The organism is Paracoccus sp. MBLB3053 (assembly GCF_031822435.1).
Lineage (GTDB): Bacteria > Pseudomonadota > Alphaproteobacteria > Rhodobacterales > Rhodobacteraceae > Paracoccus > Paracoccus aurantius.
In genome coordinates this window covers 425,543-536,595 of the sequence record NZ_JAVQLW010000001.1, presented here as the reverse complement: position 1 = coordinate 536,595, position 111,053 = coordinate 425,543, and the positions used below count along the sequence as shown (strand labels likewise).

116 protein-coding genes and 1 tRNA gene (1 of these 117 cut by a window edge) are annotated in these 111,053 nt (G+C 62.5%); 94 read left to right on the top strand and 23 right to left on the bottom strand.

The features are described 5' to 3' along the window. From RGQ15_RS02660 to RGQ15_RS02630, 7 genes are all read left to right on the top strand, one after another. Positions 1–2,684: the 3' portion of a monovalent cation/H+ antiporter subunit A gene (locus tag RGQ15_RS02660; RefSeq protein ID WP_311158669.1), read on the top strand. 160 nt of this gene lie to the left of the window's left edge; only the last 2,684 of its 2,844 coding nucleotides appear in the window; its start codon lies off the left edge, out of view; the stop codon is at positions 2,682–2,684. Continuing rightward, positions 2,684–3,058, top strand: a complete 375-nt coding sequence (locus tag RGQ15_RS02655) for a Na+/H+ antiporter subunit C (RefSeq protein ID WP_311158668.1) — start codon at positions 2,684–2,686, stop codon at positions 3,056–3,058. The genes RGQ15_RS02660 and RGQ15_RS02655 overlap by 1 nt, the downstream gene beginning before the upstream one ends. Beyond that, positions 3,055–4,647 carry a monovalent cation/H+ antiporter subunit D gene (locus RGQ15_RS02650; protein WP_311158667.1) on the top strand — a complete coding sequence of 531 codons (1,593 nt, stop codon included), beginning with the start codon at positions 3,055–3,057 and terminating at the stop codon, positions 4,645–4,647. Before RGQ15_RS02655 ends, RGQ15_RS02650 begins: the two co-directional genes overlap by 4 nt. After that, on the top strand, positions 4,644–5,135 hold the full coding sequence (locus tag RGQ15_RS02645) for a Na+/H+ antiporter subunit E (protein WP_311158666.1): 492 nt from the start codon (positions 4,644–4,646) through the stop codon (positions 5,133–5,135). The genes RGQ15_RS02650 and RGQ15_RS02645 overlap by 4 nt, the downstream gene beginning before the upstream one ends. Beyond that, positions 5,132–5,401, top strand: coding sequence for a K+/H+ antiporter subunit F (locus tag RGQ15_RS02640; RefSeq protein WP_311158665.1), 270 nt, complete (start codon positions 5,132–5,134; stop codon positions 5,399–5,401). The genes RGQ15_RS02645 and RGQ15_RS02640 overlap by 4 nt, the downstream gene beginning before the upstream one ends. Before the next feature lie 9 nt (positions 5,402–5,410). Then, a complete protein-coding gene (locus RGQ15_RS02635; protein WP_311158664.1) occupies positions 5,411–5,788 on the top strand; it encodes a Na+/H+ antiporter subunit G in 378 nt (125 codons plus the stop codon). A gap of 111 nt (positions 5,789–5,899) precedes the next feature. Beyond that, a complete protein-coding gene (locus RGQ15_RS02630) occupies positions 5,900–6,484 on the top strand; it encodes a CAP domain-containing protein (protein WP_311158663.1) in 585 nt (194 codons plus the stop codon). 59 nt (positions 6,485–6,543) lie between these two features. Here RGQ15_RS02630 and dapA read toward each other — a convergent pair whose 3' ends face one another. Then, entirely contained in the window at positions 6,544–7,419 is an 876-nt protein-coding gene (gene dapA / locus RGQ15_RS02625; protein WP_311158662.1) for a 4-hydroxy-tetrahydrodipicolinate synthase, read from the bottom strand. Positions 7,420–7,525: 106 nt separating this feature from the next. Here dapA and RGQ15_RS02620 point away from each other — a divergent pair, with 106 nt between their 5' ends. Continuing rightward, the gene (locus RGQ15_RS02620; protein ID WP_311158661.1) at positions 7,526–9,703 is read left to right on the top strand and encodes a lytic transglycosylase domain-containing protein; all 2,178 of its coding nucleotides are present in this window, start codon (positions 7,526–7,528) and stop codon (positions 9,701–9,703) included. Here the strand turns inward: RGQ15_RS02620 and RGQ15_RS02615 are convergent. From RGQ15_RS02615 to RGQ15_RS02600, 4 genes are all read right to left on the bottom strand, one after another. Then, on the bottom strand, positions 9,651–10,616 hold the full coding sequence (locus RGQ15_RS02615; protein ID WP_311158660.1) for a DMT family transporter: 966 nt from the start codon (positions 10,614–10,616) through the stop codon (positions 9,651–9,653). The genes RGQ15_RS02620 and RGQ15_RS02615 overlap by 53 nt on opposite strands. A 59-nt stretch (positions 10,617–10,675) precedes the next feature. Further along, positions 10,676–11,464 carry an inositol monophosphatase family protein gene (locus RGQ15_RS02610; RefSeq protein ID WP_311158659.1) on the bottom strand — a complete coding sequence of 263 codons (789 nt, stop codon included), beginning with the start codon at positions 11,462–11,464 and terminating at the stop codon, positions 10,676–10,678. A 63-nt stretch (positions 11,465–11,527) separates the two neighbouring features. After that, positions 11,528–12,229 (bottom strand): GntR family transcriptional regulator, encoded by a 702-nt coding sequence (locus RGQ15_RS02605; RefSeq protein ID WP_311158657.1) that lies wholly within the window; start codon positions 12,227–12,229, stop codon positions 11,528–11,530. Continuing rightward, positions 12,226–13,587, bottom strand: coding sequence for a formimidoylglutamate deiminase (locus RGQ15_RS02600; RefSeq protein WP_311158656.1), 1,362 nt, complete (start codon positions 13,585–13,587; stop codon positions 12,226–12,228). The genes RGQ15_RS02605 and RGQ15_RS02600 overlap by 4 nt, the downstream gene beginning before the upstream one ends. A gap of 128 nt (positions 13,588–13,715) precedes the next feature. On the opposite strand from RGQ15_RS02600, the gene hutI reads away from it, so the two are divergent. The 12 genes from hutI to RGQ15_RS02540 all read left to right on the top strand — a co-directional run bounded on the left by hutI (position 13,716) and on the right by RGQ15_RS02540 (position 26,244). Further along, positions 13,716–14,885 (top strand): imidazolonepropionase, encoded by a 1,170-nt coding sequence (gene hutI, locus RGQ15_RS02595; protein WP_311158655.1) that lies wholly within the window; start codon positions 13,716–13,718, stop codon positions 14,883–14,885. Further along, positions 14,878–16,419, top strand: a complete 1,542-nt coding sequence (gene hutH, locus RGQ15_RS02590; RefSeq protein WP_311158654.1) for a histidine ammonia-lyase — start codon at positions 14,878–14,880, stop codon at positions 16,417–16,419. The genes hutI and hutH overlap by 8 nt, the downstream gene beginning before the upstream one ends. Further along, positions 16,416–17,207: an N-formylglutamate deformylase gene (gene hutG, locus RGQ15_RS02585; protein WP_311158653.1), complete on the top strand. Its 792-nt coding sequence runs from the start codon at positions 16,416–16,418 to the stop codon at positions 17,205–17,207. The genes hutH and hutG overlap by 4 nt, the downstream gene beginning before the upstream one ends. Before the next feature lie 5 nt (positions 17,208–17,212). Continuing rightward, the gene (gene hutU, locus RGQ15_RS02580; protein WP_311158652.1) at positions 17,213–18,877 is read left to right on the top strand and encodes a urocanate hydratase; all 1,665 of its coding nucleotides are present in this window, start codon (positions 17,213–17,215) and stop codon (positions 18,875–18,877) included. 65 nt (positions 18,878–18,942) lie between these two features. After that, entirely contained in the window at positions 18,943–19,758 is an 816-nt protein-coding gene (locus RGQ15_RS02575) for a transporter substrate-binding domain-containing protein (RefSeq protein WP_311158651.1), read from the top strand. 63 nt (positions 19,759–19,821) lie between these two features. Further along, positions 19,822–20,469: an amino acid ABC transporter permease gene (locus RGQ15_RS02570; protein WP_311158650.1), complete on the top strand. Its 648-nt coding sequence runs from the start codon at positions 19,822–19,824 to the stop codon at positions 20,467–20,469. Continuing rightward, complete coding sequence (locus RGQ15_RS02565; RefSeq protein WP_311158649.1) at positions 20,469–21,131, top strand: amino acid ABC transporter permease; 663 nt, start codon at positions 20,469–20,471, stop codon at positions 21,129–21,131. Before RGQ15_RS02570 ends, RGQ15_RS02565 begins: the two co-directional genes overlap by 1 nt. 2 nt (positions 21,132–21,133) lie before the next feature. Beyond that, entirely contained in the window at positions 21,134–21,904 is a 771-nt protein-coding gene (locus RGQ15_RS02560; protein WP_311158648.1) for an amino acid ABC transporter ATP-binding protein, read from the top strand. Positions 21,905–21,966: 62 nt separating this feature from the next. Further along, a complete protein-coding gene (locus tag RGQ15_RS02555; protein WP_311158647.1) occupies positions 21,967–23,073 on the top strand; it encodes an NADH:flavin oxidoreductase/NADH oxidase in 1,107 nt (368 codons plus the stop codon). A 143-nt stretch (positions 23,074–23,216) separates the two neighbouring features. Further along, entirely contained in the window at positions 23,217–23,945 is a 729-nt protein-coding gene (locus tag RGQ15_RS02550) for an exopolysaccharide biosynthesis protein (RefSeq protein WP_311158646.1), read from the top strand. Between the two features lie 35 nt (positions 23,946–23,980). Continuing rightward, on the top strand, positions 23,981–25,258 hold the full coding sequence (locus RGQ15_RS02545; protein ID WP_311158645.1) for a hemolysin family protein: 1,278 nt from the start codon (positions 23,981–23,983) through the stop codon (positions 25,256–25,258). 44 nt (positions 25,259–25,302) lie between these two features. Further along, positions 25,303–26,244 carry a hydrogen peroxide-inducible genes activator gene (locus RGQ15_RS02540; protein ID WP_311158644.1) on the top strand — a complete coding sequence of 314 codons (942 nt, stop codon included), beginning with the start codon at positions 25,303–25,305 and terminating at the stop codon, positions 26,242–26,244. Here the strand turns inward: RGQ15_RS02540 and RGQ15_RS02535 are convergent. The 5 genes from RGQ15_RS02535 to RGQ15_RS02515 all read right to left on the bottom strand — a co-directional run bounded on the left by RGQ15_RS02535 (position 26,216) and on the right by RGQ15_RS02515 (position 31,137). Beyond that, positions 26,216–27,070 (bottom strand): energy transducer TonB family protein, encoded by an 855-nt coding sequence (locus RGQ15_RS02535; protein WP_311158643.1) that lies wholly within the window; start codon positions 27,068–27,070, stop codon positions 26,216–26,218. The genes RGQ15_RS02540 and RGQ15_RS02535 overlap by 29 nt on opposite strands. Beyond that, positions 27,067–27,546: a TonB system transport protein ExbD gene (gene exbD / locus RGQ15_RS02530; protein WP_311158642.1), complete on the bottom strand. Its 480-nt coding sequence runs from the start codon at positions 27,544–27,546 to the stop codon at positions 27,067–27,069. The genes RGQ15_RS02535 and exbD overlap by 4 nt, the downstream gene beginning before the upstream one ends. A 3-nt stretch (positions 27,547–27,549) precedes the next feature. Further along, the gene (gene exbB, locus RGQ15_RS02525; RefSeq protein WP_311158641.1) at positions 27,550–28,716 is read right to left on the bottom strand and encodes a tonB-system energizer ExbB; all 1,167 of its coding nucleotides are present in this window, start codon (positions 28,714–28,716) and stop codon (positions 27,550–27,552) included. 113 nt (positions 28,717–28,829) lie between these two features. Then, positions 28,830–29,891: a siderophore-interacting protein gene (locus RGQ15_RS02520; protein ID WP_311158640.1), complete on the bottom strand. Its 1,062-nt coding sequence runs from the start codon at positions 29,889–29,891 to the stop codon at positions 28,830–28,832. 73 nt (positions 29,892–29,964) lie between these two features. After that, entirely contained in the window at positions 29,965–31,137 is a 1,173-nt protein-coding gene (locus RGQ15_RS02515) for a pyridoxal-phosphate-dependent aminotransferase family protein (protein ID WP_311158639.1), read from the bottom strand. A gap of 127 nt (positions 31,138–31,264) precedes the next feature. On the opposite strand from RGQ15_RS02515, the gene RGQ15_RS02510 reads away from it, so the two are divergent. The 3 genes from RGQ15_RS02510 to dinB are packed head-to-tail and all read left to right on the top strand — an operon-like array spanning position 31,265 to position 34,805. Beyond that, positions 31,265–33,004, top strand: coding sequence for an ABC transporter ATP-binding protein (locus RGQ15_RS02510; protein ID WP_311158638.1), 1,740 nt, complete (start codon positions 31,265–31,267; stop codon positions 33,002–33,004). After that, positions 33,004–33,720 (top strand): CAF17-like 4Fe-4S cluster assembly/insertion protein YgfZ, encoded by a 717-nt coding sequence (ygfZ, locus tag RGQ15_RS02505; RefSeq protein ID WP_311158637.1) that lies wholly within the window; start codon positions 33,004–33,006, stop codon positions 33,718–33,720. The genes RGQ15_RS02510 and ygfZ overlap by 1 nt, the downstream gene beginning before the upstream one ends. Then, a complete protein-coding gene (gene dinB / locus RGQ15_RS02500) occupies positions 33,717–34,805 on the top strand; it encodes a DNA polymerase IV (RefSeq protein WP_311158636.1) in 1,089 nt (362 codons plus the stop codon). The genes ygfZ and dinB overlap by 4 nt, the downstream gene beginning before the upstream one ends. Here the strand turns inward: dinB and RGQ15_RS02495 are convergent. Beyond that, positions 34,796–35,770: a tellurite resistance TerB family protein gene (locus tag RGQ15_RS02495; protein ID WP_311158635.1), complete on the bottom strand. Its 975-nt coding sequence runs from the start codon at positions 35,768–35,770 to the stop codon at positions 34,796–34,798. The genes dinB and RGQ15_RS02495 overlap by 10 nt on opposite strands. A 231-nt stretch (positions 35,771–36,001) precedes the next feature. Here RGQ15_RS02495 and tuf (RGQ15_RS02490) point away from each other — a divergent pair, with 231 nt between their 5' ends. From tuf (RGQ15_RS02490) to RGQ15_RS02190, 61 genes are all read left to right on the top strand, one after another. Continuing rightward, the gene (tuf, locus tag RGQ15_RS02490) at positions 36,002–37,177 is read left to right on the top strand and encodes an elongation factor Tu (RefSeq protein WP_311158619.1); all 1,176 of its coding nucleotides are present in this window, start codon (positions 36,002–36,004) and stop codon (positions 37,175–37,177) included. Between the two features lie 158 nt (positions 37,178–37,335). Beyond that, the gene (gene yghX / locus RGQ15_RS02485; protein ID WP_311158634.1) at positions 37,336–38,229 is read left to right on the top strand and encodes a YghX family hydrolase; all 894 of its coding nucleotides are present in this window, start codon (positions 37,336–37,338) and stop codon (positions 38,227–38,229) included. A 70-nt stretch (positions 38,230–38,299) separates the two neighbouring features. Next, on the top strand, positions 38,300–38,713 hold the full coding sequence (locus RGQ15_RS02480; RefSeq protein ID WP_311158633.1) for a GFA family protein: 414 nt from the start codon (positions 38,300–38,302) through the stop codon (positions 38,711–38,713). 77 nt (positions 38,714–38,790) lie between these two features. After that, positions 38,791–40,635 (top strand): ABC transporter ATP-binding protein, encoded by a 1,845-nt coding sequence (locus tag RGQ15_RS02475; protein WP_311158632.1) that lies wholly within the window; start codon positions 38,791–38,793, stop codon positions 40,633–40,635. Positions 40,636–40,702: 67 nt separating this feature from the next. After that, a tRNA-Trp gene (locus RGQ15_RS02470) sits at positions 40,703–40,778 on the top strand. A 256-nt stretch (positions 40,779–41,034) separates the two neighbouring features. Next, complete coding sequence (locus RGQ15_RS02465; protein ID WP_311158631.1) at positions 41,035–41,904, top strand: hypothetical protein; 870 nt, start codon at positions 41,035–41,037, stop codon at positions 41,902–41,904. A 75-nt stretch (positions 41,905–41,979) separates the two neighbouring features. Beyond that, positions 41,980–42,174 (top strand): preprotein translocase subunit SecE, encoded by a 195-nt coding sequence (secE, locus tag RGQ15_RS02460; RefSeq protein ID WP_311158630.1) that lies wholly within the window; start codon positions 41,980–41,982, stop codon positions 42,172–42,174. Positions 42,175–42,368: 194 nt separating this feature from the next. Continuing rightward, positions 42,369–42,908 (top strand): transcription termination/antitermination protein NusG, encoded by a 540-nt coding sequence (gene nusG, locus RGQ15_RS02455; RefSeq protein WP_311158629.1) that lies wholly within the window; start codon positions 42,369–42,371, stop codon positions 42,906–42,908. Between the two features lie 86 nt (positions 42,909–42,994). Then, the gene (gene rplK, locus RGQ15_RS02450) at positions 42,995–43,447 is read left to right on the top strand and encodes a 50S ribosomal protein L11 (RefSeq protein WP_311158628.1); all 453 of its coding nucleotides are present in this window, start codon (positions 42,995–42,997) and stop codon (positions 43,445–43,447) included. 3 nt (positions 43,448–43,450) lie between these two features. Continuing rightward, on the top strand, positions 43,451–44,149 hold the full coding sequence (gene rplA, locus RGQ15_RS02445) for a 50S ribosomal protein L1 (protein WP_311158627.1): 699 nt from the start codon (positions 43,451–43,453) through the stop codon (positions 44,147–44,149). 245 nt (positions 44,150–44,394) lie between these two features. Continuing rightward, positions 44,395–44,910, top strand: coding sequence for a 50S ribosomal protein L10 (rplJ, locus tag RGQ15_RS02440; protein ID WP_311158626.1), 516 nt, complete (start codon positions 44,395–44,397; stop codon positions 44,908–44,910). Between the two features lie 66 nt (positions 44,911–44,976). Then, positions 44,977–45,354 (top strand): 50S ribosomal protein L7/L12, encoded by a 378-nt coding sequence (rplL, locus tag RGQ15_RS02435; RefSeq protein ID WP_311158625.1) that lies wholly within the window; start codon positions 44,977–44,979, stop codon positions 45,352–45,354. Positions 45,355–45,599: 245 nt separating this feature from the next. After that, the gene (rpoB, locus tag RGQ15_RS02430) at positions 45,600–49,748 is read left to right on the top strand and encodes a DNA-directed RNA polymerase subunit beta (RefSeq protein ID WP_311158623.1); all 4,149 of its coding nucleotides are present in this window, start codon (positions 45,600–45,602) and stop codon (positions 49,746–49,748) included. Positions 49,749–49,798: 50 nt separating this feature from the next. Further along, positions 49,799–54,007, top strand: a complete 4,209-nt coding sequence (gene rpoC, locus RGQ15_RS02425; protein WP_311158622.1) for a DNA-directed RNA polymerase subunit beta' — start codon at positions 49,799–49,801, stop codon at positions 54,005–54,007. Between the two features lie 154 nt (positions 54,008–54,161). Next, on the top strand, positions 54,162–55,106 hold the full coding sequence (locus tag RGQ15_RS02420) for a DMT family transporter (RefSeq protein ID WP_311158621.1): 945 nt from the start codon (positions 54,162–54,164) through the stop codon (positions 55,104–55,106). Positions 55,107–55,501: 395 nt separating this feature from the next. Continuing rightward, positions 55,502–55,873 (top strand): 30S ribosomal protein S12, encoded by a 372-nt coding sequence (gene rpsL, locus RGQ15_RS02415; RefSeq protein ID WP_022705687.1) that lies wholly within the window; start codon positions 55,502–55,504, stop codon positions 55,871–55,873. Between the two features lie 12 nt (positions 55,874–55,885). Next, complete coding sequence (gene rpsG, locus RGQ15_RS02410; RefSeq protein WP_142664082.1) at positions 55,886–56,356, top strand: 30S ribosomal protein S7; 471 nt, start codon at positions 55,886–55,888, stop codon at positions 56,354–56,356. 12 nt (positions 56,357–56,368) lie between these two features. Then, the gene (gene fusA, locus RGQ15_RS02405) at positions 56,369–58,492 is read left to right on the top strand and encodes an elongation factor G (protein WP_311158620.1); all 2,124 of its coding nucleotides are present in this window, start codon (positions 56,369–56,371) and stop codon (positions 58,490–58,492) included. Positions 58,493–58,557: 65 nt separating this feature from the next. Then, a complete protein-coding gene (gene tuf / locus RGQ15_RS02400; RefSeq protein WP_311158619.1) occupies positions 58,558–59,733 on the top strand; it encodes an elongation factor Tu in 1,176 nt (391 codons plus the stop codon). A gap of 180 nt (positions 59,734–59,913) precedes the next feature. After that, positions 59,914–60,756 carry an acyltransferase family protein gene (locus tag RGQ15_RS02395; RefSeq protein ID WP_311158618.1) on the top strand — a complete coding sequence of 281 codons (843 nt, stop codon included), beginning with the start codon at positions 59,914–59,916 and terminating at the stop codon, positions 60,754–60,756. A 173-nt stretch (positions 60,757–60,929) separates the two neighbouring features. Further along, positions 60,930–61,238: a 30S ribosomal protein S10 gene (gene rpsJ, locus RGQ15_RS02390; protein ID WP_010400227.1), complete on the top strand. Its 309-nt coding sequence runs from the start codon at positions 60,930–60,932 to the stop codon at positions 61,236–61,238. Positions 61,239–61,248: 10 nt separating this feature from the next. Continuing rightward, positions 61,249–61,983 (top strand): 50S ribosomal protein L3, encoded by a 735-nt coding sequence (gene rplC / locus RGQ15_RS02385; protein WP_311158617.1) that lies wholly within the window; start codon positions 61,249–61,251, stop codon positions 61,981–61,983. Continuing rightward, positions 61,983–62,603: a 50S ribosomal protein L4 gene (rplD, locus tag RGQ15_RS02380; RefSeq protein ID WP_311158616.1), complete on the top strand. Its 621-nt coding sequence runs from the start codon at positions 61,983–61,985 to the stop codon at positions 62,601–62,603. Before rplC ends, rplD begins: the two co-directional genes overlap by 1 nt. Beyond that, positions 62,600–62,896, top strand: a complete 297-nt coding sequence (locus RGQ15_RS02375) for a 50S ribosomal protein L23 (RefSeq protein ID WP_311158615.1) — start codon at positions 62,600–62,602, stop codon at positions 62,894–62,896. The genes rplD and RGQ15_RS02375 overlap by 4 nt, the downstream gene beginning before the upstream one ends. A 94-nt stretch (positions 62,897–62,990) precedes the next feature. Next, the gene (gene rplB, locus RGQ15_RS02370) at positions 62,991–63,827 is read left to right on the top strand and encodes a 50S ribosomal protein L2 (protein WP_311158613.1); all 837 of its coding nucleotides are present in this window, start codon (positions 62,991–62,993) and stop codon (positions 63,825–63,827) included. Positions 63,828–63,830: 3 nt separating this feature from the next. Further along, positions 63,831–64,109, top strand: coding sequence for a 30S ribosomal protein S19 (gene rpsS / locus RGQ15_RS02365; RefSeq protein WP_311158612.1), 279 nt, complete (start codon positions 63,831–63,833; stop codon positions 64,107–64,109). A 5-nt stretch (positions 64,110–64,114) separates the two neighbouring features. Continuing rightward, positions 64,115–64,495: a 50S ribosomal protein L22 gene (gene rplV / locus RGQ15_RS02360; RefSeq protein WP_311158610.1), complete on the top strand. Its 381-nt coding sequence runs from the start codon at positions 64,115–64,117 to the stop codon at positions 64,493–64,495. Further along, positions 64,495–65,211 (top strand): 30S ribosomal protein S3, encoded by a 717-nt coding sequence (gene rpsC, locus RGQ15_RS02355; RefSeq protein WP_311158609.1) that lies wholly within the window; start codon positions 64,495–64,497, stop codon positions 65,209–65,211. The genes rplV and rpsC overlap by 1 nt, the downstream gene beginning before the upstream one ends. A gap of 12 nt (positions 65,212–65,223) precedes the next feature. Beyond that, positions 65,224–65,637 (top strand): 50S ribosomal protein L16, encoded by a 414-nt coding sequence (rplP, locus tag RGQ15_RS02350; protein WP_311158608.1) that lies wholly within the window; start codon positions 65,224–65,226, stop codon positions 65,635–65,637. Positions 65,638–65,827: 190 nt separating this feature from the next. Continuing rightward, positions 65,828–66,034 (top strand): 50S ribosomal protein L29, encoded by a 207-nt coding sequence (gene rpmC, locus RGQ15_RS02345; RefSeq protein ID WP_311158607.1) that lies wholly within the window; start codon positions 65,828–65,830, stop codon positions 66,032–66,034. A gap of 12 nt (positions 66,035–66,046) precedes the next feature. Then, positions 66,047–66,295, top strand: a complete 249-nt coding sequence (rpsQ, locus tag RGQ15_RS02340) for a 30S ribosomal protein S17 (RefSeq protein ID WP_311158606.1) — start codon at positions 66,047–66,049, stop codon at positions 66,293–66,295. A gap of 67 nt (positions 66,296–66,362) precedes the next feature. After that, positions 66,363–66,731, top strand: a complete 369-nt coding sequence (gene rplN / locus RGQ15_RS02335; RefSeq protein ID WP_010400243.1) for a 50S ribosomal protein L14 — start codon at positions 66,363–66,365, stop codon at positions 66,729–66,731. Beyond that, the gene (gene rplX, locus RGQ15_RS02330) at positions 66,731–67,036 is read left to right on the top strand and encodes a 50S ribosomal protein L24 (RefSeq protein ID WP_311158605.1); all 306 of its coding nucleotides are present in this window, start codon (positions 66,731–66,733) and stop codon (positions 67,034–67,036) included. Before rplN ends, rplX begins: the two co-directional genes overlap by 1 nt. After that, a complete protein-coding gene (rplE, locus tag RGQ15_RS02325) occupies positions 67,036–67,596 on the top strand; it encodes a 50S ribosomal protein L5 (protein ID WP_311158604.1) in 561 nt (186 codons plus the stop codon). Before rplX ends, rplE begins: the two co-directional genes overlap by 1 nt. An 18-nt stretch (positions 67,597–67,614) precedes the next feature. Continuing rightward, on the top strand, positions 67,615–67,920 hold the full coding sequence (gene rpsN / locus RGQ15_RS02320) for a 30S ribosomal protein S14 (protein ID WP_134680215.1): 306 nt from the start codon (positions 67,615–67,617) through the stop codon (positions 67,918–67,920). 9 nt (positions 67,921–67,929) lie between these two features. After that, a complete protein-coding gene (gene rpsH / locus RGQ15_RS02315) occupies positions 67,930–68,328 on the top strand; it encodes a 30S ribosomal protein S8 (protein ID WP_311158603.1) in 399 nt (132 codons plus the stop codon). Positions 68,329–68,339: 11 nt separating this feature from the next. Beyond that, on the top strand, positions 68,340–68,873 hold the full coding sequence (gene rplF, locus RGQ15_RS02310) for a 50S ribosomal protein L6 (protein WP_311158602.1): 534 nt from the start codon (positions 68,340–68,342) through the stop codon (positions 68,871–68,873). An 11-nt stretch (positions 68,874–68,884) separates the two neighbouring features. Next, positions 68,885–69,244, top strand: coding sequence for a 50S ribosomal protein L18 (gene rplR, locus RGQ15_RS02305; RefSeq protein ID WP_311158601.1), 360 nt, complete (start codon positions 68,885–68,887; stop codon positions 69,242–69,244). Between the two features lie 115 nt (positions 69,245–69,359). After that, positions 69,360–69,929, top strand: coding sequence for a 30S ribosomal protein S5 (rpsE, locus tag RGQ15_RS02300; protein ID WP_311158600.1), 570 nt, complete (start codon positions 69,360–69,362; stop codon positions 69,927–69,929). 11 nt (positions 69,930–69,940) lie between these two features. Then, positions 69,941–70,129 carry a 50S ribosomal protein L30 gene (gene rpmD / locus RGQ15_RS02295; RefSeq protein ID WP_294926022.1) on the top strand — a complete coding sequence of 63 codons (189 nt, stop codon included), beginning with the start codon at positions 69,941–69,943 and terminating at the stop codon, positions 70,127–70,129. 131 nt (positions 70,130–70,260) lie between these two features. Further along, a complete protein-coding gene (locus tag RGQ15_RS02290) occupies positions 70,261–70,974 on the top strand; it encodes a hypothetical protein (protein ID WP_311158599.1) in 714 nt (237 codons plus the stop codon). Positions 70,975–71,100: 126 nt separating this feature from the next. Beyond that, complete coding sequence (locus RGQ15_RS02285; RefSeq protein WP_311158598.1) at positions 71,101–71,448, top strand: hypothetical protein; 348 nt, start codon at positions 71,101–71,103, stop codon at positions 71,446–71,448. Between the two features lie 142 nt (positions 71,449–71,590). Then, the gene (gene rplO / locus RGQ15_RS02280) at positions 71,591–72,076 is read left to right on the top strand and encodes a 50S ribosomal protein L15 (RefSeq protein WP_311158597.1); all 486 of its coding nucleotides are present in this window, start codon (positions 71,591–71,593) and stop codon (positions 72,074–72,076) included. 102 nt (positions 72,077–72,178) lie between these two features. Beyond that, on the top strand, positions 72,179–73,549 hold the full coding sequence (gene secY / locus RGQ15_RS02275) for a preprotein translocase subunit SecY (protein WP_311158596.1): 1,371 nt from the start codon (positions 72,179–72,181) through the stop codon (positions 73,547–73,549). Between the two features lie 39 nt (positions 73,550–73,588). Continuing rightward, on the top strand, positions 73,589–74,176 hold the full coding sequence (locus RGQ15_RS02270; RefSeq protein WP_311158595.1) for an adenylate kinase: 588 nt from the start codon (positions 73,589–73,591) through the stop codon (positions 74,174–74,176). A gap of 155 nt (positions 74,177–74,331) precedes the next feature. Then, the gene (gene rpsM / locus RGQ15_RS02265) at positions 74,332–74,700 is read left to right on the top strand and encodes a 30S ribosomal protein S13 (RefSeq protein ID WP_311158594.1); all 369 of its coding nucleotides are present in this window, start codon (positions 74,332–74,334) and stop codon (positions 74,698–74,700) included. Positions 74,701–74,713: 13 nt separating this feature from the next. After that, the gene (gene rpsK, locus RGQ15_RS02260; protein WP_011747123.1) at positions 74,714–75,103 is read left to right on the top strand and encodes a 30S ribosomal protein S11; all 390 of its coding nucleotides are present in this window, start codon (positions 74,714–74,716) and stop codon (positions 75,101–75,103) included. Positions 75,104–75,221: 118 nt separating this feature from the next. Then, positions 75,222–76,238 carry a DNA-directed RNA polymerase subunit alpha gene (locus RGQ15_RS02255; RefSeq protein WP_311158592.1) on the top strand — a complete coding sequence of 339 codons (1,017 nt, stop codon included), beginning with the start codon at positions 75,222–75,224 and terminating at the stop codon, positions 76,236–76,238. A gap of 166 nt (positions 76,239–76,404) precedes the next feature. Further along, entirely contained in the window at positions 76,405–76,824 is a 420-nt protein-coding gene (gene rplQ, locus RGQ15_RS02250) for a 50S ribosomal protein L17 (protein ID WP_311158591.1), read from the top strand. Between the two features lie 350 nt (positions 76,825–77,174). Then, a complete protein-coding gene (locus tag RGQ15_RS02245) occupies positions 77,175–77,786 on the top strand; it encodes a helix-turn-helix transcriptional regulator (RefSeq protein WP_311161018.1) in 612 nt (203 codons plus the stop codon). A gap of 71 nt (positions 77,787–77,857) precedes the next feature. Next, a complete protein-coding gene (locus tag RGQ15_RS02240; protein ID WP_311158590.1) occupies positions 77,858–78,448 on the top strand; it encodes an acyl-homoserine-lactone synthase in 591 nt (196 codons plus the stop codon). A gap of 62 nt (positions 78,449–78,510) precedes the next feature. Next, complete coding sequence (locus RGQ15_RS02235) at positions 78,511–79,839, top strand: replication-associated recombination protein A (RefSeq protein ID WP_311158589.1); 1,329 nt, start codon at positions 78,511–78,513, stop codon at positions 79,837–79,839. Continuing rightward, complete coding sequence (crcB, locus tag RGQ15_RS02230) at positions 79,836–80,210, top strand: fluoride efflux transporter CrcB (RefSeq protein ID WP_311158588.1); 375 nt, start codon at positions 79,836–79,838, stop codon at positions 80,208–80,210. Before RGQ15_RS02235 ends, crcB begins: the two co-directional genes overlap by 4 nt. After that, positions 80,207–81,256 (top strand): RluA family pseudouridine synthase, encoded by a 1,050-nt coding sequence (locus RGQ15_RS02225; protein WP_311158587.1) that lies wholly within the window; start codon positions 80,207–80,209, stop codon positions 81,254–81,256. The genes crcB and RGQ15_RS02225 overlap by 4 nt, the downstream gene beginning before the upstream one ends. Continuing rightward, positions 81,256–81,930 (top strand): HAD-IA family hydrolase, encoded by a 675-nt coding sequence (locus tag RGQ15_RS02220; protein WP_311158586.1) that lies wholly within the window; start codon positions 81,256–81,258, stop codon positions 81,928–81,930. Before RGQ15_RS02225 ends, RGQ15_RS02220 begins: the two co-directional genes overlap by 1 nt. Beyond that, complete coding sequence (locus RGQ15_RS02215; protein WP_311158585.1) at positions 81,927–82,643, top strand: ATP12 family chaperone protein; 717 nt, start codon at positions 81,927–81,929, stop codon at positions 82,641–82,643. The genes RGQ15_RS02220 and RGQ15_RS02215 overlap by 4 nt, the downstream gene beginning before the upstream one ends. Before the next feature lie 155 nt (positions 82,644–82,798). Next, positions 82,799–83,824 (top strand): amino acid ABC transporter substrate-binding protein, encoded by a 1,026-nt coding sequence (locus tag RGQ15_RS02210; protein ID WP_311158584.1) that lies wholly within the window; start codon positions 82,799–82,801, stop codon positions 83,822–83,824. Positions 83,825–83,929: 105 nt separating this feature from the next. After that, positions 83,930–85,183: an amino acid ABC transporter permease gene (locus RGQ15_RS02205; RefSeq protein ID WP_311158583.1), complete on the top strand. Its 1,254-nt coding sequence runs from the start codon at positions 83,930–83,932 to the stop codon at positions 85,181–85,183. A gap of 1 nt (position 85,184) precedes the next feature. After that, the gene (locus RGQ15_RS02200) at positions 85,185–86,636 is read left to right on the top strand and encodes an amino acid ABC transporter permease (protein ID WP_311158582.1); all 1,452 of its coding nucleotides are present in this window, start codon (positions 85,185–85,187) and stop codon (positions 86,634–86,636) included. Positions 86,637–86,646: 10 nt separating this feature from the next. Beyond that, on the top strand, positions 86,647–87,417 hold the full coding sequence (locus RGQ15_RS02195; RefSeq protein WP_311158581.1) for an amino acid ABC transporter ATP-binding protein: 771 nt from the start codon (positions 86,647–86,649) through the stop codon (positions 87,415–87,417). Between the two features lie 74 nt (positions 87,418–87,491). Then, on the top strand, positions 87,492–88,337 hold the full coding sequence (locus RGQ15_RS02190; protein ID WP_311158580.1) for a calcium-binding protein: 846 nt from the start codon (positions 87,492–87,494) through the stop codon (positions 88,335–88,337). A 97-nt stretch (positions 88,338–88,434) separates the two neighbouring features. Here RGQ15_RS02190 and RGQ15_RS02185 read toward each other — a convergent pair whose 3' ends face one another. The 6 genes from RGQ15_RS02185 to RGQ15_RS02160 all read right to left on the bottom strand — a co-directional run bounded on the left by RGQ15_RS02185 (position 88,435) and on the right by RGQ15_RS02160 (position 95,145). Beyond that, positions 88,435–89,295: a D-amino-acid transaminase gene (locus RGQ15_RS02185; RefSeq protein WP_311158579.1), complete on the bottom strand. Its 861-nt coding sequence runs from the start codon at positions 89,293–89,295 to the stop codon at positions 88,435–88,437. Between the two features lie 505 nt (positions 89,296–89,800). Then, on the bottom strand, positions 89,801–90,034 hold the full coding sequence (locus RGQ15_RS02180) for a hypothetical protein (RefSeq protein WP_311158578.1): 234 nt from the start codon (positions 90,032–90,034) through the stop codon (positions 89,801–89,803). Between the two features lie 73 nt (positions 90,035–90,107). Further along, the gene (locus RGQ15_RS02175; RefSeq protein WP_311158577.1) at positions 90,108–91,700 is read right to left on the bottom strand and encodes an ABC transporter ATP-binding protein; all 1,593 of its coding nucleotides are present in this window, start codon (positions 91,698–91,700) and stop codon (positions 90,108–90,110) included. Then, positions 91,697–92,509, bottom strand: a complete 813-nt coding sequence (locus RGQ15_RS02170) for an ABC transporter permease (protein ID WP_311158576.1) — start codon at positions 92,507–92,509, stop codon at positions 91,697–91,699. Before RGQ15_RS02170 ends, RGQ15_RS02175 begins: the two co-directional genes overlap by 4 nt. Beyond that, entirely contained in the window at positions 92,506–93,447 is a 942-nt protein-coding gene (locus RGQ15_RS02165) for an ABC transporter permease (protein WP_311158575.1), read from the bottom strand. The genes RGQ15_RS02170 and RGQ15_RS02165 overlap by 4 nt, the downstream gene beginning before the upstream one ends. A 63-nt stretch (positions 93,448–93,510) precedes the next feature. Then, positions 93,511–95,145 carry an MFS transporter gene (locus tag RGQ15_RS02160; protein WP_311158574.1) on the bottom strand — a complete coding sequence of 545 codons (1,635 nt, stop codon included), beginning with the start codon at positions 95,143–95,145 and terminating at the stop codon, positions 93,511–93,513. 246 nt (positions 95,146–95,391) lie between these two features. Here RGQ15_RS02160 and RGQ15_RS02155 point away from each other — a divergent pair, with 246 nt between their 5' ends. Next, positions 95,392–96,717: a D-amino acid dehydrogenase gene (locus RGQ15_RS02155; protein WP_409201328.1), complete on the top strand. Its 1,326-nt coding sequence runs from the start codon at positions 95,392–95,394 to the stop codon at positions 96,715–96,717. A gap of 64 nt (positions 96,718–96,781) precedes the next feature. Here RGQ15_RS02155 and RGQ15_RS02150 read toward each other — a convergent pair whose 3' ends face one another. Beyond that, positions 96,782–97,042 carry a GlsB/YeaQ/YmgE family stress response membrane protein gene (locus RGQ15_RS02150; protein WP_311158572.1) on the bottom strand — a complete coding sequence of 87 codons (261 nt, stop codon included), beginning with the start codon at positions 97,040–97,042 and terminating at the stop codon, positions 96,782–96,784. 311 nt (positions 97,043–97,353) lie between these two features. Between RGQ15_RS02150 and RGQ15_RS02145 the strand changes: the two genes are divergently transcribed. From RGQ15_RS02145 to RGQ15_RS02135, 3 genes are all read left to right on the top strand, one after another. Beyond that, positions 97,354–98,091 carry a L,D-transpeptidase gene (locus RGQ15_RS02145; protein ID WP_311158571.1) on the top strand — a complete coding sequence of 246 codons (738 nt, stop codon included), beginning with the start codon at positions 97,354–97,356 and terminating at the stop codon, positions 98,089–98,091. A gap of 166 nt (positions 98,092–98,257) precedes the next feature. Further along, positions 98,258–98,677, top strand: coding sequence for a hypothetical protein (locus RGQ15_RS02140; RefSeq protein ID WP_311158570.1), 420 nt, complete (start codon positions 98,258–98,260; stop codon positions 98,675–98,677). An 88-nt stretch (positions 98,678–98,765) separates the two neighbouring features. Further along, complete coding sequence (locus RGQ15_RS02135) at positions 98,766–99,680, top strand: lytic transglycosylase domain-containing protein (protein ID WP_311158569.1); 915 nt, start codon at positions 98,766–98,768, stop codon at positions 99,678–99,680. Between the two features lie 36 nt (positions 99,681–99,716). Here the strand turns inward: RGQ15_RS02135 and RGQ15_RS02130 are convergent, their stop codons facing one another. The 3 genes from RGQ15_RS02130 to serB form a co-directional block, all read right to left on the bottom strand. Next, entirely contained in the window at positions 99,717–101,189 is a 1,473-nt protein-coding gene (locus RGQ15_RS02130) for an ABC transporter substrate-binding protein (protein ID WP_311158568.1), read from the bottom strand. Positions 101,190–101,247: 58 nt separating this feature from the next. Continuing rightward, positions 101,248–101,940 carry a CDP-alcohol phosphatidyltransferase family protein gene (locus RGQ15_RS02125; RefSeq protein ID WP_311158567.1) on the bottom strand — a complete coding sequence of 231 codons (693 nt, stop codon included), beginning with the start codon at positions 101,938–101,940 and terminating at the stop codon, positions 101,248–101,250. An 81-nt stretch (positions 101,941–102,021) separates the two neighbouring features. Next, positions 102,022–102,897, bottom strand: a complete 876-nt coding sequence (gene serB, locus RGQ15_RS02120; RefSeq protein ID WP_311158566.1) for a phosphoserine phosphatase SerB — start codon at positions 102,895–102,897, stop codon at positions 102,022–102,024. A 189-nt stretch (positions 102,898–103,086) separates the two neighbouring features. Between serB and RGQ15_RS02115 the strand changes: the two genes are divergently transcribed. From RGQ15_RS02115 to hspQ, 4 genes are all read left to right on the top strand, one after another. Further along, positions 103,087–104,241, top strand: coding sequence for a phosphoserine transaminase (locus tag RGQ15_RS02115; protein WP_311158565.1), 1,155 nt, complete (start codon positions 103,087–103,089; stop codon positions 104,239–104,241). A gap of 113 nt (positions 104,242–104,354) precedes the next feature. Next, entirely contained in the window at positions 104,355–105,944 is a 1,590-nt protein-coding gene (serA, locus tag RGQ15_RS02110; RefSeq protein ID WP_311158564.1) for a phosphoglycerate dehydrogenase, read from the top strand. Between the two features lie 70 nt (positions 105,945–106,014). Continuing rightward, positions 106,015–106,749 (top strand): metallophosphoesterase, encoded by a 735-nt coding sequence (locus RGQ15_RS02105; RefSeq protein WP_311158563.1) that lies wholly within the window; start codon positions 106,015–106,017, stop codon positions 106,747–106,749. A 247-nt stretch (positions 106,750–106,996) separates the two neighbouring features. Next, complete coding sequence (gene hspQ, locus RGQ15_RS02100) at positions 106,997–107,329, top strand: heat shock protein HspQ (protein WP_311158562.1); 333 nt, start codon at positions 106,997–106,999, stop codon at positions 107,327–107,329. A 38-nt stretch (positions 107,330–107,367) separates the two neighbouring features. On the opposite strand, the gene RGQ15_RS02095 is transcribed toward hspQ, so the two are convergent. Both RGQ15_RS02095 and RGQ15_RS02090 read right to left on the bottom strand, forming a co-directional pair. Then, positions 107,368–107,859, bottom strand: coding sequence for an ATP-binding protein (locus RGQ15_RS02095; protein ID WP_311158561.1), 492 nt, complete (start codon positions 107,857–107,859; stop codon positions 107,368–107,370). A 59-nt stretch (positions 107,860–107,918) separates the two neighbouring features. Further along, complete coding sequence (locus tag RGQ15_RS02090; protein WP_311158560.1) at positions 107,919–108,269, bottom strand: STAS domain-containing protein; 351 nt, start codon at positions 108,267–108,269, stop codon at positions 107,919–107,921. Between the two features lie 404 nt (positions 108,270–108,673). Between RGQ15_RS02090 and RGQ15_RS02085 the strand changes: the two genes are divergently transcribed. Continuing rightward, a complete protein-coding gene (locus RGQ15_RS02085) occupies positions 108,674–110,080 on the top strand; it encodes a circularly permuted type 2 ATP-grasp protein (protein ID WP_311158558.1) in 1,407 nt (468 codons plus the stop codon). A gap of 12 nt (positions 110,081–110,092) precedes the next feature. After that, positions 110,093–111,052 (top strand): alpha-E domain-containing protein, encoded by a 960-nt coding sequence (locus RGQ15_RS02080; RefSeq protein WP_311158557.1) that lies wholly within the window; start codon positions 110,093–110,095, stop codon positions 111,050–111,052. The last annotated feature ends 1 nt before the right edge of the window (position 111,053 follow it).

Here is a 111,053-nt window from a genome sequence, read left to right as displayed (position 1 = left end):
AGGTGATCACGACGCGCATCGATTGGCTGCCATCGCTTGGGCTCAACGCCAATTTCCGCATCGACGGGCTGGGGTTGCTGTTCGGCATCCTGATCCTTGGAATCGGTCTTCTGATCATCACCTATGCTCGTTTCTACCTGTCGCGGCATGATCCGGTCGGCGTGTTCTACACCTATCTGATGCTGTTCCAGGGCGCGATGATGGGAATCGTGCTGTCAGATAACATCCTGCTTCTGCTGGTGTTCTGGGAGCTGACTTCGCTGTCTTCGTTCCTTCTCATCGGCTATTGGAAGCATTTGCCGGAAGGCAGGCAGGGCGCGCGGATGGCGCTCACGGTGACCGGGATGGGCGGCCTTGCGATGATCGCGGGCATGCTGATCCTGGGCAATATTGCTGGCAGCTATGAAATTTCGGACATCCTGAATGCGCGCGAAGCGATCCAGGCGAGCCCGCTCTACCTGCCCGCGCTGCTGTTGATCCTGTTGGGCGCCTTCACCAAGTCGGCGCAGTTCCCGTTCCATTTCTGGTTGCCCCACGCCATGGCGGCGCCCACGCCCGTTTCGGCCTATCTGCATTCGGCCACCATGGTCAAAGCGGGACTGTTTCTGATGGCCCGGCTTTGGCCGGTCCTGTCGGGCACGCCCGAATGGTTCTATATCGTGGCGACGACCGGCCTGATCACGATGGTGATCGGCGCCTGGATCGCGCTTTTCCGCGATGACCTGAAGTCGCTGCTGGCCTTTTCGACGGTGTCCCATCTTGGCCTGATCACGATGCTGCTGGGGTTTGGAACCGAGGCGGCGGCCGTGGCGGCGGTTTTCCACATCATCAACCACGCCACCTTCAAGGCGGCGCTGTTCATGACCGCGGGCATCATCGACCACGAGGCAGGGACGCGATCGATTGCGCGCCTGGGCGGGTTGCGCAAGCTGATGCCGATTACCTTTGCGATCGGCACGATCTCGGCGCTTTCGATGGCCGGCGTCGCCCCTCTCAACGGCTTCCTGTCCAAGGAACTGATGCTGGAAGAGGCGACGCATACGGTCTGGCAGGGCAATCCCAGCCTGGTCTACGTCATGGCGACGATTGGTGCGCTGTTCTCGGTCGGCTATTCGCTGCGCTTCATCTGGCATGTCTTCTTCGGTGCCGAGCGTGACGATTATCCGCATAAGCCGCATGATCCGGGACTTGGGCTCTGGATCGGTCCGGCGATCCTGACCGTGCTTGTCGTGCTGATCGGTCTTTTCCCGAATGTCCTGGCCGCCTGGCTTGTCGAGGCGTCGGCCGCGGCGGTGACTGGCGGGCATCCGCATCCGCATTTTGCCCTGTGGCATGGCGTCACGCTTGCGCTGAAGCTGTCGATCATCGCAGTCGTGGGAGGTGCAATCCTGCTGGCATTGCACCCGCGGCTGCAGGCGCTCCACGCTGCGGTGCCCAGGCCGAATGCGAAAGCCATGTTCGACCGGGTCACGCTGGCCGTTCTTCATATGTCCCATCGGGTGACCGACCGCTTCACGAATGGCTCGATGGCGCGCGCCTTTGCCGCCTTCTGCCTGACGGTGCTGGCCTGCGGCTTCTGGGCGTTCTCGACCGGCGGCTACAGCGGCGCGGTCCGCCCGATGCTTCCGATAGAACCGGTCCCGCTGATCGGCTGGATCCTTCTGATGATCGCCACCGCCTGCATGGTGGCCTTCCACCGTATCCGCCTGCTTGCGCTGGTGCTCGTCGCCATTATCGGGCTGATCGTGTCGGGCTATTTCGTCTATCTCTCGGCCCCGGATCTCGCCCTGACGCAGATCTCGGTCGAGGTGGTGACGGTGATCCTGCTGCTGCTGGCGCTGAATTTCCTGCCCAAGCGCACGATCCTTGAAAGTCGAGATGGCAAGAGAGGCTTTGATGCCTTCATCGCGGCGCTGACGGGGATCGGTTTCGCGGGCCTGTCCTATGTGGTGATGCGCAGCGATTTCGCCATGGCCCCGATTTCGGAGTACATGCTGGCCAACAGCTACAAGCTGGGCGGTGGGCATAACGTCGTGAACGTCATCCTGGTCGACTTCCGCGGCTATGATACCTTCGGCGAGATCACCGTTCTTGGCATTGCCGCGCTTGCGATCTTTGCCCTGACCGAGACCTTGCTTGCCGGGGCAAGCGGTCGGCGCCTGCGCAACTGGGTCTATGACACCCGTCGGGCGGGCTCGCGCCACCCGCTGCTTGTCGTGGTCATCACGCGGCTTATCCTGCCGATCTCGCTGGTGGTGGGCATCTATATCTTCCTGCGCGGACACAACCTGCCGGGCGGCGGCTTTATCGCGGGACTTGTCGTGGCGATTGCGCTGGTATCGCAGTACATGGCCTCGGGCTTCGGCTGGGCGCAGGCGCGCAACAAGGTGCCCTATCACGCCATGATCGGCGCGGGCGTTATCGCGGCTGGCGTTACCGGTCTGGGGGCCTGGTTTGCCGGTTATCCGTTCCTCACCTCGACCTATGGCTACGTGAAGTTGCCCGGGATCGAGGAGTTCGAACTGGCGTCGGCCATGGGTTTCGACCTCGGCGTATTCCTTTGCGTGGTGGGCGCGGTGATGCTGGCGCTCAATTCGCTGTCGCGTATCGCGCGGCAGGCGGGCGAGACGGTGAATGTCAATCCGATGGATATCGACCCAAGTCTGAACGAGGGAGGCCGCTGATGGAACTTCTGCTATCAAGCGCGATAGGGATGCTGACTGCGGCCGGGGTGTACCTGATTCTGCGCCGCCGCAGTTTCGCGGTGGTGCTGGGCACCACGATGCTGAGCTACGCGATCAACATGTTCCTGTTCGCGACGGGAAGGCTGGTCGTGGATCAGCCGCCGATCATCCAGAAGGGCGTGACAAGCTATACCGATCCGTTGCCTCAGGCGCTTGTTCTGACGGCGATCGTGATCTCGTTCGGGATGACCGCGGTCACCGTGATGATGGCGCTCGGGGCATTTCTCGAAGGGGGCGATGATCGCGTGGACATGCCGCGTTCGGATCGCGAGCCCGAAGTCAGCCGCATCGATGCCGGGGAAGGGCGCGCATGAACCACATTCTGATTGCTCCCGTCATCCTTCCGGCGGTGATGGGCGCGCTCATCATCCTGTGGATGCGCGCGGATCTTCTGTTGCAGCGGGTTTTCTCGATCGCGGGCACGGCGCTTCTGCTGGGTGTCGCGATCTATCTCAACTGGCTCGCGAGTTCGGGCGAGGTCCTGGTCTATCGTCTGGGCAACTGGGCCGCGCCTTTCGGCATCGTGCTGATGCTCGACCGGCTTTCCGCGCTGATGGTGGCATTGACCGCGACACTCGCGCTGGCGGTGCAGCTTTACGCCTTCGGCTCGGGCTGGGATCGCAAGGGCTGGCACTTCCACGCGCTATGGCAATTCCAGATGATGGGCGTCTGCGGCGCCTTTCTGACAGGGGATGCCTTCAATCTCTTCGTCTTCTTCGAGGTTCTGCTGATCGCGAGCTACGGGTTGATGACCCATGGCGGCGGCCCGATGCGGCTACGCGCCGGGGTTCAGTATATCGCTTATAACCTTGCCGGTTCGACCCTGTTCCTCGCGGCGCTCGGTGTGCTTTATGCGGTGACCGGCACGCTCAACATGGCCGACATGGCCGCCCGCGTCGCGGTCATGCCGGCCGAAGATACAGCGCTGCTGCGCACGGGGGCCGTTCTCCTGATGCTGGTCTTCGCGATCAAGGCGTCGCTGGTCCCGCTGCATTTCTGGCTGCCGTCGACTTATGCGAACGCACCGGGGCCGGTCGCCGCGCTTTTCGCCGTCATGACCAAGGTCGGGGTCTATGCGATCATCCGCTTCTACACGCTCGTCTTCCCGCAGGATACGGTGATTGAACGCGTGGTCATGGACCTGCTGCTGCCAGCGGCGCTGTTCACACTGGCCATCGGCCAGATCGGCGTTCTCGGAACGCGGAACCTGGGCAGGCTTGCGGCCTTTGCCGCTGTCGGCTCGGTCGGGACGCTGATGATCGCGGTGTCGCAATTCACGCCGCAGGCCACGACGGCGGCAATCTACTATCTCATTCACTCGACCCTCGCGAGCGCTGCGCTTTTCCTTGTGGTCGACATGGTGGGCGCCCGGCGGGGTGATCTGTGGCTACGGCTCGACAGCGTGATGCCGGGCAATGGTATCGTGTCCGCCCTGTTTTTTGGCACCGCTATCGCCGTTGTCGGGATGCCGCCGTTTTCGGGCTTCATCGGCAAGTTGCTCGTTCTCGATGCGACGCGCGAGACGGTCGCCGCTCCGTGGATCTGGAGCACGGTCATCGTCACCTCGCTCATTGCCATCTATGGCATGGCGCGGGCGGGTTCGCTGGTCTTCTGGAAAGCTTATGAATTCCAGGACGTGCCGATGGCCGCTGCCGCGCCAGTACCGCCGAGCGTCGGCCCGATCCCGGCCAAGCTGGAACCAGACGAGCATATCCAGGACCTTGAGGATGCCGCCTCGCCTGCGCTCGCGGCCGCTTCTGTCGGCTTGCTGCTGGCAGGGATCGTCGCGCTTACCATCTTTGCCGGTCCGGTCACCCGCTTTGCACAGGACACGGCCGAGCAATTGCACAATCCGTCGATCTATCTCGGGGCCGTGCTCGAGGACCAGGAGGGCACGAAATGATCCGCCGCCTGCTGCCGCATCCCTATCTGTCGCTGGTCCTGATCGCCGTCTGGATGCTTCTCGTCAATCGCTGGGCCGTCGGCTCGCTGGTCTTTGCGGTCATGCTGGGGATCATCATCCCGATCATGACGGCGCCCTATTGGCCCGACACGGCCCGGTTGAAATCGCCGGCCAAGGTCCCGGCCTATTTGCTTCTGGTGATGTTGGATATCGTGAGGGCGAATTTCGCCGTCGCAAGTATCGTCCTGTTCAAGCGCCGTCGCGATCTCAAACCGGCATGGATCGTGGTTCCGCTGGAGTTGCGTCAACCCGAGGCGATCACGGCGCTTGCCTCGACGATCACGCTGACGCCCGGAACACTGACTTGCGATCTGTCCGAGGATGGCCATGCGCTGCTTGTCCATTGCCTGCATGCTCCCGACCCGACCGAGGTCGTAGACGAGATCAAGACCCGATATGAGGCGCGGCTGAAGGAGATCTTCGAATGATCGGTATGGCCCTTGGATTTGCCTATATGTGCTTCGGGCTCGCGATGCTTTTCTGCCTGTATCGGGTCGTCTTCGCGCCCGGTATCGCGGACCGGGTCTTGGCGCTGGATACGATGACGATCAATGCCATCGCGCTGCTCGCGCTGTTCGGCATCGACAAGGGCACCGGCATGTATTTCGAGGCCTCGCTGCTGTTTGCGATGGTCGGCTTCATTTCGACCGTCGCCTACGGGAAATTCATCCTGCGCGGCGACATCATCGAATAGGAGATGGGTATGGAACTGATCGGGGAAATCATCGTCTCGGTCCTGCTGGTGGTGGGGGGCTTCTTTGGGTTCGTCGGGTCCTACGGCCTGGTGAAGCTTCCCGATCAGATGACCCGGCTGCACGCGCCCACCAAATCCGCGACGCTGGGCGTGGGGGCGGTGCTGATCGCCTCGCTGGTCTGGTTTCCGCTCGAACATGGGCAACTGACGTGGCATGAGTTGCTGATCACGCTGTTCCTGTTCCTGACCGCTCCGGTCACGGGGAATATCGTCGCCAAGGCGAACCTGCACATGAATTGGCACCCCGATGACATCCCCGCACCTGAACCCGGCAAAACCTGGTCAACCTTTGGAGACCCCGCGCATGAGAACCTGCCGCGGCAGTGATCGCCTGGCTCTGCACAAGGAAGGCTCGCTGTAGCGCCGAAATTGCAATCTATGGTTGAATTTTATCGCGCCCAACCTATCTTGGCGCGATATCAGCAACATGTTGTCAGAATGCGCCATATCCTTGTTCTTGCCGCCCTTGCCTCATTGGTTTCGTGCGGCGCGCCTCAAACTGCTTCGATCCAGGAAGCCTCCGTCTCGACCAATCCGGCCACGCCCCGCGGTATCGTCCGCACGGACGGGCACGAAGCTGTGAGTGTTGCCTTTGCCAGCAGTGCAAGATGCGAGGCTCTGAATTCGTCCGAAGCCGCTCGTGCACTCGACCGGACGAATGCCGTTCGCGCTGCGGAAGGGCTGCCGATGCTTCGCGTCAATTCCAAGTTGCAGAAAGCGGCTGAACAGCAAGCCTGCGACATGGCGGGACGCGGAGTGATGGATCATCGCGGCGTGGCCTCGACCGGCCCGGGAATGCGGGTCAAGCAGCTTGGCTACAGACCGCGTATCACGGCCGAGAACATTGCTGCCGGGTCAGCCTCGCTGTTCGATCTTGAGGGGGTGCTGCATGAATGGGCGACCTCTGCACGGCACCGCGAGAATATGGTGATCCCCCAGATGAGGGAAATGGGGATTGGCCGCGCCTATTCGGCCGATGGGCGTCATGCCTATTGGTCCGTGGTTTATTCGGCACCGAAGTAAGGCATGGAAAAGCCGCGACCGGTGCCTGGTCGCGGCTCAAAGCTCCTGCGAAGATCGCCTCAGATCAGGCCGGCATGTGCCATGGCCTTGTCGATCGCGGCCATTGTCGGGGCCGTCAGGCCGACCAGCGGCAGGCGCACGCGCTCCGAGCAGAGACCCAGTTTCGACATGGCGTATTTGGCGCCCGCGACGCCGGGTTCAAGGAAGATGGCGACATGCAGCGGCATCAGCTTGTCCTGGAATTCCAGCGCCTTTGCGTAATCGCCGGCCAAGGTGGCTTCCTGGAACTGCGCACAGAGCTTCGGCGCGACATTCGCCGTGACCGAGATGCAGCCCACGCCGCCATGGGCGTTGAAGCCAAGCGCAGTCGCATCCTCGCCCGAAAGCTGGACGAAATCGGCGCCGCAGGTCGCGCGCTGCATCGAGACGCGCTCAAGCTTGCCGGTCGCGTCCTTGACCCCGATGATGCGTGAAAGCTTCGCCAGTTCGCCCATGGTTTCGGGCGACATGTCGATGACCGAGCGGCCTGGGATGTTGTAGATGATGATCGGCAGGTCCGAGGCATCGTGCAGCGCGGCATAATGCGCGATCAGCCCTGCCTGCGTTGGCTTGTTGTAATAGGGGGTGACGACCAGCGCGGCATCGGCGCCGGCTTCCTGGGCATGCTGGATCAGCCCGATCCCTTCGCGGGTCGAGTTCGAACCCGCGCCCGCGATGACCGGGATGCGACCGGCGACGAGGCGGACGACCTCTTCCACGACCTTGCGATGTTCGTCATGGCTCAGGGTGGGGCTTTCGCCGGTGGTGCCGACGGGAACTAGCCCGTGGCTGCCTTCCGAGATATGCCACTCGACCAGCTTCTCGAGCGCAGGGAGATCCAGCTCCCCGTCGGGGGTGAATGGCGTAACCAGCGCGGGCAGAGAGCCTTTGAACATGACGGTATCCTGAGTTTGATTTCCGCTTGGCCTTACATCCGGGCGCGTCGATTGCCAAGGATGTGAGTTGCGCGCGCGCGCGCGAGCCCGCAGAAAGGAACCCATGATGTATCCTTTGCGCGACAGGATTCTGCGCTGGTCGCTGGCTGCGTGCCTGGCGGCCTTTCCGTTGTCGGCTGCGGCCGAGGACGCGGCTGCGATTGCGCGCGCCCTTGCCGCCGTTGGTGCGCGCGATTGGGTCGATGCCGCGGATCATGCAGAAAGCTCGGGTCCGATGGCCTCGGCCCTGGTGGATTGGCACCGATTGCGTGCCGGGCAAGGACGCTGGCCGGAGTATCTGGAGTTTGCGCGCAAGCACCGGGACTGGCCGGGGATGGCGCTGCTTTACCGCCGGGGCGATGCGCTGCTGCGCACGGACCTGCCTGCCGCCGAGATCATCGACTGGTTCGGCGAGCGGCGGCCGGATACGCTGATCGGGGCCAAGGCGCTGATCACTGCGCTGGCCAGTACCGACCCTGCAGCGGCCAAGGCCGAAATGGCGCGCTTCTGGACGAACCAGGCGCTGTCCGAAGATGACAGCGCGAATTTTGTCGCCATTTACGGCGCCGACCTCATCGACATTCACGACGCACGTCTGGCCAAGCTGCTGGATCTGGGTGAATGGCAATCGGCCAAGGCTGTCCTGCCGCTTGCGAGCGATGACGCACAGGGCGTCGGACGCGCGCGGATCGCCCTTCAGTCGCGCCAGGAGGGAGTGGACGCACTGATCCTCGCCCTGCCGGAAGCTCTTCGAAACGATGCCGGGCTGGCGATGGATCGCTTTCTGTGGCGCATCGCGGCGAAGCTGCCTGAACCGGCCCGCGACCTGATGCTTGAGCGTTCCACCAGCGCCGAGGCGCTGCGCGACCCGGCGATCTGGGCCGACAAGCGCGCCGACTTTGCCCGTGCCGCGATGCGCGAGGGCGACTGGCCCTTGGCCGAGAAGCTGGCGGCAGGCAATTTCCTGCACGAAGGCGGCGAGGATTTCATCGATCTGGAATGGCTTGCGGGCTATGCCGCCTTGAAACAAGGGGCGAGCGATCGCGCGCTGATCCATTTCCAGCGTCTCGAGGCCGGTGTCAGCAGTCCGATTTCCCTGTCACGGGCCCTGTACTGGCAGGGTCGTGCGCATGAGGTCGCGGGGGAAACGGAGGCCGCAGGAAAGGCCTTTCGGCATTCCGCAACCTGGCAGACGGCCTATTATGGACAGCTTTCCGCCGAGAAGCTGCGTCAGCCCATGCAACCCGATCTGGCGGTTGCCGGGCGCGCCGAAGAGACCCTCCCGGAATGGCGAGGCAGTGCCCTGCGGTATAATCAGGTGTGGCAGGCAGGGGCCTGGCTTCTTGCGGCAGGAGACGCCGATCTGGCGGCCCGCTTCTTCCTTCACTTGGCCGAAACTGCAGAACCCGAAGATATCGGGAGAATGGCGCGGTTGATGCTCGAAGTCGGGCGGCCTTGGAACGCGCTGCGCCTTGCCAAGGCCGCGGCGGCCAAGGGCGTCATCTACCCCGCCGCCTATTTTCCGCTGACGGGTCTCGAGACCAAGCCTTTGGGGCTGCCTTCCGAGCTCGTGATGTCGATCGCCCGACGGGAAAGCGAATTCAACCATGGCGTTTCGTCCCATGCCGGGGCGCTGGGGCTGATGCAGGTCATGCCCGGCACGGCAAGGGACATGGCGCGAAAGATCGGCGAGCCCTATGATCAGCCGCGGCTGACGCAGGATGCGACCTATAATGCACGCCTGGGCGCGGCCTATCTGCAGGGCCTGCGCGATCGGTTCGGGCCCTCGATCGCGCTGGTCAGCGCGGGCTACAATGCCGGCCCCGGACGATCGGCCCGCTGGCTTCAGGATTTCGGCGACCTGCGCAAGACGGCCGACCCCGTGGACTGGGTCGAACTGATCCCCTTCGACGAGACGCGCAATTACGTCATGCGAGTGACCGAGGCGCTGCCCGTCTACCGCGCGCGCATCATGGGGCACCCGGCGCCGATCGTGCCGACCTATGATCTCACGGGTGGTGGGATGATGCCCTTGCCGCCGCAGCCGCCGATCAGGCTGGCCTTCTCCAGCCGTCCGCCGATGTCCGCTCGGGCGCTCGTCCATTATGCGGCAGGTGGGGTGCTGGCCGAGGTGGTCGGCGCGCCGCCGCCTATCGAAGAGGCGAACGCGGGCACCGACATCCAGCGTGGCGCTACGACCGGGCCAGGGCAGCCTTCTCTCGCTGGCGAGACCGCCACCAGGTAAACAGACCGGCTCCGACGACGATGAGGCCGCCGATTGCGACATTGGGCGCCAATGTCTCGCCAAAGATCAGCACGCCGAAGATGCTGACCCATACGAGTTGGGTGTAGGAAAAGGGCTGAAGGGCCGAAGCCTCGGCCATCTCATAGGCCTTGATGAGCATGAAATGCGCGGTCGCCGCGCAGGCGCACAGCGTGAGCAGCCAGGGAATGTCCGCCTTGGCAATCGGTTCCCAGCTGCGAATGCCGATGATGGTCATGGTGATGGCGCCGATCACCGAGGTCCAGAAGAAGCTGACGATGGCAGTGTCGTCACGCGCGACCATGCGCGTCATCAAGCCGTATACCGCGAACATGACGGCCCCCAGGAACGGCAGGGCCGCATTTGCCGAAAACACTCCACTGCCTGGCTTGAGCACGATCAGGATGCCGCAGAAACCGACAGCGACAGCCAGCCAGCGGCGCCAGCCGACCTTTTCACCCAGCACGGGGCCGGACAGGATCGATATCAACAGCGGGTAGCAGGCGAAGATCGCATGGGTATTGATCAGCCCCAGGCGCACGAACGCCTCGATGGTGACGACGATTTCCAGGGCAAGGATCACGCCCCGTGCGATTTGCAGCCAGGGTCGCTTGCTGCGCATCGCCATGCGAAGCCCGTTCGGCTGGCGCAGGCAGATCGCGACCACGAACAGCGTGAAGAACCAGTATCGCACCATCGTGATGAAGACAGGCGAATAGGTCGCGCCGAGGTGGCGCGAAATCCCGTCTTGTGTCGCGAAGATGAAGGACGCGCCACAGATCAGCATGATCGCGCTGCCCTGTCGGTCGACAAGGGGTTCTGCCTGGGGTGGCGGAACCGCAGGAGGTTGTGCTGGCGGGGCCATCAGTGGCCCCGTCTGGCTGTTATCGGTCATGACGGGCTTTCCTCTGGTATGGAAGCCTTGCTCCCGCCCCGAGGAAAGGTCAACGGCTCTTAGTCGCGGCTACGGATGATTTCCGCGAAGGGCTCGAAGAGCTGCGCATTGCCCGCGATGATCGAGCCCGATTCGACCGGATTTTCTTCGGAGCGAATCGATTCGACGAACCCGCCTGCCTCTTTCACCAGCAGGATGCCGGCCGCGACATCCCACGAATTGATCCCGCGTTCCCAGTAGCCATCGAATCGGCCCGATGCGACATAGGCCAGATCGAGAGAGGCGGCGCCCCAGCGACGCACGCCCGCAGTCACCGGCATCAGCCGGCTCAGGTCGCGGATCGTGGCGGGCAAGGTGCCACGGCCGCCGAACGGGACGCCGGTCGCGAAGATCGATTCGATCATCTGGCGGCGGCCCGAGACGCGGATGCGGCGGTCGTTCAGGAAGGCTCCGTCGCCCTTTTCGGCGGTATACATCTCGTCCTTGGCAGCATCGTAGACTACGGCCGCAACGATTTCGCCCTTGTGTTCCAGCGCGATGCTGATCGCCCAATGGGGCAGGCCGTGCAGGAAGTTCGTGGTGCCGTCAAGCGGGTCCACGATCCAGCGACGGGTCGGGTCCTCGCCGGCTTCCTCGCCGGTTTCCTCGCCGATCCAGCCGTAATTCGGGCGGGCGCCGCGCAGTTCTTCCTTGATGATGCGCTCTGCCTCGCGGTCGGCGCGGCTGACGAAATCGCCCGCGCCCTTGACGCTGACCTGAAGGTTCTCGACTTCGCGGAAGTCCTTGACGAGGCTGCGGCCCGCCTTGCGCGCGGCCTTGATCATGATGTTGAGATTGGCGCTGGCCATGGCTTTACCTTTTATGGGATTGGCAAGCCTATTAGACAAACGCCTGCAAAAAGTGAAGCCGGACTAGGGAATGGCCCTCATGCAGTAGCCGGGATGAAACGCAAGGCGAACCGAGGTGATCGCGCCCTGATCGTTCCATGTCGTCCGTTGCAGGATCAGCAAAGCCGTTCCCTGTCGCGTTTCCAGCAGCCGGGCATCGCGCGCATTGGCATTTTCGGCGGAAAAGGCGATGTCTCCCCGCGACCAGGGAAAGTTGCGCACGAGCCACTCATTCGGATTGATGCGCTGGAAATCCACGTCCTCCGCGCCCGGAGCGGCGATCGGGTTGATCCAGCGATCCTCGACCTGAAATGGCTTTTCGTCCCCGTAATGGACGGTGCGCAGATGGATCATCATCTGGTCCCGTGCAAGGTCCATCCGAGCGGCGATATCGGCGGGGGCGGCGCTGCGGTTCTGGGCAATGATGCGGTGGCTATAGGCCATGCCGGCACCCTCGATCTGTTCGCGCACGATCGGGATGGTCAGCGTGGCCTTGCGTGCCGGGTTCACCGTCACATGGGTTCCCGCTCTGCGCTTGCGTTCCAGAAGCCCTTCTTCGGCGAGCAATTGCAGGGCCTTGTTCACCGTCGCGCGGGCCACGCCGAACTCGATCGCGAGTTCGGCCTCGTCCGGAATGCGGTCGCCCTGCCGCCACTCGCGGTCCACGATTCGGCGGCGTACCTCGGTGACGATGGATTGGGCCTTGCTGGCGGATCTTTCGGTCACATGCGCTCCTGCACGCGGGAAATTGTCGCGAGGTAATCCGCAATGATCCGGTCCCCCGCGACATGACGGCCTTCACGAACGACATGGCGACCCGCCGACCAGACATCGCGGACCAGTCCGTCATGCCCGGCAAAGATCAGGCTGTCGAGCATCCGGTCACCGTCACGTCCGAACATCACCGGGTTCTGCAGGTCCACCGCGCAAAGGTCGGCCCATAGCCCCGATGCAATCGCCCCGGTTTCGCGCCCCGCCGCGCTTGCGCCGCCCTCCAGCCCTGCCTCGTAGATCACGCGGCCCGTCGAACGCGCGGGCTCGGCCAGGATCGCCCGACCCCGGTCGCGCAGGCGCTGGCTGTATTCCAGCGTGCGCAACTCTTCGACCAGCGAGATGCGCACGTTGCTGTCCGAGCCGAAGCCCAGGCGTCCGCCCGCCTCGGCCCAGATCGTGCCGTTGAAGATGCCGTCGCCAAGGGACGATTCGGTGATCGGGCAAAGGCCTGCGACGGTGCCTGTGGCGGCGAGGCGACGGGTCTCGTCTTCGGTCATGTGGGTCAGGTGGATCAGCGTCCAGCGACTGTCCGGCGCGAAATTGTCGAGCAGCCATTCGACCGGTCGGCGGCCATAGGCGGCGCTGATTTCCTCGATTTCCGGGATCTGCTCGGCCAGGTGCATGTGCAGTGGCCGCGTTGGGCGAAGGTCAACGCACATCTGCAAACCCTCGGGCGAGACGGCGCGCAGCGAGTGAGGGGCGATGCCGATACCGCTATCGCCGTCCAGGTGTGCCAGCGTGCCCTCGGCCGCTTCCAGCAGCTTCTGGAACTCCTCGGGCGTGGTGCCGAAGCGGTCCTGCCCGCGGATCAACGCGCGACGGTCAGTGCCGCCGAACTGGTAATGCACGGGCAGCAGGGTCAGGCCGATGCCAGTGTGGCTGGCTGCCGCCGCGATGCGCTCGGCCATCTCGGCGATATTGTCGTAATGCCCGCCGCCGATGCGGTGATGCAGGTAGTGGAACTCGACATTGGTGGCGTAGCCCGCCTCGAGCATCTCCATTTGCACCAGGGCGGCGATGGATTCGATGTCCTCGGGGGTCAGGTGGTCGAGAAAGCGGTACATGATCTGCCGCCAGGTCCAGAAGGTGTCGCGGGGCTCGGGACCTTTTGCCTCGCTCAGGCCCGCCATCGCACGTTGAAATGCGTGGCTGTGCAGGTTCGCCATGGCCGGGAGCAAAAGTCCGACCCGCTGCCCGGCGGCGGAGGCACCGGGTTCGACCGATTGGATGCGGCCCTGGTCCAGCGTGACCAATACATTTTCCGCCCAGCCTTCGGGCAACAAGGCCCGCTCTGCCCAGATCTGAACCATTCGGCTGCCCTTCTTTCCGTCAAAATAAGTTTAGACATAGAGTTCGATTAAGTTTAGACATAGAACGACAAGGAAATCAATCGGGGGCATCGGCGATGCTGCTTCTTACCCAGGGAAAATTCTCCAGAATGGATGCGCAATCAGGTGGTTATGGCCTGATCGAGCAAGGTGCTCTGGTTGTCGAGGGTGACCGAATCGTTTGGGTCGGGGAAGAGGAGCAGCTGCCAGAACGTTATGCCGATCTGCCGCGTCATGATCTGGGCGGAAGGCTGGTCACGCCAGGCCTGATCGACTGCCACACCCATGTCGTCTTCGGCGGCGACCGAGCCCGCGAATTCGAGATGCGCCTTGAAGGCGCCAGCTACGAAGAGATCGCCCTTGCCGGCGGCGGCATCCTGTCCTCGGTCCGTGCCACCCGCGAGGCGGATGAGGCCGCGCTGCTCGCCTCGGCGCTGCGCCGCGTCGACACGCTGCTCGCCGAGGGCGTCACCACGCTGGAAATCAAGTCGGGCTATGGCCTCGACCTCGAAAGCGAGCTCAAGATGCTGCGCGTTGCGCGTCGCATCGGAGCGATCCGTCCCGTCACGATCCGCACCACATGGCTCGCCGCCCATGCCCTGCCGCCGGAATACAAGGAGGACCGCGCGGGCTATATCCGCGACGTCGTCATCGCGGGGATGGAGGCAGGCCATGCCGAAGGCCTGATCGACGCCGTCGACGGCTTCTGCGAGGGCATCGCCTTCTCGCGCGAGGAAATGGCGCAGATCTTCGAACATGCCGCGCGCTTCGGCCTGCCGGTCAAGCTGCATGCCGAGCAGCTCTCGGACCTGCATGGCGCGGAAATGGCGGCGCAGCATGGCGCGATGTCGGTCGATCACCTCGAATGGCTGGGCCAGGACGGGATCGACGCGATGGCGGCATCGGGGACCGTGGCGGTCCTGCTGCCCGGAGCCTTCTACACCCTGCGCGAGACGAAATACCCGCCGGTCCAGGCGCTGCGCGATGCCGGCGTGCCGATCGCGCTGGCCACGGACTGCAATCCCGGAACCTCGCCGCTGACCTCGATCCTGCTCACCATGAACATGGGGGCGACGCTGTTTCGGATGACGCCTGCGGAATGCCTGACCGGCGTGACCCGCCATGCCGCGACGGCCTTGGGTCTGGCGGATCGCGGCCAGATCGCCCCCGGAATGCGCGCCGACCTGGCCGTCTGGGACATCGAGCATCCTGCCGAGCTGACCTATCGCATCGGCTTCAACCCCCTTCATGCCCGCTTTGTCGGAGGCGAACTTGTCTGAACTTATCCTTATTCCCGGTGAAACCACGCTCGCGCAGCTTGAAAGCGTCTGGCGCGAGGGTCATGCGGTGCGCCTTGCCGACAGCGCGCGGCCCGGCATTGCCGCCTCGGCCGCCCGCATCGCCGCCGCCGCAAGCGGCGACGTCCCGGTCTATGGCGTGAATACCGGCTTCGGGAAGCTCGCCTCGATCAAGATCAAGTCCGAGGACACCGCGACCCTGCAGCGCAACCTGATCCTGTCGCATTGCTGCGGCGTGGGCGAGCCGGTCGAGCCGGAAACCACCCGCTTGCTGATGGTGCTGAAGCTTCTGTCGCTGGGCCGCGGCGCCTCGGGCGTGCGCCCCGAGGTCATCGCGCTGATCGAGGACATGCTGGCCAAGGGCGTGCTGCCGGTGATCCCGTCGCAGGGCTCGGTCGGTGCTTCGGGCGATCTTGCGCCGCTCGCCCATATGGCCGCCGCCATGCTGGGCGAGGGCCGCGCGACCTTTGAGGGCCGCGAGATGTCGGGCGCCGAGGCGCTGGCCGCCGCCGGCTTGACCCCGGTTGTCCTGGCCGCGAAAGAGGGTCTCGCGCTCATCAACGGCACGCAGGCCTCGACCGCCTTCGCGCTGGCGGGCCTTTTCGACGCCTTTGCCGCGGCCCGCGCCGCGCTTGTCACCTCGTCGCTCTCGACCGATGCGATCATGGGCTCGACCGCGCCCTTCTTCGAAGAGATCCACACGCTGCGGGGCCATCGCGGCCAGATCCTGTCGGCTCGCGTCATCCGCGGGTTGATGGACGGCTCGGAGATCCGCGAAAGCCACCGCGAGGGCGACACCCGCGTCCAGGATCCCTATTGCATCCGCTGCCAGCCGCAGGTGACCGGCGCCTGCATCGACCTGCTCTGGCAGGCCGCCCGCACGCTGGAAATCGAATCCAACGCCGCGACCGACAACCCCCTGGTGCTGGTCGGTGCGGATCAGATCGTCTCGGGCGGGAATTTTCATGCCGAGCCGGTGGCCTTCGCCGCCGACCAGATCGCGCTGGCGATTTCCGAGATCGGCGCGATCTCGCAGCGCCGCATCGCGCTGATGGTGGACCCGACACTCAGCCATGACCTGCCACCCTTCCTGACCCCCGATCCGGGCCTGAATTCTGGCCTGATGATCGCCGAGGTCACCAGTGCCGCGCTGATGAGCGAAAACAAGCATCTGGCGAATCCCTGTTCGACCGACTCGACGCCGACCAGCGCCAATCAGGAAGACCATGTGTCGATGGCCGCGCATGGCGCGCGCCGGTTGAAGCGCATGAACGAGAACCTCGCGCATATCATCGGGATCGAGGCGCTCTGCGCCAGCGCCGGCGTCGAGTTCCGCGCGCCGCTGAAGACCTCGGCCGCGCTGCAATCGGTGATCGCGACGCTGCGCCAAACCATTCCGGCGCTGGCGCAGGACCGCTACATGGCCCCCGACCTGAGCGAATCCGCCCGCCTCGTCCGCGAGGGCGTGCTGACCGGCGCGGTCGCGCCCGAGCTGCTGGCCGAGGTGCGTCCGTGACCCCGGTCGAGATCGTCCGGGGCGACAGCCCGGTCATCCTGGGCCTGCCCCATACCGGGACCTGGCTGCCCGACAAGATCCGCGCGCGGCTGAACCCGCGCGGGCAGGTTCTGGCCGATACCGACTGGCATATCGAGCGCCTTTACGACGGCTTGCTGCCCGGCGCGACGACGGTGCGGGCGACGTTTCACCGCTATGTCATCGACGCCAATCGCGGCCCGGATGACGCAAGCCTTTATCCCGGCCAGAACACCACCGGCCTTGTGCCACTGACCGATTTCGACGGTGAGCCGATCTGGACCGAGGAACCGACCGAGGCCGAGATCGCCGACCGCAAGGCGCGCTTCCACGCGCCCTATCACGCGGCTTTGGCCGCGGAAATCGAGCGGGTGCGGGCGAAACATGGCGTGGCGATCCTGTATGACTGCCACTCGATCCGCAGCCATATCCCGTTCCTGTTCGAAGGCACGCTTCCCGATTTCAACATTGGCACGAATAGCGGGCGCTCCTGCGCGCCGGCCATCGAGGCCGCCACGCATGAGGTCGCAGCCGCGACGGGCCGGACCTATGTGCTGAACGGGCGCTTCAAGGGCGGCTGGACCACCCGCCATTACGGCGAGCCCGGCGCGGGCGTCCACGCCATCCAGATGGAGTTGGCGCAATCGACCCATCTTTCGACCGAAACCCCGCCCTTCGCCTATGACGAGGCCAAGGCGGAGGCGCTGCGCGTCACCCTGAAAGACATTCTGAGCAAACTTGCGGCGCTGGCCGCCGAACTGAAGGCATGAAGCAGATGGACAATCCCCGTCACAACACCCGCGACATCTTTCCCGCCACCGGCACCGAGATCACCGCGAAAAGCTGGCTGACCGAGGCGCCGATGCGGATGCTGATGAACAACCTGCATCCCGATGTCGCCGAGAACCCGCATGAGCTGGTGGTCTATGGCGGCATCGGCCGCGCCGCCCGCACCTGGAAGGATTTCGACCTTATCGTCGAGTCGCTGCGCAATCTGGAGGATGACGAGACTCTGATGGTGCAGTCGGGCAAGCCGGTCGGCGTCTTCAAGACCCACAAGGACGCGCCGCGCGTGCTGATCGCCAACTCGAACCTGGTGCCGCATTGGGCGAACTGGGACCATTTCAACGAGCTGGATAAGAAGGGCCTGGCCATGTACGGCCAGATGACCGCGGGCTCGTGGATCTATATCGGCACGCAGGGCATCGTTCAGGGCACCTATGAAACCTTCGTCGAGGCGGGTCGCCAGCATTACGGCGGCAACCTCAAGGGCAAATGGGTCCTGACCGGCGGCCTTGGCGGCATGGGCGGCGCTCAGCCTTTGGCGGCCGTCATGGCGGGCGCTTGCTGTCTGGCGGTCGAATGCGACGAGACCCGCGCCGATTTCCGCCTGCGCACCCGCTATGTCGATGAAAAGACCCATGACCTCGACGAGGCGCTCGAGATGATCGACCGCTGGACCAAGGCCGGCGAGGCGAAATCCGTGGCGCTCATCGGCAACGCCGCCGAGGTCTTCCCGGAACTGGTCAAGCGGGGCGTCCGCCCGGATATCGTCACCGACCAGACCTCGGCGCATGACCCGGTCCATGGCTACCTGCCGATCGGCTGGACCGTCGCGGAATGGCGCGCCAAGCAGGAAAGCGACCCGAAAGCGGTCGAGAAAGCCGCCCGCGCCTCGATGCGCGTGCAGGTCGAGGCGATGGTGGCCTTTGCCGATGCCGGCATCCCGACCGTCGATTACGGCAACAATATCCGCCAGATGGCACTGGAAGAGGGGTTCGAGCGCGCCTTCGCCTTCCCGGGCTTCGTGCCGGCCTATATCCGCCCGCTCTTCTGCAAGGGTATCGGGCCGTTCCGCTGGGCCGCGCTTTCGGGCGATCCGGAGGACATCCGCAAGACCGATGCCAAGGTCAAGGAACTGATCGACGACCCGCATCTGCATAACTGGCTGGACATGGCGCAGGAACGCATCGCCTTCCAGGGCCTGCCTGCGCGGATCTGCTGGGTCGGTCTGGGCCTGCGTCACAAGCTGGGCCTCGCCTTCAACGAGATGGTGCGAAATGGCGAGCTGAAGGCCCCTATCGTGATCGGCCGCGACCACCTCGATTCGGGCTCGGTCGCCTCGCCCAACCGCGAGACCGAGGCGATGATGGACGGCTCGGACGCCGTTTCCGACTGGCCGCTGCTGAACGCGCTGCTGAACACCGCCTCGGGCGCGACCTGGGTGTCGCTGCATCACGGCGGCGGCGTGGGCATGGGCTTCAGCCAGCATTCGGGCATGGTGATCTGCTGCGACGGCACGGAAGATGCCGATCGGCGGATCGCACGCGTGCTGTGGAATGACCCGGCGACCGGCGTGATGCGTCATGCGGATGCAGGTTACGAGATCGCAAAGGACTGCGCGCGCGAGCATGGCTTGAACTTGCCCGGCATTCTCTGATCCAAGGGGGCGACGACGCAACGTATCGCCGTCGCCCTCATCATCTGTCCAACAAGGAGAAAGACATGAGCTTCAACATGAGCCTCAAGGCTGCGCTCGTCAGCCTGATCGCGCTGGGCGCGGGGTCCGCCGCCTCGGCCGACCAACTGGCCGACATCAAGGCTGCGGGCAAGATCGTCACTGCGACGGACATGCACTACGCCCCCTTCGACATGCTGAACAACGGCACCTATGAGGGCATGACCAAGGACCTGTTCGATGAGGTCAGCAAAGAAATCGGCGCGGAACCCGTCTATCAGGATATCCCCTGGCCGGCCGAACTGCCGGGCCTTGAGGTCAAGAAGTTCGACATCATCATCGCCCCGGTGACGATCACCCCCGAGCGTCTCGAGCGCTACACCTTCACCCTGCCGATCGCCGATGCCACCGTCGCGCTGGTCAAGGCCGCCGGCAGCGAGCTGAAGGCCCCGGAAGACATCAAGGGCAAGACCGTCGGCGTCCAGCAGGGCACCGCGCAGTTCAAGCAGCTGGAAGCCTATGGCGAGAAGCTGGGCGGCATCACCATCAAGGAATACGGCACCACCGACGAGGCCTATGCCGACCTTGCCGCCGGTCGCCTCGACGCCGTCGCGGGCTCTCTGCCGAACCTGACCTATCTGGTGAAGAACCGCCCCGAAACGTTCGCCCTGTTCGAGCCGGCGAAATTCGGTGAGCCGAAATACTTTGCCTGGGCGCTTCGCAAGGAAGCCGATACCGAAACCTTCGCCGCCGCGATCAATGACGCGCTGCTGAAGATGACGGATGACGGCCGCGTCAAGGCGATCCAGGAAAAGTGGCTGGGCACCTATACCGAACTGCCGCGCGAAGTTCCTGCGAACTAAGCCTTTCGACGGGCGGGGAAGGCTGTTCCCCGCCCGTTTTCTTCAGGCCAAGACGAGACCTGCATGTTTTCCATTCCGGTTTTCCTTGAAAGTTTCGAGCCGCTCATCTGGGCGGCGCGATACACGCTGCTGATTTCGCTTCTGGGCATTGGACTGGGCCTGGTGATCGGTGCGCTGATCTGTGCAGCGCGGCTTTCACCCTATGTTGCGCTGCGTCGTTTCGCAGCGGTCTGGGTCAGCTTCCTGCGGGGCGTGCCGCTGCTCGTGCAGCTTCTGGTCTTTTACTACACCCTGCCGGTGATCGGGCTGGATGTACCGCCGCTGTTTGCGGCCGTCGTGACGGTGGGGATCTGTGCCAGCGCCTATATTTCGGAAATCTGGCGCGGTGCGATCGCCGCCCTGCCGAAGGGCCAGACCGAGGCCGCGGTTGCGATCGGGATGAACCCGCGCGACGTCTGGACCCGTGTGGTCCTGCCTCAGGCGGTCACCATGTCGCTGCCCGCGCTGATCAATGAGCTGATCCTGCTGGTCAAGGCATCATCGCTCGTCTCGGTTGTCGGCATCCTGGAAATCACCCGTGCGAGCCAGGCACAGGCCGCTACGACCTTCCGCCCGCTCGAGGTCTATATCGCTGCCGCCTGCATCTATCTGGCGATCAATCTCTGCCTCGCGGCCCTTGGGCGCTGGCTTGAAAACAGGACGGCGGTCTGATGGATTTCGGTATCTTCCAACAATATGGTCCGGCCCTGCTGAGGGGATTTGCAAACACCATCCTGTGCTGGGCGCTGGGAACCGTTTTCGGGATGGCGCTGGGGCTGCTGATCGCGCTGATCCAACGCTATGCGCCGCGCTGGGTGCGCTGGATCGTCCAGGCCTATATCGAAATCATTCGCGGCACGCCGTTTCTGGTGCAGCTTTTCGTCCTTTACTACGGTGGTCCGCTGGTCGGTCTGCGGCTGGACGCGGTGCCGGCCGGGCTTCTGGGTCTGACGATCTATGGCAGCCCCTACTTCGCCGAGATCTTCCGCTCGGGCTTCCGTGCCGTGCCGCATGGCCAGATCGAGGCTGCGCGCGCCATCGGCATGACCGAGCTTGCCATCGTGCGCCGCATCCTGCTGCCCCTGGGGCTGGTTTCATCGCTGCCCGCGCTGATCAATTTCTCGATCATCCTGACCAAGGAAACGGTGATCCTGTCCATCATCACCGTGCCCGAACTGATGTACCAGGTGAATCGCATGTCCACCGAGACCTTCCGCTTCCTTGAAGCGAACCTGGTCCTTGCGCTGTTCTTCTGGCTGCTGGTCGAAACCATCTCGCGCATTGGCCGCAGGCTTGAGGCGCGCGTCACGAAACACCTGATCGAAAGGACCTGACGATGCAGGCCTCATCCGTCGAGATCCGCAAGGTCGACAAGTTTTATGGCCCGTTTCAGGCATTGAAGGCCGTCGACCTCTCCATTCCGCCGGGCAAGGTGACCTGTCTGATCGGCCCGTCCGGTTCGGGCAAGTCCACGCTTTTGCGGTGCATCAACTTTCTCGAGGAATACGACTCGGGCGAGATCCGCATCGACGGCAAGCTGATCGGCTATGACGCGCCCGGCAAGAAAGCGCCTGGCCGAAAGCTGCGCGAGATGCGCCGTTCGATCGGCATGGTCTTCCAGCAGTTCAACCTATGGCCCCATATGACTGCCAAGGAAAACGTGGCCGAGGGTCTGATGCGCGTGCGTGGGATGTCCAAGGTCGAGGCCGGACGACGTGCCGCCGAGGCGCTGACCAAGGTCGGCCTGGCAGACAAGATGGAAAACCATCCTTCGCGGCTTTCGGGCGGTCAGCAGCAGCGCGTCGCCATTGCCCGCGCCATCGCGATGGAACCGAACCTGATGCTGTTTGACGAGCCGACTTCGGCGCTTGATCCCGAACTCGTGGGCGAGGTGCTGAACGTAATGAAGACGCTCGCCGCCGAGGGCATGACCATGGTCGTCGTGACCCACGAGATGGGCTTTGCCGCCCATGTCGCGGACCAGGTCGCCTTCATGGAAAAGGGCGAGCTTGTCGGGGTCGATACGCCGGACAAGATCCTGCATCAGCCCGAGGACCCGCGCATCCAGTCCTTCCTACGCACCTATCACGAACGCAACAGTTTCTGACCGCCCCTTGCGGCGGGGCCTTCTCGGGTTAAGTTTTCCGCGAAACACCAGCAGGAGGCCCCATGCCCCAATCCAAGCTGTTCGAGCCGATCACCATCGGTGGCTCGACCATCGCCAATCGCATCGTCATCGCGCCCATGTGCCAGTATTCGGCCGTCGACGGGAAGATGACCGACTGGCATCTGATGCATCTGGGAACGCTGGCGCAATCGGGCGCCGGGATCCTGACGATCGAGGCGACCGGCGTGGTTCCCGAAGGCCGTATCACCTATGCCGATGTCGGTCTTTGGGACGATGAAACCGAAGCGGCGATGGCACGCGTGCTCAAGGGGCTGCGCGACTGGTCCGATATGCCGATCGCGATCCAGCTTGCCCATGCCGGGCGCAAGGCGTCCTGCGCAAAGCCGTGGGATGGCGGGGGGCAGATCGCACCCGAGGATGGGAATGGCTGGCAGACCGTCTCGGCGTCGAACCTGCCCTTTGCCGCGACCGACAACCCGCCTGAGGCGCTTGATCGCGCAGGCCTCGACAGGGTTCGGGACGCCTTTGCCGAGGCGGCGCGGCGCTCGGTTCGGCTGGGAATAGACGCGATCCAGATCCATGCCGCGCATGGCTACTTGCTGCATCAGTTCCTGTCGCCCATCTCGAACAATCGCAGCGACGAATATGGCGGCAGCCTTGAAAACCGCATGCGCTTCCTGCTCGAGGTCTTCGAGGCCGTCAGGGCGGCGGTCCCAAACGGGTATCCGGTGACGGTTCGCGTCTCGGGGACGGACTGGGTCGAGGGCGGCTGGACCATCGAGGAAACCGTCGCCCTTGCCAAGGCGCTCGAGGCGCGGGGCTGCGATGCCATCCATATCTCGAGCGGCGGGCTTGATGCGGGACAGAAGATCCCGGTCGGACCGAACTATCAGGTTCCGCTGGCCCGCGCGGTCAAGCAGGCCGTGTCGATGCCCGTCGTCGCAGTCGGGCTGATCACCGAGGCGCAGCAGGCCGAAGCGATCATCGCGACGGGGGATGCCGACATGATCGCGGTGGCCCGGACCGTGCTCTACGATCCGCGCTGGCCGTGGCATGTCGCTGCCGAACTGGGGGCGAGCGTTGCCGTTGCGCCGCAATACCTTCGCTGCCAGCCATCGACCCACAAGGACCTGTTCAAGTCCGCCTGAGTCTTCATCGTGACGGCGCGCCGGGCATCCGGGGCGCCGATCACGGTTTTGGCAACGCGCTACCGTGATCGGCGGTTGTTCTTGCGCGCATATCCGGTAGATTGTGTCATCCCATCCACGGATAAGCAGCCGCCGACCCTTCGATGATCGACGACAAATCCGAAGACAGTCCCGAGCCTCCGCGAAGATGCGGGCCGGGAGGTGTCGATGACTTCACCCCCGTTTGCGGGGATGAACCTTCGCCGGATCCCGGCCCCAATCCGAACAGGCCGCGCCAAAGCCTTTCGCAGCGGCTGGCCGAACTGGCGCAGGATGATGCCCGCGAGCGCGTCGCGATGAGCGATTTGCTGGACCTGTTGCCGGGGCGGGCCCTGGCCGCGCTTATCCTGATCTTCGCCGCGCCGAACGTCGTGCCCGCTCCTCCGGGGCTTTCGGCCATACTGGGCTGGCCGCTCATCTATCTCAGCTGGCAGCAATTGACCGGGCAGCGTCCATGGCTGCCGCCGGTGATCGCGCGGCGCTCGATCTCGCATGATGTCTTCGCAGGGCTGGTCCGCCGGGTCGCCCCCGTTCTCGCCTGGCTCGAACGGCTGCTCCGTCCGCGCGTCGAGCGACTGGTCAGCCCGGCGGCCGAGAAGGTGGTCGGAGGCATCTGCCTTGTCCTTTCGGTCGTACTGCTCTTGCCGGTCCCGCTTGGAAACATGCTACCGGCATTTGCCATCAGCGTAATGATGCTGGGCCTGCTTGAGCGAGACGGATTGTGGGTCGGCATCGGGATCGCTCTGGGCATTTCATCTTTCGTGGTCGCGGTGGGGGTCGTCTATGCGATGATCAAGGCCGTGATCTTTGTCCTGTCGCGTTCTTTCGTCTGATGCGCGCCAATCCCTTCCTGAACTGAGCCCGTTACATGTGGATCGAAATCGCCATCGTTGTTCTTCTGACCCTGCTCAACGGGTTGCTTGCCATGTCCGAACTGGCAATTGTTTCGTCCCGCCCGGCGCGGTTGAAGGTTCTTGCCGATCGCGGAAATCGTGGGGCGGCAACCGCGATCGAACTGGCCGAACAACCGGGACGCTTTCTTTCCTCGGTCCAGATCGGAATTACCCTTGTCGGCGTGCTTTCGGGTGCTTTTTCTGGCGCGACGCTTGGCGCCCGGCTTGCGGCGGCGCTGCCGGGTTGGGGTGTGCCGACCTCGCTGGCCCAACCGCTGGGCATGGGGGGCGTCGTTGTCGCGATCACCTACCTGTCGCTGATCCTCGGTGAGCTGGTCCCCAAGCAGATCGCGCTGCGCTCGCCCGAAACGGTGGCCGCGCGGGTCGCGCCCCTGATGCGGGGCATATCGCGCGCTGCGGCGCCTCTGGTCTGGCTTCTCGATCGTTCCGGCAAGCTCGTGCTCGCCCTGTTGCGCCAGACCGGTGACGACAATCGAGGCATCTCGGATGAGGAAATCCGGTTGGTGATCGCCGAGGCCGAGAATGCGGGTGTCATTCATCGTGCCGAGACCGAGATGATCGCGGGGGTGATGCGGATCGCGGACCGAAGCGCACGCGGGCTGATGACCCCCCGGCGCGACATTCCGGCCATCGATCTAGGGGACGGACATGACGAGATCGCCCGCAAGTTCAAGGAAAGCCATCGGACCCGGCTTCCGGTGAGCGACGGCGATGAGGACAACCTGATCGGCGTCGTCGCCAGCGCCGATCTGATCGGGGTGAACGACCAATCCTTCGACCTGCGCGAGGCGATGAAGCCTGCGCCCATCATCCCCGAGACGATGGACGCGCCCGAAGTGATTTCCCGGCTGAGGGCTTCGCCCGGACAGATGTTGCTCGTCTATGATGAATATGGACATTTCGAAGGTGTCGTCACGCCGATGGACGTGCTCGAGGCAATCACCGGGGAGTTCTCGGGCATGGATGACGACGAACCCAAGCTGGTGCTGCGAGACGATGGCAGCCTGCTGGTCGCAGGCTGGATGCCGGTCGATGAATTCGCAGACCGACTTGCGGTGCCGCTGGACGATGACCGGGATTACTCCACCGTTGCCGGTCTGGTGCTGGACCTTGCCGGAGCGATCCCGCAGGTTGGGGACCGAGTCGAATGGGACGGCTGGCGCATCGAGGTTGTCGATCTCGACGGACGCCGCATCGACAAGCTTCTGGTGTCCCGTCCGACGCGCGGATAATAAATGAGACTTCTCATTTTTTCCGCATGTGATAATTCTGATTTATGAACTTCACGCTTCGCCAGATCACCTATTTCCTTGCGGTGGCAAGGCTTCGCAACTTTGGCCGGGCGGCAGAGGTGTCCAATGTTTCCCAGCCCGGTCTTTCCAGTCAGATTGCGCAGCTCGAGGCGCGCCTTGGCGGCGCGCTGTTCGAGCGCGGTGCAGGCGCGGGCCCGGTCCGTCTGACTGGGCTTGGGGAACGGCTTCTGCCTGTCGCACAGGAGTTGATCGACACGGCCCAACGATTGCAGGCCATAGCACGCGCCGGGCGAACCGCGCTGACAGGGAAGCTGCGACTGGCCATAATTCCGACCGTGGCTCCGTATCTCATTCCGAAGCTGATTGCCGCTCTCCGCCAGAACCACCCCATGCTGGATCTGGAACTGCACGAAGTGGCGACCGACGATCTGCTGAACGGAATCGGCAGCCATCGCTACGATGCCGGCCTGATGGCACTGCCGGTCGGAGAAGATGGGATCGTTGCCGAGCCGGTGTTGCGAGATGGCTTCCTGATCGCCCTTTCGGAAGACGACGATACGTTCCTGTCCGGCCCGGCCAAGCCCGAAAGCATCGCCGCCGAGCGGCTGTTGCTGCTGGCCGACGGGCACTGCCTGAGGGATCAGGCACTTGAGGTCTGCGGCATGCGCAGCCCGAGGCGCAAGGTCAATCTCGAGGCGGCTTCGATGGCCACATTGATGCGGATGGTATCAAGCGGGCTTGGCATGACACTGATCCCGAAGCTCGCGCTTTCGGATGAAGGTCGGGTGCAGCGTTTGCGCATCGTGCCCTTCGCACCGCCAGAACCGTCGCGGGATCTGGCAGTGGTGTGGCGCCGTAACTCCGATGCCGCAACCGATGCACGCGCCTTGGCCGAAGTGATCCGTGGACTAGCGTCCGAACTTGGCGTCGAGGCGATCAGCGCCGGATCGTCACCGGCAGCGTGACCGGTATGGCCCGTCCCGAGGGGTGGGCGGGCATGCGGGGCAGGCTGGACGCCTGCCGGGCAAGGGCCGCATCGGTTTGCGGATCTCCGGTCGATCCGGTCAACCTGCCGCGCGAAACCTGGCCATTGGCATTGATCGTGAAGGCAATGGTCACGCTGACGCCCCCGCGTTTCAGACGCGCACGCTGCATGTGCCGGTTGACGGTGGACTGCACCTTGGATTGCCAGGTCGCAACCTGACGTGCCGAGGGCTGACCGGTCTGCGCCTGGGGCGCGGCGCTGCGTTCGGCCTGCGGCGCGCGCGCCGTGGTCGTCGCCTGACGCGCCGGCTGTTCGCGCTCGGCACGCTCTTTTTTCTTTTCGACCTGCTTCGGTTCGGGCTGTTTCTCGACGCGTCTGGGCTCTGGCTCGGGTTCTCGGGGTTCGGGGCGCTGCTTCGGGCGGGCCGAGCTTTGCAACACCACCGCATCGGGTGGCGGTGGGAAAAGCGAGTTCATGTCGGGCAGCGGCTCGAGCTCGGGCAGGGGCTGGTCCATGACAAAATCCGGCGCGGGCTCGGGTTCCGGATCTGGCTCGGGTTCCGGCTCGGGTTCCGGCTCCGGCTCCGGTGCCGCCTCGGCCAGTTCGGGCGTGTCGGTCTCTTCGGGCGGGGTCGCGGCCTCGGGCAGCGGTGCCAGCTCGATGAAGATCGGATCGGGCAGGCCCGGCGGGGCTGCGGCCTGGGCGTGGTGCAAAAGCAGCAGGGCTCCGCCGAGATGCGCGCCAAGCACCAGGATCGCGGCGGATCCCCAAAGCGCGGCCGTGCGCAATCCGCCGCGCTCGTTCATGGTTGGGACGTCCCGCTTGACGCGGACGCCTCTGGCGCGGGGGCCGCGCCGCCTGCCGCGGTTGTTTCAAGGCCGACAAGTGCGATCTTCAGATAGCCGGTCTCGCGCAGGGTGTTCATCACCCCCATGAGATCGCCATAGGTCACAGCCTTGTCGGCGCGCAGGAATATCCGCTTTTCGTGGTCATTGCCGGTTGCCGCGGCCAAGGCGCTGGCAAGCCCGCCGTCCGGGATGTCGTCATTGCCGAGCGCAAGGGTCAGGTCCGGCTTGACCGTGACCCAGACAGGCTGGTCGGGACGCTGCGCCGGTGTGGCATTCGACACCGGCAGATCGACATTGACGTCCACGGTCGCAAGCGGGGCCGCGACCATGAAGATGATCAGCAAGACCAGCATGACGTCAATGAAGGGGGTGACGTTGATTTCATGGTTCTCGACCAGATCGTCGCCCTGCGTTTTGCGGATGCCGCCTGCCATGGATCAGGCCTCTCTGCTGGGGATGGCGCTGCGGAAATCGAGATCGCGGCTGACCAGCCGCCTCACTCCGGCCGAGGCATTGGCGAGCCGCAGTCGGTAGCCCGTGATGGCGCGCGCGAAGACGTTGTAGATGACCACGGCGGGGATCGCCGCGACGAGGCCGATCGCGGTTGCAAGCAAGGCTTCGGCAATGCCCGGGGCCACGACTGCAAGGTTCGTGGTCTGGGCCTCGGAAATGCCGATGAAGCTGTTCATGATGCCCCAGACCGTTCCGAAAAGCCCGACGAAGGGTGCGGTCGAACCGATTGTGGCCAGCACCCCGGTGCCACGTCCCATGCTGCGACCGGCCACGGCCTCGATGCGATCGAGATGGGATTCGACGCGTTCCTTGAGGCCGCTGTCGCCCGCGACGTCCAGGGCCGGGGCCGAGCGGTCATATTCGCTGGCTGCCGCACGGATCATCCGCGATACCGGATCGCGTCGCTTTCCGATGGCGGAAAGCGCCGCGGGCAGGCTGGAGGCCGTCTCGATCCGCCGGATACCGTTCCTGACCCGGTTCATGGCGCCGGCGAGTTCCAGGAACTTGGCGACCAGGACGGTCCAGGTGACGATCGATGCGAAGGCGAGACCCAGCATGACGCCCTTGACCACGAGGTCTGCGGCCCAGAACATGCCCATCGGCGACAGATCGTGCGGCAGGGTCGGGTCGCGTTCCTGAGGCGCAAGCGGTTCCAGTGCCTGCTGGATGATATCAGGGAAGAAGCTGTCTTCGGTGCGAGATGCCGGTTCGGCCGGAGCGGCCGGCACCGGACCAGCGCCCGGTTGCGGCTGGGCCATCTGGGTTGCGCCGGTGGCATCCGGTTCCACGGCCTGTGCGGCGTCGCTCGGGGCTGCCGGCGCTTCGGGTGCTTCGGGCGTGCCTGCAGAGGGCGCGGGTGTTGCCATGGTTTGGCTCGTCGCGTCAGGCGCTGCCGGCGCGGCGGTGTCCGTTTCCTCTGGTGCTGATGTGGCCGTGGGTTGCCCGGCACCTGACTGGGCCGGGCTGGGCTCGATCACCGTCGCCGGAGGCGCGCTGCCTGCGTCCTGTGCCCAAAGCGGTGCGGCGGTCAGCAGGACGGCAAGCGAAAGGGCAATCCCCGCGCAAAGGCGCGGCTGCGACGGTAGGCTCATGGTGATCCTTCGTATCTTCGGCATCGATCCGCAGATGCTGAGGGAGCGTCGAATCCAAAGCGCCCCGGGCCGCGGTTTTGCCGAGGTTTTAGTCATCAGGGTAAAATTGTCAACTATTCGGCCGAAGCGGGGTCCGCCGAAGGTCGGCTCCAATAAGCCGAAAGATGCGTCAGATGCGGGTCGTGTTCCGGATCTTGCAGTAAAATCCGGCGGATCGCTGCAATGCTGCCCTTCTCGGCTGCCATCCAAAGGAACGCGTCGGCCGGCGGCGGTGCCGAGGCGAGGATCGCCGGCAGCGCATCGGCGCCCTCGGGCAGATGGAAGATTTCCAGGTTTGGCGCCGATGGCATGGGATAGTCGTTTCTCCGGCCCATCAGCCAGACCGTGCCCTGCGCCTGCGGGCGCGCCTCGATGATCCGTGCGATTGCGGGGTATCCGGATTCGTCCGCGGCCAGGACCAGCTTCGCGGTCCGGGGAATTCCGCCACCACTGGGGCCGATCAGCCCGACTTCGAAGGGTCCGGCGCCATGCAAGACCCATTGGGTGACTCGGCCGCCGGAGTGAAGATAGATGTCGGTGTCCAGCCATCCTTCTGCCGCATTGATCTTGCGTATGGTGTAGACCGGGCGATGCAGCGCTTTCGCCCCGGCTGGCCAGTTGGTCTGACCATTCGCGCCGACCCGAGGCCATTCGGGGCGGCCGTCGCCCGGCGCAGGCAGCAAAAGGCGGAAATGGATCGAATCTTCGGATGCAAGCCGGGTCAGGTCTGGGGAATGAAGCCGCAATCGGACGAAATCCTCAGATATTCGCCGCGCCTGTCCCGCACGGGCAAGGCTGAAATTGGCGGGCGGTTTGCCGATGTCGGCCAAGGACGACCAGCGCATCGTCAAGGCGCGACCGGGCATGGCCGCCATGACATGATCGGTGATTGTTTCCTTCATCGCCGCCAACCACTCGGGGCGGTGCGCACGGGCGAATATCAGAACGTCCCCGCCGCGTTTCTTGGCGCCGAATTCGCCCCATTCGGTCTGGCACCATGTCGAGCGGCCATGACCGTCATGCAGATCTAGCCCATGTTCCCGCGCCTCGCTGCGCAGAAGACGGTCGAGCATGGCGAAGTCCGTATCGCGGAGGAGGACTTCGGAGTGGAATTCGGGTGGTTTGGTCCGACGCATCGCGCTTTCCCGGTTCTGCCCGCAAGGATTGCGCCGCCAGCGCGGCAGCGCAACAAGGTTCTGCCTGACGGTTTCAGGCGGTTTGAGCGATCAGGCGCGCAGCAGCCTCGACGCCGCCGGGCCCATGAGGAATGCCGATTGCATCCATCCCCGCCTCGATCACGGCAAGCGTGCCCAGCAGTTGATGCGCGCTGACATGGCCCATATGCGCGATGCGCAGTCCGGCGTCGGGATCGGCCGCGCCCAGTCCGACACCCAGGGTCAGCCCGGCTTTTTCCTGCGTCCAGCGGCGCAGTTCGGTCGCCTTCGGGATGGTCGCGGCCGTTACCGATCGTGCCCGTCCCGCGGGATAGGCGATCACGGCCGAGATGCCCGTTCCCGTCGCGCCCCACGCCTCGAGCGCGGCCCAAGTCGCGCGGGCCAGCGCTTCGTGGCGGGCCCACGCGACCGGCAGCGTCTCTTCCTCCAGAAGCAGGGTCAGCGCCTCGTTCAATCCGTAGATGTGCTGGACGGGGGGTGTGCCGCCCCAGAATTGCCAAAGCTCCTGCGCTTCTGCGCGCGGCGTCCAATCCCAATAGGGCGTGGCAAGGTCGGTGCGCGCCTGCCCCTTGAGACGCTCCGAAAGCCAGATCAGCGCGACGCCCGGCGGCACCATCAAGCCTTTCTGGCTGGCCGAAACAAGCAGGTCGACGCCCCATTCGTCCATCTGCATCGGCTCGCAACCAAGCGAGGCAATCGCATCGACGGCCAGAAGCGCGGGATGGTCACGCATGGCCGCGCGGATGGCCGGAATGTCGGCCCGGGCAGAGCTTGCCGTGTCGACCTGACAGACCAGCACCGCCTTGATCTCTTGGCGCCGGTCCCGGGCAAGACGGTCGGCAAGGCGCTGTGGATCGGGCGGGGCAAGGCCGAAATCCAGCTCCTCGACCGCGATCCCGAGCATGCGCGCGCTTTGCGCCCAGCTGCGGCCGAAATGTCCCGAGGTGAGGACGAGCGCGGTCTCGCCCCGGTTGAACAGGTTGACATTCGCGGCTTCCCAGCCGGCATGGCCGTTTCCGATATAGGGGGCGCAATGGGCGGTCGTGCCGGCGAGGCGCTTCAGCCGCTCGACCATAGCATGGTTTTCCTGCGCAAGCTCGGCTCCGTAAATATCGGGCGAGGGGCGATGCATCGCGCGCAGGACGCGATCCGGGACAGGCGAGGGACCGGGGATGGCGATGACCGGACGCCCAAGGGCAAAGCTCATGTCGTGAAGCCTTTCAGAAGGATCCGCAATCGGTAGGCCCGAGCCGCGACAAGGTCAACGGGCACCCCGCCACTTGCCCTGAAGGGCCTTGCACCTTATCCCTTGCGCAATCTCAGGCGGGGCGACGATGGCGGAAAAGCTACAGAAAACAGCCAATCTCTTCTCGCGCATGTGGGGAGACTATCTGCGGCCCTATTGGGCACGCATCCTGTTTGCCCTGTTCTTCCTGGTGCTGGAAGGATCGACGCTGGGTTTGCTCAGCTGGATGCTGAAACCTCTTTTCGATCGGGTCTTCGTCGGCGGCGATAGCGACGCGATCTGGGGGGTCGGGGGTGCGATCTTCGGGCTGTTCCTGTTGCGGGCTGCGACGTTCGTCATCAACCGAAGCCTGATGACATCGGTTTCGCTCGCGGTTTCGACGAGAATGCAGACCGACATGCTGCGTCATATCATGACGCTGGACGGCAGCTTCTTCCAGAAGAACCCGCCCGGCGCGATGATCGAGCGCGTCCAGGGCGATTCGATCGCGGTGCAGGGGGTGTGGTCCACCTTCATCTCGGGCGCGGGCCGGGACATGGTTTCGCTGATCTCGCTGTTCGGTGTGGCAATCGCCGTCGATCCGGAATGGACGCTGGCCGCGCTGATCGGCGCGCCGCTTCTGATCCTGCCGATGGTCATGGTCCAGCGCTACATTCGCCGCAAGATGCGCCAGAACCGCCAGAATGCCAGCCAGCGCGCGACGCGCCTGGACGAGGTTCTGCATGGCATCAACGCGGTAAAGCTGAACCGCATGGAGGAATACCAGACCAACCGCTTCAGCCAGATCGTTGACCGCATCCGCACCGGACAGATCAAGATGTCGGCCATCGGCGCGACCGTCCCTGCGCTGGTCGATGTCGTGACGGGGCTGGGCTTCATGGGCGTTTTGTGGCTGGGCGGCGCGGAAGTCATGTCGGGCGAGCGCACCGTGGGGGATTTCATGTCCTTCTTCACCGCGATGGCGCTGGCCTTTCAACCCCTGCGCCGGCTGGGCAGCCTGGCGGGCACCTGGCAGACGGCCGCCGCGAGCCTGGAGCGGATATACGAAATTCTGGACATGCGCCCGACGATCCGTTCGGGGTCCCGGCACGAGCCGCCGTCCGACACGACGATCCGGCTGGAGAATGTCCATCTTTGCTATGACAACCACCCGGTTCTGAATGGCTTGACCTTCACTGCCGAGGCTGGGCGGACGACCGCGCTTGTCGGACCTTCCGGGGCGGGGAAGTCTACGGTCTTCAACCTGCTCACGCGCATGGTCGACCCGGCCTCGGGAACGATCACGCTGGGCGGCGTGCCGCTGGACGAATTCGACCTTGCGACGCTGCGCGACCAGTTTTCGACCGTCAGCCAGGACGCCGCGCTGTTCGACGAGACGCTGCGCGAGAACATCCTGCTGGGCCATCCCGAGGACGAATCCCGCCTGCGCGCCGCGATCGAGGCCGCCCATGTCGCAGATTTCGTCGATCCGCTGCCGCAGGGCCTGGATACGCCCGCCGGGCCACGCGGCTCGGCCCTTTCGGGCGGGCAGCGGCAGCGTGTCGCGATCGCCCGCGCCGTCCTGCGAAACGCTCCGGTCCTGTTGCTGGACGAAGCGACAAGCGCATTGGACGCGCAAAGCGAAAGGCTTGTGCAGCAGGCGCTGGACGATCTGTCCGTCGGACGCACCACCCTTGTCATCGCCCACCGCCTTTCGACCATCCGGCAGGCCGACAAGATCGTGGTTCTGGACGCCGGCCGGGTTGTCGAGGAAGGCAATCATGACCAATTGATGGCAAAGGGCGGAGCCTATTCCGCCTTGGTCAAACTGCAATTCGGAGACGAGTGATGCGGCGCATTCTGGCGGTTTCGGGGCCTGACCGGGTCGAATTCCTGCAGGGCCTGGTGACGAACAAGGTGGGCGAGGTGCCCTGCTGGGCCGCGCTGCTCACTCCTCAGGGGAAATATCTGGCCGATTTTCTGGTCATCCCGGAACACGAACGTCTGCTGATCGACGTCGATGAACGGCTGGCCGGCGATCTGGAACGGCGGCTGTCGATGTACAAGCTGCGATCGGACGTCACGATCGAGCCGACGGACCTGACGGTTTCACGTGGAATTGGCGACATGCCCGACGCCGCCATCGCTGATCCGCGGCATGACGCATTGGGCTGGCGGCTTTACGGCGGGGCAGGGGACGACGGCACCGATTTCGACGCGATCCGGGTCGAGCATTGCATTCCCGAAACCCTGGCCGAGCTGATCCCAAACGAGACCTTCATTCTTGAGGCCGGGTTCGAGCGGCTGCACGGCGTCGATTTTCGCAAGGGCTGCTATGTCGGGCAGGAGGTCACGGCGCGCATGAAACACAAGACCGATTTGCGCAAGGGTCTTGTCACCGTGGCCGTCGAAGGAGAAGCCCCCGTCGGCACGCCGATCCTGATGGCCGATGGACGCGAGGCGGGAACGCTTTTCACCCAATCCGGCGGCAGGGCAATCGCCCATATGCGTTTCGACCGCATGGGTGAGGGGCTGACGGCGGGGGACGCCCGCATCGCGGCGTGACCGAGGGCGGCGAGCGCATCCGCCGCATCGTCCATGTGGACATGGACGCGTTTTTCGCGTCCGTCGAGCAGCGCGACAATCCCGATTTGCGCGGCAGGCCGGTAGCTGTTGGCGGCATCCAGCGAGGCGTCGTCGCCGCTGCAAGCTATGAGGCGCGACGCTTCGGTGTTCGCTCGGCCATGCCTTCGATGCGGGCGAAGCGGCTTTGTCCCGATCTGATCTTCGTGAAGCCACGTTTCGAGGTTTACAAGGCGGTAAGCCAGCAGATCCGCGAGATATTTGCCGATTACACCCCCCTTATCGAGCCGCTTTCGCTCGATGAGGCCTACCTGGACCTGACCGACCAGCTCGAAGGGCGGACCGCGACCCGTATCGCGCAGGAAATTCGCGCCCGCATCCTGCAGGCGACCGGGCTTACTGCCTCGGCGGGGGTCAGCTACAACAAGTTCCTGGCAAAGCTGGCCTCGGACCAGCGCAAACCCGACGGGCTTTTCGTTATCCCGCCAGAAGCGGGGGCCGAGTTCGTGCAGTCGCTTCCTATCGGACGATTTCACGGTGTGGGCCCGGCGACAGCCGCGCGGATGGAGGCGCATGGCATTTTGACAGGCGCCGATCTGGCGAGGCAGAGCCTCGAATTCCTGACAGCGCGGTTCGGCAAGTCGGGGACCTACTACTGGAACATCGCGCGGGGCATCGACATGCGCGAGGTCAAGCCTGACCGCATCCGCAAGTCGATCGGGGCCGAGAACACATTTTTCGATGATCTGCGTGATCTTGACGCGGCTATTCTCGAACTGGGCCCATTGGCGGACAAGGTCTGGCGCCACGCCGAGCGGGCGCGCAAATCGGGGCGGACGGTGACGCTCAAGGTCAAGTACGGCGACTTTCGGCAGATCACCCGCGCAAAGTCACTGCCGCGCCCGGTGGAAAGCCGGGACGAAATGCTGGGGATCGCCTGTGATCTGCTTGGTCCCGTCTTCGCCGATCCGCACGGTGTCCGGCTGCTGGGGATCACGCTTTCGGGCCTCGATGAGGCGGGGGCAGGGGATGCCCCGCGCCAGCTGGGCCTGTTCGATCAGGCGTAAAGATTGGTGGCGCCGACCTTTTCGTGAATGCCGTTGACGGTGGCCTTGTCGAGCCCCAAAGCCGTGGCGAAGGAATGCAGGTATTCCGCCTCTTGCCGACTGTCGAAGTCGATCGCCATCAGGGACATCAGGTAAATTTGCGGCCCGAGCCCCTGCGGCACCTCGCGCGCCAAGGCCTCGGCATCGACCGGCGCGGCCATCTGGGCGCGGATGAACTGGCGTTCTTCTTCATCGAGTTCGCCGAACTCCTTCATCAACCGTGACTGCTCGGCCTCGTCGATCTTGCCGTCCGACTTGGCGGCCTGGATCATCGCCCGCAGGATCAGGCCCGCCAGAGCATTCTGCTCGGGCGTCGGCTTGGTGTCGGGTTCGCCGCCATTCACCAATGCCTCGTTCAGGACTTCTCCGAAACTTGCATCGTTATTGGGCTGCGAATCCTTCTGGGCAAGCCCACCACCGCCGCCACTGGGTGTCGGGTTGGCGCGGGCCTGCGGACCGCCAAGAAGGTCGCCGAGCACCCCGCCCAGCCCCCCCGCCGCACCGCCAGCAAGGATCTGTCCAAGACTTCCGCCCAGACCGCCGCTGCTGGCCGTCGTCGAGCCTGTCCGCCCGGCGGTCAGTTGATCGAGGAGCCCGCCGAGCCCGCCCCCCGAGGTGCCGGGGGAATGGCTGCCGCCATAGGGCGCGCCCCCGCCGGCGCCAGGGGGGCGACCGCCGAGGATCTGTCCGAGTATGTCCCCAAGACCGCCCGATCCGTGCTGAGCAGATGCGGACTGATCCGATGCCGGCCGTCCCGAGCTTTTGCCCACGAGATCGTCCAGGATGCCCCCCGAGGGCTGGTGACCGGTCTGGGCGCCGCCTCCGGTCGAGCTTCGCCCTTGCTGGGCGTTCTTCATCATCGTGCCGATACCCTTTGCCAGCATGATACCGGCCGCAACGCGGGCAAGTGATTTCATCAGGCTCATCTCGTCCTCCGACGTGAAAAGGCACCCGTCTGCGCGACGGTTCGCCAGTTGCAGACTAAGCCCGAAGGTCGGAGGTTGGTTCCGCCAAGAATGGCCGAGGTCCGCCAGGACACGCTGTTTGCCAGCACTGCTTGGTCGCCCTTGATTTTTCCCCGGCGCAATTATAAGTCGCGGCGGATGTTTCACGATGGGGGTCGTCGCGCGGGTGGCCCTCTCCGATAGGAGGCCATGATGGCAAAGGCAAAGTTTGAACGTACGAAACCGCACGTCAACATCGGGACCATTGGTCACGTTGACCACGGCAAGACGACGCTGACGGCTGCGATCACCAAGTATTTTGGTGACTTCAAGGCCTATGACCAGATCGACGGCGCCCCGGAAGAGCGCGCCCGCGGCATCACGATCTCGACCGCGCACGTTGAGTATGAGTCGGAAAGCCGTCACTACGCCCACGTCGACTGCCCCGGCCACGCCGACTACGTGAAGAACATGATCACGGGTGCTGCGCAGATGGACGGCGCGATCCTGGTGGTGAACGCTGCCGACGGCCCGATGCCGCAGACGCGCGAGCACATCCTGCTGGGCCGCCAGGTCGGCATTCCCTACATGGTCGTCTACCTGAACAAGGTCGACCAGGTGGATGACGAAGAGCTTCTGGAACTGGTCGAGATGGAAGTGCGCGAGCTTCTGTCCTCCTACGACTATCCCGGCGATGACATTCCGATCATCAAGGGCTCGGCTCTGGCCGCTCTGGAAGGCCGCGACGCCGAGATCGGCGAGAACTCGATCCGCGCGCTGATCGCCGCTGTCGACGAATACATCCCGACGCCCGAGCGCGCTGTCGACCAGCCGTTCCTGCTGCCGATCGAAGACGTGTTCTCGATCTCGGGCCGCGGCACGGTTGTGACCGGCCGCGTCGAGCGTGGCGCCGTCAACGTCGGTGACGAGCTTGAGATCGTGGGCATCCGCGACACCAAGAAAACCACCTGCACCGGCGTCGAGATGTTCCGCAAGCTGCTGGATCGCGGTGAGGCTGGCGACAATGTCGGCGTTCTGCTGCGCGGCATCGACCGTGATGGCGTCGAGCGTGGCCAGGTCCTGGTGAAGCCGAAATCGGTGACGCCGCACACGACCTTCGAAGCCGAAGCCTACATCCTGACCAAGGAAGAGGGTGGCCGTCACACGCCGTTCTTCGCGAACTACCGTCCGCAGTTCTACTTCCGCACGACGGACGTGACCGGCACCGTGAAGCTGCCGGAAGGCACCGAGATGGTGATGCCGGGCGACAACCTGAAGTTCGAAGTCGAACTGATCGCCCCGATCGCGATGGAAGAGAAGCTGCGCTTCGCCATCCGTGAAGGCGGCCGCACCGTCGGCGCAGGCGTCGTCTCGAAAATCCTGAAGTAATTCGGGAAAGAAGATCATCGGGTGATCCCCTCGGGGATATCGCGATGAAAGGGCCGCTCCCTCGGGGGCGGCCTTCTTGCATTTTCTGCTCACGACTTTTCGAACCGGGAAGCGGCACATGCGTGTTAGTCTGTGGCACAGCCAAGGGAGGGCAGGCGATGACCGAACGCAGGAAGGCTTCTGATTTCCACCCCCGGATTCTCGAGATATTCGATGGCTATGTGCATGGCCGGATCAGCAAGCGCGATTTCATGACGCAGGCCGCGCAGTTCGCGACTGCCGGCATGACGGCCGCTGCGATCTTCGAGTCGTTGCGACCTGATTATGCGTTGGCCATGCAGGTGCAGCCCGATGACCCGGCGATCGTGACCGAGACCGCAAGCTATGACAGCCCCGACGGGAATGGCCGGATATCGGGTCTGATGGCCCGTCCGGCCGACGTTCAGGGCAAGCTGCCTTCAGTGCTGGTCGTGCACGAGAATCGCGGGCTGAACCCCTATATCGAGGACGTTGTCCGCCGGCTAGGAAAGGCCGGGTATCTCGCCTTCGGCCCGGATGGGCTGAGTTCCATCGGCGGCTATCCCGGGACCGACGAAGAGGGTCGCGAAATGCAGTCGAGTCTCGATCCGGCGAAACTAATGGAGGATTTCTTTGCCGGATACGAATTCCTACGTGACCATCCCGATTCGACCGGGAAGGTGGGCTGCGTGGGCTTTTGTTACGGCGGAGGGGTCTGCAATGCGTTGGCGGTCGCCTATCCGGACCTGTCGGCCTCGGTCCCCTTCTATGGTCGTCAGCCCCGTGACGAGGAGGTTTCCCAGATCAAGGCGCCGCTGATGCTGCATTACGCCGAGAACGACGAAAGGGTGAATGCCGGATGGCCCGCCTATGAGGCCGCGCTGAAAGCCAATGGCATCGAATACCAGGCCTTCTTCTATGAGGGCACACAGCACGGCTTCCACAACGACACGACTCCCCGATACGACGAGGCCGCCGCGAAGCTTGCATGGGAGCGGACGACCGAATTCTTCGCCGAGAAGTTGGGCAGCTGACAGCTTTTGTCAGCATCGCGCGCGCAATGTGACTGTGGCCTGCTAGGGGCTGTCACATTGGGGGCGAGCAATGAAGACCTATCACGGATCCTGTTTCTGCGGCGCCATCCGTTTCGAGGCGGTTGGCGATCTGGCAGAGGGGACGATGCGCTGCAATTGCAGCTTCTGCCGCAAGATGCGCTACTGGGAAATGAAACTGCCCGAAGCCAGCGGGCTGCGCGTCCTTTCGGGTCGCGACCTTCTGGCCGAGACTCCGCGACGTCAGGGCGACGGAGTCGACATGCACCACCGTTTCTGTTCACGCTGCGGCACGAGATTGTGGACCGATGGAAACGTGGACGAACTGGGCGGGGCCTTTGTCATGGTCTGCGTCGGTGCCATCGACAATGCTACGGAAGCTGAACTGGCTGCGGCCCCGGTCTTTTTCGCCGATGGGGCGCATGACGCGTGGTGGAATCCCGCGCTGGAAACGCGACACCTCTAGGCCCCTTGCAGACCGCCGCGGCAGATGACACCGTTGGCCGCCATCGGGTCTGCGGAACCCCATCCACGAGGTCAAACATGTTCAGCTGGTTCGAAAGCCGGCTCGATCCCTATCCTGCGGATGCGCCTCTGATGCCGCCCAATGGGCTATGGCGATTCATTCTGCATTTCTCGCGCGGGGCATGGGGCTACATGCTTGCCATGTCGGCCTGTTCGGGGCTGATCGCGGTCTTCGAGGTCATTCTTTTCGGCTATCTCGGCGACCTCGTCGACCGTCTTTCAGGGACCAGCAGGTCGGAGTTCTGGCAGGTCGAGGGCGGCCGGCTGATGTTCATGGCCGCCATTCTGGTGATCGGCATCCCGCTATTGCAGATCATCTTTTCATTGCTCATGCACCAGACGCTGATGGGCAACCTGCCGCAGCGGATCCGTTGGCAGGCGCATCGCTATCTGCTGCGTCAGTCGATGAGCTATTTCCAGGACGAATTCGCCGGACGAATCGCCGCCAAGCTGATGCAGACGGCATTGGCGGTGCGCGAAGTGGCGATGAAGTTTCTGGATGTTCTTGTCTATGTCGGCGTCTATTTTCTGGGTGCCCTCGTGCTGGCCGCCTCGACCGACGGCTGGCTTGCCGTTCCGTTCTTCTTCTGGGGGCTGTCCTATGGATTGCTGCTGTGGTGGGTCGTGCCCCGCATCGGCCGTGTCAGCCAGGCCCAGGCGGATGCGCGTGCGGTCATGACGGGCAGGGTGGTCGACAGCTACACCAATATCTCGACGGTGAAGCTATTCTCGCACAGTTCGCGCGAAGAGGCCTATGTGCGCGAAAGCATGGACGGGTTTCTTGCGACCGTGCACGCCCAGATGCGCCTGTCCTCGATCCAGAACATCTTGCTTTCCAGTCTGAATTCGGGCCTGACCTTTGCGGTGACGGCGCTGGGGATCTGGCTTTGGATGCAGGGCCGTGTCGAAGTCGGGGCAGTGGCTGTCGCCGTTCCGCTGGCCCTGCGGCTGGGCAGCATGTCGCATTGGATCATGTGGGAATTCGCAGGTCTTTTCGAGAATATCGGCACGGTGCGCGACGGTATCGGATCGCTTTCGCTACCCCGCATGGTGACGGACCGACCGGACGCGGTGGCGCTGCAGGTTCCCAACGGAGCGGTCGAGTTCCGCCATGTGACGTTTCGCTATTCCGGGGCGATCGAGGGTCGCGGCGTCGCGGTGCTGGACGATCTGAGCCTGAGCATCGCACCGGGGGAACGCATCGGCCTTGTCGGTCGGTCGGGCGCGGGCAAATCGACGCTCGTGAACCTGATCCTGCGCTTTCACGATCTGGAGGGCGGCAAGATTCTCATCGACGGGCAGGACATCGCGCAAGTGACGCAGGAATCGCTGCGGGCCGCCATCGGGGTGGTCACGCAGGATACCTCGCTGCTGCACCGCTCGATCCGCGACAACATCGCCTATGGCCGACCGGATGCAACCGAAGAGGAGGTGTTGCAGGCGGTCGAGCAGGCCGAGGCATCGGATTTCGTCAGCGCGCTTGGCGATTCGCAGGGCAGGCGGGGGCTTGAGGCCCATGTCGGCGAACGCGGCGTCAAGCTTTCGGGCGGACAGAGGCAGCGCATCGCGATTGCCCGCGTGCTGCTGAAGGACGCACCGATCCTGGTACTTGACGAGGCCACCAGCGCGCTCGACAGCGAGGTTGAAGCGGCGATTCAGGGACAACTGGAAAGCTTGATGCAGGGCAAGACCGTGATCGCCATCGCGCACAGGCTTTCCACGATTGCCCAGATGGACCGGCTGATCGTCATGGAGAGGGGGCGTATCGTCGAGCAGGGTACCCACGAGCAGCTTCTCACACAGGGGGGAATCTATGCGGGACTGTGGGCGCGGCAATCGGGCGGTTTCCTCGAAAACGACTGAAAGCAACATCTCGTGCGACTTCCCTCTTGAACCGGCGGCGGACCTGCCGTAATCAGCATCCCGGCCTAGGGGTATAGCTCAGTTGGTAGAGCATCGGTCTCCAAAACCGAGGGTCGTGGGTTCGAGTCCCCCTGCCCCTGCCAGGCCGCATCATGATTGCGCACAACCGGGACGATTTTCGCCCGGGTTTTTTGTTGCGCGCTTGCTGGGGGCGGGTCAGGCAAACAATTGCCACCGGCTTGGCCAGATCGGGTGCAAGCGGCGCTTTGGGCCTGCACCGGTTTGACAAGGTCCCGAGCTTTCCTTCAGAACGCTGGCAGCACGACGCAAGAGAGACGCATCGAATTCGAAAATGCATTCAGGGTCTGATTTGAATACGATCGAAGGGATGCAGTCGCCTTGCTGAGCATCCATCTGGGGGCGCACAAGACGGCCTCGACGCATCTGCAGAATTCGCTGCGTGAAGTGCAGGACAGCCTGAACGGAGGCGGGGTGTTTTACGCTGACCCCTCGGTCCTTCGGGAAACCATCCCGCTGGCGCAGGCGCTTGCGCAGGGCAGCGACTGCCAAGCCCATCAGGACTGCGTGCGCCAGTTTGCCGCGGCACGCGATCATTATGAGCGGTTGTTTATCTCGGAAGAGAATATTCTTGGCGGGACGCACCGAACCAACATGTTCTCGCGCAGGGGCGTGCTTTACCCCGACGCGGCACCGCGGGTTCGACAGGTGATCGAGATGGCCGGTGGCGAATCGGCCACCCTCTATCTCTCCGTGCGCGATCCTGCCCATTTCTGCGTCTCGGCCTTTGCGCTGCAGATGAGTCTTGGGAACGAGCTCGAGTTGCGGCCTTATCTTCGTGGACGCGACCCGGCTCAGATCAGGTGGTCGGGTCTGGTTAAACGCCTGGCCCGCGTCGAAGGCGTCAAGCGGCTCGTGATCTGGCGCTACGAAGACTATCGCGCGGTGCGGGAGCGGTTGCTTGGACTGCTTTTGCCCGACGGGTTGGCGGGAATCGTGCCGGACCTTGAGCCAAAGAACGTCAGCGTCACGCAGGAGGGCTACGAATGGTTTCTTGCGCGCGCCATGGCTGACACGAGTGCCGACTTGCGGCACCTGCTGCGACAGGCCAGGCGCAGGTTCACGCGCGAAGATGGCCATGGCCCGCTGCGGCTGCTGGATGACGAAGTTTATCGCCGTTCGGCCGAGTTCTACGCCCAGGAGATCGCGGCGATCAAAGCCCGGCGAAACGTCGAGTTTCTTGAGCCCTGACCAGTTCGGCAGTTCCGGCTTGAAAATCCGCTCGGCGAGGGCTATCTGAGCGGCTGCAAGACCGAAGGGAACGTTATGGCCAACCCCGTCCAGTTCATCAGCCAGGTGCGCAGCGAAGTCGGCAAGATCAGCTGGCCGACCCGTCGCGAGGTGATCACGACCACCATCATGGTCTTTATCATGGCGACGCTGGCCTCGATCTTTTTCTTCCTCGTCGATCTTGCGATCAAGACCGGGCTGTCGGGCATCCTGAACTTCGTCGGCGGCTGAGGTCTTGCAATAGCAGGCAGGGAGCGGTATGTGCTTGCGACCTGCCCAAGACGCGGCGTGCATCGATTCGCTCATGCGCGCCGATTTCAATTTGGCCGAAACGTCATGTTGTGTGATGAACCGGTCGCGGGCTGGCATTTGAATTCGGCGGCTTGATAAGGGCCGGTCGGGAAGGAACAGGGGTCGATCGAGACATGGCAAAGCGTTGGTATTCGGTCAGCGTCCTGTCGAACTTTGAAAAGAAGGTCGCCGAGGCGATTCGTCAGGCAGTTGCCGAGAATGGTCTTGAAGAGGAGATCGACGAGGTCCTGGTCCCCACCGAAGAGGTGATCGAGATCCGTCGCGGCAAGAAGGTGACGTCCGAACGTCGCTTCATGCCGGGCTATGTTCTGGTCCGCATGGAGTTGTCGGATCGCACCTACCACCTGGTCAACTCGATCAATCGGGTGACCGGATTCCTTGGCGCGCAGGGCAAGCCGATGCCGATGCGCGACGACGAAGTGAACGCGATCCTGCATCGCACCGGTGAAGGTGGGGCCGAAGTCGCTCCGCGCAACCTGATCCGGTTCGAGGTGGGTGAGAAGGTAAATGTGACCGACGGGCCCTTCGAGGGCTTCTCGGGCATGGTCGAAGAGGTCGATGACGCGGCAAGCCGCGTGAAAGTCACCGTTTCGATCTTCGGTCGGCCGACGCCGGTCGAGCTGGAATTCACGCAGGTCTCCAAGACCGCGTGATATCGCGCGGGAGGCGAGAGCCGTACCGCTAAGTCGGCCCAAATGCCCTGATCCAAGGGTGGGCGTGATGATAAGGAGAGGGCCAGATGGCCAAGAAAGTTGTCGGCAGCCTCAAGCTGCAAATCAAGGCGGGTCAAGCCAACCCGTCCCCGCCCGTCGGCCCGGCTCTGGGTCAGCGCGGCATCAACATCATGGAATTCTGCAAGGCGTTCAACGCCAAGACGCAGGAAATGGAGCCGGGTTCGCCGGTTCCGGTCGTGATTACCTATTACGCCGATAAATCCTTCACTTTCGTGACGAAGACCCCGCCGGCTTCGTTCCTGCTGAAGAAGGCTGCTGGTCTGAAGCCCGTCGGCAAGCGCAACCGCGCCCGCGGCTCGGAAAAGCCCGGCCGTCAGGTTGCCGGCACCGTGACCGCGAAGCAAGTTCGCGAGATCGCCGAAGCCAAGATGAAGGACCTGTCTGCGAATGACGTCGAAGCCGCGATGCAAATCATCCTTGGCTCGGCCCGTTCGATCGGCATCGAGGTGAAAGGCTAAGTCATGGCAAAGATCTCGAAAAACAAAGCTGCTGCTCGCGCCGCTTTCGATGGCAAGGCCAACCTGTCGGTTGAGGATGCCGTTGCGCTGGTGAAGTCCAACGTCAAAGCGAAATTCGACGAAACCGTCGAGATCGCGATGAACCTGGGCGTCGATCCGCGTCACGCCGACCAGATGGTCCGCGGTGTCGTCACGCTGCCGAACGGAACTGGCAAGGACGTGCGCGTTGCCGTCTTCGCTCGTGGCCCGAAGGCTGACGAAGCCAAGGCTGCAGGCGCCGAAATCGTTGGCGCGGAAGACCTGATGGAAGCCATCCAGGCCGGCAACATCAATTTCGATCGCTGCATCGCGACTCCGGACATGATGCCGCTGGTCGGCCGCCTGGGCAAGATCCTGGGCCCGCGCAACCTGATGCCGAACCCCAAGGTCGGCACGGTGACGATGGACGTGAAAGCGGCCGTCGAAGCTGCCAAGGGTGGTGAAGTCCAGTTCAAGGCCGAAAAAGCCGGTGTCGTTCACGCTGGTGTCGGCAAGGCTTCGTTCGATGCCGGGAAGCTGGCAGAGAACATCCGCGCTTTCGTGGATGCCGTGAACCGCGCAAAGCCGTCGGGCGCCAAGGGCACCTACGTGAAGAAGGTCTCGATCAGCTCGACCATGGGTCCGGGCGTGTCGCTGGATCTGGCTTCGGCCGTCGCGCAGTAAGCGCAAGAATTTCGCCGGGGCAACCCGGTGGATGGCGGGGCGCTCAGCCCCGTCCTGTCCGAGACGGAGGGTGCGGGACGCGATCTAAGATCCGGGCCGCTTAATTTCCTTCCTGAGATGGGAGCAAGACCATTTTCCGAACTGAAGTTCGGGTGATCTTGGGACCGTCACGGACCCGTCCTGTCGCTGTTCTGGCGTCAGGAAAGTGAGAGCCGGGGGGAAACCCCCATACTTGGAGTGAAACCGTGGATAGAGCGCAGAAAGAGCAGTTGGTCGAGGAACTCGGCCAAATCTTCGAAGCCTCTGGCGTCGTGGTGGTTGCACACTACGAAGGAATGACGGTTGCCCAAATGCAGGACCTGCGCGCGCAAATGCGCGAAGTTGGCGGGTCCGTTCGCGTTGCCAAGAACAGGCTCGCCAAGATCGCCCTGGATGGAAAGCCTTGCGCAAGCATCGCCGACTATCTGACGGGTATGACCGTGCTCGCTTACTCCGAAGACCCTGTGGCTGCTGCCAAGGTCGCGGACAAGTACGCCAAGGCCAACGACAAGTTCGTTATCCTGGGCGGTGCGATGGGCGACACGGCGCTTGACCCCGCCGGTGTGAAAGCCGTGGCACAGATGCCGTCGCGCGAGGAGCTCATCGCTTCGATCGTGGCCTGCATCGGCGCCCCTGCCTCGAACATCGCGGGCGCGATTGGCGCACCTGCTTCCAACATCGCGGGCATCCTCACGACTCTGGAAGAGCGCGAGGCCGCTTAAGGCAATCCCATTCCCTCGTAGGGTCCAAATACCCATCGTTGGAACACTTAGTGAAAGAACGGAAAAATGGCTGATCTGAAAAAACTCGCCGAAGAAATCGTGGGCCTGACCCTGCTGGAAGCCCAGGAACTGAAAACCATCCTGAAAGACGAATACGGCATCGAGCCGGCTGCTGGTGGCGCCGTCATGGTTGCTGGTCCGGCTGCTGGTGGCGCCGCTGACGCCGCCGAAGAAAAAACCGAGTTCGACGTCGTTCTGACCGACGCCGGCGCGAACAAGATCAACGTGATCAAAGAAGTTCGCGGCATCACCGGTCTGGGCCTGAAAGAAGCCAAGGACCTGGTCGAAGCCGGTGGCAAAGTCAAAGAAGGCGTCTCGAAAGCTGACGCTGAAGAGATGAAAAAGAAACTCGAAGCGGCTGGTGCCAAGGTCGAGCTGAAGTAATTGGCCTTTCGGGTCAATTGACTTAGAAAATTGGGCAGGGTCCGGGTTTCCCGGTCCCTGCCGAACCTGTCTTGAAGGGCGGTTTCGATGGAAACGGCCGGAAACCTTCCTTCAGGGCATGTTCGGGGTTCGGGAGTCGCGCGGTGGGACGCGCGGCACGAATGGAACCCCGCCCCTCATTCGCCGCCTTGCGCCGGTCGGGCCCCGACGACCGCCGCAAGCAAAGACGAAAGGTAAGACCCTCTATGGCTCAAGCTTATGTCGGCCAGAAACGCGTCCGGCGTTATTATGGCAATATCCGCGAAGTCCTGGAAATGCCGAACCTCATCGAGGTTCAGAAATCCTCCTACGACCTGTTCCTGCGGTCGGGTGAGGGCGAGAGCCACCAGGACGGCGAGGGCATCAATGGTGTCTTCCAGTCGGTGTTCCCGATCAAGGACTTCAATGAAACCGCGACGCTCGAATTCGTGAAATACGAACTCGAACGTCCGAAATACGATGTCGACGAGTGCCAGGCCCGCGACATGACCTATGCCGCGCCGCTCAAGGTGACGCTGCGTCTGATCGTGTTCGATGTCGACGAAAACACCGGCGCGAAATCGGTCAAGGACATCAAGGAGCAGGACGTCTACATGGGCGACATGCCCCTGATGACGCAGAACGGCACCTTCATCGTCAACGGCACCGAGCGCGTCGTCGTCTCGCAGATGCACCGTTCGCCGGGCGTGTTCTTCGACCATGACCGCGGCAAGACCCACTCGTCGGGCAAGCTGCTGTTCGCCTGCCGCATCATTCCCTATCGCGGCTCGTGGCTCGACTTCGAATTCGACGCCAAGGACCTTGTGTTCGCGCGTATCGACCGTCGCCGCAAGCTTCCGGTGACGACGCTGCTTTATGCCCTCGGCATGGATCAGGAAGGAATCATGGATTCCTTCTACGATACCGTGGACTACAAGCTGCAGCGCGCGAGCCGGGGCCAGGACGCGGGCTGGGTTACCAAGTTCTTCCCCGAGCGTGTCCGCGGCACCCGTCCGACCTTCGACCTGGTGAATGCCGAAACCGGCGAAGTCATCACCAAGGCCGGCGAAAAGGTCACGCCGCGTCTCGTCAAGCAGCTGAACGAAAAGGGGCAGATCAACCTTCTGCTGCCGTTCGAGAAGATCATCGGCCGCTTCGTCGCGAAGGATATCATCAACGAGCAGACCGGCCTGATCTACGCCGAAGCCGGCGACGAGATCACCGTCGAATATGACCGCGATGGCGAAATCTCGGGCGGCCTGCTCAAGGTTCTGCTGGACAACGGCATTGAAGATATCCCGGTTCTCGACATCGACCATGTCAATGTCGGCCCGTATATTCGCAACACCATGGCCGCCGACAAGAACATGAACCGCGAAAGCGCGCTCATGGATATCTATCGCGTCATGCGTCCGGGTGAGCCGCCGACCGTCGAGGCTGCCTCGACCCTGTTCGACAGCCTGTTCTTCGACAGCGAGCGCTACGACCTTTCGGCCGTGGGTCGCGTCAAGATGAACATGCGCCTGAACCTGGATGCGCCGGACACCCAGCGCACCTTGCGCAAGGCCGATATCATCGCCTGTATCCGCGGCCTCGTGGAACTGCGCGACGGCAAGGGCGAGATCGACGATATTGACCACCTGGGCAACCGCCGCGTCCGCTCGGTCGGCGAGCTGATGGAAAACCAGTATCGCATCGGCCTGCTGCGCATGGAGCGTGCGATCCGCGAACGCATGTCGGGCGTCGAGATCGACACCGTCATGCCGCAGGACCTGATCAACGCGAAACCGGCTGCTGCCGCCGTCCGCGAATTCTTCGGCTCGTCGCAGCTGTCGCAGTTCATGGACCAGACCAACCCGCTTTCGGAAGTCACGCACAAGCGTCGTCTTTCGGCGCTCGGGCCGGGCGGTCTGACGCGCGAGCGTGCAGGCTTCGAGGTTCGCGACGTTCACCCGACCCATTACGGCCGGATGTGCCCCATCGAGACGCCGGAAGGTCAGAACATCGGTCTGATCAACTCGCTGGCCACCTTTGCCCGCGTGAACAAATACGGCTTCATCGAGACCCCCTACCGCAAGGTGGTCGAAGGTCATGTGACCGACGACGTGGTCTACATGTCGGCAACCGAGGAAATGCGTCACACCGTGGCGCAGGCCAACGCGGTTCTGGACGAAAACGGCAAGTTCGTTGACGATCTGGTTTCGACCCGCCAGGCTGGCGACTTCATGCTGAACCCGGTCGATGCCGTCGATCTGATCGACGTTTCGCCCAAGCAGCTGGTCTCGGTCGCAGCGGCCCTGATCCCGTTCCTTGAAAACGACGACGCCAACCGCGCCCTGATGGGCTCGAACATGCAACGTCAGGCGGTTCCGCTTCTGCGCGCCGAGGCTCCGCTTGTGGGCACCGGCATGGAAGCGACCGTGGCACGCGATTCCGGTGCGGCCATCATGGCGCGCCGCGGCGGCATCATCGACCAGGTCGACGCACAGCGGATCGTTGTTCGCGCGACCGAGGATCTGGGTGGCGGGGACGCTGGCGTCGATATCTATCGCCTGCGCAAGTTCAAGCGTTCGAACCAGTCGTCGACCATCAACCAGCGTCCCATCGTCAAGGTGGGCGATACGGTGGTGAAGAACCAGGTCATCGCTGACGGTCCGTCGACCGATCAGGGTGAACTGGCGATCGGCCGGAACGTGGTCGTGGCCTTCATGCCCTGGAACGGCTACAACTACGAAGACTCGATCCTGATCTCCGAGCGGATCCACCGCGACGACGTGTTCACCTCGATCCATATCGACGAATACGAAGTGGCGGCCCGCGACACGAAGCTTGGCCCGGAAGAGATCACCCGCGACATCCCGAACGTCGGTGAAGAAGCGCTGCGCAACCTCGACGAGGCAGGCATCGTCTATATCGGCGCCGAGGTTGGTCCGGGCGACATCCTGGTCGGCAAGATCACCCCGAAGGGTGAATCGCCGATGACCCCGGAAGAGAAGCTTCTGCGCGCCATCTTCGGTGAAAAGGCTTCGGACGTTCGCGACACCTCGCTGCGTCTGCCCCCGGGTGCCTATGGCACGATCGTCGAGGTCCGCGTCTTCAACCGTCACGGCGTCGACAAGGACGAGCGTGCGCTTCAGATCGAGCGCGAGGAAGTCGAACGTCTGGCCCGCGACCGGGACGACGAGCTGGCGATCCTCGAGCGCAACATCTATGCGCGCTTGAAGACGCTGATCATGGGCAGGGAAGTCGTCAAGGGTCCGAAGGGCATCAAGGCCGGTTCGACCGTTGATGACGATCTGCTGAGCCAGCTCAGCCGTGGCCAGTGGTGGCAGCTTGCCGTCGCCGACGAGGACACCGCCAAGGAAGTCGAGGCGCTGAACCAGCAATTCGACGCGCTGAAGCGTGCGCTGGACAACCGTTTCGACGACAAGGTCGAGAAGGTTCGCCAGGGTGACGATCTGCCTCCGGGCGTGATGAAGATGGTCAAGGTCTTCGTTGCCGTGAAGCGCAAGCTTCAGGCGGGCGACAAGATGGCCGGTCGCCACGGCAACAAGGGTGTCGTCTCGAAGGTCGTTCCGATCGAGGACATGCCCTTCCTGGCTGACGGCACGCCCGTCGACCTGGTGCTGAACCCGCTTGGCGTGCCTTCGCGGATGAACGTCGGTCAGATCCTTGAAACCCACATGGGTTGGGCATCGCGCAACCTGGGCATCAAGATCGACGAGGCGCTGCAGGACTATCGCCGCAACGGCGACATGACCCCTGTCCGCGAAGCCATGAAGAACGGCTATGGCGACGATCTTTACGCCACGCAGTTCGAGGGCGTCGATGACGACATGCTGATCGAGCACGCGAACGCGGTCCGCACCGGCGTTCCGATCGCCACGCCCGTCTTCGACGGTGCGAAAGAGGCGGACGTGAACGATGCCCTGCGCCGCGCGGGCTTCGACACCTCCGGTCAGTCTGTCGTGTTCGACGGCCGGACCGGCGAGCAGTTCGCCCGCAAGGTCACGGTTGGCGCCAAATATGTCCTGAAGCTGCACCACCTTGTCGACGACAAGATGCACGCTCGTTCGACCGGTCCGTACTCGCTCGTCACGCAGCAGCCGCTGGGTGGTAAGGCGCAGTTCGGTGGTCAGCGTCTGGGTGAGATGGAGGTCTGGGCCCTCGAAGCCTATGGCGCCGCCTACACCCTGCAGGAAATGCTGACGGTGAAGTCGGACGACGTGGCAGGCCGGACCAAGGTCTACGAGAGCATCGTCAAGGGCGAGGACAACTTCGAAGCCGGCGTGCCGGAATCGTTCAACGTTCTGGTCAAGGAGGTCCGGGGTCTGGGCCTCAACATGGAACTCCTGGATGCGGAGGACGAGGAGTAAGGGCTTCGGCCCTTACCCCCAACCCACGCACGCGAACCTAAGGATTTGTAATGAACCAGGAACTTGCCACCAACCCGCTGAACCCGCTGGCCCAGCCGCGTCAGTTCGACGAAATCAAGATCTCGCTGGCCTCGCCCGAGGAAATCCTCGCCTGGTCCTATGGCGAGGTGAAGAAACCCGAAACCATCAACTACCGCACGTTCAAGCCCGAGCGTGACGGCCTGTTCTGCGCGCGTATCTTTGGCCCGATCAAGGATTACGAATGCCTTTGCGGCAAATACAAGCGCATGAAATATCGCGGCCTCGTCTGCGAGAAATGCGGCGTCGAAGTGACGCTGCAGAAGGTCCGCCGCGAGCGCATGGGCCATATCGAGCTGGCCGCCCCGGTCGCGCATATCTGGTTCCTGAAGTCGCTGCCGAGCCGCATCGGCCTGATGCTGGACATGACTCTGCGCGATCTCGAGCGTATCCTGTATTTCGAGAACTACGTCGTCATCGAGCCCGGCCTGACCGACCTGACCTATGGCCAGCTCTTGACCGAGGAAGAATTCCTCGACGCGCAGGACCAGTATGGCGCTGACGCGTTCTCGGCCAATATCGGTGCCGAGGCGATCCGCGAGATGCTGTCGAATATCGACCTCGCGGCCACCGCCGAGCAGCTTCGCGAAGAGCTGAAAGAGGCGACCGGCGAGCTGAAGCCGAAGAAGATCATCAAGCGCCTGAAGATCGTCGAAAGCTTCCTGGAATCCGGCAACCGTCCGGAATGGATGGTCCTGACCGTCGTTCCGGTCATCCCGCCGGAACTGCGCCCGCTGGTTCCGCTGGATGGCGGCCGCTTCGCGACCTCGGATCTGAACGACCTGTATCGCCGGGTCATCAACCGGAACAACCGTCTGAAGCGCCTGATCGAGCTGCGCGCGCCCGACATCATCGTCCGCAACGAAAAGCGGATGCTGCAGGAATCGGTCGACGCCCTGTTCGACAACGGCCGCCGTGGCCGCGTCATCACCGGGAACAACAAGCGCCCGCTGAAATCGCTGTCGGACATGCTGAAGGGCAAGCAGGGTCGCTTCCGTCAGAACCTTCTGGGCAAGCGCGTTGACTTCTCGGGCCGTTCGGTCATCGTGACCGGTCCGGAGTTGAAGCTGCACCAGTGCGGTCTGCCGAAGAAAATGGCCTTGGAGCTGTTCAAGCCGTTCATCTATTCGCGTCTTGAAGCCAAGGGCCTCAGCTCGACCGTCAAGCAGGCGAAGAAGCTGGTCGAGAAAGAGCGTCCCGAGGTCTGGGACATCCTTGACGAGGTGATCCGCGAGCACCCGGTTCTTCTGAACCGTGCGCCGACGCTGCACCGTCTGGGCATCCAGGCGTTCGAGCCGACGCTGATCGAAGGCAAGGCGATCCAGCTTCACCCGCTGGTCTGTTCGGCCTTCAACGCCGACTTCGACGGTGACCAGATGGCCGTTCACGTTCCGCTGTCGCTGGAAGCGCAGCTGGAAGCGCGCGTCCTGATGATGTCGACGAACAACGTTCTGTCGCCCGCCAACGGCGCGCCGATCATCGTTCCGTCGCAGGACATGGTTCTTGGTCTGTACTACACGACCATGGAACGCGAGGGTATGAAAGGTGAAGGCATGGCCTTCGCCAATCTCGAAGAAGTGGAACACGCGCTGGCTTCCGGCGCGGTGCATCTGCATGCCCGGATCAAGGCGCGCCTGCCGCAGATCGACGAGAACGGCATCGAGGTCATCAAGCGCTTCGACACCACGCCGGGCCGTATCCGTCTGGGCGCCCTGCTGCCCAAGAACGCGAAAGCACCTTTCGAGCTGGTGAACCGCCTGCTGCGGAAGAAAGACATCCAGAACGTCATCGACACCGTCTACCGCTATTGCGGCCAGAAGGAATCGGTCATCTTCTGTGACCAGATCATGGGTCTGGGCTTCCGCGAAGCGTTCCGTGCCGGCATTTCGTTCGGCAAGGACGACATGGTCATTCCGCCCGCGAAATGGGAACTGGTCGAAGAGACCCAGGACCAGGTGAAGCAGTTCGAACAGCAGTATCTGGACGGTCTGATCACCCAGGGCGAGAAGTACAACAAGGTCGTCGATGCTTGGTCGAAATGTAACGACAAGGTCACCGACGCCATGATGAAGACCATCTCGGCCACGAAGAAGGACGAGAAGGGTGCCGAACTGGAGCCGAACTCGGTCTACATGATGGCGCATTCGGGCGCTCGGGGCTCGGTCAGCCAGATGAAGCAGCTGGGCGGGATGCGCGGCCTGATGGCCAAGCCGAACGGCGAGATCATCGAGACGCCGATCATCTCGAACTTCAAGGAAGGCCTGACCGTTCTTGAATACTTCAACTCGACCCACGGCGCGCGGAAAGGTCTGTCCGATACCGCTCTGAAGACCGCGAACTCGGGTTATCTGACCCGTCGTCTGGTCGACGTGGCACAGGACTGCATCATCCGCGAGCATGATTGCGGCACCGAACGCGCGATCACGGCTTCGGCCGCGGTCAATGACGGCGAAGTCGTCAGCCCGCTTTCCGAGCGCGTGCTGGGCCGGACCGCTGCCGATGACGTTCTGGTTCCGGGTGAGGATGTCGTGATCGTTCGCAAGAACGAGCTGATCGACGAGCGGAAGGCAGACGAGATCGAACAGGCTGGCGTCCAGTCCGTCCGCATCCGCTCGGCCCTGACCTGCGAATCCGAAGACGGCATCTGTGCGCTTTGCTACGGTCGTGACCTGGCGCGCGGCACGCTCGTCAACATCGGTGAAGCTGTCGGCATCATCGCCGCGCAGTCGATCGGTGAACCGGGCACGCAGCTGACGATGCGGACCTTCCACATCGGCGGTATTGCGCAGGGTGGTCAGCAGTCGTTCATCGCCGCGTCGCAAGAAGGCACCATCGCGTACGAGAACGAGAGCACGCTGGAAAACGCCAATGGCGAGTTGATCGTCATGAGCCGCAACATGCAGCTCAATATCACGAACGCCCAAGGCGACGTGCTGGCGAACCACAAGCTGTTCTATGGCTCGAAACTGTTCGTGCGCGAAGGCGATGTCGTCGCGCGTGGCCAGAAGATGTTCGAATGGGACCCCTATACCCTGCCGATCATCGCCGAGAAGGCCGGTGTCGCGAAATATGTCGATCTGCTCTCGGGCCTTTCGGTCCGCGACGAGACCGACGATGCGACCGGCATGACGCAGAAGATCGTGACGGATTGGCGCTCGGCCCCGAAAGGCAATGAGCTCAAGCCCGAGATCATCATCGTCGATGCCGATGGCGAGCCGGTTCGCAACGAGCAGGGCAACCCGGTCACCTACCCGATGTCGGTTGACGCGGTCCTGTCGGTCGAAGACGGGCAGGAGATCAAGGCCGGTGACGTTGTCGCGCGTATCCCGCGCGAAGGCGCCAAGACCAAGGACATCACCGGGGGTCTGCCGCGCGTTGCCGAGCTGTTCGAAGCCCGTCGTCCGAAGGATCACGCCATCATCGCCGAAATCGACGGTTATGTGCGCTTCGGCAAGGACTACAAGAACAAGCGCCGCATCGCGATCGAGCCTGCAGACGACACGCTGTCCGCGGTCGAATACATGGTGCCGAAAGGCAAGCACATCCCGGTTCACGAAGGCGACTTCGTGCAGAAGGGTGACTACATCATGGACGGCAACCCGGCACCGCATGACATCCTGCGCATCATGGGGATCGAGGCTCTGGCCGACTACCTCATCGACGAAGTGCAGGACGTCTATCGACTGCAGGGCGTGAAGATCAACGACAAGCACATCGAGGTGATCGTTCGCCAGATGCTGCAGAAGATCGAGATCCTCGACAGCGGTGACACCACGCTGCTGAAGGGCGAGCATGTCGACCGCGATGAGTTCGTGGAAGAGAACGCCAAGATCGAAGCCAAGGGTGGCCGTCCGGCCGCGGGCGAGCCGGTGCTCTTGGGCATCACCAAGGCGAGCCTGCAGACCCGCAGCTTCATCTCGGCCGCATCGTTCCAGGAAACGACCCGCGTGCTGACCGAGGCTGCCGTTCAGGGCAAGCGCGACAAACTGGTCGGGCTCAAGGAAAACGTCATCGTCGGCCGCCTGATCCCGGCCGGTACCGGTGGCGCGACCGCCCGCGTGCGTCGCATCGCGACCGATCGCGACAACGAGGTGATCGAGGCTCGCAAGGCCGAGGCCGAAGCCGCCGCCGCGCTGATCGCGCCGGAAGAATCTCCGGTCCAGGCGGCTGGCGAGAACTGATCTCGACCGACCATTTCGAAACTCCAGGGGCCCGGCGCAATGCCGGGCCCTTTGGCTTTTGACACAGCGCGGATTTTTCTGCCGCGGGAATCATGTGATTCTGGCCTTTGTCTCTCCGCTTGCTTAACCCTTGCCGGGTCGGATCGGAGTCAGCATGCGCGCACCCATCATTTCGCCCAGCCGCCGGGTCGGTCCACGGTCGATCGCGGTCAGCGCAACCCATGACATTGCAGACAATATCCGCGGCATGTCGCTGATGATCCTGTGCATGGCCACCTTCACGACGAATGACTCGCTGATGAAGGCAGTCACCCGGACCCTGCCGCTTTACGAATCGATCGCCATCCGGGGTGCGTGCGTCCTGGGACTGATGCTGATCTTTGCGCGGGTGCAGGGTCGCCGAATTCAAGTTGCCGTCCCGCGGGGCGACGTTGGCACGCTGATCCTTCGCGGCGCTGCGGATATCGTGTCGACAGCGCTTTACCTGCTGGCGCTCAGACAGATGGCGCTCGCGGATATTTCCGCGATCATGCAGGCACTGCCTCTGGCCGTGACGCTGGCGGCGGCGGTGATTTTCCGCGAGCGACTGGGCTGGCGCAGGCTCAGCGCCATCGGCATCGGTTTCCTGGGCGTTCTGCTGATCCTGAGGCCTGGCACCGGGGCGTTCGACGGCTGGTCGGTCGCCGCGCTGTCCGCCATGGGGTTGATCGTGGTGCGCGACATTTCGACCCGGCTGTTTTCGCCCGCGATCAGTTCGTCGACAATCGCATTTCACGCGGCATTGATGGTGATGCTGTCGGGTTTCGTCTTGGGCTTCGGCGAGGATTGGCGTGTCCCGAACCTGTTCGAGCTGGGCCTTCTTGGCATGGCCGCGTCCTTGCTGACCGTCGGCTACCTTACGGCAGTAGCCTCGATGCGGGTTGGAGAGGTCTCGTTTGTCGCACCCTTCCGCTATACCTCGCTGCTTTGGGCGATCTTTCTTGGGCTCGTGATTTTCGGGGAATGGCCGGATCTCTGGACCTGGGCGGGGTCGATGCTCGTGGTCGGGGCCGGCATCTATTCCATCCTCAGGGAACGGCAATTGCGAAGGTCTAGCTGATCGGGGTCCTGATTCCGGGGCCGATCGCGCCGACCGTGCGGAATTCACGCCTGATGACCGGAGCGGAGCTGCCGCAGTTCGATACTGCTGCCTGCGACAATGGCCTGCCGGGTGCAAACTGACCACGCTGGGGGCAGGGGCCTTGTCGGCCCGGGGGTTGCTGTTGACTCCCCCTCCGATTCCCCCTATACGCCGCACACCCGGCAGAGTCCTGCCTGGTGCCCAGAACCTTTATTTGGTCAAGATCCGGGCGAGAGCCCCGATCCTCTGGAATCTAACCCATCCTCCCACATGGGATCGGATGGGTCGTGGCGTTTCGCGATGGGCGCGTAACGCTGTCGAGAAGTGGCGCAGCAATCGCTGCGAGTATTGACGAAAGCAAGACGGGGAACCGAATGCCGACGATCCAACAGCTGATCCGCAAACCGCGGCAGCCCAAAGTGCAGCGCTCGAAATCGCAGCACCTTCAAGGGTGCCCGCAGAAACGCGGCGTGTGCACGCGTGTGTATACCACCACGCCGAAGAAACCGAACTCCGCTATGCGTAAAGTCGCCAAGGTGCGTCTGACGAATGGCTTCGAGGTCATCTCCTACATCCCGGGCGAAAAGCACAACCTCCAGGAACACAGCGTCGTGCTGATCCGTGGCGGCCGTGTGAAAGACCTTCCGGGTGTCCGTTACCACATCCTGCGCGGTGTGCTGGACACCCAGGGCGTCAAAGACCGTCGTCAACGCCGTTCGAAATACGGCGCGAAGCGTCCGAAGTAAGGAGAGGCATCAATGTCCCGTCGTCACGCCGCTGAGAAGCGCGAAGTTCTGCCCGACGCCAAATTTGGCGATCGCGTGCTGACCAAATTTATGAACAACCTGATGGTTGACGGCAAGAAATCGACTGCCGAACGCATCGTTTACTCGGCGCTTGATCGCGTTCAGGGCAAACTGAAGCGTGAGCCGATCGAAGTCTTCCACGAAGCCCTCGACAACGTGAAGCCTTCGGTTGAAGTCCGTTCGCGCCGCGTTGGTGGTGCCACCTACCAGGTTCCGGTCGAAGTCCGTCCGACCCGCCGCGAAGCTCTGGCTATCCGTTGGCTGATTGCTGCGGCGAAGAACCGCAACGAGCACACCATGGAAGAGCGTCTCGCTGGCGAGCTCGCCGATGCCGTCAACGGCCGCGGCACCGCTGTCAAGAAACGCGAAGACACCCACAAGATGGCCGACGCGAACAAAGCGTTCAGCCACTACCGCTGGTAAGGGAATAGCATCATGGCACGGGAATATCCGCTCCAGCGCTACCGTAACTTCGGGATCATGGCCCACATCGACGCGGGCAAGACCACGACGACCGAGCGCATCCTCTACTACACCGGCAAGTCCCACAAGATCGGCGAAGTCCACGACGGCGCCGCGACCATGGACTGGATGGAGCAGGAGCAGGAGCGGGGCATCACCATTACCTCGGCTGCGACGACCACTTTCTGGCAGCGCCAGGAAGATCCGACCACCGAAGGCACCTCGGACACGAAGTACCGCTTCAACATCATCGACACCCCCGGCCACGTCGACTTCACCATCGAAGTCGAACGTTCGCTGGCCGTGCTTGACGGTGCGATCTGCCTTCTCGACGCCAACGCTGGTGTCGAACCGCAGACCGAGACCGTGTGGCGCCAGGCTGACCGCTACAAGGTTCCGCGGATCGTGTTCGTCAACAAGATGGACAAGATCGGCGCTGACTTCTTCAACTGCGTGAAGATGATCAAGGACCGTACCGGCGGCATCCCGTGCCCGATCGCTTTCCCGATCGGCGCCGAGGACAAGCTGGAAGGCATCGTCGACCTGATCAAGATGGAAGAGTGGGTCTATAAAGGCGAAGATCTCGGCGCGAGCTGGGTCCGTCAACCGATCCGCGAAGAGCTGCAGGACCTGGCCGACGAATGGCGCTCGAACATGATCGAGCTTGCCGTCGAGCAGGACGATGCCGCCATGGAAGCCTATCTGGAAGGCAACGAGCCCGACGAAGCCACCCTGCGCGGTCTGATCCGCAAGGGCACGCTGTCGCTGTCGTTCTTCCCGGTCACCGCTGGCTCGGCGTTCAAGAACAAGGGCGTTCAGCCGCTTCTGAACTCGGTCATCGACTTCCTGCCCTCGCCGCTGGACGTCCCCGCCTATATGGGCTTTGCCCCGGGCGATGAGACCGAAACGCGGAACCTCGAGCGTCGTGCAGATGATGCGCAGCCCTTCTCGGGCCTCGCGTTCAAGATCATGAACGACCCCTTCGTCGGCTCGCTGACCTTCACCCGCCTCTATTCAGGCGTGCTGAAGAAAGGCGACCAGATGATGAACTCGACCAAAGGCAAGCGCGAGCGCGTTGGCCGGATGATGATGATGCACTCGATCAACCGCGAGGAGATCGAAGAAGCCTTTGCAGGCGACATCATCGCGCTGGCCGGTCTGAAGGAAACCACCACGGGCGACACGCTTTGCGATCCGTCGAACCCGGTGGTTCTGGAAACCATGACCTTCCCCGAGCCGGTCATCGAGATCGCCGTCGAGCCCAAGTCGAAAGCCGACCAGGAAAAGATGGGCCTTGCCCTCGCTCGCCTGGCAGCCGAAGACCCGTCCTTCCGCGTCGAGACCGACCTCGAGTCGGGCCAGACCATCATGAAGGGCATGGGCGAACTTCACCTCGACATCCTGGTCGACCGGATGAAGCGCGAGTTCAAGGTCGAAGCCAACATCGGTGCGCCGCAGGTGGCTTACCGTGAAACGATCTCGACCGCGGCCGATATCGACTACACGCACAAGAAACAGACCGGTGGTACCGGCCAGTTCGCGCGCGTGAAGCTGACGATCACCCCGACCGAGCCCGGCGAAGGCTACTCGTTCGAATCGAAGATCGTTGGTGGTGCGGTTCCGAAGGAATACATCCCCGGCGTCGAAAAAGGCATCAAGTCCGTCATGGACTCGGGCCCGCTGGCAGGCTTCCCGGTCATCGACTTCAAGGTCGCCCTGACCGACGGTGCTTTCCACGACGTCGACTCGTCGGTTCTGGCCTTCGAAATCGCTGCCCGTGCCGCGATGCGCGAAGGTCTGAAAAAGGCCGGTGCGAAACTGCTCGAGCCGATCATGAAAGTGGAAGTCGTGACGCCGGAAGAATATACCGGTTCGATCATCGGCGACCTGACCAGCCGTCGTGGCATGGTCCGTGGTCAGGACAGCCGCGGCAATGCCAACGTCATCGATGCTTTCGTGCCGCTGGCCAACATGTTCGGCTACATCAACAACCTGCGCTCGATGTCCTCGGGCCGCGCAGTGTTCTCGATGCAGTTCGACCATTACGAAGCCGTGCCGCAGAACATCTCGGACGAGATCCAGAAGAAATACGCCTGATAGGGATGGCGGGGCCGAGGCCCCGCCTTTCCTCCTAGAACAATTGAATCCAAGGAGCCCTGCTTATGGCAAAGGCAAAGTTTGAACGTACGAAACCGCACGTCAACATCGGGACCATTGGTCACGTTGACCACGGCAAGACGACGCTGACGGCTGCGATCACCAAGTATTTTGGTGACTTCAAGGCCTATGACCAGATCGACGGCGCCCCGGAAGAGCGCGCCCGCGGCATCACGATCTCGACCGCGCACGTTGAGTACGAGTCGGAAAGCCGTCACTACGCCCACGTCGACTGCCCCGGCCACGCCGACTACGTGAAGAACATGATCACGGGTGCTGCGCAGATGGACGGCGCGATCCTGGTGGTGAACGCTGCCGACGGCCCGATGCCGCAGACGCGCGAGCACATCCTGCTGGGCCGCCAGGTCGGCATTCCCTACATGGTCGTCTACCTGAACAAGGTCGACCAGGTGGATGACGAAGAGCTTCTGGAACTGGTCGAGATGGAAGTGCGCGAGCTTCTGTCCTCCTACGACTATCCCGGCGATGACATTCCGATCATCAAGGGCTCGGCTCTGGCCGCTCTGGAAGGCCGCGACGCCGAGATCGGCGAGAACTCGATCCGCGCGCTGATCGCCGCTGTCGACGAATACATCCCGACGCCCGAGCGCGCTGTCGACCAGCCGTTCCTGCTGCCGATCGAAGACGTGTTCTCGATCTCGGGCCGCGGCACGGTTGTGACCGGCCGCGTCGAGCGTGGCGCCGTCAACGTCGGTGACGAGCTTGAGATCGTGGGCATCCGCGACACCAAGAAAACCACCTGCACCGGCGTCGAGATGTTCCGCAAGCTGCTGGATCGCGGTGAGGCTGGCGACAATGTCGGCGTTCTGCTGCGCGGCATCGACCGTGATGGCGTCGAGCGTGGCCAGGTCCTGGTGAAGCCGAAATCGGTGACGCCGCACACGACCTTCGAAGCCGAAGCCTACATCCTGACCAAGGAAGAGGGTGGCCGTCACACGCCGTTCTTCGCGAACTACCGTCCGCAGTTCTACTTCCGCACGACGGACGTGACCGGCACCGTGAAGCTGCCGGAAGGCACCGAGATGGTGATGCCGGGCGACAACCTGAAGTTCGAAGTCGAACTGATCGCCCCGATCGCGATGGAAGAGAAGCTGCGCTTCGCCATCCGTGAAGGCGGCCGCACCGTCGGCGCAGGCGTCGTCTCGAAAATCCTGAAGTAATTCGGGAAAGAAGATCATCGGGTGATCCCCTCGGGGATATCGCGATGAAAGGGCCGCTCCCTCGGGGGCGGCCTTCTTGCATTCGGGCCAAGAGGTTCGTGGATAGGCACGCGCTTGATCACCTTGACGGAAGTGCCGCCCCGGCTATCATCGATCGGGTCCTTCTTGGGAGAACTCCCAGTGCGGAACGGTTCTATCGACTATTTCCGTTTGGTTGCGGCATTCGGCATAGTCTGGTTCCATAGCCAGGCGCCATTTCATCGGCTTGCCTATTTGGGCCTTCCCTTTTTCCTGATCTTGCTGGGCATGCCGTCCGGAGAGGGTCTTCGGCACCGCCTGAGAAGATTGCTTGTCCCGTTCGTCATCTGGTCTGCTGTCTATGGCGCCGTCAATACCGCACAGGCCCTGTCGCGGGGCGCTCCGCCGTTTGACTGGCTTCAGGCCAACATGCTGTTGACGGGCACGGCATTGCATCTTTGGTTTCTGCCCTTTGCCTGCCTTGTCGCACTGCTCGGCACCTTGCTCAGAGCTCAGGCGCCGCTCCTGCTTGCGCCGATCCTCGCGGCGCTGCTCGTCGCCTGTTTCGCCACGCCAACCATGCCCCCTTTCGGCCAATGGGCATTTGGCATCGTGCCTGCCCTGATCGGCCTCGCGTATTTCAGGCTCGGCTCCCGGGCGCTTTTGTCCCTGACGCTGTCCGGTGCTGTTCTTTTTGCGCTGCGCGATGATCCGGACAATGCCACCATTGTCTGGGGCTCGGCGCTTGCTATTTTTGTCACGTCGATCCACTTGCCCTCGACTTGGCTGTCCGAACTCTGCGCGCGTCTATCTCTGACCGTCTATCTGGCGCATATCCTGGTGCAGGTGATCGGAGGAAAGCTCGGGCTTTCGGGCTATGCGCTCGCTGGTTTCGGCATCGTGGGATCGCTTCTTCTGGCGCTTGCTCTGGAGGCGGCCAACCGTCGTGGAGGGCAGGGCATATTGCGGCGCGTCCGGCCCAAGATCGGGGCAGGCAAGGCTTGACTCGCTGGCCCAGATAGAGCATCAAGCCCCATCGCTGCTGGTTTCACAAGAATCGGTTGCTTTTGCGCGGGCCGCCATATATGGGCGGCCTGCTCAATTTTACGGTTCGAAGCAGGCGCCACGTGGTGTGACGTCTGCCTCTCAACTGAATTCGCCCCGCAAGAGGGATGATAATGCAAAGCCAGAATATCCGTATCCGGCTCAAGGCGTTCGATTACCGCGTCCTGGATGCCAGCACGCAGGAAATCGTCAACACCGCGAAGCGCACCGGCGCTCAGGTTCGTGGCCCGATTCCGCTGCCGAACAAAATCGAGAAATTCACCGTTCTGCGCGGTCCGCACATCGACAAGAAATCCCGTGACCAGTGGGAAATCCGCACGCACAAGCGTCTGCTGGACATCGTCGATCCGACCCCCCAGACCGTTGACGCCCTGATGAAGCTCGACCTCGCCGCCGGCGTTGACGTCGAAATCAAGGTGTAAGGAGGCCATTATGCTGCGGACTGGTGTAATTGCCAAGAAGCTGGGCATGACCCGGCTGTTCCTCGAAGACGGGCGTCAAGTTCCCGTCACCGTCCTTCACGTTGACAACCTGCAGGTTGTTGCTCAGCGCACCGTCGAAAAAGACGGCTACGTTGCGCTGCAGCTCGGTGCCGGCGAGGCGAAAGCCAAGCGCACCACCGCTGCCCTGCGCGGTCACTTCGCGAAGGCCAATGTCGCGCCGAAGCGCAAGATCGCGGAATTCCGCGTTGCCGAAGAAAACCTGATCGAAGTGGGCGAGGAAATCATCGCCGACCACTATTTCGCGGGTCAGTTCGTCGACATCGCCGGCACCTCGATCGGTAAAGGCTTTGCCGGTGCGATGAAGCGCCACAACTTCGGTGGTCTGCGCGCCTCGCACGGTGTGTCGATCTCGCACCGTTCGCACGGTTCGACCGGCCAGTGCCAAGACCCGGGTAAGGTCTTCAAAGGCAAGAAGATGGCGGGTCACCTGGGTGCCGTCCGTGTCACCACGCAGAACCTGCAGGTCGTCAAGACCGATGCAGAGCGTGGCCTGATCATGGTCAAGGGCTCGGTTCCGGGCTCGAAAGGCGGCTGGGTCACCATCAAGGACGCCGTCAAGAAGCCGCTGGCCGAAAACACCGTTTTCCCGGCCGCGACCCGTTCGAAGGCTGCCGCTGAGGCTCAGGTCTCTGCCGAGGCCGTTGCGCCCGAAGGAGACAACTGATGAAACTCGATGTGATCACGCTCGAAGCCGGCAAAGCCGGTGACATCGACCTGAGCGATGACATCTTCGGGCTCGAGCCGCGTGCGGACCTGCTGCATCGCGTCGTGCGCTGGCAGCGTGCGAAGGCACAGCAGGGGACCCACTCGGTCCTGGGCAAGTCGGATGTCAGCTACTCGACCAAGAAGATCTACCGCCAGAAGGGCACCGGTGGCGCACGTCACGGCTCCCGCAAGGCGCCGACCTTCCGTCACGGTGGTGTGTACAAGGGCCCGACCCCGCGTTCGCACGCTTTCGACCTGCCGAAGAAAGTTCGTGCGCTTGGCCTCAAGCACGCCCTTTCGGCCAAAGTCGCCGCGGGTGAGCTGGTCATCGTGGAAAGCCTGAACATCGCCGACGCCAAGACCTCGGCCGTTGCCAAAGCGGTCAAGGAAAACGGCTGGAAGCGCGTTCTGGTGATCGACGGTGCCGAAGTGAACGAAAACTTCGCCCGTGCCGCCCGCAACCTCGAAGGCGTGGACGTCCTGCCGTCGATGGGTGCCAACGTCTATGACATCCTGCGTCGCGACACGCTCGTGCTGACGCGCGCTGGTGTCGAAGCTCTGGAGGCTCGTCTGAAATGACCACGAAGCCCGAACATTACGATGTGATCGTCAAGCCGATCATCACCGAGAAGGCGACGATGGCTTCCGAAGCCAACGCCTATGTCTTCCAGGTGGCGAAGGACTCGAGCAAGCCGGCCATCAAGGATGCCGTCGAAGCTCTGTTCAACGTCAAGGTGAAAGCGGTCAACACCACGATCACCAAAGGCAAGACCAAGCGTTTCCGCGGCCGCCCTGGCGTCCGTTCGGACGTGAAAAAGGCCTATGTCACGCTGGAAGCCGGTAACACCATCGACGTGTCGACCGGCCTCTGATATAGAGCCATCGAATCGGCGGCCCCCTAGCGGGGCCGTCGTATTTTGACTGAAACGGACCACCTACGGTCCAAAGCAACGGAAGACAGAAAGCATGGCACTCAAGTCGTATAAACCGACGACGCCTGGCCAGCGTGGGCTGGTTCTGATCGACCGTTCGGAGCTTTGGAAAGGGCGCCCGGTCAAATCCCTCACTGAGGGTCTGACCAAGAACGGCGGCCGGAACAACACCGGACGGATCACGATGCGCCGCAAGGGCGGCGGGGCGAAGCGTCTTTACCGCATCGTTGACTTCAAGCGCACCAAGTTCGATGTTTCGGCGACGGTCGAGCGGATCGAATACGATCCCAACCGCACCGCCTTCATCGCGCTCATCAAATACGAAGACGGCGAGCAGGCCTATATCCTCGCTCCGCAGCGTCTGGCAGTTGGCGACAAGGTTGTTGCCGGCGCCAAGGTTGACGTGAAGCCCGGTAACGCCATGCCCTTCTCGGGCATGCCGATCGGTACGATCGTTCACAACGTCGAGCTGAAGCCCGGCAAAGGCGGCCAGATCGCCCGTTCGGCTGGGACCTATGCCCAGTTCGTCGGCCGCGATGGCGGCTACGCCCAGATCCGCCTGTCCTCGGGCGAGCTGCGTCTGGTGCGTCAGGAATGCATGGCCACCATCGGCGCCGTGTCGAACTCCGACCACTCGAACCAGAACCTGGGTAAAGCAGGCCGCAACCGCCACAAGGGCATCCGCCCGAGCGTTCGCGGTGTTGCCATGAACCCGATCGACCACCCGCATGGTGGTGGTGAAGGCCGGACTTCGGGCGGTCGTCACCCGGTTACTCCCTGGGGCAAAGGCACCAAGGGCAACCGCACCCGCACGAACAAATCGACCGACAAGTACATCCTGCGGTCGCGTCACGCCAAGAAGGGACGCTAATCCATGGCACGTTCAGTTTGGAAGGGCCCCTTTGTCGACGCTTACGTGCTTCGCAAGGCCGAAAAAGCCCGCGACGCCGGCAAGTCGGATGTCATCAAGATTTGGTCGCGTCGTTCGACCATTCTGCCGCAATTTGTCGGCCTGACCTTCGGTGTCTACAATGGTCACAAGCATATCCCGGTCGCCGTGACCGAGGAGATGATCGGTCAGAAGTTTGGTGAATACTCGCCGACGCGGACCTATTACGGTCACGCCGCCGACAAGAAAGCGAAAAGGAAGTAATCGTCATGGGTAAGGAACAGAATCCGCGCCGCGTGGCGGATAACGAGGCGTTTGCGAAGACCAAGATGCTTCGCACCTCGCCGCAGAAGCTGAACCTGGTTGCGGCGCTGATCCGCGGCAAGAAGGTCGACAAGGCTCTGGCCGACCTGACCTTCTCGCACAAGCGTATCGCGGGCGACGTGAAGAAATGCCTTCAGTCGGCCATCGCCAATGCAGAGAACAACCACAATCTCGACGTCGACAATCTGATCGTCGCCGAAGCTTGGGTTGGCAAGAACCTGGTCATGAAACGTGGCCGTCCGCGCGCCCGTGGTCGTTACGGCAAGATCATGAAGCCGTTTTCGGAAATCACCATCAAGGTGCGTCAGGTCGAGGAGCGCGCGTAATGGGTCAGAAAGTAAACCCAATCGGGATGCGTCTTCAGGTCAACCGTACCTGGGACAGCCGTTGGTATGCGGATGACAAGGACTACGGCAACCTGTTGCTGGAAGACCTGAAGATCCGTGATTTCATCCATACGGAAGCCAAGCAAGCCGGCGTCAGCCGCGTCATCATCGAGCGTCCGCACAAGAAGTGCCGCGTCACGATCTATGCCGCGCGCCCGGGTGTCATCATCGGCAAAAAAGGCGCCGATATTGAAACCCTGCGCAAGAAGCTGACGAACTTCACCGACTCGGAACTGCACCTCAACATCGTTGAAGTCCGCAAGCCCGAGCTGGACGCCCAGTTGGTTGCCGAGTCGATCGCTCAGCAGCTCGAGCGCCGCGTTTCGTTCCGTCGCGCCATGAAGCGTGCCGTTCAGAACGCCATGCGCATGGGTGCACTGGGCATTCGTGTGAACGTTTCGGGCCGCCTTGGTGGCGCCGAGATCGCTCGTACCGAATGGTACCGCGAAGGCCGCGTTCCGCTGCACACCCTGCGCGCCGACATCGACTATGCACTGTCGGAAGCCACGACCCCCTACGGGATCATCGGTGTGAAGACCTGGATCTTCAAAGGCGAGATCATGGAGCATGACCCGCAGGCACGTGACCGTCGCGCGATTGAAGCGCAGGACGGCCCGTCTCCGCGTGGTCCGCGTCGTGACCGCGACGCGCGCTAAGGAGTAGTTGAGATGCTGCAACCGAAACGGACCAAGTTCCGCAAACAGCACAAGGGCCGGATCCACGGCGAAGCCAAGGGCGGTTTCGCCCTGAACTTCGGCTCGTTCGCCCTGAAGGCTACCGAGCCCGAGCGTGTCACCGCCCGCCAGATCGAAGCGGCCCGCCGCGCGATCACCCGTCACATGAAGCGTCAGGGCCGGGTCTGGATCCGGATTTTCCCGGACGTTCCGGTTTCCTCGAAGCCGACCGAAGTGCGGATGGGTAAAGGTAAGGGTTCGGTGGACTACTGGGCAGCTCGTGTTCACCCCGGCCGCATCATGTTCGAAATCGACGGCGTTGCCGAAGATATCGCGCGTGAAGCTCTGCGCCTGGGTGCCAACAAGCTGCCGGTGCTGACCCGCATCGTTGCCCGCGAAGACTGGTAATCCCAGTTCGCACCTGAAAGTGACGCCCCGTCGGGAAACCGGCGGGGCGTTCTACATGCAAGTTTTCCACAAAGAGGCTTGCAAAAAACGGGGTCTCCCTGTAAGGGCAAGCCTTCATCATGAAACTCCACCGGAATCAGGGTTGCCCTGGCAGCAGGGGCCCTCCGGTGATGTTGAAAGGAAATGGCGTATGAAAGCGCTGGAACTGAAAGACAAGACGCCGGACCAGCTGAAAGAACAGCTGCTCTCGCTGAAAAAGGAAGCGTTCAACCTGCGCTTCCAGCAGGCCACCGGCCAGCTCGAGTCGACCGCCCGCATGCGCGCCGTCCGTCGCGACGTCGCTCGTGTGAAAACCATTCTGAACCAGAAAGCGGCGGAAGCCGCGGCGTCGAACTAAGGAGCCAGGTCCATGCCCAAACGCATCCTGCAAGGCAAGGTCGTCAGCGACAAGAACGAACAGACCGTCACCGTTCTGGTTGAGCGTCGCTTCAAGCACCCGCTGCTGCACAAGACTGTGCGGTCGTCGAAGAAATACCGCGCTCATGACGCGGAAAACCAATTCAAGGTTGGTGACACCGTTCGTATCATCGAATGTGCCCCGATCTCGAAGACCAAGCGCTGGACTGTGCTTGTCGACGCTGTTGAAGCCTCGGCGTGAGCTTTTCCAGTCTTAATCGAAACCCTGGGGCCGGTGTTGCTGGTCCCCAAAGGTCGGGAGTAATCCAATGATCCAGATGCAGACCAATCTGGATGTCGCTGACAACTCCGGCGCTCGCCGAGTTCAGTGCATCAAGGTCCTGGGTGGCTCGCACCGTCGCTATGCGTCGGTGGGCGACATCATTGTCGTCTCCGTCAAGGAAGCCATTCCGCGCGGCCGCGTGAAGAAAGGTGATGTCCGCAAGGCCGTCGTCGTGCGCACCGCGAAAGAAGTGAAGCGTGAAGACGGCACCTCGATCCGTTTCGACCGCAACGCCGCCGTCATCCTGAACAACCAGGGTGAGCCGGTTGGTACCCGTATCTTCGGGCCGGTCGTTCGTGAGCTGCGTGCGAAGAACTTCATGAAGATCATCTCGCTCGCTCCGGAGGTGCTGTAATGGCTGCCAAGCTGAAAAAAGGCGACAAGGTCGTCGTGCTGGCCGGCAAGGACAAAGGCAAGCAGGGCGAGATCTCGGCTGTTCTTCCCAAAGAGAACAAGGCTGTTGTTGACGGCGTCAACGTCGCGATCCGCCACACCCGTCAGACCCAGACCTCGCAAGGTGGCCGCGTGGCGAAAGCCATGCCGATCGACCTGTCGAACCTGGCGCTCATGGACAAGAACGGTAAAGCGACCCGCGTCGGCTTCCGCGTGGAAGACGGCAAGAAAGTCCGCTTCGCCAAGACCACGGGAGACGTGATCTGATGCTGGACCAAGCCACCTACACGCCGCGTCTCAAAGCGCAGTTCCGCGACACCATTCGCGCTGCCCTGAAAGAAGAGTTCGGCTACAAGAACGACATGCAGATCCCGCGTCTGGACAAGATCGTCCTGAACATGGGCATCGGCGAAGCCGTGAAAGACACGAAAAAGGTCAAGCAAGGTGCTGAAGAGCTCTCGCTGATCGCGGGTCAGAAGGCTGTCATCACCCATGCCAAGAAGTCCATCGCAGGCTTCCGCGTCCGTGAAGAAATGCCGCTGGGCACGAAAGTGACCCTGCGTGGCGACCGGATGTACGAATTCCTGGATCGCCTGATCAACATCGCGCTGCCGCGCGTCCGCGACTTCCGCGGCGTCAAGGGCAGCTCGTTCGATGGTCGCGGCAACTACGCCATGGGCCTGAAAGAGCACATCGTGTTCCCGGAAATCAACTTCGACAAGGTCGACGAAGTTCTGGGGATGGACATCATCATCTGCACCACCGCGCCGACCGACGCGGAAGCGAAATCGCTGTTGAAGCACTTCAACATGCCGTTCAACAGCTGATCGCGAAGGGAAAGAGATATGGCTAAGAAATCCATGGTCGAGCGCGAGAAGAAGCGCGAGAAACTGGTTCAGAAATACGCCGCCAAGCGCGCTGCCCTGAACGAAGTCATCCACGACCAGTCCCGCCCGATGGAAGAGCGCTTCAAGGCCAGCCTGAAACTGGCTGAACTGCCGCGCAATTCCTCGGCTACGCGTCTGCACAACCGGTGCCAACTGACCGGCCGTCCGCACGCGTATTACCGTAAACTGAAACTGTCGCGGATCATGCTGCGCGAGCTCGGCTCGTTCGGTCAGATCCCTGGCATGGTCAAATCGAGCTGGTAAGGGGGCATTATGTCGATGAACGATCCTCTCGGCGATATGCTGACCCGCATCCGCAATGCTCAGATGCGCGGCAAATCGACCGTTCGCACTCCGGCCTCCAAGCTGCGCGCTTGGGTTCTGGACGTGCTGAAATCCGAAGGCTACATCCGCGGCTATGAAGCCACGACCTCTGCGTCGGGCCATGCCGAACTGGAAATCAGCCTGAAATACTACGAAGGCACTCCGGTCATCCGCGAACTCGCGCGCGTGTCCAAACCCGGTCGCCGGGTTTATGCCTCGGTCAAGGAAATCCCGTCGGTCCGCAACGGCCTGGGCGTTTCCATCGTCTCGACGCCGAAAGGCGTGATGTCGGACGCAGCGGCTCGCAACGCCAATGTTGGCGGCGAAGTCCTCTGCACCGTGTTCTAAGGAGGGCAGAGATGTCTCGGATTGGTAAAAAACCGGTCGCCCTCCCGAAAGGCGTGACTGCTGAAATCAAAGGTCAGACGATTGAAGTGAAAGGCCCGAAAGGCGCCCGTACCTTCACTGCGACCGACGATGTGACGCTCTCGCTCGAGGACGGTGCCGTCAAGGTCGCTCCGCGCGGCCAGTCGAAGCGCGCTCGCCAGCAGTGGGGCATGACCCGCTCGATGGTCGAGAACCTGACTGTCGGCGTCAGCGAAGGCTTCAAGAAAGAGCTGGAAATCCAGGGCGTGGGTTACCGCGCCACGATGCAGGGCAAAACCCTGAAACTGGCTCTGGGCTATTCGCATGACGTGAACTTCGAAACGCCGGAAGGCGTGACGATCACCTCGCCGAAGCAGACCGAGATCGTGATCGAAGGCATCGACCAGCAGCTGGTCGGCCAGGTTGCGGCAAACATCCGCGAGTGGCGTCAGCCCGAGCCCTACAAGGGCAAAGGCATCCGCTACAAGGGTGAGGTCGTCTTCCGCAAGGAAGGCAAGAAGAAGTAAGGGGCGCGAAAATGGCACTGAACAAACGAGAGCTGTTCCTCAAGCGCCGCCTGCGCGTCCGGAACAAACTGCGGAAGATCTCGGACGGCCGTCCGCGTCTGTCCGTTCACCGTTCGTCCAAGAACATCTCGGTCCAACTGATCGACGACGTGAAAGGGGTCACCCTGGCCTCGGCCTCGTCACTCGAGAAGGACCTGGGCGTTGTTGGCAAGAACAACCTGGAAGCCGCGGCCAAGATCGGCGCTGCAATTGCAGAGCGCGCGAAGAAGGCCGGCGTCGAAGAAGTCATCTTCGACCGCGGTGGTTTCCTGTTCCACGGCAAGATCAAAGCGCTGGCCGATGCGGCCCGCGAAGGTGGTCTGAAGTTCTAAGTACTGCGGGCGGTGTTCGCACCGCCCCGATGATCCGGGGGCCATTGGCTTGCCTTTGGCCCACCAGGATCGGATTTAACGGCGCCACCCGCGCCAGTTGAAAAAGGAATGCCATATGGCAGAACGTGAAAACCGTCGGGGTCGCCGCGAAGATCGCGAAGAAACCCCGGAATTCGCCGACCGCTTGGTCGCGATCAACCGTGTGTCGAAAACCGTCAAGGGTGGTAAGCGCTTCGGCTTCGCCGCTCTCGTCGTTGTCGGCGACCAGCGTGGCCGTGTCGGCTTCGGCAAGGGCAAGGCCAAAGAGGTCCCCGAGGCGATCCGCAAGGCAACCGAGCAAGCGAAACGTTCGCTGGTTCGCGTCCCGCTGCGCGACGGCCGCACCCTGCACCACGATATCGAAGGCCGTCACGGCGCCGGTAAAGTGATCATGCGGACCGCCGTTCCGGGTACCGGGATCATCGCCGGTGGTCCGATGCGCGCTGTCTTCGAGATGCTGGGCGTTCAGGACGTTGTTGCGAAGTCGCAAGGCTCGCAGAACCCCTACAACATGATCCGCGCCACCATCGACGGTCTCAAGAAGGAAGCTTCGCCCCGCAACGTCGCCCAGCGTCGTGGCAAGAAGGTGGCGGACATCCTGCCCTCGAACGACAAGCCGGCTGCTGAAGCCGCTGTCGAAGCGTAAGGAGCGGACACATGGCTAAAACCATCGTCGTCAAGCAGATCGGCTCGCCGATCCGTCGTCCGGCCGTCCAGCGCGAGACGCTGAAAGGCCTGGGGCTGAACAAGATGAACCGCACCCGCGAGCTGGAAGACACTCCGGCCGTGCGCGGCATGGTCAACAAGATCCCGCATCTGGTGACCATCATCGAAGAGCGCGGCTGATTTCGGCCCGCACCTGATCTATGAAGCGCCCCGGAGAGATCCGGGGCGTTTTGCTTTGCGCGGCTCTGTTAACCTTCTGCTAACCAGTTCCCGGCTACCTTCCGTCGGCAATTCCCGCGAAGGAGCATGAGATGGGGCGAAAATGGCTGCGCTGGCTTGCCCTGATCGCGCTGCTTCATCCTGCGATCGCTGCCGCCGGCCCCTGGCCGCGAGGGCAGGGGCAGAGCTTTCTCGCGCTCTCGGATGAGCGCGACGCGGACAAGAACAGCTATAGCAGCCTGTATGGCGAATATGGCCTGACCCCGCGCCAGACCCTTGGCTTCGAACTCGGCTATACCAATGTCGGCGAGACGAGCGCGCTTTTCTGGCTGCAGCATGCGCCAGAGCCCTTGGGCGAAAACCGGCTGTCCTTCTCGCTTGGGATCGGCATGGCAAAGCGGGACGGCATGTTCCTTCCCCTGGCCCAGGCTGGGGCGAACTGGGGCAGGGGGTTCCAGGGCATCATGCAGGGCGGCTGGCTGTCGCTTGAGACACGGCTGAAGGTCGCGGGGGCGATGAAGGATCAGGCGGAATTGGCCGAACTTCCGGCCAGCATGCTCGGCTACCTCACCTCGGAAGTGACCAGCAAGGCCGATCTGACCATTGGACTGCATGCGACGCAGGCAATGATGATCATCAACCAGTTCCGTCTTGAACAGACGGAGGAGGCCGGCTTTTCCGCCAAGCTCGCGACCAGCGTCGTCCACGACGTGATTGGCCCCGCGAAGATCGAACTGGGCCTGATCACCCCGCTGTCCGGCCCTGATGAGGCTGCGGTCAAGCTGGGGACCTGGCTTGAGTTCTGAACGCCCGTAACCATTCTGAATTTTCGAGAAAGGAATCGTTTCGTGGCGGCGCGCGCGAGAGCATATTCCGCGCAGGGCTGAGGCCCCTTGGCGCAGCCCATTTTGGTTCATGGGTGGAGTGGTTCAATGTTCAACTGGGTTGGAATATCGTTAGCTGCGACGCTGCTTCTTGCTGGGCCTGTCCTCGCACAGGACCAGAACAATGTTCCTTATCGGGAAAAGGTCAATCTCAAGGTCGGACAGGCGATGGTCATCCACGGCAAGCGCGGTGAATGTGGTCAGTTGCCCCCGAAATCGGAACTCAAGCCCATCAAGTTCAAGACCGGGCATGTCCAGTTCGGCAAGCCTGGCACGCGGATGAGCAACAGCTGCAAGGGGCCGACACCAGTCTATGAGGCGATCTTTGTCGCCGAGCGGGCCGGTCGCGAGGTGATCGAACTTTACGGCGATCCGATCTCGATCACCGTAAAATAGCTCGGTATCGCTGCTTGCACTTGAACAGGGACCTGCCGGGGGGTATAGGCTGCGGCTGCTCCCCGATGGGAGTTCAACTGATTCATCATGCCGTGTTCGTCCCTTAGCTTCGCGGGACGTTTCCGGCTCTAGGAGAAGCAAAATGAAACTGCATGAACTTCGCGACAACGAAGGCGCCTCGCGCAAGAAGAAACGCGTTGCACGTGGTCCCGGCTCGGGCAAGGGCAAGACCGCTGGCCGTGGTATCAAGGGTCAGACCTCGCGTTCGGGCGTCGCGCTGAACGGTTACGAAGGCGGCCAGATGCCGCTGTATCGCCGCCTGCCGAAGCGCGGCTTCAGCAAGCCGAATCGCCTTGAATTCGCCGTCGTCAACCTGGGCCAGCTGCAGGCCTTCGTCGATGCGGGCAAGCTCGACGCCAAATCTGACGTCACCGCCGAGGTCCTGGTCGCTTCCGGCGTCATCCGCCGCAAGCTGGACGGTGTCCGCGTTCTGGCGAAGGGCGAACTGAGCGCCGCGCTGAACCTGACCGTCGCTGGTGCGTCGAAGGCCGCTGTCGAGGCCGTCGAGAAGGCCGGTGGCAAGATCACCGTGACCCGCCCGGTCAAAGAAGAAGCCGCGGCGGAATAAGCTGTTGAAGGGCGCGCCCGCGCCCAATACATAGCTACAAGTTTTCCAGGCGCCGCGGGATCGGGAAACGATCCGGCGGCGCTGCCATGAAGGGGCATACGTATGGCGTCAGCCGCAGAACAGATGGCCGCGAACCTGTCATGGGGCGCGCTCGGCAAGGCGACCGAGCTGCGTCAGAGGATCTGGTTCACCCTCGGACTTCTCATCATCTACCGCCTTGGCACCTACATTCCGGTGCCCGGCATCGACGGCGCGGCGCTGCGCAACTTCATGGACCAGGCGCAAGCCGGCCTTGGTGGCATCCTGTCGATGTTCACCGGCGGCGCCCTCGGCCGGATGGGCGTCTTCGCGCTCGGCATCATGCCCTATATCTCGGCCTCGATCATCGTCCAGCTGCTGGCCTCGATGGTCCCCGCGCTCGAGCAGCTCAAGAAAGAGGGCGAGCAGGGCCGCAAGAAAATCAACCAGTATACCCGTTACGGCACGGTCGCGCTGGCGCTGTTCCAGGCCTGGGGTCTGGCGGTCAGCCTCGAGCATGGCAATCTCGCGCATGAGCCGGGGATGTTCTTCCGCGCCTCGGTCGTGATCACGCTTGTCGGCGGTACCATGTTCCTGATGTGGCTGGGTGAACAGATCACCGCCCGCGGCATCGGCAACGGCATCTCGCTCATCATCTTCGTCGGCATCGTCGCCGAGATCCCCGGCCACCTCGCCCAATTCCTGGCGCAGGGCCGTTCGGGTGCGATCTCGACCCCGGTGATCCTGGGCGTGATCGTGATGGTGGTCGCGGTGATCGCCTTCGTCGTGTTCATGGAACGCGCGCTGCGCAAGATCCACATCCAGTATCCGCGCCGCCAGGTCGGGATGAAGGTCTATGACGGGCAATCGTCGCACCTGCCGATCAAGGTCAACCCGGCGGGCGTCATCCCGGCGATCTTCGCCAGCTCGCTTCTGCTGCTGCCGGTGACGATCTCGACCTTCTCGGGCAACCAGACCGGCCCGATCATGTCGACGCTCCTGGCCTATTTCGGTCCGGGCCAGCCGCTTTACCTGATCTTCTTCGCGGCGATGATCGTGTTCTTCGCCTATTTCTACACGTTCAACGTCAGCTTCAAACCTGACGACGTGGCCGAGAACCTCAAGAACCAGGGCGGCTTCATCCCCGGCATCCGACCGGGCAAGCGGACCGAAGATTACCTGGCCTATGTCGTCAGCCGCGTGCTGGTGATCGGTTCGGGCTATCTCGCGGCGGTCTGCATGCTGCCCGAAGTGATCCGGCATCAGCTGGCGATCCCGTTCTACTTCGGAGGCACCTCGGTGCTGATCGTGGTCAGTGTTGTCATGGATACGATCAACCAGGTGCAAAGCCACTTGCTTGCCCATCAATACGAAGGTTTGATCGAGAAATCGCAGCTTCGTGGCAAACGGAAGCCGGGGACCGCGCGCCCCCGCAAGGCTCCGGCCCGTCGCTAAAAGGGAGAGAGGCCCCGAAGCGGGCGAAAGAGGGACAGTATGGCGACCAATATCATTCTGCTCGGCCCCCCCGGGGCCGGCAAGGGCACCCAGGCACGGCGCTTGATCGAGGAACGCGGCCTTGTGCAGCTTTCGACCGGCGACATGCTCCGCGAGGCGCGCAGCTCGGGCACCGAGATGGGCAAGCGCGTGGCCGAGGTGATGGATCGGGGCGAATTGGTGACGGATGAAATCGTCATCGGCCTGATCAGGGAAAAGCTCGAACAGGGCGGCAAGGGCTTCATCTTCGACGGCTTCCCGCGCACGCTCGCGCAGGCCGATGCGCTTGGCAAGTTGCTCGATGAGTTCGGCATGGAGCTCGATGCGGCAATCGAGCTCAAGGTCGATGACGAGGCCCTGGTCGGGCGCATCGTCAAGCGCGCCGACGAGGCGCGCGCCGCGGGTGAACAGGTCCGCAAGGACGACACGCCCGAGGTCTTTGCCGACCGGCTGCGCGAATATTACAAGAAGACCGCGCCGCTTCTGGGCTACTACTATGCCAATGGCGACCTGCAGCAGGTCGACGGCATGGCCTCGATGGACGAGGTCGCGGCGCAGGTCGCGGCCATTCTGGACCAACAGGCTTGACCTGCGCCTGTCGTGCCTATATTGCACGGCATCTCGCATGAGAATCACCCGGCCATTCCGGGTGTCAGTTGAAGGCCCGAAGGCAAAGCTTTCGGGTCTTTGGTTGTGAAAAAAGGTTCCGGTACTACGGAACCGCAACATGAGAAGGAAAACGCGTGGCTCGTATTGCTGGCGTCAACATTCCGACCGGGAAACGCGTCCCGATCGCACTGACCTATATCCACGGGATCGGCCCGAAATTCGCCGATGAAATCATCTCGGCTGTCGGTATCGACGCGACCCGTCGCGTGAACGAACTGTCGGATGCCGAAGTTCTGTCGATCCGCGAATACATCGATGCCAACCTGACCGTCGAAGGCGACCTTCGCCGCGAGACGCAGATGAACATCAAGCGCATGATGGACCTGGGTTCGTACCGTGGTCTGCGTCACCGTCGTGGCCTGCCGGTCCGCGGTCAGCGCACCCACACCAATGCCCGTACCCGCAAGGGCCCGGCGAAGCCGATCGCTGGCAAGAAGAAGTAAGGGGTAACGGACAATGGCACGCGATAAAACCCGCATCAAGCGCAAGGAACGCAAGAACATCGCCACTGGCGTGGCGCATGTGAACTCGTCCTTCAACAACACCAAGATCCTGATCTCGGACGTGCAAGGCAACGCGATCTCCTGGTCGTCGGCTGGCACCATGGGCTTCAAGGGCTCGCGCAAATCGACCCCTTACGCCGCCCAGATGGCCGCTGAAGACGCTGGCAAGAAAGCCCAGGAACATGGCGTCCGCACGCTGGAAGTCGAAGTTCAAGGCCCCGGTTCGGGCCGTGAATCGGCTCTGCGCGCGCTGGCTGCCGTCGGTTTCAACATCACGGCCATCCGTGACGTGACCCCGATCGCGCACAATGGCTGCCGCCCGCCGAAACGTCGCCGGGTCTAATTCGGATTTGTGACAACGCGTTCCGCGCCGGTCTCCGGCGCGGGCGCGATTTTCGCATTCAACCTCGGGCGTTTCCGGCCACCGGTCATGGGCTGGAAACAGGTATGGAGGCAAACGCATGATCCACAAGAATTGGGCTGAACTGATCAAGCCGACCCAGCTTGAAATCAAGCCGGGCGCTGATTCGACCCGCGTCGCCACTGTCGTCGCGGAACCGCTCGAGCGCGGGTTCGGCCTGACGCTGGGCAACGCGCTGCGCCGCGTGCTGCTGTCCTCGCTGCAAGGCGCGGCCATCACCTCGGTTCAGATCGACAACGTCCTCCACGAGTTCTCGTCGGTTCCCGGCGTGCGTGAAGACGTCACCGACATCGTCCTGAACCTCAAGGGCGTGACGCTGAAAATGGAAGTCGATGCGCCCAAGCGCCTGACGCTTTCGGCCAAGGGTCCGGGCGAGGTGAAGGCCGGCGACATTCAGGAAACGGCAGGGATTACCATCCTGAACCGCGACCATGTCATCTGCCACCTCGATGACGGCGCCGAGCTGCACATGGAACTGACCGTCGCGACGGGCAAGGGCTATGTCGCCGCCGACAAGAACCGTCCCGAGGATGCGCCCATCGGCCTGATCCCGATCGACGCGATCTTCTCGCCGGTCAAGCGCGTCAGCTATGAAGTCACCCCGACCCGCGAAGGTCAGGTTCTCGACTATGACAAGCTGACGATGAAGGTCGAAACCGACGGCTCGCTGACCCCGGAAGACGCGGTGGCCTATGCCGCGCGCATCGTCCAGGACCAGCTCTCGGTCTTCGTGAACTTCGAAGAACCCGAAGCCGCGACCCGTTCGGATGCCGATGATGGCCTGGAATTCGATCCGCGCCTTCTCAAGAAGGTCGACGAGCTCGAACTGTCCGTCCGTTCGGCGAACTGCCTCAAGAACGACAACATCGTCTATATCGGCGACCTCATCCAGAAGACCGAAGCCGAGATGCTCCGCACCCCGAACTTCGGCCGCAAGTCGCTGAACGAGATCAAGGAAGTGCTTTCGGGCATGGGCCTGCATCTCGGGATGGATGTCGTGGACTGGCCGCCGGAAAACATCGAAGACGTTGCAAAACGCTTCGACGACCAGTTCTAAGGAAATACCGGGGGCGGCATACGCCCTGTGTACAGCCTGTGTACGCGTGGTGTACGCATGTCGCCCCCGGAAATTCGCCGAAAGGCACCTGGGCAATCCTGCCCCAAGGAGAGTGGCCCCCACGCAGGGTCGCCGGACAAAGCAAAAGACGTAAAGGAGAAACATCATGCGTCACGCCCGCGGTTACCGCCGTCTGAACCGTACCCATGAGCACCGCAAGGCGCTCTTCGCCAACATGGCCGGCTCGCTGATCGAGCACGAGCAGATCAAGACGACCCTGCCGAAAGCCAAGGAACTTCGCCCGATCGTTGAAAAACTGATCACACTGGCGAAGCGCGGCGACCTGCACGCCCGTCGTCAGGCCGATGCCCAGCTGAAGCAGGACCAGCACGTCGCGAAACTCTTCGAAGTGCTCGGCGCCCGCTACAAGGACCGTCAGGGTGGCTATGTCCGCATCCTGAAAGCCGGCTTCCGCTACGGCGACATGGCTCCGATGGCGATCATCGAACTCGTCGACCGTGACACCAGTGCCAAAGGTGCGAGCGACCGCGCCCGCCTGGAAGCCGAATCGGCCGCCGAGGAATAAGAAATTTAATCCTTTCCTAGGGTTAAGTCTTTCCTTAAGCCCGCAGCCCGATTCGTGGCTGCGGGCTTTTTGCAACACAAAATTGTTTCAGCTTTGGAACGAATCAAGTTTCAGTTGAGACAGGCGACTCGCCATCGGGGCTGCTCAGATCGCTGGATTTGTGCGGAAATATGCCGAAAGACGTCGGGAAACCGAGCACTCTGGAAAGCGTTGAGTCATGCAAAATGACGTCCGGTCTTGAAAGTCGAGTGAAAAAATCACCGCTCGCAATACCAGTTACGCTTGAATACACTTACTGCATTACCCTTTTATGGCTCCAATCCTATCGAACGCAATCTGTCCAATTGGTCATGTCTTCTCGCGCGGAAATCAACGCAGCACTTGCTAAGCTGAAAAAGCTGGCCCCGGCCGGGTATTTCGTCGGTCTTCATATTCGGTTCGCCGCACCGTTGATGCAGTTCCAGACCTATAACAAGGAATGGTCCGTGCGTTACGCCGAGCGGGCCTATGCCCTACGCGATCCCACGATCGCCTGGGGTTTCTCGACCACGGGCGCCTGCCGGTGGAGCGTGCTGCCGATCCCGGATCCCTTCGCGATCCTGCAGGATGCGGCCGATCACGGGCTGAACTTTGGCCTGGCTGTCGCACACGGGCCGATCAAGTCGCGCACGATCTGCTGTTTTGCCCATGACAAACGTGAATTCACGGATGACGAGATCGAAGCGATCTCGGCAACAGTTCGGCGTCTCCATGACATCACGGAGCCGCCGGAGAGCCTGACCAAGGCTCAGCAAGAGGCCCTTCGGTGTATCGCAGAGGGTGATCGTCACGCAGCGGCGGCTGCCAAACTTGGTATCACGGAAAGCGCATTCAAGGCTCGTCTCATATCGGCGCGCGAACGTCTCATGGCGCGTACGACTGCCGAGGCGCTCCAGAGGGCCAAGGACTACCGCTTGCTGTAGAAATACGGTCCGCCTTTGGCGAGGTCGACACCCTGGGGGCCACCACCCACCACATCCCCAGGAGAATACCAATGCAGACCACCACGCTTTCGTTCGCCAACCTCCACAACCACGGCGAACTGTTCGCAAACATCTTTCGGGCCCGGAAGCAGAGCTTCATCGTTCAAAAGCGCTGGAACCTTCCTCAGACCGATGACATGGAGTTCGACCAGTACGACACGCCGATGAGCCGCTGGGTTGCGATTCACGATACGGGTCGGGTTCTTGCGGGTGTTCGTCTCACGCCCACCACCGCTCGCTGCGGCATGTATACCTACATGATCCGCGACGCACAGGAGGATTTGCTGGGAGGGTCGATCCCGCAGAACCTGCTTGACGCACCCGCTCCGGTCGAGTCGACCACCTGGGAAGCCAGCCGACTTTTCGTCGATCACACCATTCCGCAGCGTGAACGTCGCCAGGTGCACATGAACCTGGTCCTTGAAATGACCAATTCCGCACGGGAACTTGGCGCGACGAAACTGGTCTGCCTCGTCGCCTCGACCTGGCCGCGCTGGCTCAAGCCCTGCGGCCTCGATGCCCGGGCAATGGGGCCGGTGATCTGGATCGATGACGGTCATTTCCAATGCGTCGAGATCAATCTGGCCACCAAGCTGCACTGACCGTCTATGCCCGGCGAGGGGGCCTTTCGCGCCGTCGATGCGCGGCGTAACATGCCCCCCGCATGGCAGATCTATTCGACAAAGCGCCCGACGGGGGCGCCCCCGCTCGCGAGGCAAATCGCCCCTTGGCAGACCGCATCCGGCCGGCCGTGCTGACCGATGTCGTCGGTCAGCAGAAAGTGCTTGGTCCGGACGGGCCGCTGGGCGCCATGCTTTCGGCGGGCAGCCTGTCATCGCTGATCCTCTGGGGGCCTCCGGGGGTCGGCAAGACGACCATCGCCCGTCTGCTGGCACTCGAGACGGATCTGGCCTTCGTCCAGATCTCGGCGATCTTCTCGGGCGTGCCCGAACTGCGCAAGGTCTTCGATGCGGCACGGCTCAGGCGCCAACAGGGGCGGGGAACGCTTCTTTTCGTCGACGAGATCCACCGCTTCAACAAGGCGCAGCAGGACAGCTTCCTGCCGCATATGGAGGACGGCACGATCGTGCTGGTCGGGGCAACGACCGAAAACCCCAGCTTCGAGCTGAACGCGGCGCTTCTGTCGCGCGCGCAGGTCATCGTTCTGGAACGCCTGAACCTGTCAGATCTGGAACGGCTGGCGCAACGCGCCGAACTGGAACTTGGCCGGGCCCTGCCTCTGACTCCCGAGGCACGGGATAGGCTTCTGGAAATGGCCGATGGCGACGGGCGCGCCGGGCTGAACCTGATCGAGCAGGTCATGGCCTGGAAAGTTGGGGGCAGGCTCGACACCGACCAACTCTCGCAGCGCCTGATGCGTCGGGCCGCGAAATACGACAAGTCCGGGGACGAACATTACAACCTGATCTCGGCCCTGCACAAATCCGTGCGGGGAAGCGACCCGGACGCTGCGCTCTACTGGTTCTCACGCATGCTCGAAGGGGGCGAAGACCCGCGCTACCTGGCGCGGCGCATCACCCGCATGGCGGTCGAAGACATCGGCCTTGCCGATCCGGCAGCGCAACGCCATTGCCTGGACGCCTGGGCACTTTATGAACGCCTGGGTAGCCCCGAGGGGGAACTGGCCCTTGCGCAGGCGGTGATCTATCTGGCGCTCGCCCCGAAATCCAACGCCGGATATACCGCCTACAAGGGCGCGCGGGATCTCGCACGGCGCTCGGGCAGCCAGATGCCGCCCGCCCATATCCTGAACGCCCCGACCGGCCTTATGAAGGATCAGGGCTATGGGGCAGGCTACCAATACGACCACGACGCCGACGACGGCTTTTCGGGGCAGGATTATTTCCCCGAAGGCATGAAACGTCCCGTCCTTTACCTGCCGGTCGAACGCGGATTCGAGCGTGAGCTGAAAAAGCGCGTTGAATGGTTCGCCGGCCTCCGTCAAAAGCGGCGCGCAGAGGGCAACAAATGAACCATATCTTTCTCCAGGTCGCGCTTGGCGGGGCACTGGGTTCCACGGCGCGTTACTGCGTCAACATACTCGCGGCACGGATGACGTCCGGCTTTCCACTGGGCACGCTGACGGTGAATGTCGTCGGTTGCTTCGTCATGGGCCTGCTGGCAGCCGCCATTGCCCATCGTGGCGGACAGCATCTTGCGCCGCTGGTCCTGACCGGGATGCTGGGGGGCTTCACCACCTTCTCGGCCTTCGCGCTTGATACGATCTCGCTGTGGGAACGCGGCGCGAGCATCCTGGCAATCGGCTATGTGCTGGCCTCGGTGACGATTTCACTTCTGGCGGTTTTCGCGGGTCTGACCGCGGGCCGGGGGATTTTTGCATGACAACTGTTCAAACAATCCGAATTGGCGAGGATGAGGGCGATCAGCGCATCGACCGCTGGCTGAAGAAGCGCTTCCCGCAGCTCACGCAGGGCGCGGTCGAGAAATGGTGCCGCACGGGCCAGCTGCGCGTCGATGGCGGAAGGGTCAAGGCCAACACCCGCATCGAGGCCGGGCAAGAGATCCGCGTGCCTCCGCTGCCCGATGCGACGGCGCCCGCCGTAGCCAAGTCCGCCAAGGCTCGCGTCAAGCCGTCCGATGCCGAGATGATCCAGTCCTGCGTGCTGTGGCGCGATGAACATATCATTGCGCTGAACAAGCCACCGGGCCTGCCCTCGCAGGGTGGATCGGGGCAGGGCGACCGCCATGTCGACGGCCTGACCGAGGCGCTGATGTTCGGCTACAAGGATCGCCCAAAGCTCGTGCACCGGCTCGACAAGGATACCTCCGGCGTGCTGCTGCTGGCGCGCACCGACCGGATCGCACGTTCGCTTTCCGAGGCGTTCCGCCACCGCCTGACCCGCAAGATCTACTGGGCCGCAGTCGCCGGGGTGCCGCATCCGCGCATGGGGTCGATCAAATATGGCCTGGTCAAGGCGCCGGGGCGCGGCCGCATGGGCGAAGGCGAGAAGATGGTCGCCGTCCATCCCTCGCAGGTCGCCGAAACCGAGGGCGCGAAGCGGGCCCATACCGATTATGCTGTGCTCGAGGCGCTTGGCAGCCGCTTGAGCTGGGTTGCGATGGTTCCGGTGACGGGTCGCACGCATCAGTTGCGCGCCCATATGGCCGAGATGGGCCACCCGATCGTCGGTGACGGCAAATACGGCGGTTCCGGGCAGGAAAACCTTGGCGATGGCTGGGGCGCGCAACTGGGCGGCGAAATCAGCCGCAAGCTGCACCTGCATGCAAGGCTGATCCGGTTCGAGCATCCGATCACCAAGAAGCTCATCACCGTGACCGCGCCCTTGCCCGAACACATGACACGCACCTGGAAGACGTTCGGCTGGCAGGAAAACGACGTGCCCGAAGACCCGTTCGAGGAAACATGATGCGGCTTGTCGTCTTCGACGTCGACGGAACGCTGGTCAACAGCCAGAACGAAATCACCGAGGCGATGAACCTGGGCCTGCGCGGGGCGGGCCTGCCCGAGATGGACCCGTTGCAGATCCTGTCGATCGTCGGCCTGTCCTTGCCCATCGCGGTAGAACGACTGCTGCCAGAGGCCGCGATGGACACGCATCAGCTCGTCGTCGTCGGCTATCGCGAGGCGTTTGTCGCCTCGCGCGCGCGGGGGGCCGTCCCACCGCTTTATCCCGGTGCGCTCGACTGTCTCGCCGCCCTGGAAGCCGAAGATGATATCTTGTTGGGAATCGCGACCGGAAAGCCGATGCGCGGGCTTCAGGCGGTGCTGGAGGCACATGGCCTGACGGGGCGGTTCTTCACCCGGCAGACGGCTGATGGCCATCCGTCCAAACCGCATCCCGCGATGCTGGAAAGCGCATTGTTCGATGCCGGATTGGGTCCGGACCGGGCGGTGATGGTCGGCGACACGGTCTTCGATATCGAAATGGCGCGGGCGGCGGGTGTGGCCGGATTCGGCGTCGATTGGGGATACCATCCGGCAGAGGATCTGCGCGGGGCGGGGGCAGGTCTGGTCGCGCAGGATTATCCGGCGCTCACCCAGGCTCTGCTTCATTGGGCAAGACAGGAAGACATGGCATGAGCAGCGAATGGAAAGCGCGGCGGTTCTGGAAATCGGCCTCGGTTCGAGAGGCCGAAGGCGGCTGGGAAGTGACGCTTGATGGTCGCCCGGTCCGCACGCCGGGCAAGCTGTCCCTGATCCTGCCGACCGCGGCCCTGGCCGAGGCCATCGCGGCGGAATGGGATGCTCAGGAAGATGTGATTGATCCGAACACGATGCCCCTGACCCGTGCCGCCAATTCCGCGGTCGAGCGCGTCGCGCAGCAGTTCGAGGCGGTTGCTTCGATGCTTGCCGAATATGGTGGCACGGATCTGCTGTCCTATCGGGCCGAGGCGCCCGAGGACTTGATCCGGGCACAGGCCGAGGGCTGGGACCCGTTGATCGACTGGGCTGCCACGCATCTCAAGGCTCCGTTGCGCATCACGCATGGCATCGTGCCCGTGCCGCAGGAGGAATCGTCCTTGCTGAAATTGAAGGCAGAGGTCGTGGCGCTGGACGCTTTCGGCCTGACGGCTCTGCATGATCTGGTCACGCTTCCTGGCTCTTTGGTGCTCGGTCTTGCGGTGATCCATGGCCGAATCGACGCTGACGCATCGCATGCGCTTTCCAGAATTGACGAGGAATATCAGGCGCAAAGCTGGGGTCGCGATGAAGAGGCCGATGAGGCTGCCGCAGCCCGACTGGTGCAGATGCGCAATGCACAGATGTTCTGGAAGCTGAGCCGAAGCGGCTGAGCCCACCTGCCTTATTCTTGACGGCAGCGACTGCATCGGCACAATGCCGCTTATGGGGGCAGTCCAACTGCCCCTTGGCTCAAACGGGCTAGCCTACGGCCCTAGCTTCCAGACGGCCCGATCAAGGGTCGGAAGAGACAACAGAGAGGAACCCCATGAAGAAATCTGCATTCTTCGGCTCCGTCACCGCGCTCGCCCTTGCTGCGTCCGGTGCAATGGCTGCCGAAGGCGACACGCTGAAAGAGGTTAAAGCCCGTGGCGTGCTGAACTGCGGTGTGAACACTGGCCTGGTCGGCTTTGCCGCCCCGGACGCGAATGGTAACTGGACCGGTTTCGACGTCGCCGTCTGCAAGGCGGTCGCGGCGGCCGTTCTGGGTGACGCGACCAAGGTGAAATACGTCCCGACCACCGGCCAGACCCGCTTCACCGCGCTCAGCTCGGGCGAAATCGACATGCTGTCGCGGAACTCGACCTGGACCTTCCAGCGCGACACCGACCTCAAGCTCGATTTTGTCGGCGTCAACTATTATGACGGTCAGGGCTTCATGGTCCGCAAGGATCTGAACGTGAGCTCTGCCAAGGAACTGGACGGAGCAACGATCTGCATCCAGACCGGCACCACGACCGAGCTGAACCTGGCCGACTACTTCAAGGCCAACGGCATGACCTATCAGCCGGTCAACATCGACTCGAACGCCGAGGGCGAGCAGCAATACATGGCGGGCGCCTGTGACGCCTATACCACCGACGCCTCGGGCCTTGCCGCGACGCGGGCCGCCTTCGCCGATCCGGAAAACCATATCATCCTGCCCGAGATCATCTCGAAAGAGCCCCTTGGGCCGGCGGTTCGCCATGGCGACAACAATTGGGGCGATGTCGTCCGCTGGACGCTTTATGCGCTGATCGCCGCCGAGGAATACGGCGTGACCTCGGCCAATATCGACGAGCTGGCCAAGTCCTCGCAGAACCCCGAAGTTCAGCGTCTTCTTGGAACCACGGATGATCTTGGCACCATGATGGGTCTCGACGCCGAATGGGCCAAGCGCGCCATCAAGGCCGGGGGCAACTATGGCGAGATCTTCGCCGCCACGATCGGAGAACAGACGCCGATCGGTCTGGCTCGCGGGTTGAACGCCCAATGGACCCAGGGTGGTCTGCTTTACGCGATTCCCTTCCGGTAATCGCAGCACAATTCGGACGGGCGGGGCATGAACCCGCCCGTTCTGCAACGAGCCGGCAAGACATCAGGGCACAAGACCCGACCGCCGGTAAACAGGGGATACAATATGGTTGATTACCCAGGCGCGGCGGATCCGCCTTTCCGCCTGTCGATGCTGATATACGACCGCCGATACCGGTCCCTGACCATTCAGGCCGTCGTTTTCATCCTCGTCATGCTGCTCGCCAGCTGGCTTATCGACAACACGCTCAAGAACCTTGCCATCCTGGGCAAGACCTTCAGTTTCGACTTTCTTTTCAGGCGCGCGGGCTACGACATTCCGCAGCAGCCGATCCCCTACAACTCCGACGATACGCATCTGCGTGCGACGGTCGTCGGTCTTCTGAACACCCTTCAGGTCTCGATCTTCGGCTGCATCGCGGCAACGATCCTCGGGGTTGTCGTGGGTGTCCTGCGGCTGTCGTCGAACTGGCTCATCGCGCGCTTGATGACCATCTATGTCGAGGTTTTCCGCAACATCCCGCTGCTGCTCTGGATTCTCGTGATCCTGGCGATCTTCACCGAAACCATGCCGCCGCCGAACGCCTATCGCGGAGAGAACCCTTCCGCCGGCATGATCCTGTTCGATCTGGTCGCGCCCACCAACCGCTACACGGCTGTTCCGGCGATCGGCATGACGAATCCGCCGGGCGTCATCGCGATCGGACGGGAAGGGATAAGCTGGGCGCTGATTGCCTTTGCGGTCGTGGTCGCGCTTGCCTATCTGGCACATCGTTTCCTGAAACAATGGGCCAAGCGGGTCCAGGACGAATCCGGCAAGCGGCCGACCACCTGGTGGATCACGCTGGCAATGTATGTTCTGCCCGTTCTGTTCCTGACCTGGTATTTCGGACTGCACCTCATCCCGCCGGTCCTGCGCGGCTTCAACTTCGCTGATGGCGTCAATCTCGACAACGCCTTCGTCGTGCTCTGGCTCGCGCTTACGCTTTATACCGGGGCCTTCATCGCCGAGATCGTTCGCGCCGGCATCCTTGCCGTCAGCAAGGGCCAGACCGAGGCCGCCTTCGCGCTTGGCTTGCGTCCACGCCGCACGATGAGCCTCGTCATCCTGCCCCAGGCGCTGCGCGTGATCGTGCCCCCGCTGATCTCGCAATATCTGAACCTGACCAAGAACAGTTCGCTCGCCATTGCCGTGGGCTACATGGACCTGCGCGGCACGCTGGGCGGCACGACGCTGAACCAGACCGGACGCGAGATGGAATGCATGGTGCTGATGATGGGCATCTATCTGGTTCTCAGCCTGATCATCTCGGGCGGGATGAACGTGTTCAACAGTCGCGTCAAGCTGAGGGAGCGGTGAGATGAGCGATACCCATGCCCAGACAACCGCCTATGTGCGCGACACCATGTTGCCCCCCGAGCCGCCACCAGTCAGCGAATCCGGCGCGATCAAGTGGCTCAGGGACAACCTGTTCTCCACGCCGCTCAACATCGCGCTCACGGTGCTCGGGATCGGGATCGTCTGGCTGATCGTCAGCACGCTCTGGCCCTGGCTCTCGCATTCCGTGTGGAATGCGAGCAGCATGGCAGAGTGCCGCCAGATCATCGCCGAAGCGCATGGGCCCGAGGCGACCGGCGCCTGCTTCGCGGTGATCAAGCACCGCTGGAACCAGTTCGTCTTCGGCTTCTACCCCTCCGAGCTTTACTGGCGCCCGGTGCTCACGTTCGGAGCGCTTTTCCTTGCGCTGGCGCCGGTGCTGTTTGCCGAGAGCCCGGTCGCACGCCGGATCGTTGTCGGAACGGCCGCGATCCTGACCTTCGTCATCTCGGCCATTCTCGGCGCGGGCACGCTGGAACTCGGGGCCATCGCGGTGCTGATGCTGGGCTGGGCGTTCCTGATCGAGACACGGCATGGCTGGGCGCTTCTCGCCAGCCTGCTCTATCCCTTCCTCGCGGTCTGGCTGCTTTGGGGCGGCACGATCTGGGAGCCGGCAATGGCCCTTGCGGGCTTCGTCATCGGCTTCCTCGTCTGGCGGGCGCTCTCGGCCTATGGCATGTTTGCCTTTGCCGCAGCAGCCATCGTTTCGGCGCTCTGGTGGCTTTGGCTTTCCGACCACGTTGCCCAAGCGATTGCTTCGGTGCTGCCGTTACGCCTCGTGCCGGTCGCGTCGGACCAGTTCGGCGGCTTCGTCCTCTCGATCACCATCGGCGTCGCGGGGATCGCCCTTTCCTTGCCGCTGGGGATCATCCTTGCGCTGGCGCGCCGCTCCGACCTGCCGGTCCTGAAGATGATGGCGGTGCTGTTCATCGAGTTCATCCGGGGCGTGCCGCTCATTACGCTGCTGTTCGTGGCCTCTCTGCTTCTGAACTACTTCCTGCCACCGGGCACCAACTTCGATATCGTCCTGCGGGTCATCATCATGGTGACGCTGTTCGCCTCGGCCTACATGGCAGAAGTGATCCGCGGTGGCCTGGCCGCCTTGCCAAAGGGGCAATACGAGGCCGCCGATGCGCTGGGGCTGGATTACTGGAAGGCTCAGCGCCTGATCATCCTGCCGCAGGCCCTGAAAATCAGTATCCCGGGCATCGTCTCGACCTTCATCGGGATGTTCAAGGACACGACCCTGGTCGTCTTCGTCGGTCTCTTCGACCCGCTCAAGGCCATGTCGGACACCATCCGTGCGAGCTTCGAATGGAAGGGGGCCTATTGGGAACCCTATATCTTCGTCGGCTCGATCTTCTTCATCCTCTGCTTCGGCATGTCGCGATATTCGATGTATCTCGAACGCCGGCTGAAGCGCGACCACCGTTGAGGAATTCACCATGACCACTCAACCCATGGCGCAGGCACCGCTTGGCGATACTGCGATCGAGATCTCGCAGCTGAACAAGTGGTACGGGACTTTCCACGTCCTGCGAGACATCAATCTGAACGTGAGCCGGGGTGAGCGCATCGTCATTGCCGGGCCCTCGGGCTCGGGCAAGTCTACGCTGATCCGCTGCATCAATCGGCTCGAAGAGCATCAGGCCGGAAAGATCGTCGTCGACGGAACCGAACTGACCAATGATCTGAAAAATATCGACAAGGTTCGATCTGAAGTCGGGATGGTGTTCCAGCACTTCAACCTCTTCCCCCATCTGACCATCCTCGAAAACTGCACGCTTGCGCCGATCTGGGTGCGCAAGATCCCCAAGCGCGAGGCCGAAGAGACGGCCATGCATTTCCTTGAAAAGGTCAAGATCCCCGAGCAGGCGAACAAGTATCCCGGCCAGCTTTCGGGCGGTCAGCAGCAGCGGGTTGCCATTGCCCGGTCGCTATGCATGCGCCCAAGGATCATGCTGTTTGACGAACCGACCTCGGCGCTCGACCCCGAGATGATCAAGGAGGTCCTCGACACGATGATCGAACTGGCCGAGGACGGCATGACGATGCTCTGCGTCACCCATGAAATGGGCTTTGCCCAAGCCGTCGCGCACCGGGTCATCTTCATGGATCAGGGCCAGATCGTCGAGCAGAACACCCCCAAGGAGTTCTTCAACAATCCGCAATCGGAACGCACCAAGATGTTCCTCAGCCAGATCCTCGGGCACTAGGCCGCGCGCTTTCCCGGTTGCTGGGGCCCTTGGCCCCGGCTTATCCTGCGCCCGGAAGATCTTGGAGGCTGCGGATGAATCAGACCATCTTTCTGTTGCTCGGATTGCTGGGCATTGCTGGAATCGGCTCGCTGGTCTCCAGCAATGACGATGATCAACCGCCGGAAGAACCGGCCGATGATCCCTATGGCGGCCGCGACCTGATCGAGGGCACGGATGAGGATGACACCATCACCGGGACCGCTGGCGACGATGCGATCCAGTCCTTCGATGGTGACGATGTTGTCTCGGGCGGAGAAGGTGACGACGCGATCTGGACGGGGTATGGCGATGATACCGTCACCGCCGATGCGGGTGATGACGAGATCTATCTCGGCTATGACGACGACCTCTACGGTGCCTATGACCTGGGCGCCGACGAAGGCAATGACACGATCGACGGTGGCGAGGGTGCGGATACCATCATCACCAATCACGGCAACCATTCGATCACCGGTGGCTATGGTGACGATCGGATCGAGGATCATGGCGGCACCGTCTATATCGACGGCGAGGATGATGACGACCTGATCCTGTCGGCCGATGCCTCAGACCCGGACGCTCCGGATACGTTGCTGGGCGGTGATGGTGCCGATACGATTCATGCAGGTGCCAACGATATCGTCGATGCCGGTCAGGGCTCGGACGTGATCGTTCTGCGCAGTGACGCCGGTGGGGCGGCCGATATCACCTATGGCAGTGCCGATAGTCTGAGGATCACCTTGGCCGCCGATTATGAGGGCGAGGAATCCTATGACCTTGTCCAAGACGGAGATGACGTCCAGGTCGTCGTGAATGGCGAAGTTCTGGCCATTCTGCGCGATACGGACGCAAGCAGCGTGACCAGCATTTCGCTGATCCGCGAGGCCGTTTCTGGTTGAAATTGAGCTTGCCCCGGCAGGATGCTGGCGGTCCTAGACAATAAAAAGGGGGCGCGAGGGATCATCCTGCCGCGCCCCTTCTCAGCTCGATCGGCCGTCAGATGGCCGATTTCAGCGATTCCTCCAGATAGAGTTCGCGAAGCCTTGTTGCGACCGGGCCGGGAGTGCCGCCGCCCACCTTGGCGCCGTCGATCTCGACAACCGGAAGCACGAAGGCCGAGGCCGAGGTGAAGAAGGCTTCGTCCGCCTGCTGGGCTTCCTCAATCGTGAAGGGACGTTCCTCGATCTGCATCTGGGCTTCGGCCGCGTAGCGCAGCAGCGAGCCGCGCGTGATGCCGTGCAGGATATCGGTGGAAAGCTCGCGCGTGATGATCTTGCCATCCTTGACGATATAGGTGTTGTTCGAGGTCCCCTCGGTCACGAACCCGTCCTCGACCAGCCAGGCGTCATCGGCGCCGCGATGCTTGGCCTCCATCTTTGCCATCGAGGGGAACAGAAGCTGGACCGTCTTGATATCGCGGCGTGCCCAGCGAAGATCCTCGACCGAGACGACCTTGAGCCCGGTCTTGGCCTGAGGGTTTTCGGACAATCCAGGTTTTGCCTGCGTGAACAGCACGATGGTCTGCGGCGTCGTCTCGGGCGGATAGGCGAAATCGCGATCACCCGGATTGCCGCGCGTCACCTGCAGGTAGATGATCCCTTCGTCGATCTGGTTCAGTTCGACCATCTTGCGGTGAACGGCAAGCCATTCGTCATCCGCAAGCGGATTGCCCATCCCAAGTGCCTTGAGCGACCGGTCCAGCCGCTGCAGGTGGCCAGGGAAATCCAGCAATTTGCCCTGCAATACGCTGGTCACCTCGTAAACGCCGTCGGCCATGACGAAGCCGCGATCGAAGATCGAGACCTTGGCCTCGGCCTCGGGCAGGTATTCGCCATTGAGATAGACGGTGCGGGTCATCTTCTTCTCCTTTGTCGTGAAGCGGCCTGAAGCGTCCTGCGACGAAAGAGCGGAAGCGTCAAGGCGCATCAAAACTGCGAATCTCCATCATCCGCCTGCAACAATGTGGCGTGAACTGAGACGCTTCCGGATGAAGATTACGCGAATCAATTGCTTTGCTGCGCCGCCGCATTGATTCGTTCTGCCCTGAAACCCCGGCCCGTTGCCGAAAACATCCCCGGATGGCGGCCCAAAAGGTTAAAAAAAATGATTGTGAGCGGTCGCATACCAAGGTCGACCGTTGACACAGCGTCAAACAGTCATGCAAATGTGACTATGCGGTAGGCAGAGGTGATGAGCCCTTGAGCCGCAGCGAAATACCTGGGCGACCATTCGGGGAGGCTTGGTCGCCATGACGGGGGAGGAGCAACAGGCCTTGCTGCGCGCAGGGCCTGTTGTCTTTTGAATTTTCCGCAAATTCCGTGCCAAGGCGCCGCCGGGTGGCTGGACGATGCGACCTCTGGCGTCAGGCAGCCTTGCCATTGCGGTCTGCGCCCGTTGCCGCCGGATCGGGGGTCCGGTTATTGCGAGCCAGAACAGGAATGGGTGCCTCGGCAACCGCAGGAATCATCTGCACCTCACCTTTCCCGACCAGACGTGACTGAGCCGCGAAGGTCTCGCGAATGAGCCGGTCGGCCGGATTTGTCTTAACTCTTTCAACGGCGGCATCAACGGGGCCGCAAATCAGTACATCTTTCATCCCTACTTCCCCGCAAAGTCACGAAGAGGAGCCGCACTTAAGGATTGTTCAACAAGACTGCAAGAGCAGTATCTCAGACCGTCGCGTCAATCCTGTAACGATCGGGGATCCGCGGCGTTGCTCGCAGCAGTTCTTGCGTATAGCCGTGCTTGGGGGATTCGAAGATGATTTCGGTCGGCCCGGATTCGACGATCCTGCCCTCTTGCATGATCAGGACGCGATCAGTCACCTGCCGAACCACTGAAAGATCGTGGCTGATGAACAGACAGGCCAAGCCATGCTTGACCCTGATCTGGGCCAGAAGGTCAAGCACCTGCCCACGAACCCCGGCATCGAGGGCACTGACGGCCTCGTCAAGGATGAGCAGGCTGGGGCGGATGATAAGCGCGCGCGCCAAGGCGATTCGTTGGCGTTGTCCGCCCGAAAACTCATGGATGTAGCGGCGCATCACGTCGCCCGTGACACCGACCTCGAACAGCGCCTCTGCAACCTGATCGCGCCAGTTTCGCGGCTTCCCTGTCAGATGAAACGGTTCGGCGACCAGGCTTTCGACCCGCCAGCGTGGATCGAAGCTGCCGAAAGGATCCTGAAAAACCACCTGCATCCGGGCGCGCAACTCTCGTGGCATCGACCAGCCGGCACGAACCTTTTCCCCGGCAATTTCGATTTGGCCCGATTGAACCGGCTCGAGCCCGAGGATTGCGCGCGTCAGGGTGGATTTGCCGCACCCTGATTCACCGACAAGACCCACGGCCTCGCGCTCGTGGATGGTCAGGCTGACATCATCGACCGCGGCAGGTCTGGCAACGGTTTGGCTTTTCACGTGGTGGGAGGCGGCGTAGCGCCGGGTGACGTTCCGAACTTCGAGCAGCGGGGTCTGCTCCTTCGCCGAGAGAACCAGTCGCGGCGGGCGGGTGACGGCGGCGAGCAGGCTTCGGGTATAGGGATGCGCGGGACGGCGGAAAATGCGCTCGGTTGGTCCATGCTCGACAGCGGCGCCGTGTCGCATGACCACAACCTCGTCGGCGATATCGGCAACCACGGCCAGATCATGGGTGATCAGGAGCAGCGACATGTCTTCGTCGCGGACAAGTTCACGCAGCAGATCCAGGATCCGGGCCTGGGTGGTCACGTCGAGCGCCGTGGTCGGTTCGTCTGCGATCAGCAGATCGGGCCGTTCCGCGATCGCAAGGGCGATCGCCACGCGCTGTCTCTGCCCGCCCGAAAGTTGATGGGGGTAAAGATCCAGTCCAAAGCGCGGGCCGGGCAGCCCGACCCGGTCCAGCCGTTCGCGTGCACGCGAAAGGGCCTCGTGCCGCTTCATTCCCTGATGCAGGCAAAGCGCCTCGGCAACCTGATCCCCGATGGACATCAGGGGGTTCAGCGCGGTCATCGGTTCCTGGAAAATCATGCCGATCCGCTTTCCGCGAATGCGGCACAGCTCGGGTTCAGGCAGGCTCAGCAGGTTCGTGCCGTCCAGGTCGACGCTGCCCTCGGTCTGCATGCCTTGCGGCAGAAGGCCCATGATGGCAAGCGCGGTCAGCGATTTGCCCGAACCGCTTTCCCCCACCAGAGCCGTGATCTCACCCGGTGCGAGGCGCAGGTTGATCCCATGCAGCAGCTCAACCTTGCCGATGCTGACGCTCAGGCTTCGCGTTTCGATCATCGGGAACCACGCAATCTCGGGTCCAGCGCGTCGCGCAGCCCATCGCCCAGAAGATTCAGTCCCAGCACGGTCATCACGATGGCCAGGCCCGGCACGATGGCGACATGGGGGGCAAGCGAGATCATCGTCTGCGCATCGGCCAACATTCGACCCCAGCTGGGCGTCGGCGGCTGTGCGCCAAGCCCCACATAGGAAAGACCCGCCTCGGCCAGGATCCCGAGGCTGAACTGGATCGTGGCCTGCACGATCAGGATATTCGCGATGTTGGGCAGGATGTGCTGGAGGCTGATGCGAATGGCCCCCTTGCCGGCGACCTGTGCCGCGCGGATGTAGTCCAGCGTCCAGATTGGCAAGGCCGAGCCGCGCGTGACGCGTGCAAAGACCGGAATGTTGAAGATGCCGATGGCAAGGATCGCGTTCAGGGCGGACGGACCGAATGCCGCAGTGATCAGGATCGCGATGACAAGGCTGGGAAAGGCAAAGATCAAGTCATTCCCGCGCATGATGATTTCATCCAGCCAACCGCCCGACCTGCTTGCGGCCAGAAGGCCCAGAGGCACGCCAAGGCCCATGCCGACGACCACGGCGACAATGGCAACCGCGATCGAGGTGCGCGCCCCCACCATGATCATCGAAAGCATATCGCGCCCCAGATGATCCGTTCCAAGCCAATGCGCCGCCGACGGCGGCAGAAGCTTCTGCGGCACGGACAGTTGTGTCACGTCGGCAGGGGTCCAGATGAAGGAAATGGCCGCAGCGAAAACCGCAATCCCGGCAAGCAGGGTTCCGAGAAACAACGACAGCTTCATCTGCGGCGCAACCTCGGATCAACCGCCGCGTAGCCGATATCGACGAGAAAGGTCACGATGATGACCGCCGTGACCAGCACCAGCACGGCGCTTTGCACGACGATCAGGTCTCGCTGCGTGATCGCCTGGAAGATCAGACGGCCCAGCCCGGGCAGATAGAAGACGTTCTCGATGATGATGGCTCCGGCCAGCAGGAAGGAAAACTGCATCCCCAGGATGGTCAGCACCGGGATCAGCGCATTGCGAAGGGCATGGCGACGCAGCGCCTGCCCCCGGCTCAGCCCCTTTGCGCGGGCGGTGCGGATGTAATCCTGACCCAGCGTCTCGATCAGGGCCGAACGCAGGACGCGCGCGATGATCGCCGCCTGAGGCAAAGCCAGCGCGACCGCGGGAAGGATGAGGGCTCTGAAAGCAGCTGCCGGATCGCCCCAACCCGGGAAGCCGCCGGCGGGAAGCAGCCTAAGACGGACGGCAAACAGCAGGACCAGAAGCATCGCGAACCAGAAATTCGGCAGCGAGATCCCGATCTGCGTCGCGCCCATCAGCAGGCTGTCGGTCGGTCGTCCCCGGCGCGATGCTGCGACCATGCCGATGGGAAAGGCGATCGCCACGGAAAGCAGCAGTGCCATCAGCGCAAGCGGGAGGGAGACCTGCAACCGGTCCAGGATCATCTCCGCAACAGGCGTCTTGTAGGTGAAGCTCTGGCCCAGATCGCCCGAGAGGATGCCGCCCAGCCAATCTGCGTAGCGCAGCAGCCAGGGCTGATCCAGTCCAAGCTGGTCGCGCAGCGCGGCGACGGTTTCCGGCTGCGCCCCTGTCCCCAGCATGAAGCTGGCAGGGTCGCCGGGCACCAGCTCGACCACCGCGAAAATCACGGCAGAGGCCACAGCGAGGCTGAGGCCCAAGGCGATCATGCGGCGGAACAGGTAGCGGTACATGACTGCAGGCTAATATTCAGCCCGTGTTCCGTAAAGTGTTTCGCTGCAACGGCTTGGACGGATTCACGGAAGCTCGAGCTTGCCGACGAGAGGCAGGTCGTCGCTGGCATCGACCGTGTGACGCTCGATCATCCGGTGAACGACAGGCGGGGCATCGCCGCGATGCAGCTTGTGCAACGCCTCGTAGCTTTCGAAATCAGCCTTGGTGCGGCGCAGGTTGTGGCGGACATATTCGTCCCATGTGGCAATGTGATAGCTTTCAGACCAAAGCTCGGGATGCTCAAGATCGCGCAAAAGCGCCCAGTTCCGAGCACCGTCGCGCCGGCGGATGTCGCGTCGTTGGGCCATGAGTCGCAGGAATTCGGGCACGTCCTGCTGATCGATATGGTAGTCGATCAGCACCATGATCGGCCCGGATCTGCCGCGAAGATCCAGCTTCAATGGCGGTTCGCGGAAGCGGTTGACCGGGTCCAGATCAAGCGTGCCGAATTCGGGCGCGCGGAACCATCGCCCGATGATCGCGCCGATGATCAGCGGGACTGCAGCGCAGGCCAGCGCGGTGTCGATGTCATGGGCCGAGGCGATCGCGCCCCAGACCCAGCTTCCTGCAGCCATGCCGCCGAATGTCGCGGTCTGATAAAGCGCGAGCGCGCGCGCAACGACCCAGCGCGGCGTGGAAAGCTGAACAGTCACATTAAAAAGCGACAGGGCCAGCACCCAGCTTGCGCCTGCGGGAAGCATCGCCACTGCGTGCAGCCAGACATGGTCGGTCAGCGCCAGGGTCAGCGCAGCGGCAGCAAACCCGACAAAGGCGAGGCGGACGATGTTTTCGTTGTTTGTCCTCTCTCGGATGCGCGGATTGAACAGCGCGCCGGCGATCGCACCCAGCCCGTAGCAACCGAGAAGAAGCCCGAACAGAAGCGAGCCCCCCTCGGGATGCGATTTTGCGACCAGCGGCAGCAGCGCGAGGATTGCGACCGCCGAAAAGCCGAAAAGGGCACCTCGGGCCAGCACCCGGATGAGATTGGGGGAAAGAAAGACGTAGCGCAGCCCGGCGCCGACTGCAGATACGAAAGGCTCGCGGGTTGTCAGCCGCTCGGGCGTTTGGGGATGCCAGCGCAGCAGGGCTCCGAGCAAAGGGATGTAACTACAGGCGTTCACGGCAAATGCCGCGGCCGCCCCGAAAGCGGCGGTGATGATGCCCCCTGCGGCAGGCCCCACGCTGCGCATCAGGTTGAAGCCGACGGAATTCAGGGTCACGGCGGCTGGCAGGTCATCGCGCGGGACAAGGTCTCCCATGCTGGCTTGCCATGGTGGGTTGTAAATGGCCTGGCCGACCCCGATCAGGAACGTAAGCGACAGAAGCAGGACCGGCGTCATCAACCCCTGCCAGGTCAGCACGGCAAGCATAAGTGACACTGTCGCCATGAAAGCCTGGGCCCCCAGCAGCAGTGTCCTGCGGTCGAAATTGTCGGCAAGCGCGCCCGAGGCAAGCGCGAAAAGCATGATCGGCAGAGTGTTCGATGCCTGGACCAATGCGATCAAGGTGGCCGAATCAGTCAGCTGCGTCATCATCCAGGCGGCACCGACTGACTGGACCAGCCCCCCGAAATTCGAAATCAAGGTTGCGGACCAAAGGATTCGAAAATCCCCGTGGCGGAACGGGGAAAAGGCATTCTTGCGGGGCGTTGCGGGCATGGAGCGTCACCTATGCGTCGAATGGCAGCTTAGGCAGGCTGGTTTGTGCCGGCAACTGCCGGCCTGAACTCCGCCCTCATCTGTTGCCCGATTCACCGGCGACCTGGGTATATCCACCAGGCATTCGAAAAATCCCGGAAGATTCTTCGACTTCACAGCGTGAGGGTCGAAGAAAAATGCGCTATTTTCAAGATCGCACGGCAAGATCGGGAATTTCTTTCCGCCGAATGCGCTATCCTTCGAACAATCCCTTCTGAAAGGCGCGCGGACATGAAGATCATTGTTCTGGGAGCTGGCGTTATCGGCGTCACCTCGGCCTGGTATCTGGCGAAGGCCGGACATGAGGTGACGGTGATCGACCGTCAGCCCGGTCCGGCGCTTGAGACGAGCTTTGCGAATGCCGGCGAGATCTCGCCCGGCTATTCTTCGCCCTGGGCCGCGCCGGGCATTCCGCTCAAGGCGATGAAATGGATGTTCCAGCGCCATGCGCCGCTGGTCCTTCAGCCCAAGCTGGACATGCATCGTCTGGGCTGGCTTGCCCAGATGCTCGCGAATTGTACCAGCGCGGCCTATGCCGTGAACAAGAGCCGCATGGTCCGGATCGCGGAATACAGCCGTGATTGCCTTGCCGACCTGCGCGCGGAAACCGGTATTCATTACGACGAGCGCATGCAGGGCACGCTCCAGGTATTCCGCAAGCAGGAACAACTTGACGGCGCCGGGAAGGATATCGAGGTGCTGCGCGCCGATGGCGTGCCCTTCGAGGTTCTTGACCGCGAGGGGTGCATCGCGGCCGAGCCTGGCCTTGCGCGTTCCTCCGACATGATCGTGGGCGGACTGCGCTTGCCGGGTGATGAAACTGGCGATTGCTTCCAGTTCACGAACAACCTTGCCGAAATGTCCGGCGCACTGGGCGTCACCTTCCGTTGGGGTGTTTCCGTCGAGGGGATCGAGGCCGAAGGCGGCCGGATCAGCGCAGTCCGTACGGATCAGGGCCGCATGACCGCTGATCGCTACGTGCTTGCCATGGGACCGCATTCGCCACAATTGGTGCGCCATCTTGGCCTGAAGCTGCCGATCTATCCGTTGAAGGGCTATTCGCTGACGATCCCGATCGAGGACGAAAGCCGCGCCCCGGTTTCCACTGTCATGGATGAAACCTACAAGGTTGCAATCACGCGGCTTGGCGACCGGATTCGTGTCGGAGGGCTGGCCGAAATTGCCGGCTACGACCTGAGCCTCAATCCGCGACGCCGTGCGACACTGGCGAAATCCGTCACGGATCTGTTCGGGGGGGCCGGGGACCCGGACAAGGCGCAGTTCTGGACCGGGTTGCGGCCGATGACGCCGGACGGCACGCCAATTGTCGGGGCGACGCCGATCCCGAACCTTTATCTGAATACAGGTCACGGCACCTTGGGGTGGACAATGTCGGCAGGTTCCGGGCGGTTGCTGGCGGATCTGATGTCTGGCCGCAAGCCCGACATTGCTTCGGACGATCTTGGCTATGCACGTTATATGAAGGGTGTCAAAGCCAAGGCTCTTGGCGGCATGCAGACTGCACAAGCCTGAAACCAGCACCTGCCAAGTTTCCTCAGAACGGCCCCTTCCGGCTTCCGGGAGGGGCCAGCGTCGTTCAGGCGCGCCTGATCAGTCTAAGGATCAGCAGCAGGATGACTGCGCCGATCGTCGCATAGATGATGGAGCCGAGAATCGGGCTTGACGCTGCCATTCCGAGGCCAAGTGCGGGAAACAGGAACCCCGCGATGATCGCGCCGACGATGCCCACGACGATATTGGTCAGCAGGTCCTGTCCGTGTCCCTTGACGATCAGCCCGGCAAGCCACCCCGCAATGGCGCCGATCAGCAACGTGATAATAAGAGCTGTGATTGTCATTTCCGGCTCCTTGTCCGAGTGGGTGACATCGCGATATCGCGATCCTTGCAAACAACACGCCAGCATTCCCAACGGTTCCGGCAACGGTCAAAAAGTCCGGAAAACCGGATGATAGCCAGTGTTTGCGCAACAGTTAACCACTCATTCACATGTTCACAAAGGCTTGCACTTGACGCTCGGTGGGGCGGCGGGGCTTTAGTGATAAATCTGATCCGATTGCGCCTCTGCTCGGCGCGAGCGATGATTTGACGATTTCAGCTGCCACGGCTGCGCCGTAAGGAATGCAGCCGCGAAACGAAGGGAAAACATCAATGAGATTTGCCCCGCTCTTCCTGGCGTTGGGGCTCGGGCTTGCCGCCTGTGCGCCCACGACGACAATGCCCACGCAATCCTCTGTTGCCAGCGGTGCTTACGGCGCGCGCACTGACAGCGGTCCGAGCGGTGAACCGATCGAGATCCATGCTGTCCGCAATGCCTACCTGAACGATCGCAATACCCGTCAGCGCGTCGCCTATGCCGGTTCCGAGGCGCCCGGCACGATCGTCGTCGACCCCTATGCGCGGTTCCTCTATCATGTGATCGCCCCGGGTGAGGCCATGCGCTACGGCGTTGCGGTCGGGAAGGCCGGCAAGAACTTTTCGGGCGGTGCCACGATCAACCGCAAGGCCACCTGGCCAAGCTGGACCCCGACGGCGAACATGGTGCGCACCATGCCGGATCTGTATGGCCCGCTGAGAAATGGCCTGCCGGGGGGCATCGACAACCCGCTCGGGTCTCGCGCCTTCTACCTGTATCAGGGTGGCCGCGACACGCTCTATCGCATCCATGGGACGATGGACCCGTCCTCGATCGGCAAGGCTACCTCGGCTGGCTGCATTCGTATGTTCAACCAGGACATCATGGACCTCTATGGCGAAATCCCCACGGGAACGAGGGTCAAGGTCCGCTCGCGTTCGGAAAGCCTCGCGCTGGAAGGGCCGCTCAATCCCACGCCGGACGGATATCTTGAGCCTGCTGTGCCGGCGACAACGACCGTCGCCACCCAGTAAGGGCGGTTGTGAAACGAACGGTGCTCGGCTTGGTCAAGAGCCGGGCGCCCGCGAACGGCGGAAGCTGCATTCGTGAAACAGGACATATCTGCATGCCCATCCCTAGGAGTTGTAGATGACAGACGACAATCCAAAGACCGAGCCGGCACCGGACGATCTTGAGGGAATGATCGACCAGACGCAGTCCGCGGCCCTGCGACTTCTCGACGACAAGGCCCTGGGGGCGCTGCTGCGCGAGCTGCGCGCCAAGAAGTCTCAGGTGTCCGATGCCGCCGTGCAGAAGGAACTGGCGAAGGCGATCCGGCGCGGCAACACCGAAAAACGGACGCGCCTCGTCGCTTCTGTGAAGGCCGAACCCGTTCCCGAGGCGGAAAATGTGGACGGCGAGACCAAGAAGCAGAAGCGTGCTGCCAAGGCCGAGGCCAAGCTTCTGAAACAAGCCGAGAAGGCCGAAAAGAAGCGCGTGAAGCAGGCTGAAAAAGAAGAAAAGAAAGCCGAAAAGTCGCGCCAGCGCGCAGAGGCCAAGGTCCAGAAGAAGGCAGCTAAGACCGGGAAGACCAGGGCTGAGCCCGCCGAGACCGATTGAGCACAACGGCCGCGTCGAGAGAAGCCCGAGGTTTCAAAACCGGCGCATTGTTGGTATTTCTTGGGCGAGGCAGTTTTTCGAGTTGATAATGCGTCGTCTTGTCCTTGCGTTGCTTGCCGCGCTTGCCACTTCACCTGCAGCGACGGCCTATGAGGCTGTTGATGCCCTTCAGGGGCTGAGAGCGGTCGGGACTTCGGCCAAAAGCCGATGCACCGATGACGGGCTCTATTGTATCTCCATTGCGAATTATGTGCCCGACGTCTGTACCGCGATTGAGCGCGCGGCGGGACGCAACGGACTCGATCCGCATTTCTTCGCTCGTCTCCTGTGGAAGGAAAGCCTGTTCGAACCTGGTGCCGTCAGCCCCGTCGGTGCGATGGGAATCGCACAATTCATGCCGGGAACCGCTGCCATGGTAGGGCTGGACGATCCGTTCAATCCCGCCAAGGCAATCGCCGCCTCGGCGCAGTATTTGCGCAATCTCACCGATGCTTTCGGAAATATCGGCCTTGCCGCTGTCGCCTATAACGGAGGCGAAAATCGCGCCTCACGTTTCCTCTCAGAGGGGGGCGGCCTGCCTTGGGAAACGCAGGATTACGTTCAGGCGATCACTGGGCTGACCGCGATAAGCTGGCGCGACAGCCCACCGAAGGCGGCCGATCTGCGTCTGGACAAGGAACGGGCGTTCCTTCCGGCCTGCATCGATTTGGCCGGGACGAGGAAGTTGCGCGAATTCAAGACGATGGATCATCCCTGGCCTTGGGGCGTCATTGTCGCGACCCACCCCAGTCAATCGGGGGTAACGAGCCAGGTGTCGCGCCTGAACAAGACGCTTCGTCCGATCCTCGGGGGGAAACGGGTCAGTTACGTTCGACGCAAGATTTCTGGCGGGCCGCGCAAGGTCTATACTGCGCAGATCGGCTATTCGTCAAAGACCGAAGCTCATGCCTTCTGCAACCGACTACGCGGATTTGGCGGGCGCTGCATCGTGCTCAAGAACTGACGTGCCGGGGCCGCTGGAGGAACCCGATCCGTGCGGTCATTCGGTCCAGCGAACCTCGCTCAGATCATTGGCCGGCATGGGCGCATTTTCCCAAAGTCCCTCGATCTGCGCATTGGCAACCCCTGTCTTGGCAAGCTGAAACAGAAAGCCGTTGGCATATGTGCCGGCCAGGATCTCCTGCGCCTGACGAAGCAGACGCGAGCGTTCCCCGGGCTCGGTCGCCTCATCCAGCAGGCCCATCACCTTGTCAAAGGCGGGGTTTCCGTAGTTGAAGTAGTAGCCCGGACGCGCATAGATGCCGATATCCATCGGTTCGACATGACTGATGATGGTCAGATCGTAATCGGCATTCTTGAAGACCTGCTCAAGCCACTGCGCCCATTCCATATTGATGATCTGAGTGTTGATCCCGACAGCCCGCAATTCGGCGGCCACGATTTCACCCCCGCGGCGGGCATAGGGGGGCGGCGGCAGTGCAAGGCGAAGGGTCAGGTCCTTGACGCCGGCCTCGGCCAACAGCGCCTTCGAGCGCTCGGGATCGTAAGCGGATTCGGCGGTCAGGTCGACATAATCCGGATTGTGCGGCGCGAAATGCGTTCCGATAGGCGTGCCATAACCGAACATTGCCCCGTCGATGATCTCTTGCCGATTCAATGCATGGGCGATGGCTTCGCGAACTTTCAGCAGCTCCAGAGGCGGGCGAGCATGGTTCATCGCCAGGATGGTTTCGCCCTCGGTCGTTCCGACCAGAACCTTGAAACGGGGATCGGCCTGCAGTTGTGCCAGCGTCTCGGGGGCGGGATAGATCGGGAAGGCATCGACATCGCCGGACATCATCGCCGCGAATGCGGCGCTCGGGTCAGGGATGAAGCGAAAGGTTGCGGCCTTGATCGCGGGCTTTTCGCCCCAATACTGGTCGTTTGCCACAAGCGAAACGTGATCGCCCTGCGCCCAGTCCTGAAACCGGAAAGGTCCTGTGCCGACGGGGCTGGTCGCGATGTCCTTGACGCTGGCCTCATCGACAATGACGGCATCGCCCCAGGCCATCTTGAAGGGAAAGCCCCCGTCCGGCGCCTTCAGCGTGACGCGCACGGTCAGCGGGTCAACCGCCTCGGCCTTCTCGATGCCCTCGAATAGTGTCTTCTGCGCGTTCGTGCTTTCGGCTGCGCGCGCGCGATCCAGCGAAAAAATCACGTCCTGCGCGTCAAACGCGTTGCCATCATGGAAGCTCACGCCCTCGCGCAGGTGGAACAGGTAGCTTTTGCCGCCATTCTCGGCATCCCAGCTTTTGGCCAGTCCGGGCCGGACACTGCCATCCCGCCCGATGCGGGTCAGGCCTTCAAAGATGTTGGCATAGACGATCTCGTCGATCGCGGCTGCGGCACCGCCCGTGGGATCCAGGTTCGGCGGCTCGAGCACCATACCCAGCGTGATGCTGTCCTGCGCGGCAAGCGCAGGAGAGGTCAGCAGGGCAGACAGGGCCGCCGCCTTCGCGAATTTCCCGTTCATGTTTCCTCCGTCTGGGCCGGGGTGACCGGGCCAGCTTTTCAACCAAAGGCCGAAGGGATCAAGCCCGCTTCTCGGTCAATTGCTGCAAAAGACCGGCGCAGGTCAGCCAGAGAGAGGTGATCAGCAATCCCCAGCGGGCAAAGCTGTCGGGATGGAAGTCGACCATCACCGCCCAGACGGCGAAGACGACCCAGGCGCCAGTGACGGACAGCGAAACCGCGCGCCATCGCCTTGTGCGGACGGGGTGGATGAATTTGACGTTCGTGAACATCGCGACAGCCAGCGCCACGACCACGAAAAGGATGATCCAGAAGTTCGGCTTGAGCGCGAACAAGACCAGCACAACCATGTTCCAGCAGGCCGGGAAGCCGGCAAAGGAATAGTCCGTCGTCTTCATCCGGGTGTCGGCGAAATAGATCACGCTGCCATAGGTGATGGCGATGATCGCGATCCATCCGGTCCAGCCCGGCAGCAACCCGGACATGAAAAGCGCATAGGCGGGGATGAAGACATATGTGAGATAGTCGATGATGAGGTCCATCAGGACCCCATCATAGGTTGGCCAGTTCACCTTGACGTCATAGCGACGCGCCAGGGGACCGTCGATTCCGTCGACGATCAGCGCGATGACGAGCCAGAAGAACATTTGCGACCACTCTGCGCTGACAGCGGCCAGCAGAGCAAGCATCGACAGGATCGCGCCAGTAGCAGTCAGGAGGTGGACGGACAGGGCTTTGAAGCGAATTTTCATGCTTCGCTTCTTGCATTGATGGGCAAGCTTCGCAAGTTCGTGATCACGTGGCCCATCGCAACCGGCCGTCGCGACTAACGATCAGTTGACGAATTCCTCGGCCGCGTAGCCTTGCAGATAGAGCAGGGCGGTCAGGTCGCCGTGGTTGATACGCAGGTCGACCTGAGCCGCGACAACCGGCTTGGCGTGCAATGCCACACCCATCCCGGCAAGCTGGAGCATGCCAAGATCGTTTGCGCCGTCACCCACGGCGATTGCATCCGAAGGGGACAGGCCGCGCTTGGCGGTGATGCCTTCCAACGCCTCGATCTTGGCTTCGCGACCCAGAATCGGCAGTCCGACGTGCCCCGTCAGAACACCTTCGTCGGCCAGAAGCTCATTCGCGCGATGCTCGTCAAAGCCAAGTGCCGATGCAACAGGTCCGGTGAAAACGGTAAAGCCGCCGGACACCAGCGCTGTATAGGCACCTTGCCCGCGCATCGTGGCGACAAGCTGCTTGCCGCCCGCCGCAAGGGTGATGCGGCTTTCAAGCACCTCGCCAATCACAGATTCGGCAAGTCCGGCCAGCAGACCCACGCGAGCGACCAGCGCCTCGTGAAAGTTCAGCTCTCCATTCATCGCAAGCGCGGTGATTTCGGCCACGCGCGGGCCGACGCCCGCGAAATCGGCCAATTCGTCGATACATTCCTGCTCGATCATGGTCGAATCCATATCGGCAAGCAGCACCGACTTGCGGCGGCCCTGTGTCGGCTGGATGGCGAGGTCAAAGCCCTTGGCTTGCAGGCTTTCCCAGAGTTGCCAGAAATTCGCTGGTTGCCGTTCGACCGGGAACTCAGCCGCGATTCCCTCGTTCAGCCAGATCACATGTCCCCCTTTCCAATCGCGACGAAGCTCTTCGACAAGAGAGCGGCTCAGGTTGGCGCGTTGCGGGGCGGCAAGGACGGTGACGGTGAACATGGGGTCTCCGGGGCCAGAAAATCTGCCGCAGCACTAGCCAAACTGGGCGGCCGCTTCAATCAAGCGTCGTGAATTAATCCGCCGAAGCGCTCACGAAAATAATTCTTGCCTGAATCTTGGACCCGGTATATCGCCGTCAGCGGGACACGCCGCCCCAACGCGGCGCTATCTAGCTGGAAGGCTACACATATGAGCATGACTGCTCCGGCTGCGCGCCCGGTCAATCCGCGCTTCTCTTCGGGCCCCTGCGCGAAGATTCCGAATTTCTCGCTCGACATGCTTGCTGATGCGCCTCTGGGCCGCTCGCACCGTGCAGCGATCGGCAAATCGAAACTCGCCGAAGCCATCGACCTGACCCGTGAAGTCCTTGGCGTCCCCGCCGAATACCGCATCGGCATCGTTCCGGCATCCGATACCGGCGCCGTCGAAATGGCCCTGTGGTCGCTGCTTGGCCCGCGCCATGTCGAGATGCTGGCCTGGGAAAGCTTTGGCGAAGGCTGGGTCACCGATGTCGTGAAACAGCTGAAACTGGACGCCACGACCCGCAAAGCCCCATATGGTGAAATCGTCGATTTCGCCGAAGTCGATTTCAACAATGACGTGGTCTTCACCTGGAACGGCACGACTTCGGGCGTGCGCGTTCCGAATGGCGACAAGATCCCGGCCGACCGCGAAGGTCTGACCATCTGCGACGCGACCTCGGCCGCTTTCGCGATGGATTTGCCCTTCGACAAGCTCGATGTGGTGACCTTCAGCTGGCAGAAGGTTCTAGGCGGCGAGGGCGCGCATGGCGTCCTGATCCTGTCGCCCCGCGCCGTCGCCCGTCTGGAAAGCTACACTCCGGCCTGGCCGCTGCCCAAGATCTTCCGCATGACCAAGGGCGGCAAGCTCATCGAGGGCATCTTCAAGGGCGAAACGATCAATACGCCCTCGATGCTCTGCGTCGAAGACTACCTCGTGGCGCTGAAATGGGCGCAATCGCTGGGCGGTCAGAAGGGCCTGGAAGCCCGCGCCAACGCGAACTCGGCTGCCGTGCGTGATTTCATCGCGGACAAGGACTGGATCGCCGACCTGGCCGAGGACCCGGCGACGGCCTCGACCACCTCGGTCTGCCTGAAATTCACCGATCCGCGCATCAAGGACGGGGCGGCTTTCGCCAAGGCCGTCGCCAAGCGCCTCGAGAAAGAGGGCGTGGCACTGGACGCCGGGGCCTATCGTGACGCGCCGGCTGGCCTGCGCATCTGGTGCGGTTCGACCGTCGAGGCCTCGGATGTCGCGGCGCTGATGCCGTGGATCGAATACGCCTTCAACGCCGAGATCGAAGCGCAGGCCGTCGAGGCCTGATATCGACCGGACCGGGGGCTATCCCCCGGGGCCGGTACACCTGAAGACAAAAGATAATGAGCCGCAGCACCCGTGGGTCGCTGCCCGGCCCCGCATATCCAAAGGATTGAGACATGCCCAAGGTTCTCGTTTCGGACAAGCTTTCGGAAACCGCCGTTCAGATCTTCCGCGACCGTGGCGTCGAGGTGGATTACCTGCCCGATGTCGGCAAGGACAAGGAAAAGCTGGCCGAGATCATCGGCCAATATGACGGCCTCGCCATCCGCTCGGCCACCAAGGTGACCGCGAAGCTGCTGGAAAGCGCGACCAATCTGAAGGTCATCGGCCGCGCCGGCATCGGCGTCGATAACGTCGAGATCCCGGCTGCCTCGAAAAAGGGCGTGATCGTGATGAACACGCCCTTCGGCAACAGCGTCACCACCGCCGAACATGCCATTGCGCTGATGTTCGCCGTGGCGCGCCAACTGCCCGAGGCCTCGGCTTCGACCCATGCCGGGAAATGGGAAAAGAACCGTTTCATGGGCGTCGAGGTCTTCAACAAGACTCTTGGCATCATCGGCGCGGGCAATATCGGCTCGATCGTGATCGACCGCGCCCTGGGCCTGCGCATGAAGGTCCTGGCCTATGACCCCTTCCTGTCGGAAGAGCGCGCGCTGGAACTCGGCGTGAAAAAGGTCGAGCTGGACGAGATGCTGGCCAAGGCCGATTTCATCACCCTGCACGTTCCGCTGACCGACAAGACCCGCAATATCCTGTCGCGCGAGAACCTTGCCAAGACCAAGAAGGGCGTCCGCATCGTCAACGCCGCGCGTGGTGGTCTGATCGACGAGGAAGCGCTGGCCGAACTGCTGAAATCGGGCCATGTCGCCGGTGCCGCGCTGGACGTCTTCGCGACCGAGCCTGCGACCGAAAGCCCGCTTTTCGGCCTGCCGAACGTGGTCGTGACGCCGCATCTGGGCGCCTCGACCAACGAGGCGCAGGAAAACGTCGCTCTGCAGGTCGCCGAGCAGATGTCGGACTACCTTCTGACCGGCGCGGTGCAGAACGCGCTGAACATGCCCTCGGTCACCGCCGAGGAAGCCGCGGTCATGGGCCCCTGGATCAAGCTGGCCGGCCATCTTGGTGCCTTCATCGGCCAGATGACCGATGAGCCGATCAAGGCGATCAACGTGCTTTACGACGGCGTCGCCGCGGAAATGAACCTGAAGGCGCTGAATGCCTCGGTGATCTCGGGCGTGATGAAAGCGACCAACCCGGACGTGAACATGGTCTCGGCCCCTGTGATGGCCGCCGAGCGCGGTGTGCAGATCGCGACGACCACCCAAGCCAAGGGCGGGATCTTTGACGGTTACATCAAGGTCACCGTCGTCACCGAGACGCGTGAACGCTCGATCGCCGGCACTGTCTTCAGCGATGGCAAGCCGCGCTTCATCCAGATCCGTGGCATCAATGTCGATGCCGAGATCGGCGCGCATATGCTCTACACCCGTAACAAGGACGTGCCGGGCGTGATCGGTGCATTGGGGATGACGCTTGGTGATCTGGGCGTGAACATCGCGAACTTCACGCTTGGCCGCACCAAGGCAGGAGACGATGCGATCGCGATCCTCTATCTCGACGAGGAACTGAAGCCAGAGGTGATCGAAGCGCTTCGTGCGACCGGCAAGTTCATCCAGGTTCGCCCGATCAATTTCGAGATCTGATCTTGAACCCGACTGCCCCCGGAGTAACGTCCGGGGGCTTTTTCTTGGTGGGGCAAGCACGCGCAACTATGTGATCGGCGATATTCATGGCCAGCTCGGGCTGCTCAGGGCCGTGCATGACAGGATCGCGCGTGACGCTGCCGAGCATGGTGGTGGCGGGCAGGTCGTGCATGTCGGCGACCTGATCGACCGCGGCCCGGATTCACGCGGTGTCCTTGAATACCTGATGCAAGGGCAGGCCGATGGTCGGCCTTGGATCGTGCTGAAGGGCAATCACGATCGCTTCCTGCCACGCTGCATCCGCCAACCCGAATGGATTGACCCGGGGCTGGCCTCGGGTCGTCACTGGCTGGATCACGCCAACCTGGGTGCAGGCGCCACCCTTGCTTCATACGGGGTGGAGCGGGGAGAGCGAGAGCATCGCGACGTTCTCGAGGATCTGCAGCGCGCAGTCCCTGCGGCCCATCTGGATTGGATCGAGGACTTGCCGCTATGGCACAGGATACCAGGCGCGCTGATCGTCCATGCGGGGATCAGGCCGGGTCTTGGGATTCATGAACAATCCGAACAGGATCTATTGTGGATCAGGCAGGGGTTTCTTGACGACCGCACCGACCATGGCGTCCTGGTGGTTCATGGGCATACGGTCGTGGATGAGGTCACACATTACGGGAACAGGCTGGCGATCGACACGGGGGCGGCATATGGCGGTCCGCTGAGCGCGGTCGTCTTCGATGAAGACGGTCTGCATCGGCTTGCCGACCGGGGCAGGGTCCCAATCCATCACGGGCAGATCGCCAGCTGAGCCGACCGAATCGATGTGCGGTCGCGGGCTGCGCGGGCTTCGCGCAGGGACAGGGCGCAACGTTGAGGTTTCGCGCCATGGTTGTTAAATCTGGATGGCCGTGCTTCCTGAAAGCATGCTCGACATGCAGTTTGACCAAGCAGCTCAGGGTTTTAACTGAATTGGCGGAACGGGCCTGGGCCGAGCCGAAAGGTGGACAGTGGCGGCCCCGCGCGCTATTGAGCGCGACGAAACAGGAACATTCATCATGCGGATTCCGTCTAAAAGGGCGAAATACAATCTGGGGCAAGTCGTGAGGCACCGCGAACATCCGTTTCGCGGTGTGGTTTTCGATGTCGATCCGGAATTCGCCAATACCGAGGAATGGTACGAATCCATCCCCGAGGACTCGCGGCCTTCGCGCAATCAGCCATTCTACCATCTCTATGCTGAAACCGAGGCGACCTATTATGTTGCCTATGTTTCCGAGCAGAACCTGGTGCCAGATGTTTCGGGCGAGCCGCTTGAGCATCCGGAGGTCGACGAGATGTTCGGCGAATTCACCGATGGTCGCTATCCCCTGCAGTTCGGGCTGAACTGAACGCCCGGCGTTTCCATGCTCGCATAGGTGCGGAGGGTTTAGCCCACTTTGCCTTCGGCATTGCGATCTGCCCCGGCTTCGATCGGGATGATGAAGGCAAGGAAGTTTCGGTCCCCTTCACGGAAATAGGTCAGCGACGTCGCGAGGTCCTGGATCAGGTACCAACCGAACCCGCCTTCGGGCAAAAGGTGCAGGGCTTCCTCGCTGGAGATGTCGAGGTCGTCGGCTGGAAGCGGCAGAACCCTTTCTCCCAGGCAGTCCGGGGGCAGCGGCCTTCCGTCATCAGTCACCGCACAGGCAATCCCGCCGACATGACGCACGACGCAAAGATGGATTACGGGGCCGGAGTCGGAGCTTTCCCGTGATCGGGCGCAGGCGCCGTGCTGGCAGATATTGTTCAGGACTTCTGCCAGCGCGAGTTCGAGGCGGGCGATTACCTCATCCTCGGCGCAGTCGATGAACCTTGCGCGCATGAATACGAGCGCCTGCCGCACGGTCAATGCGTCGGCGCGAAATATGCGATGCAGCATCGGGCTTCTCGAGGGCGGGGGCGGGCGCAGGCGATCGCTGTCTGGGTGCGGCACAATGCTCATTCGCCGGGTTCCGTCGAGAGCCCAGGATGGGTGCACGGAGATCCCGGCCGGATCGTCATGATCGTGTCCATCCGTGTCAGGCGAAAGACGCGTTCGACATTGGGTGTAAGCCCTATGAGTTCCAAGCGGCGACCTGCTGGCATCGACTTGAAGATCGCGATCACGGCGCCCAGACCAGAGCTATCCATGAAATCAACCGGTGAGAGATCGAGCGTGACCAGGCTGCCACCGTGCACGGCCAGGTTTCGGACGCGATCCTTGAACGCAGTTGCAATGGCGGCATCCAGCCGTCTTTCGTCCACCCGGATGGTTATTCCGTCATTATGGGGCAGCAGGGTCAGTTGCATATGATTACCCGTCGGACCTGAGATCTTGCGAAAGCTCTAAACGACAATGGGTTACGATTTGATTAGCGGATATCGGGCTGCCGATGAAATCCGGTTCACCGATCGAAAGAAATATCTGAAAGCACGCGCCGAATGGATTGGCACTGTTGCGTTATTGAGCAGGGGGGGCAGCCGGGGCTGCCCGAAAAACTCGCCGCGTTTGTTGCTGCGGGGAACATCAATTATTGATATAAATCAATAATGTGATCTGATTCTGGCAATATCTGACGCTGGCGCCTTTTCGGGCAGTCTCTGCCCATGCTTTCTTCATCGGGGAACTTCCGCCACAAGATCGCTGTTGGCCCAATGGACAGTATCGGCTCGATTGCGAAGATCATGGGCAGAGGTGAGGAAGCCGGTTGACCATGTATTACAATGAAATGTTGGAAAGCGGACAGGTCCGTGCCCCCTATGCCATGCTTTCGGATTGGGTGCAGACCATGCCGAATGACATTCGGCAGATGAAACAGGCCGAAGCCGAAAGCCTGTTCAGGCGAATAGGCATCACCTTCGCGGTCTACGGAGAGGGCGGCGACCCTGATCGTCTCATTCCCTTCGACATGATGCCGCGCGTCTTCATGCAAAGCGAATGGCGCAAGCTGGAACGCGGGATCAAGCAAAGGGCTCGTGCCCTGAACGCCTTTCTGCGAGACGTTTATTCGCGCGGTGAGATCATCCGGGCGGGCCGCATTCCCGCAAAGCTCGTCTATCAGAACGAAGCATTCGAGAAATCCGTGGTCGGCTTCGTCCCGCCACGCGGCGTTTTTTCCCATATCGTCGGCATCGATATCGTTCGCACCGGACGGGACGAGTTTTTCGTGCTCGAGGACAACTGCCGCACTCCTTCGGGGGTTAGCTACATGCTCGAGAACCGCGAGATCATGATGCGCATGTTCCCGGGCCTTTTTCGCCATAACCGCATCGAGCCGGTTGACCAGTATCCCGAGTTGCTGCGCCGCACCCTGGCCTCGGTCGCGCCGGCCAAATGTGAGGGAGCGCCGACGGTGGTGGTGCTGACGCCCGGCCATTTCAACAGCGCCTATTACGAGCACAGCTTCCTTGCCAACCTGATGGGCGTCGAACTGGTCGAGGGCAGCGACCTGTTCGTCGATGGCGGATTTGTCTACATGCGCACGACCCAGGGGGCAAAGCGGGTGGATGTGATCTACCGCCGCATCGACGATCCGTTCCTTGACCCGCTGTGCTTTCGCAAGGATTCGATGCTGGGTGTTCCAGGGCTCATGGATGTATACCGCTCGGGCGGCGTGGCGATTGCCTCGGCCCCGGGGGCGGGTGTCGCGGATGACAAGGCGATCTACACCTATGTGCCCGAGATGGTGCGCTTCTACCTTGGCGAGGAGCCCTTGCTGCAGAACGTCCAGACCTGGACGCTTTGGAAGGAAGATGACTACAAATACGTCATGGCGAACCTCAAGGATCTGGTGGTCAAGGAGGTTCACGGCTCGGGGGGGTACGGCATGCTGATCGGACCCAAGGCCAGCAAGGAGGAAATCGCGCATTTCGGCGAACTCATAAAGGCCAATCCCGGGAATTATATCGCCCAGCCGACACTGGCACTTTCGACCAGCCCGACATTCGTGGACGAGGGGCTTGCCCCGCGCCATGTCGATTTGCGGCCCTTTTGTCTTTGCGGCGATCGGGTCGAGCTGGTGCCGGGCGGGCTGACACGCGTCGCTCTGCGCGAAGGGTCGCTCGTCGTGAACTCGTCGCAGGGCGGCGGGGTCAAGGACACCTGGGTCCTGACGGAATAAGGAAGGTCAGCCATGCTCAGCCGCACTGCCGCCAACCTGTTCTGGATGGGACGTCATCTGGAACGAGCCGAAACCGCAGCCCGACTTCTGGACGTGGGCGCGCGGATCACGCTTTTGCCGAATACCGAAGAAGGCTATCGAAACGAATGGCAATCGCTCTTGCGCGCCTCGGGGGTGCAGGACACTTTCGCCCAGCATTACGGGGAACAGATCAATCAGGAGAATATCGAGTCCTGGCTGTTCTTCGACAAGGAGAATCCTTCCTCGGTCGCGTCCTGCATCGAAAAGGCACGAGAAGGCGGCCGCATCGTCCGGACTGCGCTCACCAGCCAGGTCTGGGACGCGCTCAACACCGCATATCAGGAGTTGAAGCAACTTAGGTTGAAGCCGCGCCAGGATATCGATACCGCGCTGCTGACCGATTTCACGACGCGGCACGGTGCGACGGTCCGTGGCGCGATCAACGCCACACAGTTACGCAATGACGGCTGGCATTTCGTCAACCTGGGCTATTCGCTCGAACGCGCGGATGCGACTTCGCGACTGCTTGATGTCAAGTATTACGTGCTTTTGCCACGCGTTGAATTCGTCGGCTCGGGTCTGGACAACTATCAGTGGCAGGTGATCCTGCGGGCGCTCTCCGCGCATCGCGCCTTCCACTGGGCCTATGGTGGCGATGTCACCGCGACCAAGGTGGCCGATTTCCTGATCCTGAATGGCGAAAGTCCGCGTTCGCTTCTGACCTCGCTCTATGAGGCAGTCTGGAACCTGGACGGGTTGACCAGGCGCTATGGCGAAAGTGTGCCGTCGACGGCCTCCGCCCATGCCCGCCAGACACTCGAATCGCTGATGGGGCGCGACATCGAAACGATTTTCGACGAAGGCCTGCATGATTTCCTCACCTGGTTCATCGGCGAAATCGGCCAGATATCGAACGCCGTGAACGACGATTATTTCAGCGGACGGATGTAGG

Excerpts from the sequence above, each read along its gene's own strand:
- rpsG (WP_142664082.1), top strand. The coding sequence starts at position 55,886 with ATGTCCCGTCGTCACGCCGCTGAGAAGCGCGAAGTTCTGCCCGACGCC.
- rplB (WP_311158613.1), top strand. The coding sequence starts at position 62,991 with ATGGCACTCAAGTCGTATAAACCGACGACGCCTGGCCAGCGTGGGCTG.
- RGQ15_RS02510 (WP_311158638.1), top strand. The coding sequence starts at position 31,265 with ATGGCGGAAAAGCTACAGAAAACAGCCAATCTCTTCTCGCGCATGTGG.
- RGQ15_RS02420 (WP_311158621.1), top strand. The coding sequence starts at position 54,162 with ATGCGCGCACCCATCATTTCGCCCAGCCGCCGGGTCGGTCCACGGTCG.
- rpsE (WP_311158600.1), top strand. The coding sequence starts at position 69,360 with ATGGCAGAACGTGAAAACCGTCGGGGTCGCCGCGAAGATCGCGAAGAA.
- RGQ15_RS02185 (WP_311158579.1), bottom strand. The coding sequence starts at position 89,295 with ATGACCCGCACCGTCTATCTCAATGGCGAATACCTGCCCGAGGCCGAG.
- rpsN (WP_134680215.1), top strand. The coding sequence starts at position 67,615 with ATGGCTAAGAAATCCATGGTCGAGCGCGAGAAGAAGCGCGAGAAACTG.
- RGQ15_RS02130 (WP_311158568.1), bottom strand. The coding sequence starts at position 101,189 with ATGAACGGGAAATTCGCGAAGGCGGCGGCCCTGTCTGCCCTGCTGACC.
- exbD (WP_311158642.1), bottom strand. The coding sequence starts at position 27,546 with ATGGCAGGCGGCATCCGCAAAACGCAGGGCGACGATCTGGTCGAGAAC.
- RGQ15_RS02540 (WP_311158644.1), top strand. The coding sequence starts at position 25,303 with ATGAACTTCACGCTTCGCCAGATCACCTATTTCCTTGCGGTGGCAAGG.
- hutU (WP_311158652.1), top strand. The coding sequence starts at position 17,213 with ATGGACAATCCCCGTCACAACACCCGCGACATCTTTCCCGCCACCGGC.
- RGQ15_RS02255 (WP_311158592.1), top strand. The coding sequence starts at position 75,222 with ATGATCCACAAGAATTGGGCTGAACTGATCAAGCCGACCCAGCTTGAA.
- RGQ15_RS02620 (WP_311158661.1), top strand. The coding sequence starts at position 7,526 with ATGTATCCTTTGCGCGACAGGATTCTGCGCTGGTCGCTGGCTGCGTGC.
- RGQ15_RS02375 (WP_311158615.1), top strand. The coding sequence starts at position 62,600 with ATGACCACGAAGCCCGAACATTACGATGTGATCGTCAAGCCGATCATC.
- rplR (WP_311158601.1), top strand. The coding sequence starts at position 68,885 with ATGGCACTGAACAAACGAGAGCTGTTCCTCAAGCGCCGCCTGCGCGTC.
- RGQ15_RS02565 (WP_311158649.1), top strand. The coding sequence starts at position 20,469 with ATGGATTTCGGTATCTTCCAACAATATGGTCCGGCCCTGCTGAGGGGA.
- RGQ15_RS02285 (WP_311158598.1), top strand. The coding sequence starts at position 71,101 with ATGTTCAACTGGGTTGGAATATCGTTAGCTGCGACGCTGCTTCTTGCT.
- RGQ15_RS02270 (WP_311158595.1), top strand. The coding sequence starts at position 73,589 with ATGGCGACCAATATCATTCTGCTCGGCCCCCCCGGGGCCGGCAAGGGC.
- RGQ15_RS02600 (WP_311158656.1), bottom strand. The coding sequence starts at position 13,587 with ATGGTTCAGATCTGGGCAGAGCGGGCCTTGTTGCCCGAAGGCTGGGCG.
- RGQ15_RS02150 (WP_311158572.1), bottom strand. The coding sequence starts at position 97,042 with ATGACAATCACAGCTCTTATTATCACGTTGCTGATCGGCGCCATTGCG.
- nusG (WP_311158629.1), top strand. The coding sequence starts at position 42,369 with ATGGCAAAGCGTTGGTATTCGGTCAGCGTCCTGTCGAACTTTGAAAAG.
- fusA (WP_311158620.1), top strand. The coding sequence starts at position 56,369 with ATGGCACGGGAATATCCGCTCCAGCGCTACCGTAACTTCGGGATCATG.
- RGQ15_RS02645 (WP_311158666.1), top strand. The coding sequence starts at position 4,644 with ATGATCCGCCGCCTGCTGCCGCATCCCTATCTGTCGCTGGTCCTGATC.
- RGQ15_RS02115 (WP_311158565.1), top strand. The coding sequence starts at position 103,087 with ATGAGCATGACTGCTCCGGCTGCGCGCCCGGTCAATCCGCGCTTCTCT.
- RGQ15_RS02480 (WP_311158633.1), top strand. The coding sequence starts at position 38,300 with ATGAAGACCTATCACGGATCCTGTTTCTGCGGCGCCATCCGTTTCGAG.
- rpsH (WP_311158603.1), top strand. The coding sequence starts at position 67,930 with ATGTCGATGAACGATCCTCTCGGCGATATGCTGACCCGCATCCGCAAT.
- RGQ15_RS02235 (WP_311158589.1), top strand. The coding sequence starts at position 78,511 with ATGGCAGATCTATTCGACAAAGCGCCCGACGGGGGCGCCCCCGCTCGC.
- yghX (WP_311158634.1), top strand. The coding sequence starts at position 37,336 with ATGACCGAACGCAGGAAGGCTTCTGATTTCCACCCCCGGATTCTCGAG.
- RGQ15_RS02215 (WP_311158585.1), top strand. The coding sequence starts at position 81,927 with ATGAGCAGCGAATGGAAAGCGCGGCGGTTCTGGAAATCGGCCTCGGTT.
- RGQ15_RS02220 (WP_311158586.1), top strand. The coding sequence starts at position 81,256 with ATGCGGCTTGTCGTCTTCGACGTCGACGGAACGCTGGTCAACAGCCAG.
- RGQ15_RS02635 (WP_311158664.1), top strand. The coding sequence starts at position 5,411 with ATGGAACTGATCGGGGAAATCATCGTCTCGGTCCTGCTGGTGGTGGGG.
- rplE (WP_311158604.1), top strand. The coding sequence starts at position 67,036 with ATGCTGGACCAAGCCACCTACACGCCGCGTCTCAAAGCGCAGTTCCGC.
- rplP (WP_311158608.1), top strand. The coding sequence starts at position 65,224 with ATGCTGCAACCGAAACGGACCAAGTTCCGCAAACAGCACAAGGGCCGG.
- RGQ15_RS02160 (WP_311158574.1), bottom strand. The coding sequence starts at position 95,145 with ATGCCCGCAACGCCCCGCAAGAATGCCTTTTCCCCGTTCCGCCACGGG.
- RGQ15_RS02180 (WP_311158578.1), bottom strand. The coding sequence starts at position 90,034 with ATGAAAGATGTACTGATTTGCGGCCCCGTTGATGCCGCCGTTGAAAGA.
- RGQ15_RS02200 (WP_311158582.1), top strand. The coding sequence starts at position 85,185 with ATGAGCGATACCCATGCCCAGACAACCGCCTATGTGCGCGACACCATG.
- rplV (WP_311158610.1), top strand. The coding sequence starts at position 64,115 with ATGGGTAAGGAACAGAATCCGCGCCGCGTGGCGGATAACGAGGCGTTT.
- RGQ15_RS02125 (WP_311158567.1), bottom strand. The coding sequence starts at position 101,940 with ATGAAAATTCGCTTCAAAGCCCTGTCCGTCCACCTCCTGACTGCTACT.
- RGQ15_RS02135 (WP_311158569.1), top strand. The coding sequence starts at position 98,766 with ATGCGTCGTCTTGTCCTTGCGTTGCTTGCCGCGCTTGCCACTTCACCT.
- rplF (WP_311158602.1), top strand. The coding sequence starts at position 68,340 with ATGTCTCGGATTGGTAAAAAACCGGTCGCCCTCCCGAAAGGCGTGACT.
- serA (WP_311158564.1), top strand. The coding sequence starts at position 104,355 with ATGCCCAAGGTTCTCGTTTCGGACAAGCTTTCGGAAACCGCCGTTCAG.
- rpsL (WP_022705687.1), top strand. The coding sequence starts at position 55,502 with ATGCCGACGATCCAACAGCTGATCCGCAAACCGCGGCAGCCCAAAGTG.
- RGQ15_RS02175 (WP_311158577.1), bottom strand. The coding sequence starts at position 91,700 with ATGATCGAAACGCGAAGCCTGAGCGTCAGCATCGGCAAGGTTGAGCTG.
- RGQ15_RS02210 (WP_311158584.1), top strand. The coding sequence starts at position 82,799 with ATGAAGAAATCTGCATTCTTCGGCTCCGTCACCGCGCTCGCCCTTGCT.
- rplC (WP_311158617.1), top strand. The coding sequence starts at position 61,249 with ATGCTGCGGACTGGTGTAATTGCCAAGAAGCTGGGCATGACCCGGCTG.
- secY (WP_311158596.1), top strand. The coding sequence starts at position 72,179 with ATGGCGTCAGCCGCAGAACAGATGGCCGCGAACCTGTCATGGGGCGCG.
- RGQ15_RS02095 (WP_311158561.1), bottom strand. The coding sequence starts at position 107,859 with ATGCTGCATCGCATATTTCGCGCCGACGCATTGACCGTGCGGCAGGCG.
- dapA (WP_311158662.1), bottom strand. The coding sequence starts at position 7,419 with ATGTTCAAAGGCTCTCTGCCCGCGCTGGTTACGCCATTCACCCCCGAC.
- ygfZ (WP_311158637.1), top strand. The coding sequence starts at position 33,004 with ATGCGGCGCATTCTGGCGGTTTCGGGGCCTGACCGGGTCGAATTCCTG.
- RGQ15_RS02085 (WP_311158558.1), top strand. The coding sequence starts at position 108,674 with ATGTATTACAATGAAATGTTGGAAAGCGGACAGGTCCGTGCCCCCTAT.
- RGQ15_RS02225 (WP_311158587.1), top strand. The coding sequence starts at position 80,207 with ATGACAACTGTTCAAACAATCCGAATTGGCGAGGATGAGGGCGATCAG.
- tuf (WP_311158619.1), top strand. The coding sequence starts at position 36,002 with ATGGCAAAGGCAAAGTTTGAACGTACGAAACCGCACGTCAACATCGGG.
- RGQ15_RS02555 (WP_311158647.1), top strand. The coding sequence starts at position 21,967 with ATGCCCCAATCCAAGCTGTTCGAGCCGATCACCATCGGTGGCTCGACC.
- RGQ15_RS02165 (WP_311158575.1), bottom strand. The coding sequence starts at position 93,447 with ATGTACCGCTACCTGTTCCGCCGCATGATCGCCTTGGGCCTCAGCCTC.
- RGQ15_RS02195 (WP_311158581.1), top strand. The coding sequence starts at position 86,647 with ATGACCACTCAACCCATGGCGCAGGCACCGCTTGGCGATACTGCGATC.
- rpsS (WP_311158612.1), top strand. The coding sequence starts at position 63,831 with ATGGCACGTTCAGTTTGGAAGGGCCCCTTTGTCGACGCTTACGTGCTT.
- RGQ15_RS02170 (WP_311158576.1), bottom strand. The coding sequence starts at position 92,509 with ATGAAGCTGTCGTTGTTTCTCGGAACCCTGCTTGCCGGGATTGCGGTT.
- RGQ15_RS02495 (WP_311158635.1), bottom strand. The coding sequence starts at position 35,770 with ATGAGCCTGATGAAATCACTTGCCCGCGTTGCGGCCGGTATCATGCTG.
- RGQ15_RS02240 (WP_311158590.1), top strand. The coding sequence starts at position 77,858 with ATGCAGACCACCACGCTTTCGTTCGCCAACCTCCACAACCACGGCGAA.
- hutI (WP_311158655.1), top strand. The coding sequence starts at position 13,716 with ATGGATGCGCAATCAGGTGGTTATGGCCTGATCGAGCAAGGTGCTCTG.
- RGQ15_RS02550 (WP_311158646.1), top strand. The coding sequence starts at position 23,217 with ATGATCGACGACAAATCCGAAGACAGTCCCGAGCCTCCGCGAAGATGC.
- rpoC (WP_311158622.1), top strand. The coding sequence starts at position 49,799 with ATGAACCAGGAACTTGCCACCAACCCGCTGAACCCGCTGGCCCAGCCG.
- RGQ15_RS02290 (WP_311158599.1), top strand. The coding sequence starts at position 70,261 with ATGGGGCGAAAATGGCTGCGCTGGCTTGCCCTGATCGCGCTGCTTCAT.
- rpsQ (WP_311158606.1), top strand. The coding sequence starts at position 66,047 with ATGCCCAAACGCATCCTGCAAGGCAAGGTCGTCAGCGACAAGAACGAA.
- crcB (WP_311158588.1), top strand. The coding sequence starts at position 79,836 with ATGAACCATATCTTTCTCCAGGTCGCGCTTGGCGGGGCACTGGGTTCC.
- RGQ15_RS02190 (WP_311158580.1), top strand. The coding sequence starts at position 87,492 with ATGAATCAGACCATCTTTCTGTTGCTCGGATTGCTGGGCATTGCTGGA.
- RGQ15_RS02630 (WP_311158663.1), top strand. The coding sequence starts at position 5,900 with ATGCGCCATATCCTTGTTCTTGCCGCCCTTGCCTCATTGGTTTCGTGC.
- rpmC (WP_311158607.1), top strand. The coding sequence starts at position 65,828 with ATGAAAGCGCTGGAACTGAAAGACAAGACGCCGGACCAGCTGAAAGAA.
- RGQ15_RS02145 (WP_311158571.1), top strand. The coding sequence starts at position 97,354 with ATGAGATTTGCCCCGCTCTTCCTGGCGTTGGGGCTCGGGCTTGCCGCC.
- RGQ15_RS02475 (WP_311158632.1), top strand. The coding sequence starts at position 38,791 with ATGTTCAGCTGGTTCGAAAGCCGGCTCGATCCCTATCCTGCGGATGCG.
- RGQ15_RS02515 (WP_311158639.1), bottom strand. The coding sequence starts at position 31,137 with ATGAGCTTTGCCCTTGGGCGTCCGGTCATCGCCATCCCCGGTCCCTCG.
- RGQ15_RS02570 (WP_311158650.1), top strand. The coding sequence starts at position 19,822 with ATGTTTTCCATTCCGGTTTTCCTTGAAAGTTTCGAGCCGCTCATCTGG.
- RGQ15_RS02140 (WP_311158570.1), top strand. The coding sequence starts at position 98,258 with ATGATCGACCAGACGCAGTCCGCGGCCCTGCGACTTCTCGACGACAAG.
- RGQ15_RS02560 (WP_311158648.1), top strand. The coding sequence starts at position 21,134 with ATGCAGGCCTCATCCGTCGAGATCCGCAAGGTCGACAAGTTTTATGGC.
- rplA (WP_311158627.1), top strand. The coding sequence starts at position 43,451 with ATGGCAAAGATCTCGAAAAACAAAGCTGCTGCTCGCGCCGCTTTCGAT.
- rplO (WP_311158597.1), top strand. The coding sequence starts at position 71,591 with ATGAAACTGCATGAACTTCGCGACAACGAAGGCGCCTCGCGCAAGAAG.
- rpoB (WP_311158623.1), top strand. The coding sequence starts at position 45,600 with ATGGCTCAAGCTTATGTCGGCCAGAAACGCGTCCGGCGTTATTATGGC.
- RGQ15_RS02650 (WP_311158667.1), top strand. The coding sequence starts at position 3,055 with ATGAACCACATTCTGATTGCTCCCGTCATCCTTCCGGCGGTGATGGGC.
- RGQ15_RS02615 (WP_311158660.1), bottom strand. The coding sequence starts at position 10,616 with ATGACCGATAACAGCCAGACGGGGCCACTGATGGCCCCGCCAGCACAA.
- exbB (WP_311158641.1), bottom strand. The coding sequence starts at position 28,716 with ATGAGCCTACCGTCGCAGCCGCGCCTTTGCGCGGGGATTGCCCTTTCG.
- RGQ15_RS02535 (WP_311158643.1), bottom strand. The coding sequence starts at position 27,070 with ATGAACGAGCGCGGCGGATTGCGCACGGCCGCGCTTTGGGGATCCGCC.
- RGQ15_RS02610 (WP_311158659.1), bottom strand. The coding sequence starts at position 11,464 with ATGGCCAGCGCCAATCTCAACATCATGATCAAGGCCGCGCGCAAGGCG.
- RGQ15_RS02245 (WP_311161018.1), top strand. The coding sequence starts at position 77,175 with ATGTCTTCTCGCGCGGAAATCAACGCAGCACTTGCTAAGCTGAAAAAG.
- tuf (WP_311158619.1), top strand. The coding sequence starts at position 58,558 with ATGGCAAAGGCAAAGTTTGAACGTACGAAACCGCACGTCAACATCGGG.
- rplN (WP_010400243.1), top strand. The coding sequence starts at position 66,363 with ATGATCCAGATGCAGACCAATCTGGATGTCGCTGACAACTCCGGCGCT.
- hspQ (WP_311158562.1), top strand. The coding sequence starts at position 106,997 with ATGCGGATTCCGTCTAAAAGGGCGAAATACAATCTGGGGCAAGTCGTG.
- RGQ15_RS02640 (WP_311158665.1), top strand. The coding sequence starts at position 5,132 with ATGATCGGTATGGCCCTTGGATTTGCCTATATGTGCTTCGGGCTCGCG.
- rpsJ (WP_010400227.1), top strand. The coding sequence starts at position 60,930 with ATGCAAAGCCAGAATATCCGTATCCGGCTCAAGGCGTTCGATTACCGC.
- rplK (WP_311158628.1), top strand. The coding sequence starts at position 42,995 with ATGGCCAAGAAAGTTGTCGGCAGCCTCAAGCTGCAAATCAAGGCGGGT.
- RGQ15_RS02090 (WP_311158560.1), bottom strand. The coding sequence starts at position 108,269 with ATGCAACTGACCCTGCTGCCCCATAATGACGGAATAACCATCCGGGTG.
- rplL (WP_311158625.1), top strand. The coding sequence starts at position 44,977 with ATGGCTGATCTGAAAAAACTCGCCGAAGAAATCGTGGGCCTGACCCTG.
- RGQ15_RS02080 (WP_311158557.1), top strand. The coding sequence starts at position 110,093 with ATGCTCAGCCGCACTGCCGCCAACCTGTTCTGGATGGGACGTCATCTG.
- RGQ15_RS02205 (WP_311158583.1), top strand. The coding sequence starts at position 83,930 with ATGGTTGATTACCCAGGCGCGGCGGATCCGCCTTTCCGCCTGTCGATG.
- rpsK (WP_011747123.1), top strand. The coding sequence starts at position 74,714 with ATGGCACGCGATAAAACCCGCATCAAGCGCAAGGAACGCAAGAACATC.
- rpsC (WP_311158609.1), top strand. The coding sequence starts at position 64,495 with ATGGGTCAGAAAGTAAACCCAATCGGGATGCGTCTTCAGGTCAACCGT.
- rpmD (WP_294926022.1), top strand. The coding sequence starts at position 69,941 with ATGGCTAAAACCATCGTCGTCAAGCAGATCGGCTCGCCGATCCGTCGT.
- RGQ15_RS02545 (WP_311158645.1), top strand. The coding sequence starts at position 23,981 with ATGTGGATCGAAATCGCCATCGTTGTTCTTCTGACCCTGCTCAACGGG.
- rplX (WP_311158605.1), top strand. The coding sequence starts at position 66,731 with ATGGCTGCCAAGCTGAAAAAAGGCGACAAGGTCGTCGTGCTGGCCGGC.
- rplD (WP_311158616.1), top strand. The coding sequence starts at position 61,983 with ATGAAACTCGATGTGATCACGCTCGAAGCCGGCAAAGCCGGTGACATC.
- serB (WP_311158566.1), bottom strand. The coding sequence starts at position 102,897 with ATGTTCACCGTCACCGTCCTTGCCGCCCCGCAACGCGCCAACCTGAGC.
- secE (WP_311158630.1), top strand. The coding sequence starts at position 41,980 with ATGGCCAACCCCGTCCAGTTCATCAGCCAGGTGCGCAGCGAAGTCGGC.
- RGQ15_RS02575 (WP_311158651.1), top strand. The coding sequence starts at position 18,943 with ATGAGCTTCAACATGAGCCTCAAGGCTGCGCTCGTCAGCCTGATCGCG.
- RGQ15_RS02520 (WP_311158640.1), bottom strand. The coding sequence starts at position 29,891 with ATGCGTCGGACCAAACCACCCGAATTCCACTCCGAAGTCCTCCTCCGC.
- rplQ (WP_311158591.1), top strand. The coding sequence starts at position 76,405 with ATGCGTCACGCCCGCGGTTACCGCCGTCTGAACCGTACCCATGAGCAC.
- RGQ15_RS02655 (WP_311158668.1), top strand. The coding sequence starts at position 2,684 with ATGGAACTTCTGCTATCAAGCGCGATAGGGATGCTGACTGCGGCCGGG.